The following is a 110285-nucleotide window of genomic DNA, read 5'->3' as shown; positions in this document are numbered from 1 at the left end:
TCGATGATGGCCTCGAACGCGGTCGCATCACCCGCCGCGGCCGGCTGCAGATGCTCCGGGCGGACGCCGACGGCCAGCGTGCGGCCGATCCAGGTCGGATCAACCGTCGCCTCACCCAGCGGCGCGCGCAGTGCCGCCTCGCTGATCACCACCCCACCCTCGCAGCGCTGCAGCGTACCGCGCAGCACGTTCATTGCCGGGCTGCCCAGGAAACCGGCCACGAACAGATTGGCCGGGCGGTCGTACAGCGCCATCGGCGTGTCGATCTGCTGGATCACCCCGTCCTTGAGCACCACGATGCGCTGGCCCAGGGTCATCGCTTCGACCTGGTCATGGGTGACGTAGATCATCGTCGTGCCCAGCTTGCGGTGCAGCTGCGCGATTTCGGTGCGCACGCTGTGGCGCAGCTTGGCATCCAGGTTCGACAGCGGCTCATCCAGCAGGAACACCGCCGGCTCGCGCACCAGTGCACGGCCCAGCGCCACGCGCTGGCGCTGGCCGCCGGACATCGCCTTGGGCAACTTGTCGAGCATGTCGGTCAGGCCCAGGGTCTGCGCTGCCTCGTTGACCCGCCTGGCAATCGTCGCCTTGTCGTGGCCGCGCAGCTTCAGGCCAAAGGCCAGGTTTTCGGCCACGGTCATGTGCGGGTAAAGCGCATAGCTCTGGAACACCATGGCAATGTCGCGGTCCTTGGGCGCCACGTCATTGACCACGCGGTCGCCGATGCTCAGGGTGCCGCCGCTGATTTCCTCCAGACCGGCGACCATGCGCAGCAGGGTCGACTTTCCGCACCCCGACGGCCCCACCAGGACCATCAACTCCCCATCGGCCACTTCGAAGGTCGCGCCCTGGACGGCCACCTGACCGTTGTCATAGACCTTGCGAACGCCCTGCAACTGCACTTTTGCCATATCACCCATTCCAGTCCGCCCGCTGCCGGGCTGTTGATGCGGAACTGCCTTCGGCCCTCCCGATGGCAGGTCGATGGCGTGGTGCCGCATGACGGCGACCACTGCAATCGAATACAGTCTGCTCATTCTGCCATGTAAACGTTTTCACGTGGCAGTATCCAGTGATCGGTCATGACCGCGTCGCCGTGAGGACGTGACATGCCCCATGATGGGCGGGCCCGCACCTGTTCATGTTGCAGCTGCAACGACCGGACACCGCGGCCAGCTTTGACCCCCGAGAACATAGACGAGAAGCGATTGACAACGATGTCACCCGGATCTGAAACTCGAGCGATGCACGATACCCTTTTCCTGTTCGGCGCCACCGGCGACCTCGCCCAGCGCTATCTGTTCCCTTCGTTGCTGCGCCTGCTCGGCGATGGCCTGCTGCCGGAGGACTTCAAGGTCCGCGCACTGGCACTGTCCCCGCATGACACCGACGCGTTCCGCCAGATCCTCCGCCCGCGCCTGCAGCAGGCGATGCCGGCGGCAAGCCTGGACGACATCCAATCGCTGCTGGAACGCATCGACTACCGCTCGGTGGACCTGCGCGATCCGCAGTCGGTGGCCGACTCGGTCAGCGATCTGGTCAACCGGCGCTGCGTGAGCTATCTGGCCATTCCACCGGGCCTGTACATCTCCACCTGCGAGGGCCTGGCACTGGGTGGCGCACTGGCCGCGCCGGCGCGCCTGATGCTGGAGAAGCCGATCGGCAGCGACAGCGACAGCGCAGAACAGATCCTGCGCACCATCGGCCAATGGATCGACGAAGACCGCGTGTTCCGCCTGGATCACTACCTGGGCAAGGCCGCGGTGCAGAACCTGATTGCCCTGCGCTTCGGCAACACGCTGCTGGAGGCGGTGTGGAACCGCAACTACATCGAATCGGTGCACATCCTGGTCGCCGAAAGCGAAGGCGTGGATGGCCGCGATGCCTACTACGCACGGTCGGGCGCACTGCGCGACATGGTCCAGAGCCACATCCTGCAGCTGCTGTGCCTGGTGGCGATGGAACCGCCGGCGTCGCTGGAGGCCGACCGCATCCGCGATGAAAAGGTCAAAGTGCTGCGTGCGCTGCGTCCGCTGGATGCCAAGCACGCCGCGCGCGACAGCGTGCGTGGCCGCTACACCGCCGGCACCATCAATGGCCAACCCGCGCAGGCCTACCAGCCACCGGAAGGCAGCGACGTGGAAACCTTCGCCGGCGTCACCGCGCATATCGACAACTGGCGCTGGTCCGGGGTGCCGTTCCACCTGGTCACCGGCAAGCGCCTGTCCGAGCGCACCACCCGCGTGGTGGTCACCCTCAAGCCGGTCACGCATTGGCTGTTCGAACGTCCCGACCGCGCCAATGCCACACCCAACCGCATCACCTTCCAGCTGCAGCCCCAGGAGAACATCGAGCTGGGACTGATGAGCAGCCTGGCGGGGCCGGAATGGGGTGCGCTGGAGCTGCACCCGCTGGAACTGGAGCTGTCGGTGCCGACCGGCCTGCATCGGCGCATTGCCTACGAACGCCTGTTCCTGGATGCCTTCAACGGCAACCATGCGTTGTTCGTGCGCGACGACGAAGTGCGCGCCGCCTGGGCCTGGATCGACAGCGTCAGCGATGCGTGGAAGGAAGCGCAGCTGCCGCTGCAGCCTTACCCGGCCGGCGAATGGGGTCCGGAACAGGCGTTCGGCTTCCTGCCGGCCGACGTCGACGCCGAAGCCAACCGCAAGGATCGCGCATGACGGTGTCGACCCAACCGGCGCTGGTGGCCGATATCGGCGGCACCAACGCCCGCTTTGCGCTGGCCGATACCGGCCTGGCCGCGCCGCTGCTCAAGGACAGCATCCGTGAGTTCGTGGTGGCCGACTTTCCGTCGCTGGGCGATGCCGCGCGGCATTATCTGGAGCAGATCGGTGCCGAGGCCCGCCGCGGCGTGTTCGCGGTGGCCGGTCGCGTCGATGGCGACGAGGCACGCATCACCAATCATCCGTGGGTGATCTCCCGCCTGCGCACCGCGCACATGCTCGGCTTCGACGACCTGCACCTGATCAATGACTTCGCTGCGCAGGCGATGGCGATCTCGCTGCTGCAGCCGCAGGACGTGGTCCAGGTGGGGGGCGCGGCGTGGGTGCCGGGCCAGCCCGGCCAGCCGCGCAACTACGCGGTGATCGGCCCGGGCACCGGGCTGGGCGTGGGCGGGCTGATCCTGCGCCACGGCCGCTGCTATCCGCTGGAAACCGAAGGTGGCCACGTCAGCTTCCCGCCCGGTACGCCGGAGGAGATCCGGATCCTGGAGATCCTGTCCGAGCAGTTCGGTCGGGTCTCCAACGAACGCCTGATCTGCGGCCCGGGGCTGGTCAACATCCATCGCGCGGTGTGCGAGATGGCCAACGTCGATCCGGGCCAGCTGCAGCCGGTGGACGTCACCGCACGCGCCCTGCACGGCGACCCGCAGGCGATGCGCACCGTGGATCTTTTCTGCGCGGTGTTCGGCGCCATCGCCGGCGACCTGGTGCTGATCCAGGGCGCATGGGACGGCGTGTTCCTGACCGGCGGGCTGGTGCCGAAGATGCTCGATTCGCTGCAGCATTCCGGTTTCCGCCAGCGCTTCGAGCACAAGGGCCGGTTCTCGTCGATCATGGCCCGTGTCCCGTCGCTCGCGGTGATGCACCCGCACGCGGGCCTGCTGGGGGCGGCTGCCTACGCGGCCGACCTCGAACGCGATCTGCCAGGAGGCGCTGCATGAATCCGCTTGATGAATCCAACCGCTTCACCCTCATCCGCCACACCGATGCCGATGCGTGGATCGAAACGATCGCGGCCGAGATGGCGCAGATCCTCAACCATGATATCGGCGCTGCGGGCCGGGCCCGGATGCTGCTGTCCGGCGGCACCACGCCGGCGCCGGTGTACCAGGCGCTTGCCGAACTGGACGTGCAGTGGGACCGGGTTGAAGTCAGCCTGGTGGACGAGCGCTGGCTGTCACCGCAGGACCGCGACAGCAATGCCTGGCTGGTCCGGCAGAGTCTGCTGAACCGCGCCGAGGGCGCACACTTCGATCCGCTGGTACGGATTGGCAAGCCACTGCCCGAATGCGTCTATACCGCCAACCTGCAGGCGAAGCATACCGAGGCACCCTCGCTGGCCGTATTTGGCATGGGCAATGACGGACATACGGCCTCGTTGTTCCCCGGCTCCAAGGACCTGGCCCGCGCGCTGGAAAGCACCCTGCCCTACGCAGCGCTGGACGCCACCGGTTGCCCGGGGTCGAACCAATGGCCGCTGCGCATCACCCTGACGCCGCACGGCATGCGCCAGTGTCGCCAGCGGCTGTTGCTGCTGCGTGGCAAGCAGAAGCTGGAAGTGCTCAAACAGGCACTGGAAAGCAACAACGCAGCGCTGTATCCCATTCTCAACGCGATCGATCTCGATGGTCCCAAGCTGCGCATCCACTGGTGCGACTGAATCGATGGTCCGTCATTCCGTTCGCCTTCTCATAGCTGGTAGCCAATGAGCCTGCACCCCAAACTCCAAGCCATCACCGAGCGCATCGTCCAGCGCAGTGCCGCCTCGCGCGCCGCGTACCTGGCGGGCATCGACGCCGCGCTGCGCGACGGTCCGTTCCGTTCGCGCCTGAGCTGCGGCAACCTGGCCCACGGCTTCGCAGCCTGTGGCCCGACCGACAAGAGCCGCCTGCGCGGCGGGGTCACGCCGAACCTGGGCATCATCACCGCGTACAACGACATGCTGTCGGCGCACCAGCCGTTCGAGCACTACCCTGAAATCCTGCGCGAGACGGCGCGTTCGGTGGGAGCCACGGCGCAGGTTGCCGGCGGCGTGCCGGCGATGTGCGACGGGGTCACGCAGGGCCGCGGCGGCATGGAGCTGTCGCTGTTCTCGCGCGATGTCATTGCGCAGTCAACGGCGATCGGGTTGAGCCATGACATGTTCGACAGCACGGTCTACCTGGGCGTGTGCGACAAGATCGTGCCGGGGCTGCTGATCGGCGCGCTGGCGTTCGGCCACCTGCCGGCGATCTTCCTGCCGGCCGGGCCAATGACGCCGGGTATCCCGAACAAGCAGAAGGCAGAGGTGCGCGAGCGCTATGCGGCGGGCCTGGCCACGCGCGAGGAGCTGCTGGAAGCGGAAGCGGCGTCGTACCACGGAGCGGGCACGTGCACGTTCTACGGCACGGCCAATTCGAACCAGACGTTGCTGGAAGCGATGGGCGTGCAGCTTCCAGGCGCGTCGTTCGTGAATCCGGATACGCCGCTGCGCGATGCATTGACGCGGCATGCCGCGGTGCGTGCGCTGGAGATCAGTGCGCTGGGCGATGATTTCCGACCGCTCGGTCGATTGATCGATGAGCGCGCGATCGTCAACGCGGTGGTCACGTTGATGGCCACCGGCGGTTCGACCAACCATACGATCCACTGGATCGCCGTGGCGCGGGCGGCGGGCATCGTACTGACCTGGGACGACATGGACCAGCTGTCGCAGCTGGTGCCTCTGCTGGCCCGGGTGTACCCGAACGGCGAGGCGGACGTGAACCGCTTTGCGGCGGCCGGCGGAACGGCGTTCGTGTTCCGCGAGCTGATGGACGCAGGGCTGATGCACGCGGACCTGGTGACCGTGGCCGAAGGTGGCATGCGCCAGTACACGCAGGATCCGGCGCTCCGCGACGGCGCACTGACGTGGATCGACGGCATTGCAGAGAGCGCGGACCGGGATGTGGTGCGCGGGGTCGCCGAACCCTTCGAAAGCCAGGGCGGGCTGCGGCTGCTGCGCGGCAACCTGGGCCGTTCGCTGATCAAGCTGTCGGCGGTGAAGCCGCAGTACCGGATGATCGAGGCACCGGCAGTGGTGGTGGATGCGCCGCAGGTGCTGAACAAGCTGCATGCGGCGGGGCTGCTGCCGCAGGATTTCGTGGCGGTGGTGCGTTACCAGGGGCCGCGGGCGAACGGGATGCCCGAGCTGCATTCGCTGGCGCCGCTGCTGGGCCTGCTGCAGAACCAGGGCCGGCGGGTGGCGCTGGTGACGGACGGTCGTCTGTCGGGCGCGTCGGGCAAGTTCCCGGCGGCGATCCACATGACGCCGGAAGCCTCGCGCGGTGGTCCGCTGGGACGGGTGCGCGAGGGCGACATCATCCGGCTGGATGGCGAGGCGGGCACGCTGGAGGTGCTGGTGGACGCGGCCGAATGGGCAGCGCGCGAGCAGGCGCCCAACACGGCACCGGCGGCGCACGATCTGGGCCGCAACCTGTTCGCGATGAACCGCCGTCTGGTGGGTCCGGCTGACCAGGGCGCGATCTCTATTTCGTGCGGCCCGGCGGCTGACGACGGCGATATGTGGAATTACGACGCGGAGTATGAGCTCGGGAACGATGCTGCTGCTGCGTTTGCACCTCATGAGGAGAAGGACGCCTGACGGGTTTCCGCGTAAAGCGGCGGTTGGGTCTGCGTGGGTGAGGCAGCGACGGGGGTGCCCTACGGGACACGCCGTGAACCCATCCATGTTTTCTACGGTCCCTACGGGGACCCCCGCCGCTGCCTCACGACACATTGCGACGCCTCTGTGGCGTCGGCGAATTTGGTATCAACAGGAAGAAATATTCATGGGCATTGCCGAACACCAGAAGCGCGCTGAAACCCTGCTGCTTGCGGCAGGCATCCTGCCGGTGGTTACCGTGCACACGCTTGACCAGGCGCGCGCGGTCAGCGCGGCGTTGCTGGAAGGTGGGCTACCGGCGATCGAGCTGACGCTGCGTACGCCGGTTGCGATGGAGGCGCTGGGCATGCTCAAGCGCGAGCTGCCGGATGTGGTGGTGGGTGCGGGCACGGTGCTCACGGTTGAGCAGATGCAGCAGGCCATTGATGCGGGCGCGGATTTCCTGGTGACGCCGGGTACCCCGGCGTTCATGGCCGATGCGCTGGCGGAAGCGCCGTTGCCGGTGGTGCCGGGTGCGGCGTCGCCGACGGAGCTGCTGGCGCTGTATGCGCGCGGTTTCCGGGTCTGCAAGCTGTTCCCGGCCTCGGCGGTGGGCGGGCTGGCGATGATCAAGGGCCTGGCCGGTCCGATTCCGGACCTGAAGCTGTGCCCGACCGGCGGCATCACGGAAACCACGGCGGCCGAGTATCTGGAGCAGAAGAACGTGGTCTGCATCGGCGGTTCGTGGATGGTGCCGGGCAACTGGATCGAGAACGGCGAATGGGACAAGGTCCGCGAAAGCGCGGCGCAGGCCGCGAAGATCGTCGCCCGGGTCCGCTCGCGCTGAACGAAAAAGGCCCGGGAATTCCCGGGCCTTTTTTTTGGAGCGCGAGGCGGACTTACATCGGCCTTGACGGGTCCACCAGGCCGTACTGGCTGGCCATGCGCGCCAGCGCGATATTGTCGTGGATGCCCATCTTCTCGAACAGGCGCGCCTTGTGCGTATTGACGGTCTTGGCGCTCAGGCTCAGGCGCTTGGCGATGTCTTCCTGGCGCAGGCCCTGGGTCAGCAGCAACGCCACTTCCAGTTCACGCGGGGACAGGCTGTCGAAGGGCGACTGGCTGCCTTCGACATTCGACAGCGCCAGGTTCTGGGCGATGCTGCTGCCAAGGTAACGCCGGCCGAGCGCTGCGTCGCGTACGGCGCGCAGCAGCTCCTGGGCATCGCAGGCCTTGCCGATGTAGCCGGAGGCACCGGCTTCGAGCAGGCGCTTGGGCATCGGGCCGTCTTCAAGAACGGAGACGATCACCACGCGGGTGCCGTGGTCGCCGCGGACCACGCGCTCGGTGACTTCCATTCCGCTCACGCCGGGCAGGTGCAGATCACACAGCACCACGTCCGGGCGCAGCTGGCGGATCGCAGGCAGCGCGTCTTCGCCGGATTCGGCTTCCCCCACCACTTCAATGTCCGTCTCGTTGGACAGGATCATCTTCATGCCGGTTCGCACCAGCGCATGGTCGTCCACCAGATACACTCGAATCGTCATCCCACGCACCCTCGTCCAAACGCTGCAAACCGGGGCCAGCCTAGCGACGGGGTCCGGCGATAACAAGGAAGCGTGTTACCCATCAGCGCGTTCTGATGCCCGCGTCACATCCGTGCCGGGCTGCCCCTGCCTCACGCCTATCACCCCAGGCCGTATCGGTTTATTGGACCTATCACAGTCCGCGGAAACCCTGCCGCATCCGGCCCGCTCCCAAAGGCCGGTCTCAGTGCCGGCGGCGCCATGGATGGCGGCGGCGGAACATCACCAGGAAGCACCCTACCACCCAAACCAGCGCGGCACACCATCCGGCCAGGATGTCGGAGGGGTAATGTACGCCCAGGTAGATGCGTGACAGGCTGACCGCGCCGGCAAACAGCACGCCGAACACCACCGCCGGCCAGCGCCAGCGGGTGTTCCAGGCCAGCAGCACCAGCACGGCGGCGAGGGTCATCGAACCCATCGCATGGCCGCTGGGGAAGCTGTAGGTGCTTTCCGGGGCGATCGATTCCCACAGCGTCGGCCGGTCGCGCTGGAAGAACTGCTTGCTGCCGATGTTGAGCAGCGCCGAGCCGGCGAAGCTGAGCGCGGCAAAGCTGGCCTCGCGCCAGCGTCGGCGGACCAGCAGCACGGCCACGATCAGAATGTCGGCCGGGATCACGCCCCATTGGTAGCCGATCCGGGAAATCAGCACGAACGCGGCGTCCAGGCTGGGCCGGGCCACGTCACGCATCTTCCACAGCAGCGGGGCGTCGAAGTAGAACGCCTCCAGCTCATGCACTTCGTCGGCCAGCGCCACGAAGCCCGCCAGCGGCAGCAACACGCCGGCAAACAGCAGCACGAAGCGCCAGGCATTGCGCGCCATCCAGTGGCGGACGCCGGCTGCCGGCTCCGCTGCCGCCAGGATGGCGGGCTTATCCGACGCTTCGGACATACTTGCGTTCGACGTACTCGTCGATCAGCGCAACGAAGTCCTGGGCGATGTTGTCGCCGCGCAGGGTCACGGTCTTTTCCCCGTCGACAAACACCGGCGCGGCCGGGGTTTCCCCGGTCCCGGGCAGCGAGATGCCGATGTTGGCGTGGCGCGATTCACCCGGCCCGTTGACGATGCAGCCCATCACGGCCAGGGTCATGTTTTCCGCGCCGGGATGGCTGACCTTCCATTCGGGCATCTTGCCGCGCACGTGGTTCTGCACAACCTTGGCCAGTTCCTGGAAGAACTCGGACGTGGTGCGGCCGCACCCGGGGCACGCAGTCACCAGCGGGGTGAAGGCGCGCTGGCCGGTGGTCTGCAGCAGTTCCTGGGCGACGATCACTTCCTGCGTACGCGACTGGCCAGGTTCAGGCGTCAGCGAAATGCGGATGGTGTCGCCGATTCCTTCCTGCAGCAGCACGGCCAGCGCCGCCGACGAGGCAACGATGCCCTTGCTGCCGATGCCGGCTTCGGTCAGCCCCAGATGCAGGGCGAAGTCCGAACGCTGGGCCAGATCGCGGTACACCGCGATCAGTTCCTGCACGCCGCTGACCTTGGCCGAGAGCACGATGCGGTCGCGTGGCAGGCCCAGTTCGACGGCGGTATGCGCCGAATCCAGCGCCGAGCGGATCAGCGCCTCGCGCAGCACCCGGCCGGCGTCCCACGGCTGCGCGCGCTGGCTGTTCTCGTCCATCAGGCGCGCGGCCAGCGACTGGTCCAGCGAGCCCCAGTTGGCACCGATGCGGACCGGCTTGTCGTAGCGGATCGCGAACTCGATGAGCTGCGCGAACTGGGTGTCCTTCTTCTTGCCGAAGCCGACATTGCCTGGATTGATGCGGTACTTGGCCAGCGCTTCGGCGCAGGCCGGTTCCTGGGTCAGCAGCTGATGGCCGTTGTAATGGAAATCGCCGATCAGCGGGACCTCGATGCCCATCATCCGCAGCTTCTCGACGATGCGTGGAATGGCGGCGGCCGACTCGGGATTGTTCACGGTCAGGCGCACCATTTCCGATCCGGCCCGCCACAGCTCGGCCACCTGCTTGACGCTGGAGGCCACGTCGGCGGTGTCGGTGTTGGTCATCGACTGGACCACCACGGGCTTGCCCCCACCTACGACCACGCCGCCGATGCGGACGGCCTGGGTCTGGCGGCGGGCCCACACGGTGGTGTCGGAGGGTTGGGTCGGTTGGCTGACGGCGTCGTGCATCCGCGCATTTTAGCGCGCCAAGCGCACGGGTAGGTGGCGACCGTTGGTTGGCACTCATTTTTGCCCCGGGCCGGCCCGATGCGGCCGATTGTCGCAGGCAGGCTGCCGCGCAAACGCATACGATGACAGCTGATGACTGGTACCGACGCCCCCTTCCTCCGCACCCTGTGCAGCCTGCGCTGGCTGGCCGTGGCCGGCCAGGCCGCGACCATCCTGGTGGCGAGCTGGGTGCTGGGGCTGGAACTGCCGCAGTTGCCGCTGTGGTCCGGGGTACTGGTGCTGATCCTGTTCAACCTGTACGCACAGTTGCGGGTGCTGGACGCCGATACCGCCCCGCTCACCGCCTTCTGCCACATCCTGGTGGACGTGGCAGTGCTGACCTGGATGGTGGGGTGGAGCGGCGGGGTGGGCAACCCGTTCGGTTCGCTGTTCCTGATCCTGATCGCGCTGGCCGCGCTGGCCCTGCCGGTGCGCTGGACCCTGGCGGTGGCAGCGGCCTGTCTGATCGGTTATGCGGTCAGCGGCATCTTCGGAAAGCCGCTGCCGCACGGGTACTTCACCGCCATGGACCTGCACCAGTGGGGCGTGGTCGCCAACTTCCTGCTGTCGGCCGCGGTGGTGCTTGCCTTCGCCACCCGTCTGGCAATGGCACTGCGCCGGCGCGAGCACGAACTGGCCCTGCTGCGCGAGCGCTTCGCACGCAACGAAGGCATCGTAGCGCTGGCGACGCATGCCGCCTCGGTGGCGCATGAACTCAACACGCCGCTGGCGACCATGACACTGCTGGCCGACGATATCGCCGACCAGACCGACAACCCGGAAGTCCGCGACGACGTGGACACCCTGCGCGAGCTGCTCGTGCAGTGCCGCGAGCGCGTGCTGGCCCTGGCCCGGCCGGCCGCCGGCCGGGCCCGGGGCAATGAACCGGTGACCCTGCCGCAGGTGCTGGAACAATGGCAGCTGGTGCGCCCGACCATCACCCTCAAGCGCAACGAGGATGCACCGCTGCGGCTGCCGCTGGACCCGGGCATCGGCCATCTGCTGATGGTGCTGCTCAACAATGCTGCAGATGCCGGGGAACAGGCCGAGCGGCCGCAGGTGGACCTGACCCTGCGCATCGAAGGCCACGACCTGATCGGCGAAGTACGCGATTACGGCCGCGGGTTCGACGCCCGCGATGCGGTGCTGCCGGGCACCCTGTTCAACAGCGGCAAGACCCAGGGCATGGGGGTGGGCCTGGCCCTGTCCCACGCCACCATCGAGCGCCTGGACGGCGAGTTGTGGATGCGGCCGGCGCAGGGCGCCGGCACCCGCGTCGGCTTCCGCCTGCCCTTGGCTGCACCGGAGATTTCACCATGAACACCCCTCCCCTCCCCGCCTCCAGCCTCGGCCTGCTGGTCGACGACGATGAGCTGTACCTGCGCACGCTGCAGCGCAGCCTGGCCCGCAAGGGTCTGGAAACAGTGACGGCCAGTGACACCGCCTCGGCGCTGCTGCTGGCCCGGCAACAGCCCCCGGCGTATGCCCTGATCGACCTGAAGCTGGGCTCGGAATCCGGCCTGGCGCTGATCCAGCCGCTGCGGGCGTTGCGCGACGACATGCGGATACTGCTGGTTACCGGTTACGCCAGCATTGCCACCGCAGTAGAGGCGATCAAGCTCGGCGCCGATGATTACCTGCCCAAGCCGGCCACCGTACCGATGATCCTGCGGGCGCTGGGCGAGGAAGACGACGGCCCGGCCGACGATGGCGAGATGGAGCCACCGGACGCGATGACGCCGATCAGCCGCCTGCAGTGGGAGCACATCCAGCAGGCGATGCACGAAACGGGCGGCAACGTGTCGGCGGCGGCACGCCTGCTCGGCATGCACCGGCGTTCGTTGCAGCGGAAGTTGGCAAAACGACCCAGCCCGGAGCGTGATCCGACGCGGTAGCGGCCGCGTTCAAGGCGCGACGACCAACGGTCGTCGCCTACCTCCGGGGCCGATACACCCGCCCCGGTGGGTATCGGCCGTTCGTCGACACACCCGACCCCCGCCGATATCGACCTTTCGTCGATACACCCGCGCTGGTAGGTATCGACCGTTGGTCGATACGTCGTTACCGAAGCCGGCCCAGCAGCTCCAGCGTCACCGGATCGGTGATGCCGTGCGGCTCGCCCTGCAGCGCCGGCAGCAGCTGGCTGGCCAGCTGCTTGCCCAGCTCCACGCCAAACTGGTCGAAGGCGTTGATGTTCCAGATCAGCGACTGCACGTAGACGGCGTGTTCGTACATGGCGATCAGCGCGCCGAGCGACTGCGGGGTCAACGCGTCCAGCAGGATCAGCGTGCTCGGCCGGCCACCCGGGTACTCGCGGTGCGGATCGTCGCTGCCCTGGCCGTTGGCCAGCGCTTCGGTCTGCGCCAGCAGGTTGGCCATCAGCGCCTGGTGGTTGATCTCATAGGGGTCGTCGTTGCGCACGCAGCCGATGAAATCGGCCGGGATCACGCTGGTGCCCTGGTGCAGTGCCTGGAAGAAGCTGTGCTGCACGTCGGTGCCCGCCCCGCCCCACCACACCGATACGGTGTCGCTGCCGACCGGGCTGCCGTCGAGCTGCACGCGCTTGCCCAGGCTTTCCATCACCAGCTGCTGCAGGTAGGCGGGCAGCAGCGCAAGGCGCTGGTCGTAGGTCATCACCGCATGCGTGGCATGGCCGAGCAGGTTGCGGTTCCAGATGTCGGTCAGGGCATGCAGCACCGGCAGGTTCTGTGCCAGCGGTGCGTTGAGCGCATGCGCGTCCATCTCGGCCGCACCGGCCAGCAGCTGCTCAAAGCGCTCGAAGCCGATCGCCAGCGCGATCGGGAAACCGACCGCCGACCACAGTGAATAGCGCCCGCCTACCCAGTCCCACATCGGCAGCACGCGGCCGGCGGCGATCGAGAACGCCTTGGCGGCGCGCTCGGGGTTGGCGCTGACGGCGTACAGGCGTTCGCTGCCACCCAGCCAGTCATGCAGGATCTGGCCGTTGAGCAGGGTTTCCTGGGTGCCGAAGGTCTTGGAAATCAGGACGCCGGCAGTGGTGGCCGGCTCCAGGGCGGCCAGCGTGCGCTGCATGGCGGCGCCGTCGACATTGGAAACGAAGTGCACGCGGAAGCGCGCGCCGGTGACGGGACGCAGCGCGTCGGCGACCAGCCGCGGACCGAGGTCGGAACCGCCGATGCCGACGCTGACAATGTCGGTGACGTTGGTCTTTTCCAGCGCGGCGATCAGTTGGCCCATCTGCGCGCGCACCTGCGCGGCCGTGGCGAAGGCCTCACCGGCGACCGGGTCGCCACTGACATCGCCACGCAGGGCGGTGTGCAGCGCGGCACGGCCCTCGGTGACGTTGACCGTCTCGCCGCGGAACAGGCGCTGGAAGCCGCCGGCGACATCGCGCTCGGCGGCCAGCTGCAGCAGCGCATCCAAGGCCGCGCGGTCATACTTCTGCCGCGCGAAGTTGGCATACAACGGACCGACCCGCAGCCCCAGCGATTGTGCGCGGCCGGGTTCGGCAGCGATCAGTGCGGGGATGCTCGCGCCACGCAGGCGCTGGGCATGGGAGTGAAGCGGGTCGAATCCGTTGGTCTGTGTCATGCGGCCTGGGTCGGGATGCTGTCGTTGGTGTGGGAGATCTGGTTGTTGCCGTCCACATATACCAACTTCGGCCGGAAGCTGTCAGCTTCTTCTTCACTCATGCTGGCGAAGGCGGCAATGATGATGATGTCGCCGACCTGCACGTGGCGCGCGGCGCCGCCGTTGAGCGAGACCACGCCGCTGCCCGCTTCGGCGCGGATGGCGTAGGTCGAGAAGCGCGCACCGTTGGTGACGTCCCAGATGTGCACCTGCTCGAACTCACGGATGCCGGTGGCCAGCAGCAGGTTGTCATCGATGGCTATGGACCCTTCGTAGTTCAGCTCCGAATGGGTCACGGTGGCGCGGTGGATCTTGGTCTTGAGCAGGGAGAGGTGCATGGCACGGGACGACGTAAAGGAAAGGGAAATTCTAGCACCCGGGGGCCGGGCGGCCGTTATGGAGCCCTGCCCGCTGCCAACCATTCAGGTACCGTCCGTGGCGCACGACGGTGGGGTCGGTTTCCAAACGACTGCCGACCCTGTTGATTCGCGCTGGGACGCATGACCGTGGCCGGGGAAGCGATTTCGCCAGAGGTCATGCGTTACCGGACGAGCCAACGGCCGGCGCTGCCGCTCAGAACTCCAGGTTGTCGATCAGGCGGGTGTTGCCGATGCGCGCGGCGATCAGGGCGACGCGGTTGCCGTCTTCGCTGTCGGCCGGCTCGGACAGGTCCGGCTTGCGGACGACGGCGTAGTCGACCTGGAAGCCGGCCGCCTGCAGGGCGGCGGCGGCTTCGGCTTCGATCAGGCTGCGGGTCTTGCCGGTGATGAAGCCTTCGCGCATGCCCAGCAGCACCTGGTGGATGGTGGTCGCGACCGGGCGCTGTTCGGCGTTGAGATACTGGTTGCGCGAGCTCATGGCCAGGCCATCGGTTTCGCGCACGATGTCGCCGCCGACGATCTGGATCGGGAAGGCCAGGTCTTCCACCATCTGGCGGATCACCGCCAGCTGCTGGTAATCCTTCTTGCCGAAGGCGGCCACGTCCGGCTGGACCTGGTTGAACAGGCGCGAGACCACAGTGCACACGCCGTCGAAGTGGCCCGGGCGGTGCGCGCCCTCGAGCAGGCTGGAAATGCCCGGCACATTCACGCTGGCAGCGAGCTCCACCCCGAACGGGTACATCGATTCGACGGTGGGCAGCCACAGCACGTCACAGCCGGCCTGCTCCAGTCCGGTGGTGTCGGCTTCGGGCGTGCGCGGGTAGCGGGTGAAGTCTTCGTTCGGGCCGAACTGGGTCGGGTTGACGAACACGCTGGAGACCACGCGGTCGGCGTACTGCCGGGCCAGGGTGACCAGCGAATAGTGGCCGGCGTGCAGATTGCCCATGGTGGGAACCAGCGCGACGCGCAGTCCCTCGCGCTTCCAGCCGTTGACGACGGCGCGCAGGCGGGACAGTTCGGTGATGGTGTCGATCATGAGGCGTAGGCGTGCTCTGCGTCGGGGAAGGAACCGTCGCGCACGGCGTCGGCATAGGCACGGACGGCGCCGGCAACCGACCCGCCTTCGGCAAGGAAATCCTTGACGAACTTGGGACGGCGGTGGCCGCTGTCCAGGCCGAGGAAGTCGTGCAGCACCAGCACCTGGCCATCGCAGCCCGGGCCGGCACCGATGCCGATGGTCGGCACTGCCACATCGGCGGTGACCTGGGTGGCGATTGGCGTCGGCACGCACTCGAGCACGATCAGGGTGGCGCCGGCTTCCACCGCCGCCTTGGCGTCGTCACGCAGCTGCTGGGCGGCGTCGCCGCGCCCCTGCACCTTGTACCCGCCCAGGCGCAGTACCGACTGCGGGGTCAGGCCCAGGTGCGAACACACCGGGATCTCGCGTTCCACCAGATGGCGGATGATATCCAGCTTGAAGCCGGCGCCTTCGATCTTGACCATTTCCGCGCCGGCCTGGAGCAGGCGCAGCGAAGCGTCAAGCGCGCGCTCGGGGGTGGCATCGGCGCCGAACGGCAGATCGGCCACCAGCAGTGCGCGCTGCAGCACGCGGGCCACGGCGCGGGTGTGGTAGACCATGTCGTCGGTGGTCACCGGAAGGGTCGAATCATGCCCCTGCACCACCATGCCAAGCGAATCGCCAATCAGGATCAGATCGACGCCGTTGGCATCGAACGTACGCGCGAAGCCGGCGTCGTAGGCGGTCAGCATGACCAGCTTCTGGCCGTTGCGCTTGGCCTCGGCCAGTGCGGGCACGGTCCAGGGCTTGCTGTCTGCGTGGATACTCATGAGCTGATAACCGGTGGCGATAAGCCCCGCATTATCCTCCTATTGGCGCGATCCCGCAGGCCTCGATACGCATCGCAGCGTCCCGCACGCGGCCCTGCCCCGGAATCATCGCCTCCGGGGCGATCTCGGCCAGCGGCAGCAGGGCGAACGCGCGCTCGTGCAGATAGGGGTGCGGCACTTTGAGCTGCGGCAGATCGATCACCGCATCGCCATATAGCAGCAGATCCAGGTCGAGCGTGCGCGGCCCCCAGTGCACGGCCGCATCGCGGACCCGGCCGAAGTCGCGCTCGATACCCAACAGGGCCTCCAGCAGCGCGGCCGGCTCCAGCGCCGTGTCGAGCAGCGCCGCGGCATTGACGAACGCCGGCTGGTCCTCATTGCCCCAGGCCGGCGTGCTGTACAGCTGCGAGCGCGCCCGCAGCGCGGTCAGCGGCAGCGCGGCCAGGGCGTCGAACGCCGCGCGCAGGGTCTGGGCGGCGTCGCCGAGGTTGCCGCCCAGTCCAATACAGGCCAGGGTCACGGCTTACTCGCCTGCGGTGCCACCGGGACGACGACGACGGCGACGGCGCTTGCGCGGTGCCCCGGTCTCGTCCAGCTCCCCGTCGACCTGCGCCGCGTCCAGCGTGGAATCCAGCTCAGGGCCGGATTGCAGCTGGGCTTCACGCCAGAACTCGACATCGGCCTGGTGCTCGCTGGACGCCACCTGGCGCAGCGCCAGGAAGTCGAACGCGGCGCGGAAACGCGGGTGGGTCAACGTGCGGATCACGCGCTTGCGCTGGCGCGAGCTGAAGCGCCCCTGCAGCAGCCAGATTTCCTGCATCGGCAGCGAGAACCGGCGCGGCAGCGCGATGGTGGTCAGCTGGTGCAGGGTGACCCGGTCGGCAGCGCGGCGCTGGGCTTCTTCCAGCTGCACGCCCTGCTTCTGCAGGGTCGCCAGCGCGCGGCAGAAGGCCGGCCACAGGAGCAGTGCGAACAGGAACGAGGGCGACACCGGCTCGTCGTTGGCCACGCGCTGGTCGGTGTTGTGCAGGCCTTCGATGACCATGCGGCGCAGCGCGCCGCTGCGGTTGCTGCGCAGCGCGGCGGCACTTTCGGGAAACAGCACGTCGAGCAGGCCATACCGCTCCAGCCCTTCGAAACTGGCCACGCCATGGCCGGACAGGAACAGTTTGAGCACTTCCTCGAACAACCGGGCCGGGGCGGCTTCGCCCAACAGGCTGGCCAGGCGCGGAAGCGGCTCGGCGCTGGCGTCGTCGATCTGGAAACCGAGCTTGGCGGCCAGGCGCACCGCGCGCAGCATGCGCACCGGATCTTCCTGGTAGCGCATTTCCGGATCGCCGATGAGTTTCATCAGCCGCGCCTGCACGTCTTCAAAGCCGCCGGTGTAGTCGCGCACCGAGAAATCCTCGATGGCGTAGTACAGCGCGTTGCAGGTGAAATCGCGGCGCACCGCGTCGTCCTCGATGCTGCCGTACACGTTGTCGCGTACCAGCATGCCGTTTTCCATTTCGCGGTCGCCGCTGCCGTCGTCGATGTTGGCGCGGAAGGTGGCCACTTCGATGATCTCGCGGCCGAACACCACGTGCGCCAGCCGGAAGCGGCGCCCGATCAGGCGGCAGTTGCGGAACAGCGACTTGACCTGTTCCGGCGTGGCATCGGTGGCCACGTCGAAGTCCTTGGGGTTGCCACCGACCAGCAGGTCGCGCACGGCGCCACCGACGAGATAGGCGCCAAAGCCCGAGTCGCGCAGCCGGTACAGGACGCGCAGGGCGTTGGGGCTGATGTCCTTGCGGGAGATGTTGTGCTGGTCGCGGGGGATCACGCGCAGACTGAACGGTGATGTAGCGGAGGAATTGATGTTGGCGCTTCCGGTTGAAGTTTCGGGATTGCCCAATGGCATCGAGGTCCATATACTAACGCGCTGCGCAGTTCGCGACAAAGCATGCTCCCTTCGTCTAGAGGTTAGGACGTGGCCCTCTCAAGGCTAAAACAGGGGTTCGAGTCCCCTAGGGAGCACCATCTGCCGCGCCAGCCGACGAAAAACCCCGCCTTGGCGGGGTTTTTGCGTTGAGGGAGCTGCTCCTCAGCCCTCCATCTGCTCCAGTTCCTTGCCCTTGGTCTCGCGCACGTAGCGCAGCACGAAGAAGATCGAGGCCACCGCCGCCACCGTATAGATGCCGTAGGCACCGGCCAGGCCGATGCCGGCCAGCAGGATGGGAAACGTCACGGTGATGGCGAAGTTCGAGGTCCACTGGGCCGCGCCGGCCACCGCCAGGCCCGAGCCGCGGATCTGGTTGGGGAACATCTCGCCCAGCATCACCCACATGACCGGGCCCCAGGACATGTTGAAGAACACGACGTACACGTTGGCCGCCACCAGCGCCAACCGGCCCATGCCGTCGGACAGCTGCAGGTGGCCATCGGCCAGGGTGCCGCTTGCGAAGGCCACCACCATCAGCGCCAGCGCCACCGACATGCCGACCGAACCGACCCACAGCAGCGGCTTGCGGCCGACCCGGTCGATCAGCACCACGGTAAGCAGGCAGGCGCCGATACTGAGCGCGCCGGACAGCACGTTGATCAGCAGCGCGTCGTTTTCGGAGAAGCCGACCGCCTGCCACAGCACCGCGCCGTAATAGAACACCACGTTGATGCCGACCAGCTGCTGGAACACGGCCAGGCCGATGCCGACCCAGACGATCCCGCGCAGCTTGCCGGTGCCCTTGTCGACCAGGTCCGACAAGCGCGGGCGGTGCTGGTCCTGGGCCAGCGAGCCTTCGATTTCGGCGATCTTGGCCTGTGCCTCGGCCGCGCCATACAGCCGGGTCATCACCGCCAGCGCATCGGCGCGGCGGCCCTTCACCACCAGGTAGCGCGGGCTTTCCGGAATCACCAGCAGCAGCACCAGGAACAGGGCCGAGGGAATGGCCTGCATCCAGAACATCCAGCGCCAGGCTTCCTGGCCCAGCCACAGCGCTTCGGTGGAGGCGCCGGCAGCGCGGGCCAGCAGGAAGTTGCTCAGGAACGCGCAGAACAGGCCGCTGATGATGGCGATCTGCTGCACCGTGGCCAGCCGCCCACGATAGCGGGCCGAGGCCACTTCGGCGATGTAGGCCGGCGACATCACGCTGGCCGCGCCGACGGCGAAGCCGCCGATCACGCGGGCGATCACGAACGCCAGCGAGCTGTGCGCCGCGCCTGCGCCCAGTGCCGACAGCAGGAACATGACGGCGGCGATGATCAGCACCCCGCGCCGGCCCATGCGGTCGCCCAGGCGGCCGGCGAAGAAGGCGCCGATCGCGCAGCCCAGCAGCATGGAGGCGACCTCGAAGCCGATCCCGGCCTCGCTGGACTGGAAGGTCTGCTTGAGGCCATCGACAGTGCCGTTGATGACGCCGCTGTCGAAGCCGAACAGGAAGCCGCCAATGGTGGCGACACAGCTGATCAGCACGATGAAGGAGGTGTTCTCGCCGCGGGCGGCGTTGGCTGCAAGTGTGGTGGACATGAAGGGTCCTGGCAGGAGTGGGACAGCAACGGGTCACGCAGCGGGGTCTCATCCGGCAGGTTCTCACACGCCCCTGCCCGCCCACAAAGGGTTGCGGGGGCCCGATCTGCCTGCCTCGTGGCCGCCCGGGTGTCTACCGGTAGGCATCGCATCTAACCCTACCGACCGGCTTCGGCGCATCGTGCACTGCGACAAAGGCCCAACTGTTCTAGAATTGTCCGGCTTACTGTCGGATCCAGATCCAGCCATGCCCTTTGTCGTCACTGAAAACTGCATCAAGTGCAAACACACCGATTGCGTGGAAGTGTGCCCCGTGGATTGCTTCCACGAAGGCCCGAACTTCCTGGTGATCGACCCGGATGAGTGCATCGACTGCACCCTGTGCGAACCCGAATGCCCGGTCAACGCGATCTTCCCCGAAGACGACGTGCCCGCCGGCCAGGAAAAGTTCGTGGAACTCAACGCCGAGCTGGCCAAGGCCTGGCCGGTCCTGACCGTGCGCAAGGACCCGCCCGCCGACGCCGGCGACTGGGACGGCAAGCCGGACAAGCTCCAGTATCTGGAGCGGTGATACTGAAAAAGGCGCCTCTGGCGCCTTTTTTGTTGTTTGCGGCGCTTCATTGTCCCGTGCCGGGGAGGCCGTCGGGCAGCCCCCTACGGGACACGCCGTAAACCCATCCTTGGGGGCTTGGCAAAAACATCCATGTTTTTGACAGTCCCTACGGGGGCTGCCCGCCGGCCTCCCCCCATGGATGGTCGCAGGCGGATGGCAAGAGCAGCCCCGCATGGCGTATCCCTACGCGGCGGGTGGGTTTTGATCTCCTATGGCCACCTTTCATCCGTCGAAGGTGGGACGGGGCGGGTTTGCGGGGGTGTCAAAAACATGGATGTTTTTGCCAAGCCCCCATGGATGGGTTCACGGCGTCCCCCGCAAACCCGCACCGTCCCGCCAAACCAAGGAACCGGTGCCCACCGGCTGTTCGCCAAAATGCATAAAGGCTGCCGGGCAAAGCCCGGCAGCCTCATTCAAACCGCAATCCCAGTAGGCCTTAAAGGCTTTAAGGGCCTTACGGCGCCAGCTTGGCCTTCAGCTCACCCAGCAGCTTGGTCGGGGCCGCGCCGGTAGCCGGCAGGCCGCGCGGGTCCACGGCCGAGATGTAGGCGCCGGCTTCGACGGCCACCACGCGGACCAGGAAATCGCTGCCTTCGAAAGCCACGTCGTAGGAGCCCAGCAGCTGGGCCTTGCTGGCGATCTTGACGCCTTCAACCGACTCCAGTGCGGTGCCGACCTTGCCGAACACTTCGTCCTTGGTGCCCGGAACGGTGAAACCGGCATTGCTGGCCGCCGCGGCCTGGCTCGGGGCCGGCTTGGCGGCCTGCGAGGCCAGCACCGGGACCTGGGCAGCCGGGTTGGTGCCCGGGGCGTTCAGATCCGGCGGGATTTCCAGCGGGCGCACTTCCGGTGCCAGTGCGTAGTCGCCCTTGACGCCGCGGTTGCAGCCGGTGACACCTGCCAGCGTGGCGGTGGCCAGAATCGCGAACGACAGCACGCGGATGGCGGAAACGGATTGACGCATGTGAATCTCCTGGGTCAGGCCACTGATGTCAGTGGCTGGAAAGGGCTTCGAGCGCAGCGATGTCGGTGGCCAGGTGTTCGGCGGCGGCGTGGTGGGCGGCCGACAACGGCAACAGCGGCAGGCGCAGACCGTGGCCGATGCCGATCCGGCGCAGCAGGTCTTTCACCGGAATGGGGTTGGGTTCCACCCCGCAGAAGTCATGGAACGGCTCCAGTCGGGTATCCCAGGCCTCGGCAGCCTCGCGCTCGCCGGCTGCGGCCAGCTCGCACATGCGCCGGTAGGAACCGGGAAGCGCGTTGGAACCCACCGAGATCAGCCCGTCGACCCCGGACAGGATCGAACGGGCGGCCGTGCCGTCATCCCCACTGAGGATGGCAAAGGTGGGCGAACGCAGTGCCAGCAGGGCCTGGACCCGGCCCACATCGCCCACCGCTTCCTTGATGCCCACGATGTTCGGGTGCGTGGCCAGCTCGGCCACCGTCTCCGGCAGCATGTCGCAGCCGGTGCGGCCGGGCACGTTGTACAGGACCACCGGCAGGCCGCCCTGGTCGGCCACCGCCCGGTAGTGGGCGATCAGCCCGGCCTGGGTCGGACGCACGTAGGGCGGGGTCACCACCAGCGCGTGGGTCGCACCGCTGGCCGCCGCCCGGCGGGTCTGCTCGATCGTTTTGGCGGTTCCCGACAGTCCGGTACCGGCCAGCACCGGAACGCGCCCGGCGACGGTTTTGATCGCGCTGCGCAGCAGCTGATCGTATTCGTCATCGGACAGGGCCGCGGCCTCGCCGGTCGAGCCGGCTACCACCACCCCGTGAACGCCACCCTCCAGTTGCAGGTGCAGCAGGCGCTGCCAACCGTCGGGATCCAATGCGCCATTGGCCTGGAAAGGCGTGGCCAGCGCGGTGATGAGACCGGAAAGGGACAAGGAAACGATGCTCGGAAGAAGGGGGACGAAGGCCGCCGAAAGCGCGGTCGGACGCAAGTTGCATGTTACTTGCGGGTCGAAAGCGCGGGCAAGTATGCTGGACTCCGGCGAACGCGCCGTCGTCGGCGCCGTTCAGACTCATCCCGCATTACCGGAACCACCTTGACCGACACCACGCTGCGGCCTGCGCCGACCGAAAACCATCTCCTGATCAACGCCTACACGACGCATCCGGAGTCCCCCCTGCTGCCCGTCACCCGGCGCATCGCCGACAGCGGCTGCAACCTGGTCGATGCCCGCCTTGCCACCGTGGGTCGCGATGTCTCCGTAACCGCCCTGGCCACCGGCTCGTGGGACGCGGTTGCCAAGCTGGAAGCCATGCTGACCCGGCTTGAGCGCGAAGAAGGCCTGAAACTGGTGTGGTACCGCACCGGGGCGAAGCAGGCACAGTCCAACCTGCTGCCCTACATCGTGGAAGTGATCGCGGCTGACAAGCCCGGCATCCTGTTCCAGCTGGCCGATTTCTTCGACCGCCAGGGCATCACCATCGAAAACCTGCAGAGCACGCGCTACCGCGCCATGCAGACCGGCGCGGAAATGTTCTCGGCGCAGGTCACCATCGGCGTGCCCGCCAACATGCACATCGCCGCACTGCGCGACGATTTCCTCGAATTCTGCGACCACCTCAACCTGGACGCGATCATGGACCCGATGAAGTTCTGACGGTTTCGCGCGTTCATCACGAACGCGCGGTGTTTCATGCAGTTGTAAGACGCTTCACTCAGGCTCCGCAGCAAGGTCCTCATGAACAACGGCGATACCCTGGACAGCACCACCCTCGCCCTCCCGCTGGCCCTGTCCGGCGGCGACCACACCACCCTCGGCGATCTGGCCGGCCAGTGGCTGGTGCTGTACTTCTACCCGAAGGACAGCACCCCGGGCTGCACCACCGAGGGCCTCGATTTCAACGCCCTGCTGCCGGAATTCAAGCGCGCTGGCGCGCAGGTATTTGGTGTCTCGCGCGATTCGGTCAAATCCCATGACAACTTCTGCGCCAGGCAGGGCTTTGCCTTCCCGCTGATCAGCGACGGCGACGAAGCGCTGTGTACCGCCTTTGATGTGATCCGGCTTAAGAACATGTACGGCAAGCAGGTGCGTGGCATCGAACGCAGCACCTTCCTCATTTCTCCCGACAGTCGTATCGTGCAGTCGTGGCGCAAGGTGAAAGTCGCCAGCCACGCCGAATCCGTGCTTGAAGCGCTGAAGGCCGCGAAAACCCAGTGACCCACCTGCACCCCACAATGGCCATCACCCTGCCCCGCAGGTCGTGATGGCTTGTCCCTGTTCTGCCACCAGGAAATGACGATGACCCGAGGCAAGCGCATCTACGTTCTGGATACCAACGTGCTCATGCACGATCCAACCGCGCTGTTCAAGTTCGAGGAGCATGATGTCTACCTGCCCATGCAGGTGATCGAAGAGCTGGACAACGGCAAGAAGGGCACCTCCGAGGCGAGCCGCAACGCCCGCCAGGTGAGCCGCTTCCTCAACGAGCTGGTACAGGCCTCCGGCCTGGACAACCTGGCCGATGGCATTCCGCTGCAGCGCCCGAACGGGTTGCAGCTGCGCGGCAAGCAGAGCGTGGGCCTGCTGCGCTTCCAGACCAGCCACTTCGACGCCGGCAAGAGCTTCGGCGCGGTCATTCCGGACAACGCCATCCTCGGCGCGATCCTGGCGCTGAAGGAAGAGGTGCCGGAAATCCCGGTCGTGTTCGTGTCCAAGGACATCAACCTGCGGATCAAGGCGGCCATCGCCGGGATCGTGTCGGAAGACTACGAGAACGACCGGGCGCTGGACGATTTCAGCCTGCTCTACACCGGCGCCACCGAGCTGCCGGAAGACTTCTGGAAGAAGCACACCAACGACCTGCGCAGCTGGAGCGACAAGGGCCGTACCAGTTACGAAATACAGGCCACCGATGACGAGGACTGGTACCCCAACCAGTACGCCTACCTGCCGGGCGACGATGAGGTCGAACTGCGCGTGGCCAAGGTCGACGGCAGCGGCAAGGTCACCCTGTCGCTGGTCAACGATTTCCGCCATGGCAGCCACGCGGTGTGGGGAATCAGCGCGCGCAACCGCGAGCAGAATTTCGCGCTGAACGCGCTGATGGACCCGGAGATCGATTTTGTCACCCTGCTGGGTACCGCCGGCACCGGCAAGACGCTGCTGGCACTGGCCGCCGGCCTGGCCCAGACCATGGACCAGCAGCGTTATCGCGAAATCATCATGACCCGCGCCACGGTCAGCGTGGGCGAGGACATCGGCTTCCTGCCCGGCACCGAGGAAGAAAAGATGACCCCGTGGATGGGCGCGCTGACCGACAACCTGGAAGTGCTCACCCACACCCAGGAGGGAGGTGCATGGGGCCGTGCAGCGACCAACGACCTGATCGCCAGCCGGATCAAGATCCGCTCGCTCAACTTCATGCGCGGCCGCACCTTCCTGTCGCGTTACCTGATCCTGGACGAGGCGCAGAACCTCACCCCCAAGCAGATGAAGACGCTGATCACCCGTGCAGGCCCCGGCACCAAGATCGTCTGCCTGGGCAATGTCGAACAGATCGACACGCCCTATCTCACCGAAACCACCTCGGGCCTGACCTACGCGGTGGACCGCTTCAAGAACTGGCCGCACAGCGCGCACATCACCCTGCGCCGTGGCGAGCGATCGCGCCTGGCCGATTACGCTTCGGAGGTGTTGTGAACCGTCCCCTCTCCCGCCTGCTGCTGCCGCTGGCGCTGGCCGCGCTGGCGGCCGCCTGCACGCCAGCCAATACCCGCCCCGGCGCCACCGTACCGACGGCGGTCAGGACCGGACAGTCGTGGGTGGTAACCCGCCCGCAGGTGGTTGCCCAGGTCCTTGATACCTGTTCGCGTCCCAGTCCCGGCCAGACGCCGGGGCGGGTGACCGGCTACTGGGCACCCAGCCGCCAGCAGATCGAACAGCTGGAAAGCCGGTTGCCCACACTTGCACCGCAGGTCCCCAACGTCACTGATTTCGACCGCCAGTACGTCGGCATCGAAGTGGAAGGACGCAAGCTGATCTACCTCAACGCCTTCCGCCTGCCCGACCACAGCGAGATGAACCCCGCGCGCGAAGCGATCCGCGTGTGCGATGGCGGCAGCATGTTCTGGGGCGCGGTGTTCGATCCGGCCAGTGGCGAGTTCTCCGAACTGGCATTCAACGGCGGCAAAACCGGGTAGATGGCGCAACAGGCCGCCCCGCTGCACAATCGCGGGATGAGCCCTTCCACCCCCGTGTCCGTCCTCACCATCGCCGGCTCCGATTCCGGCGGTGGTGCCGGCATCCAGGCCGACCTGAAAGCCTTCGCCGCACACCGCGTGCATGGGCTGTCAGCGATCACAGCGCTCACCGCACAGAACACCCGCGGGGTGTCCGCAGTGCACGTGCCACCCCTGGATGTTCTGCAGGCACAGATCGACGCCTGCTTCGCCGATTTCGACATCCACGCGGTCAAGCTCGGCATGCTGGCCAACGCCGAGGTGATCGCACTGGTCGCCGATGCACTGGAGAAGTATCGACCGACCCATGTCGTGCTCGATCCGGTCATGGTGGCCAGCAGTGGCGCGTGCCTGCTCGAAGGCAGCGCATTGGAGGTTCTGCGCAGGCGGCTGCTGCCGCTGGCCACGCTGCTGACCCCCAACACCCCCGAGGCCGAACTGCTGCTCGGCCGCCGCATCGAGAACGCCGATGACGCTGAAGATGCCGCCGCTGCGCTGCTCGATCTCGGCGCCGGTGCGGTGCTGCTCAAGGGCGGCCACATGGCCGAAGGCGCACGGGTGATCGACCGCTACTTCGATGGCGTCACCCGCGAAGAATTCATCCACACCCGGTTGCCGGTGGACGCGCATGGCACCGGCTGCACGCTGGCGTCGGCGATTGCCGCGCAACTGTGCTGCGGGCTGTCGCTGCCGAATGCCTGCGAGGCGGCCATTGATTACGTCGCACGCGCCCTGCAGGGAGGCTACACGCCCGGCCGCAGCGCGGTGCGGGTACTGGATCACTTCGGCGCGGCGCGGCCGGCATGATGCGCCCGCTGGTGGTGCCGGTGCAGGCCGATGACGGCCACCGGTTCGAGCTGATCGGGCGCGTGCCGGCGCAGCCGCGTGCGCAGCTCCTGTGGCTGCCGGCGCTGGGGGTATCAGCACGCAACTACCAACCGTTTGCCGATGCGCTGGCCGCACGTGGCATCAGCGTATTCCTGCACGAATGGCGCGGTAACGGCAGCAGCAGCCTGCGCCCGTCGCGCGAACAGGACTGGGGTTACCGCGAAATCCTCGAACAGGATCTCCCGGCGAGCCTGGCCGCGTTGCGCCTGCATGGCAACGTGCCGCTGATCATCGGCGGGCACAGCTTGGGCGGGCAGCTGGCCTGCGTGTTCGGCGGCCTGCATCCCGGCGTGTTCGCGCGTTTCTGGCTGGTCGCCACCGGTACCCCGTACTGGCGCAGCTTCCCTGCCCGGCGCGGCTGGACACTGCCGCTGGTGTACCGCTTCCTGCCATGGCTGGCGCAGCGCCAGGGCGTGCTGCATGGGCGGCGGCTCGGTTTTGGCGGCACCGAAGCGCGCGGCGTGATACGCGACTGGGCCCGGGTGGGGCTGAACAACCATTACGCTGCGGTGGGCGTGCGGGCGGACCTGGAAGGCGGAATGCGTCGCCTGCACGGCCACGCCGACGCGGTGGTGCTGGCCGACGACTGGCTGGCGCCGCCCGGCTCGATGCAGGGCCTGCTGGCCAAGCTGCCGCAGGTCACTTCCACGCTGTCGATCGTGCCCGCCGACACGCTGGGCACGCAGGCCGACCACTTCGCGTGGATGAAGGCGCCGGAGGCCGTGGTGAAGGCGCTTTTTCATTCATTTGAATGAAGTCCTTCACAAAAGCGTTGACGGATGCGACGTCGATCCGCATAATTCCGCTCCTGTTGACGCGCCCGTAGCTCAGTTGGATAGAGTACCTGGCTACGAACCAGGCGGTCGGGAGTTCGAATCTCTCCGGGCGCACCATCAACAGGCCGGCAGCTTCGCCTCCGCCGGTAGCGGCAACAACGTGATGTAAATGCGCCCGTAGCTCAGTTGGATAGAGTACCTGGCTACGAACCAGGCGGTCGGGAGTTCGAATCTCTCCGGGCGCACCATTACATCGCGGCAACAACCAGACAATGCAAGCGCGCCCGTAGCTCAGTTGGATAGAGTACCTGGCTACGAACCAGGCGGTCGGGAGTTCGAATCTCTCCGGGCGCACCATTGCATCGAAGACGAAAAAAGGCAGCCACGTGCTGCCTTTTTTGTTACGAGCGCGCCGGCTGCCCGGTGCGTACCGCCGACATGGCCATCCGGTCTGCTTCCCGCGGGATCTCCGGCGCCGGGCAGCTGCCACCGGCATGGTCGTCATGCGCGAGCCAGTCATCGACCACCCCACCCAGCAGGTCCAGCCGCAGCGGCAGGGTGATGTGGTCCTCGCCCCGCATCTCGATGTAATGCACGCGCGGACTGGCGGCGGCCAGCGCACGCCCCTGCTCCACCCGCACGTGCGCGTCGTCCTGGCCGTGCAGCAGCAGCACGCAGGCGCGCGTGTCGGCCAGCGCGCGGGTCACGTCCACCGCGTCCAGGTCCAGGTCAAGGCGCTGGCTGGCAGCGGCGATCACCGCGTTGATGTCCTGCCCGCCATAGCGCCAGCGCCCGTATGCGGCCATTGCCTGCGCCTTCCATGCGGTGGGCTGCAGCGACATCAGGTGCGGGATCATGCTGCGGATCGCCTCGCCGGCGTTGGCGAACGATTCCATCGCCACCACCCCCGTGACGCGGTCGCCGAGCTTGTCGGCCGTGAACAGCGCGGTGGCTGCGCCGTAGGACACACCGAACAGGTACAGCGGCCCGACCACTTCTCCTCGCTGCTGCAGCGTATCGATCACATCGACCACATCGTCGGATTCAAACGTCCCGTAGCCCGACGGCCCCGCCCCGGAATGCCCGTGGTTGCGCAGGTCGATGGTGATCACCCGGTAACCCGATTCGGCCAGCTGCAACGACCACGGCAGCATCGAATCGCCGTTCATCATCCAGCCGTGCAGCAGCACCACGGTGCCGCGCGGGGCCTGCGGCTTGAACGGGTGCGGCAGGGCCAGCTGCAGGCCGGTGTTCAACGGCTCGCCATTTTCGTGGCGCTGCGCAAGGTACTGATACCGAAGTCCGTAGCGGCCCGGATCGAACGCCCGCCAGAACAGCGGAACGCCCGCCCGGCCGGTGACGACGCCATGCCGGTTGGGCACCGCCGCCACCGCTTCGCTGATGCGCGCGGTATCGAGCAGCGTGGACACGCCGCCGGGGGCGACCAGCCGATCGCTCAGCGAGGTGGAAGCGGCAGAGGAATTGAGCGATGAGCACGCGGCCAGCCACAGGCCGGCCCCGGCCAGCAGAAGCAGCAGCAGGCGTTTCATGGGCGCAGAGAGTCAGATTGAGCCGCGCAGGTTAACCATCGCGCCCGGGCCGCTCTACCGCAGCCACATGACCGATCGATGACAGGACGGCATTCATTCAGCCGCCGGGCGTCATGACCACGCGCCCATCTGCCCCCACCACCCCTCCATCAGCCCCGGCTGGCGCATCCGCTCGCGCCACCAGCGCAGCGCGGCGCCCTCCTCCCCGGTCCGCCAGGCCAGCCAGAAGGTTTCGTCCGGCTTGGGCTCCTCCACCTCGCGCACCACCAGGCGGCCCTGCGCCACCGCCGCCTGGACATACGGCTCGGGCAGGAAGCCGAAGCCCAGGCCAGCGCACTGCAGCCGGAACTTGCTGACCGTATCGGGCACGGTCACCGTCTCCTGCCCCATCAGCAAGCCGACCGTGCGCGGCAGCAATCGCCGCGCGGAATCGGCCACGGCAATGGCGCAGTGGGCGGCCAGCTGTTCGCGCCCCAGGGGTTCCGGAAGCGCCGCCAGCGGGTGCCCGGGCGCCACCGCGAACACAAACCGCACCACGCCCAGCGGTTCGACTACGTAGCCGCCGCCACTCGGCCCCTCCCCCGCCGCACCCACCAGCAGGTCCGCACGCCGATCCAGCAGGGCTTCCCAGGTGCCGGACAGCGCTTCGCTGATCAACCGGATCCGGGTCTGCTCGGCCACCGCGCTGAACGCCCGCACGTCCTCGGCCAACAGCGCTGGCTGGAACAGCGAGTCCACGGCCACGGTCAGCTCGGCCTCCCACCCCGACGCCACCCGGCGCACCCGCATCTCCAGCTCACGTGCCGCGCGCAGCAGGTGCCGGCCCTCGTCCAGCAGCGCCACCCCGGCCTCGGTGAGATGCGCGCGGGGGCCGATCCGGTCGAACAGCTGCACGCCCAGGTCCTGTTCCAGCTTGGACACGGTGTAGGAGATGGTTGAAGGCACTTTGTGCAGCGCCTTGCCGGCCGAGGCGAACGAGCCGCGGCGGTCGATGGCATCCAGGATCTGCAGGGCATCGAGGCTGAGCTTGAGCATTCGAATTTTTCGATGATGGCTTGCAAAACTATCCGTTTTTCAAGCGAACGGTGCAAGCGGATACTGGCGCCAACAGGAAAGGGGACGCACATACCGCCCCCGACCGCCATCGAAACGATCGAACAACCCAAGAGAACATCATGCTGCAGATCCGCAAGAGCGCTACGCGTGGCCAGGCCAACCATGGCTGGCTGAACTCCCAGCACACCTTCTCTTTCGCCAACTACTACGACCCGCGCTACACCAGCTTCGGCCCGCTGCGCGTGATCAACGAAGACAGGGTGATTGGCGGCCAGGGCTTCGGCACCCACAGCCACAGCAACATGGAGATCATCTCCTACGTGCTCGGCGGTGCGCTGGAGCACAAGGACTCGATGGGGACCGGCTCGGTCCTGCGCTACGGCGACGTGCAGCGCATGAGCGCCGGCAGCGGGGTCAGCCACAGCGAATTCAACCACTCGGCCGACGAGACCGTGCACTTCCTGCAGATCTGGCTGTTCCCGGATGCGGAGAACATCACGCCAAGCTACCAGGAGACGCATTTCGCGCCCGAAGCCAAGCGCGGCCAGTTGCGCCTGATCGCCTCGAAGGACGGCCGTGATGGCTCGCTTCTGATCCACCAGGACGCCAACATCTACGCCACGATCCTGGACGGTGACGAGCGTGCCCACCTGGCCCTTTCCCCGCGTCGTGGCGCGTACGTGCAGGTGGCCCGCGGCCAGCTGCAGGTCAACGGCATCACGCTGGACACCGGCGATGCCCTGCAGATCACCGACGAGGCCCAGGTGACTCTGGAAAACGCGAGCGATGCCGAAGTACTCGTGTTCGACCTGCCGCTGTAACCGCTGCCGTGAATGACAACGCCCCGAGCAGTTCGGGGCGTTGTCGCGTCCAGGCTCAGGGCGCAGGCACCGGGGCGTCGTCGGCAATCAGCTTCGCCTGCTTCAACTCCGCCCAGAGCGCCGGTGGGATCGCCACCGACATGGACGCCACGTTGGCCTGCACCTGCTCCGGCGTGCGTGCGCCGGGAATCACCGCCGACACCACGGCCGGAGCATCGGCGAACTGCAGCGCCACGGTGCGCAGGTCCACGCCATGACGCTCGCAGATCGCCTGCACCGCCGCGCGCTTCTGCGGCGCCCACGCAGGCACCTTGCCGTCGTACAGGTAACGATCGCGTCCGGCCAGATACCCGGCCAGCAGCGGTGCCCCCACCACCACCGAAGCACCGTGCCGGGCAATCGCGGGGAAGGTGTCGTGCAGCGCCTGGTCGTGGTCGAGCAGTGAATACTGGCAGGCGAGCAGGAAGATGTCTGGATCGGCTTCCTGCATGGCGCGCAGCGCCGGTTCGGGTCGGTTGACGCCAAAGCCCCATGCCTTGATCAGCCCTTCCTCGCGCATCTTCGTCAACGCCGGCATCGCGCCCCTGGCCGCCTCGGCAAAGCGCTGCTCCCAAGGCATGCCGAGGTCTTTCTCGTTGTCCGGCGACAGGTCGTGGATGAACACCACGTCCAGTTGCGCGACACCCAGGCGGTTAAGGCTGTCTTCCACCGAGCGGCGCACGCCATCGGCCGAATAGTCGTAGCGGTAATGAAAGGGGGCCGGGTCCTTCCACATGGTCTCCTGCAGCGGGCCCGGCGTCGCAGTGAGCAGCCTGCCGACCTTGGTCGACAGCGTGTACCCGCGCGCGGCATGGTTGTGCAGGTGGTGGCCCATGCGGCGTTCGCTCAGGCCCAGCCCATACCACGGGGAGGTGTCGAAGTAGCGCACGCCTGCGGCATATGCCGCCGCCAGCGTCTGCTCGCTCTGACTGTCGGTGGCCGGAGCAAAGCCGTTGCCGACGGCTACACCCCCCAGCCCGAGGCGCGTACGCGGTCGGTAACGCCCGCCTTTGCCGGCTGTGTTGGCGGCCAGTGGCTGGGCAGCGATGCGGCCGCGGGTAGCCATCACACTGCCGGGTGCGGCCGCGCTGGACTGCGCCAGCAGCGGTGAGTTGGCCAAGGCAGCGGTACCGGCGGCGGCGGCGGCGGAAAGAAAATGACGACGTGCGTTCACGGCGGGTCCTGTCCTGGTGCGTTGAACGCCCACCCTCGCAGGTTACCGGTGCAGGCGATGCACGCATCGCGTCAACGCGCCGACAACAATCCCAAAGAAAAAGGCCTTCGTATTCGCATACGAAGGCCTTTCCTGTAACTGGCGGAGCGGGAGGGATTCGAACCCTCGATACAGTTTTTGGCCGTATACTCCCTTAGCAGGGGAGCCCCTTCAGCCACTCGGGCACCGCTCCAGTATTCTGGTTCCGCCGCTGCGATGTTTCTTCTCAGCGGGGGCGCGAAGAATAACGTTTTTCACACCCCCAGGTAAAGCCTTAATCGGAAGAATTTTCACTTCCGGATGCATTCGGCTCATCGCCTCGCTGGATACGCTGGTAAATCTCTTCGCGGTGCACGGCCACGTCCTTCGGAGCGGTGATACCGATACGCACCTGGTTGCCCTTGACGCCGAGCACGGTCACGCTGACCGAGTCACCGATCATCAGGGTTTCGCCAACACGGCGAGTCAGGATCAACATTTTTGCAAGTCTCCAGGGAACCGGTGGATTTTCCCGCCCGGCTCGGCGCCCAGCCAAGGAACGCCACACGACAAAGGGAAAAGATTAGCCATAGTACCGTCAGCTCTCCCGCCCCATCAAGGAGCAGGAGGATTCAGGCGTTCAGATACGCGGGGTGACCCAGTCGACGACGGCGGCCAGTGCCGAAGCAAGGGCGGGCCCGTCCTCACCACCACCCTGGGCGAGGTCCGGGCGGCCGCCGCCCTTGCCTCCGATCTGACCGGCGATGTGAGACAACAGTTCCCCGGCCTTTACCTTGCCTGTTGCGCTGCCGTTCACGCCGGCCACCAACGCTGCCTTGCCGTCCTGGGTGCCGGCCAAGACAATCACCGCATCGCCCAGCTGCTGCTTGAGGCGGTCGATCGCCTCACGCAGTGCCTTGGCGTCGAAACCTTCAAGGCGCGCGGCCAGAATCTTGACGCCATTGACCTCAACCGCCCCAGCGCCCAGATCCGCGGTGGCGCCGGCGGCCTGCCTGGCCTTCAGCGCGTCCAGTTCGCGTTCCAGCTTCTTCTGGCGTTCGCCGAGCTGGCGGATCTTGTCGACCACCTCGCCGGCATTACCGCCCAGCAGCGCAGCCGCTTCGGCCAGCTGCGCTTCTTCATGGGCCACGTAGTCCAGCGCGCCCTGCCCGGTCACCGCTTCGATACGGCGCACTCCGGACTGGATGCCGCCTTCGGAAGTGATCTTGAACAAGCCGATGTCGCCAGTTCGCGACACGTGCGTGCCACCACACAGTTCCGTGGAGTAATCGCCCATCTTCAGCACGCGCACGTTCTCGCCATACTTCTCGCCGAACAATGCCATCGCGCCGAAGTCGAGCGCTTCCTGCATCGCCATGTTGTGCACTTCGACAGCGTTGTTCACGCGGACCTGCTCGTTGACCCTGCGCTCGATCAACGCAAGGTCCTGCGCGCTGATCGGCTCGAAGTGCGAGAAGTCGAAGCGCAGGCGGTCGGGGGCGACCAGCGAACCCTTCTGGTGCACGTGGGTGCCCAGCACTTCCCGCAACGCGGCGTGCAGCAGGTGGGTGGCGGAGTGGTTGAGGATGGTGGCGCCACGACGCTGGCCATCGACCTTGCCACTGAGCACGTCGCCGATCTTCAGGCTGCCCTCGGTCACGCGGCCAACGTGTCCATGGAACTGGCCCGCGAACTTCTGCGTGTCGGTGATCTGCAGCTGTACACCGTTGCCGGACAGGGAACCGGTGTCGCCCACCTGGCCACCCGATTCGGCGTAGAAGGGGGTCTGGTCGGTCAGTACGATGACGTCATCGCCGGCCTGTGCCGCGTCCACCGGGCGACCGTCCCTGAGCAGGGCCACCACCGTCAGGCCATCGGCCTGCAGGCGGTCATAGCCGAGGAAGGTGGTCGGCTTGAGGGTGGCAACCAGATCGGCCGACAGGGTCACGCCGCCGCCGAACTTGCCGCCCTTGCGGCCATCTTCGCGCTGCTTCTCCATCGCCGCGTTGAACCCGTCGATGTCCACCACCAGGTCACGCTCGCGCGCGATGTCCTGGGTCAGGTCGAGCGGGAAGCCATAGGTGTCATACAGACGGAACGCGTCCACGCCCGGAATGACGCCGTTGGTCACCTGCGCGGCCACGTCGTCAAAGATCTTCATGCCCGAATCGAGCGTCTGTGCAAAGCGCTCTTCTTCGGCCTGCAGCGCGCGCACCACGATGTCGGCCTGGGCCGGCAGTTCCGGATACGCCTCGCCCATCTGTTCAACCAGGGTCGGCACCAGCTTGCTGAAGAATGGCTGGCGCACGCCCAGCATCCAGCCGTGGCGCAACGCGCGACGGATGATCCGGCGCAGCACGTAGCCACGGCCTTCGTTGGACGGCAGCACGCCATCGACCACCAGGAACGAACACGCGCGGATGTGATCGGCGATCACGCGCAGCGACTTGTTCTCCAGGTCGGCCATGCCGGTCAGTTCGCTGGCCTTTCGGATCAGCGCCTGGAACAGGTCGATTTCATAGTTGGTGTGCACGTGCTGCAGGATCGCCGCCAGGCGCTCCAGGCCCATGCCCGTATCCACGCACGGCGCCGGCAGCGGCACCAGGGTGCCGTCGGGCTGGCGGTCGAACTGCATGAACACCAGGTTCCAGATTTCGATGTAACGGTCGCCGTCTTCGTCCGGCGAGCCCGGCGGGCCACCGGCGATGTGGGCGCCGTGGTCGTAGAAGATCTCGGTGCACGGGCCGCACGGACCGGTGTCGGCCATCTGCCAGAAGTTGTCCGAGGCGAACGGAGCACCCTTGTTGTCGCCGATGCGCACGATGCGTTCTTCGGGAATACCGACCATGTCGCGCCACAGCGCGTAGGCCTCGTCATCGGTCTGGTAGACGGTGACCAGCAGGCGGTCGGCCGGCAGCTTCCAGACCTGGGTCAGCAGTTCCCAGGCCCAGGCGATGGCGTCCTTCTTGAAGTAGTCGCCGAATGACCAGTTGCCCAGCATTTCAAAGAAGGTGTGGTGGCGCGCGGTGTAGCCGACCTGGTCCAGATCGTTGTGCTTGCCACCGGCACGCAGGCAGCGCTGCACGTCCGCCGCACGCACGTAGCTGCGCTTCTCGGCGCCAAGGAACACGTCCTTGAACTGCACCATGCCGGAGTTGGTGAACAACAGGGTCGGATCATTGCCCGGCACCAGCGGTGCCGAGGGAACGATGGTGTGGCCCTTGCCCTTGAAGAACTCAAGGAAGTCGCTGCGGATCTGGGAGGTGGTGAACTTGGCGGATTCGGTCATGGGGGGCTGGCTGTCTGCGGGCCGGTCGATCCTTCGCACGCAGCCCCAATGGCCGGGTGTCGATTGCAGGACCGCCGAAACCACAAAGGGTATCAGGCCCGGGGCCCAGGGACACGTCGCCCGTGCCGTTCCTTAATCTTCCGGATCGAATCGGGTCGCCCGGCGGATGCTGTCGCCGTCGAAGCCCCGTCGGGCCAGCAGATCGGCTGCTTTGCGGCGCTGGGGCAACTCCTGCGGCCCCGCTTCACCAAACCGGCGGCAGACCAGGTCCCGGGCGTTTTCGGTCCAGTCGCCTTCGAAGGTGTCCATGGCGGCCGCGATCTGTTCACTGTCCAGCCCATGGGTGCCCAGTTCGGCCCGGATGTGGAGCGGTCCATAGCCCGTGTTGGCGCGGATCCGCACCAGGTTCTCGGCAAACCGGGTGTCGTCCTGCCAGCCCGCTTCGGTAAGCTTTTCCACCGCGGCGGTGGCGGCCTCACTTTCGATGCCGCGGGCGGTGAGCTTGCGGGTGAGCTCCTTGCGCGAATGCTCGCGGCGGACCAGCAGGCCAAGCGCACGCTGGACCGGGGTCTGTTCACGGACGCGGCGCTTGCGGCCGGGTGCCGGGGCGTCTGAGTCGTGCATGCGGGATCTCGGAAAACATAAACCCCGGGACAGGGCGAGCGTCACTGACGGCGCTGCCCTGCCCCGCGGGAAACTTACTCGGCGTCGTCGCCGTCGTCGTCACCGCCTTCACGCGGCGCTTCGGTCGGCTGGAACTTCTCGCGCAGCTCGGCTTCGAGGCGCTGGGCCACCTGCGGATTGTCGCGCAGGTAACCGCGGGCGTTGTCCTTGCCCTGGCCGATACGTTCTTCGCCGTAGCTGTACCAGGCACCGGCCTTTTCAACCAGCTTGGCTTCCACACCCATATCGATCAGCTCGCCTTCGCGGCTGATGCCTTCGCCGTACAGGATCTCGGTGATGACCTGCTTGAACGGCGGAGCCAGCTTGTTCTTGACGACTTTGATCTTGGTCTGGTTGCCGATGATCTCGTCGCCCTTCTTGATCGCGCCGATGCGGCGGATGTCCAGGCGGACCGAGGCGTAGAACTTCAGGGCGTTGCCGCCGGTGGTCACTTCCGGGCTCTGGCCAGGCATCATCACGCCAATCTTCATGCGCAGCTGGTTGATGAATACCACCAGGGTGTTGGAACGCTTGATGTTGCCGGTCAGCTTGCGCAGCGCCTGGCTCATCAGGCGGGCCTGCAGGCCGGGCAGCTGGTCGCCCATTTCGCCCTCGATTTCAGCCTTCGGGGTCAGCGCGGCAACCGAGTCAACCACCACGATGTCCACCGAACCCGAACGGACCAGCATGTCGGCGATTTCGAGCGCCTGCTCGCCGGTATCAGGCTGGGACAGGAGCAGATCGTCCACATTCACGCCCAGCTTGGCGGCGTAGATCGGGTCCAGCGCGTGCTCGGCGTCGATGAAGGCGGCGGTGCCGCCCTTCTTCTGGCATTCGGCGATCGCCTGCAGGGTCAGGGTGGTCTTGCCCGAGGATTCCGGGCCGTAGATCTCCACCACACGCCCCTTCGGCAGACCACCGATACCGAGCGCGATGTCCAGCATCAGCGAACCGGTCGGGATGATCTCGACAGCCTCGATGACACGGTCGCCCATGCGCATGACCGAACCCTTGCCGAACTGCTTTTCGATCTGGCTCAGGGCGGCGGTGAGGGCGCGCTTTTTGTTCTCGTCCATCGGGTTGGTCCTTGCAGAGGTCATGTCGTTGGAGGGGGTGTCTTTGGAGGTCTTCTTGGCCACGGGGTCACTTTAAGGTTGGCGTATCGCACAGGCTGAGATTCTGCCCGGCGTTCGGAAAAAAATTATCGGACATCCGTACCAACCTCAGCCAAACCAGAGAATCGCCACAAAAGACCGTGCATGTCGTGCGTTGAAGGAATCAGCGGTTCGGGCGCAGCAGCCCGCAATAGAGGCCTTCGATGGCGAAGTCCTGGTCCGGCAGGACCTCGATCGGCTTGTAATCGGGATTGCGCGGCAGCAGCCGGATCCGATCCTTGCCCATCTTCAGCAGCTTGACGGTGATTTCGTCATCGATGCGCGCCACCACGATCTGCCCCGAGCGGGCGTCGCGGGTGCGATGCACGCCGATCAGGTCGCCGTCGAAGATGCCCTCGTCAATCATCGAATCGCCCTGGACCTTCAGCAGGTAGTCCGGCGCGGGCGAGAAGAACACGCGGTCCAGCACCACGAAATCTTCCGAGCCGATATCCGCGCCGATCGGCAGGCCGGCCGCGACCCGGCCCAGCACCGGCAGGCGCAGCACGTGGTCGGGCAGCGCGGCCACCGCCAGCGAGGCCGGCAGTCCGTCCTGCAGCGGCGGCGCCTGCACCAGCCGGATGCCGCGGGCCTGGCCGGGAATGCGACGGATCGCCCCGGCCTGTTCCAGCGCTTCCAGGTGGTACTGCGCGGCCCGCACGCCCTTGAAGCCGAACGCACGGGCGATTTCCGTCTGCGACGGCGGCGCGCCGTCGGTCTCGATGCGCTCGGCGATCAACTGCAGGATCGCCTGCTGGGTATCGGTAAGGTCCATGGTTAGTAGTAATACTACTAACACCCGACACAATCAAGCGCCGGCCAAAAAAAAGCGAAGCCAATGCGTCCGTATCCGGGCCTCGCCGCGGGCACGCAGCAAATCGTAGTGCCACGCCATGCGCGGCAACCGCGCGCAGGCGCGGCCCAAGCGCCCGAAGACAGCCCAGCATCATCCGGCACGACCCATCCAGCGTTTACACGATCCGAAGCCGCCCGTCAGACATCAATGACCCCATGTGCCCCTCACGGATTCCGTCCCGACCGCCAGATCGAAAACAGGATCCACACCCCACACACCCCCGCGCCCACGAATCCGGCCACGCCCAGCGCCAGCAGCCAGCGGCTCGACAGCCCACCCACGCTGTGCATCACGATCGAAGACCCGATGATCAATGCAGCCGTCACAATCCCCACCACCAGCCGGTTCGCGGCCCGATTCACCTGCTCCCCGAACCCCTGCAGGGCGGTCGTCTCTACTTTGAGCTGCAACCGCCCCCGCCGCGCCATCTGCACCAGCTGGCGCACATCGCGCGGCAGGTCACCGGCCAGATCCAGCAGCCCGGCCACGCTGCGCTTGCCCCGCTTGAGCAGGGCCGATGGCGCGAAGCGCTGCCACATCACCCGCTCCAGGAACGGCCGCGCGGCAGTGGCCATGTCGAACTGCGGATCGAGCTGGCGCCCCATCCCTTCCAGGGTCAGAAACGTCTTGATCATCAATGCCAGGTCGGCGGGCAGGGTCAGCGCGTACTGGCGCAGCAGCTGGGTGATGTTGCCCAGCATCAGGCCCATGTGCAGATCCTTCAGCGGCACGCCGCGGTACTGGTCGACGAAGGTACTGATGTCCTGCTGCAGCCGCGATTCGTCCACGTCCACGCCGCCGGACCAGTCCAGCAGCACATCGGTGACCGACTCCGGTTCCTGGCTGACCAGTCCATGCAGCAGCTGCGCGACCTGGAACCGCCGCTGTTCCGAGATCGCCCCGACCATCCCGAAGTCGATCACCCCGATCCGGCCGTCACGAAGGTAGATGATGTTGCCCGGATGCGGGTCGGCGTGGAAGCAGCCGTCTTCCAGCACCATCTTGAGCACGATGCGCCCGCCGATGCGGGCAAGGCGCACCCGGTCCAGCCCGGCCGCATCGACGCCGGCGAGGTCGCGGCCAGGGATGCCGTCCACGAAGTCCTGAACGTTGAGGCTTTCGCAGGTCCACTGCCAGTGCACCCTGGGAATGAAGATGTCATTGCGCCCGGCGAAGTTGCGCGCGATGCGCTCGGCGTTGCGGCATTCGGCGGCGAAGTCCAGCTCGCGTCGCAGCGATACCTGGAACTGCTGTACGACCTCGGCCGGCCGGTAGCGGCGCATGTCCGGCAGCCGTGCTTCAACGATCTCGGCCAGCCGCGCGAGCAGGCGCAGGTCGGCTTCGATGACCTCGCGGATGCCGGGGCGGCGGATCTTCAACACCACCGCGCTGCCATCGTGCAGGGTGGCCCGATGGGCCTGGGCCAGCGAGGCCGCCGCCAGGGGGATTTCGTCAAGCCAGGCGAACACCTCGGCAGCCGGTGCCCCCAGGTCCGCTTCCAGCTGCTCGCGGATCTGCGCGTACGGCAACGCCGGCACCGCGTTCTGCAGTTCGGAGAATTCGGCGATCCAGTCCGGCGGGAACAGGTCCACGCGGGTGGCCAGCACCTGGCCCAGCTTGACGAAGGTGGGGCCCAGGTCTTCCATTGCCCGGCGCACCCGCACCGGCGCGGTCATGCGCAGGATCTGCCGGGTGTCATTCCAGTGCAGCAGGCGGCCGGCGCGTTCGAGCACGTCGGCCAGGCCGATACGACGCACCAGGTCGCCGAAGCCATAGCGGATCAGGACCGAGGCGATTTCCTGCAGGCGTCCCAGGTCACGGACGGTTCCCAGCGTTTCCCACATCGGTGCACCCTCGTTCGACAGCAGGGCTCAGGATGTCACAGGGCCGGGAAAATTCCCGTCAGCGCCTGCTGCACGGTCTGCCGGCGGATGGCTTCGCGGTCGCCCTGGAACTGGAACAGCTCGGCACGAGCATAGCCACCGCGCTGCTTCCAGCCGATCCAGACGCTGCCCACGGGCTTGTCCGGGCTGCCACCCCCGGGACCGGCGATGCCGGTCACGGCCACGGCCATGCCGGCACCGGAGTTGACCAGCGCGCCGGACACCATCTCCAGCACGGTTTCACGGCTGACCGCGCCGAACTGTTCCAGGGTGTGCGCGCGCACGCCCAGCAGCCGCTGCTTGGCCTCGTAGCTGTACACCACCATGCCGCAGTCGAAGAACGCCGACGAACCGGCGATGTCGGTCATGGCCTTGGCGATCCAGCCACCGCTGCAGCTTTCGGCAGTGACCAGCTGCAACGCGGCCTGCTGCAGGCGCGCGCCGACCTCACGGGCAAGCGCGTCCAGTTCGGCATCGGTGGGAACAGTCACAGGCTCACCATTCGGGCAGTTTTTCCGGGAGCAGCGCGCGGATCGGGCCGCCGTCGTCAGCGGCGGCCAGCTTCTCCGCTTCGGCAATCGGGATTTCCACCTGCAGCAGCCAGCCGTCCTCGTCACTCTGTTCACCGCGCACCACTTCCAGCTGGTGCAGGCGCGAACGGAGGCGACCGGCGGTCGGCGGCAGGCGCAGGTCGCCACTGACGTGCTGCAGGCCCAGGCGCTTGCCGAGCACCGATTGCAGCAGGTCCAGGCCGAGCCCCTCACGGGCCGAGATCCACACGCGCTCGCGGCGGGCGGTATCGGGGATGCCGTCCTGGCCGTCGTGGCGGACCTCGCTGCCTTCGATGCGATCGATCTTGTTGAAGACCAGCAGTTGCGGCAGTTCGCCCGCGCCCACTTCGTTGAGCACTTCGTCGACCTGGGCGATGCGCTCTTCGCGGTGCGGATCGGCCGCATCGATCACGTGCAGCAGGAAGTCGGCTTCGCGCGCTTCGCTCAGGGTCGCGCGGAACGCGGCCACCAGTTCATGCGGCAGGTCACGGACGAAGCCCACCGTGTCGGCAAGCACCACGTTGCCGCCGGGCACCGCAATGCGGCGCACGGTCGGATCCAGGGTGGCGAACAACTTGTCGGCGGCGTACGCCTCGGCGCCGGTCAGGGCATTGAACAACGTCGATTTACCGGCGTTGGTGTACCCCACCAGGGCCACGCGCGGCAGCTCGCTGCGCACGCGGGCACGGCGCATCTGGGTACGCTGCACTTCAACCTTCTCCAGCCGCTTCTGCAGTTGCTCCACCCGCTTCTGCAGCAGACGGCGATCGGTCTCGAGCTGGGTTTCACCCGGACCGCGCAGGCCGATGGCGCCGCCGCGCTGGCGCTCCAGGTGGGTCCAGCCCCGGACCAGCCGGGTGGACATGTGGCGCAACTGCGCCAGTTCCACCTGCAGCTTGCCTTCGTGGCTGTGTGCACGCTGGGCGAAAATGTCCAGGATCAGGCCGGTGCGGTCGATCACCCGTCGCTCGAGGAACCGCTCCAGGTTGCGCTCCTGCGAGGGCGAGAGCGCATGGTTGACCAGCACCAGGTCGGCGCCCGTCGCCTCGGCGGCCGCCTTGATCTCGTCCAGCTTGCCCGAGCCGATCAGGATCGACGGGTTGGGCCGGTCGATGCGCGCGGTCAGGGTGGCGGCAATGCTGGCGCCGGCCGAACGGGCCAGGTCGGTGAACTCCTCCAGCACATCTTCCTCCAGCCGACCGGAGTGCGGCTGGATCAGGAGCGCGTGTTCGCCTCGCTTGGAACGGTCAAACACGCGCGTCTCCGCTGTTGCTTACTTCATTCAACGTCGTCTGCTTCCTGGGCGCCATCGGCGCCACCTTCATTGGACTGCACATAGCCACCACCGGGACCCACCCGGACGTTGCGTGCCGGCACCACGGTCGAAATGGCGTGCTTGTACACCATCTGGCTCACCGTATTGCGCAGCAGGACAACGAACTGGTCGAACGATTCGATCGTTCCCTGCAATTTGATGCCATTGACCAGATACACCGACACCGGCACGCGTTCGCGCCGAAGTGCATTCAGAAACGGATCCTGCAGCGATTGCCCCTTGGACATTGCACACTCCTGATTATTGTTTTTATGATCTTCCGGCAACTGCCACGGCCCCCGCCACCGGAACCCCCGATGGTACACGGGCCAGGGGCCAGGCGCTGTGGCTCAGCGGGCAACAAAGGCCGCTACGGCATCCGCCAGGGAATTCCCTTCCATATGGGGATCGAACCAGCGCGCATCAAGCTCTCCGCGCAGCCACGTCAACTGACGCTTGGCCAGCTGCCGGGTGGCGTAAATGGCCTTTTCACGGAAATCACGCGCACTGCCCTGCCCGTCCAGGAACTCCCAGGCTTGGCGATAACCCACCGCGCGGATCGCCGGCAGGTCAAGCGGCGCACCGATCGCCTCCATCGCGGGCAGGGCGCGCAGCGCCCGCACCTCGTCCAGGAAACCCTGGGCAAGCATGGCGTCGAAGCGGGTTTCGATGCGCTGGTGCAGCACGCTGCGCTCGCGCGGCGCCAGCACCAGTTTCAGGCAGCGCACCGGCAGGCGGTCCTCGCCGGGCAGCTTCTGCCACTCACTGATCGGCCTGCCGGTCAGCCGGTGGACCTCCAGCGCCCGCTGGATGCGTTGCGGGTCGGTTGCATGGATGCGCGCTGCAGCGACGGGATCGACCCGGGCCAGCTCTGCGTGCAATGCCGGCCAGCCCCGTTCGGCAGCCTCGGCACCGATCGCCGCGCGGGTGGCCGGGTCGGCCGGCGGCATCGGCGACAGGCCCTGCAGCAGGGCGCGGAAGTACAAGCCGGTGCCGCCAACCAGGATCGGCATGTGCCCACGCGCGATGATGTCGCCGACCACGCGCGCGGCATCGGCGGCGAATTCAGCCGCTGAATAGGTCTGCCATGGATCGCGCAGGTCGAGCAGGTGGTGGGGTGCCTGCGCGCGCTCGGCGGCGTCCGGCTTGGCCGAGCCGATATCCAGCCCGCGATAGACCAGCGCCGAATCAACGCTCACGATCTCCCCGCGCAGTTGCCGCGCCAGTGCGATCGCGGTGGCGGTCTTGCCCGCCGCGGTGGGGCCCATCACCGCGATCGCCAGCGGGCGCCGGTCAGCGCCCATCAATCCTCGTCCGGCCAGCGGGGCATTGCCGGGGCCGCATCCACCCGCGGCATCGGCACCGCATCGACCGCCGCCCACACGCTCAGTGCGTCCACGGTGGCGGCGACGTCGTGCACGCGCAGGATCTTCGCGCCGCGCTGGGCGGCGATCAGATGCGCGGCCACCGAACCGGCCACGCGCTCGCGTGGCACCTCCCGCCCGGTGAGCTCACCAATGCTGCGCTTGCGCGACAGTCCGGCCAGCATCGGCACGCCCAGGTCCAGGAAACGCGCCGAGCGCGCCAGCAGAACCATGTTGTGGTCGGTGGTTTTGCCGAAGCCGAAGCCGAGGTCGATGATCAGGTTGCTCTTCGCGATCCCGGCCATCTCGGCCGAGAAGATGCGTTCGGCAAGGAAACGGTGCACGTCGGCCACCACGTCGTCGTAGTGCGGGGTGTCCTGCATGCTGCCGGGCTCGCCCTGCATGTGCATCAGCACCACGGGTACCCTGAGCTCGGCGGCAGCGGCCAGCGCGCCGGGTTGGCGCAGCGCGTGGATGTCGTTGATCAGGCCGGCACCGGCGGCAACGGCGGCACGCATCACCTCCGGCTTGAAGGTATCGACGCTGATCGGCACCGGGGTCTGGCGGGCCAGCTGCTCGATCACCGGGATGACCCGGCGCAGCTCCTCGTCCAACGGTACCGGCGCGCTCCCGGGCCGGGTCGATTCGCCGCCGATGTCGAGCAGGTCGGCGCCTTCGGCCACCAGCTGCAGGCCATGCGCAACCGCCGCTTCGGCGCTGTCGTGTGCGCCACCATCCGAGAACGAATCCGGGGTGACGTTGACGATGCCCATGACACGCGGGCGGTCGAGCCGCAGCACGCGACCGGCGCAGTCCAGCTGGGGAGAAGTATCGAACATGGGTTTTCCACGAAATACGCCAGCGCCTAGTTTACGCTGGCGTACTCCGATAACCCGCATCGCGCGGGGTCTGCCCGGCTAGAAGTCGCCCAGCTTGGCCTCGTCGGTCGGGTTTGCCAGCCATTGGGCCAGGTCGCTGCCGATGGCGGTGACCACGCGCTCGAGCACGTCGCAGGAACCCTTGAATCCGCCGAACGCGCCGCCGCGGGACACCCGACGCGCGGTCACGGCGGCCACCTTCTGGCCGTCCTGGGTCAGCACGCCGCGTACGGTTGCCGACTTGAAGTGACCGCTGAAGGCGTTGCCGGCACTCTGTGCCTCCACCAGCTCCAGCTTCAGCGCCCGCCCCGTGGAGACGGGCTGCGAATCGAAGGCGATCGTATTGCCGAACTTCGGGGCACTGCTGCCCAGCGCGGTCGCAAGCTGCGCGCCCATGCGGCACTCGGCCTTGATGTTGTCGGCGATATAGGCCGACTCCGAGAACGGAATCGGATCCTGCACGTGGATGGTGTCCGCCATGGCAGGCGTGGCAAGGCAGAGCAGCACGGCAGTCGCCGCGCACAGTGAATGACGCATGATATTCCCCCTGGAATGATGGCAGCGGTTGCGAGGTGCAGCCGCGCCCGCGCATCGTGCCGATTGCCGCGTCGCAGCGCAAGGGCTCAGCGGCGGCGACGCCTGCGGTCAAGGTACAGGGTCTTGGCCACACTCAAGACAATGCCGAGCACGATGCCGACGATGCCGCCGAGCAGGTAGTTTTCGCTGAGCAGACCTACCGCGGCACCTGCCACCGTGGCGATCACCATTTCGGTGGTGTGCGAGACCGGGGGCGGCGGCGTGGACATGGATACTCCGGGGACAGATGTGGGGCAGCCCTCATTGTCGCCCGGATTGCCTGCCCCGGAAACGATGAAGGCCGGGTTTCCCCGGCCTGCATGCGTTACCTGTCCATCGTCAGAGCTGCTCGGCAGGCCCGGCGATCGGCGGCACCGGACGGGCGTCGCCGCCCTTGTCGTTGTTGTTGCCACCGTCCTTGTTGGATTTGCCCCATCCCATCGGCGGCGGCGGATCGCGGCCTTCCATGATGGCGTCGATCTGCGGGGCATCGATGGTCTCGTATTGCAGCAGCAGCTGGGACATCGTGTGCAGCTTGTCGAGGTTGGCGGTGACCAGCTCCGTGGTGCGGGCGTAGGCCTTGTCCAGGATGCTGCGCACCACTTCGTCGATGCGGCGCGCGGTATCGTCGGACACGCTCTTGTGCTGGGTGACCGAACGGCCCAGGAACACCTCGTCGTCCTCTTCGCCATAGGCGATCGGACCAAGCTCGTCGGACAGGCCCCACTTGGTGACCATGTTGCGGGCCATCTTGGTGGCACGCTCGATGTCGTTGGAGGCACCGGTGGTGACCTTGTCGGCACCGAAGATCAGCTCTTCGGCCACGCGGCCACCGTACAGCGAGCACAGCTGCGATTCGATCGCCACGCGGTTCATCGAGTACTTGTCGCCTTCCGGCAGGTACATGGTCACGCCCAGCGCGCGACCGCGCGGGATGATGGTGACCTTGTAGACCGGGTCATGCTCGGGCACCAGCCGGCCGACGATGGCGTGGCCGGCTTCGTGATAGGCAGTGAGCGTCTTTTCTTCTTCGCTCATGGCCATCGAACGGCGCTCGGCACCCATCAGGATCTTGTCGCGGGCGCGGTCGAAGTGCTCCATGCGCACTTCCTTCTCATTGCTGCGGGCGGCAAACAACGCCGCTTCATTGCACAGGTTGGCCAGGTCGGCGCCGGAGAAGCCCGGGGTGCCGCGCGCAATGACCATCGGCTCGACGTCGTCGGCCAGCGGCAGCTTGCGCATGTGCACCTTCAGGATCTGCTCGCGGCCCTTGACGTCGGCCAGCCCGACCACGACCTGGCGGTCGAAGCGGCCCGGGCGCAGCAGCGCCGGGTCCAGCACGTCGGGACGGTTGGTGGCGGCGATGACGATCACGCCCTCGCCTCCCTCGAAGCCGTCCATTTCCACCAGCAGCTGGTTCAGGGTCTGCTCGCGCTCGTCATGACCGCCGCCCAGGCCGGCACCGCGATGGCGGCCGACGGCATCGATTTCGTCGATGAAGATGATGCACGGGGCCTGCTTCTTGGCCTGTTCGAACATGTCACGCACGCGGCTGGCGCCGACGCCGACGAACATTTCCACGAAGTCCGAACCGGAGATCGAGAAGAACGGGACCTTGGCTTCACCGGCGATGGCACGGGCCAGCAGGGTCTTGCCGGTACCGGGCGGGCCGACCATCAGCACGCCGCGCGGGATCTTGCCGCCCAGCTTGGTGAACTTGGTCGGATCGCGCAGGAAGTCGACCAGTTCGCCGACTTCTTCCTTGGCTTCGTCGCAGCCGGCGACATCCGCGAAAGTGACCTTGATCTGGTCTTCGCCCTGCAGCTTGGCGCGCGACTTGCCGAAGGACATCGCGCCCTTGGCACCGCCGCCACCGCCCTGCATCTGGCGCATGATGAACAACCAGAAGCCGATGATCAGGATCACCGGGAGGAAATTCATCAGGATCGCGCCCAGCGAGATGCCGCTGGACGGCTCTTCCTGGACGATTTCCACGTTCTTGGCGCGCAGGATGTTGATCAGGTCGCGGTCCATCGGCGCGGTGATGGTGGCCGACTGGCCGCTGCGCGTGGTGTACGAGATCTGGTTGGTGCCACTGCGCATGTCGCCGCTGAAGGTGACCTTCTGGACATTGCCGCCGTCCACCTGGTCCAGGAACTGCGAATACGTGGCGCCCTGGGCACCGGCGCCGCTGCTCTTTGGCGAGAAGCTCTGGAACACCACCATGAGCACCACGGCGACGACCACCCATAGCAGGAGGTTCTTGGTCAAGTCGTTCATCCTCATTGGCTCCGGTGTTCCTCTAATGCCTGACGCTATTGGTATGGTTGAGCTTACTTGATCTGGGTCCGTTTGCCCTGCCCCAAGGCATACACCTCGGGCGAGCGCTTCCGGGACGCTTCAGGCTTGCGGATGACGACCTTGTCGTACCGGCGGCGCATCTCGCGCACGTAGTCGTCAAAGCCCACGCCCTGGAACAGCTTGATCAGGAACGCACCGCCCGGCTTGAGATGGTTGTCGGCGAAATCCAGCGCCAACTCCGCCAGGTGCATCATCCGCGGCTGGTCCACCGCGTCCATGCCACTTTTATTGGGGGCCATATCCGATAGCACAAGGTCCACCGGCTGATCCCCAAGCATGGCTTCGAACTGAGATAGGACGGCCTGCTCCCTGAAGTCCCCGTGAAGGAACTCCACGCCGGCCAGCGGCGGCATCTCCAGGATGTCCAGAGCGAGCACCCGACCGGTGTCGCCGATCTGGCGCCGGACCTGCTGGGACCAGCCTCCGGGGGCGGCGCCCAGGTCGACCACGACCATATGCGGCTTCAGCAGCCGGTCACGCGCGAGCAGCTCCTCCAGCTTGTAGGCCGCGCGCGAGCGCATGCCCTCGGCCTGGGCCTTCTTCACGAAGGGATCGGCGAAGTGTTCTTTCAACCAGCGTTGGCTGCTCTTGCTGCGGGAAACCATTGGAGATAGGGCCGGACGGGGTGGTCATGATACCCTGATCGCCCCAGTTAACCGCTTGTTCCTGAATGTCTATTGTCCTGACCTCGTCCCAGACCCGCTTCCTTCGCGGCCAAGCCCATGATCTGAAAGCCCTGCTGCAGATCGGCGGCAAGGGGGTCACGCCGGCCTTCCTGGCTGAACTGGACGAAGTCCTGGAGCGCCATGAACTGGTCAAGGTGAAGGTGGGCGCGGAAGACCGTGACGCCCGCGATGCCATGATCGCCGAGCTGGTCCAGGCCTCCGACAGCGCGCTGGTGCAGCGCATCGGCCACGTGGCCGTGCTGTACCGCCCGAGCAAGGAACAGCGCCAGATCGTGCTTCCGCGCGGCTGATCGCCATGCAGCTGAACCACGAGATTCCCGATTATGCCTTTGCGTTCCGCGCTGTCGGCGCCGATTCCGTGGTCCTTGAAGACCGCGAGCAGGTCCGCACGCGAGAGCTGGGACAGAGCTTCATCGTCACCCCGCAGGCGCTGATGGAGACCTGGCCCGCACCGCGCACGGCCAGGGAACTGACCCCGGAACACCTGGAGCCGGTGCTGGCGCTGGCGCCGGAGCTGGTCATCCTGGGTACCGGTGCGGCGCAGCAGTTCCCGTCAGCCGCCGTCCTGGCGGCCTGCCTTACCCGTGGCATCGGCATTGAAGTAATGACCAATGCGGCCGCCGCGCGGACCTTCAACCTGCTCGCCAGCGAGAGCCGGAAGGTAGCTGCGGCGATCCTGCTGCCGGGCTGAAATTCGCTGATTTCGTTCAGGAAAGGCTGCCGTTGGCAGCCTTTCCTGTGTCGCTTGACCAGACCCTGCAGCGACGCATGGCGTCGCTCTACCGGGGCGGCAGGTACAACAGCGGGTCGACCGGCTTGCCGTTGTAGCGGATCTCGAAGTGCAGCATGTCGCGGGTGGTGCCGGTGCGGCCCATCTCCGCGATCTGCTCGCCTGCCTTGACGCTCTGGCCTTCGTTGACCAGGCGCTTGCGGTTGTGACCGTACGCCGACAACCACTGATCGTTGTGCTTGATGATGATCAGCTCGCCGAAACCGACCAGCCCGGCACCTGAATAGACCACCACACCCGGCGCGGTGGCGCGCACCGGCTGGCCACTGCTGCCGGCGATATCCACGCCCTGCTTGGTGACGTCGGCACCGACGAAGCGGCCGACGATGGCACCATCGGCCGGCCAGCGCCAGCTGATGTTGCTTTTGATCGCGGTGGTCGGCGACGGCGTCGGCGCAGGCGCCGGGGTGGGCGTGGTGCCGCCCGGTCGCGGCGCGGTCACGACGGTGGTCGGCGCGCGGCCCGGCGCGCTGCCGCCCGGGTACAGCCGCAGGACCTGGCCTGGATAGATCGTGTACGGCTCGGCCAGCCCGTTCCAGGCCGCCAGGTCACGCGGAGTGATGTTGTGGATGCGTGCCAGCGCGTACAGCGTATCGCCACGGCGCACCACGGCGGTCTGGCCGGGCTTGGCCACCGAGGTCTGCGGCGTGGTGTGCGCGGTGCGCCCGCCGGAGGGCTTGACCACCGTGGCCGTGCCACAGGCACTCAGGGTGGACACCACCAGCAGCAGTGCGGTCAGCCGTGCGGCCCCGCTCAAACGATCAGCACTCATGCGAACTTCGACCTCCAGACAAGCCAGGCCACCAGACCCACCACCAATGCGGTGGCGATCCAGCCCAGCGGTTCAATCCAACGCCGCAGCGCCGCTTCGGCGCGCGCCCCGCCAATGCGGATGACGGCAGCAAGCACATACACGCGCTTGCCCCGGCCGATCAGCATGCTCAGGAAATACTGCGGCAGCGGCACCCCGACGATACCCGATGCCCAGGTGAAGACCTTCATCGGGATGGGCATGAAGCCACCCAGCACCAGGAAGGTGAACACCGCCCACGGCGATTCGGCCATCTTGGCCTGCACGATGGCGATGCCGCCTTCGATGCTGGACAGCATGCCCATCGCGGCGAACAGCGGCTTGATCGCTTCAAACGCGTAATGGCCCAGTGCATAGCCGACCAGCGCGCCGGCCATCGAACCGGCCAGGCTGAGGGTGGCGAACCACCAGCCGCGCTTGGGCTGGGCCACGCACATCGGCGCCAGCATCACTTCCGGCATCACCGGGAAGATGATTGCCTCGATGAAGCTCAGCACCGTCAGGTAGGTCGGGGCGCGCTCGTGCGCGGCCCACTTCATCGCCCGCTCGTACAGCGGACCAAAAATCTTCATGACGCAACGCTCCTTGGAATCAGTCCAGCATGCCAGACAGCAGCGGCACGAACGTGACCGGCGCCAGTACCTGCTGTTCAACGCTGCCGTCGTCGCGACGGGTCAGCTGGATCAGCGACTGCGCCCCTGCCCCGCCGACCGGCGCGACCAGGCGTCCGCCCACGGCCAGCTGTTCGACCAGCGCATCGACCAGCGCCGGCGCGGCCGCGGTCACCACGATGGCATCGAACGGCCCGTGTTCGGCCCAGCCGATGCGGCCATCGTCGTGCTTGCTGCGGATGTTCATGCCCAGCGCACGGAAGCGCTTGCGCGCCTGGCGCAGAAGGTCGCCGATGCGCTCAACGGTGTAGACCTCCAGCCCCAGCGCACCGAGTACGGCGGCCTGGTAACCCGAGCCGGTGCCCACTTCCAGCACTTTCTTCGGCGCCGACTGCAGCACCGCTTCGGTCATCCGCGCCACCACCCACGGCTGTGAGATGGTCTGGCCGTGGCCGATCGGCAGTGCGGTGTCTTCATAGGCACGCGAGGCCAGGGCCTCATCGATGAACAGATGCCGCGGCACCACCCGGATCGCATTGAGGGTGGCCTCGTCGGCGATCCCGCTTTCGCGCAGGCGGTCGACCAGGCGGTCGCGCACGCGCTGGGAAGTCATGCCGATCCCGACCGCTTCGGGCTGCAGGCGCAGGCGCTGGCTCATGCCGGCCGGTCCAGCGCGGCGGTCAGCCCGCCCACCCAGCTGGCGACCTTTTCCAATGCCTGGTAGCGGGTCAGATCGACCTGGATCGGCGTGATCGAGATGAACCCGTTGCGCACGGCGTGGAAGTCCGTGCCCGGCCCCGAATCCTGTTCGCGCCCGGCCGGACCGATCCAGAACACTTCATTGCCGCGCGGGTCGCGCTGGGCAATGCAGCCTTCGGCACGGTGGCGGTTGCCCAGGCGGGTCACTTCGAAGCCACGCACCTCCGCCCACGGCAGGTCGGGCACATTGACGTTGAGGATGGTGTCGGCCGGCAGCGGGTCGGCCTTGAGCCGGGTGACGATCTCCACGGCGGCGCGCGCGGCCGTTTCGAAATTGCGCGGATCGTGGTTGTGGGTCACCAGCGACATGGCCACTGCCGGCAGGCCGAGGAAACGCCCTTCCATCGCGGCCGATACGGTGCCGGAGTAGATGACGTCGTCGCCCAGGTTGGCGGCGTTGTTGATGCCCGACACCACGATGTCCGGGTCGTATTCGAGCAGGCCGGTCAGGGCCAGGTGCACGCAGTCGGTGGGAGTACCGGCCACCGAACAGGTGTAGTGGTCGATGCGCTTGACCCGCACCGGCAGGTCCAGGGTCAGCGAGTTGCTGGCGCCGGAGCGGTCGCGGTCGGGGGCGACCACCATCACGTCGTGACCCACCTCGCGCAGCACGCTGGCGAGCATCCTGATGCCGGGCGCATCGACACCGTCGTCGTTGCTGACCAGGATCCGCATCTGGGTTTTAACCGCTTGATTGTTCAAGACTTCATTTCCATCACTTTCCAGCGTTGGCGGGGCCGGCCTTCACCCGTTACGGGATCACCGACCGCGCAAGTGCGTCAGCTATTGTGCCGCAACCGGGCAGATCGGCCTACCCCGGCGGGAGGTAGGCACGGCCGATCCAGGGCATTAGGCTGTACGCATGTCACATCCTGAAGACGAAGATCCGGCCGCGTTGTTCCGCGCCGCCATCGGCGAGGTCACGCCACTGCGCAAACCGGTGGCCGCGCCTCCGGCAACGCCGCGGCCGAAGCCGCGTGCACGCATGGCCGAACAGGACGAGGATGCGGCGCGCGGCGAGTTCGCCCGGCTGCTGCGCGACAGCAGCCCCCTGGAGGCCGGCGACACTGCCAGCTACCGGCGGGAGAATCTGCCGGCGCGGATGTTCCAACGGCTCAAGCGCGGCCAGTATTCGGTGCAGGACGAACTGGACCTGCACGGCGCTACCGTGGCGCAGGCGGAGGCGCTGCTGCGCCAGTTCCTGCTGGAGGCGCACGCGCACGAGCACGGCTGCGTGCGCATCATCCACGGCAAGGGGCTCCAGTCCGATGGCGGTGCGCCGATCCTGAAGAACCTGGTGGACCGGCTGCTGCGCCAGCGCAATGACGTGCTGGCATTTCATTCGGCGCCCGCCGGGCAAGGCGGGACGGGCGCGGTATTGGTGCTGTTGGCGAACCGGTGAGATCTGCGCCGCCCGGACACGCAGGGCGATTTGCGGGCCTGTTCGGCATGGCGTTGACACGCATGGCGTGTCTGCAGGGTCATTCCGGAGCCGTCGCGCCTCCGACGTCATTGACCTGGCCCAGCTCATGCAATACGGCGGTGGCATAGCACCCCGGCGGCAGCGCGAACGTCAGTTCGAGGACGTCCGCTTCCAGCCAGCGATGCTGCAGGTTGGCCGGGCGCAACCGCAACGCGCGGCGCTCCTGCTTCAGGCGCGCGCCTTCCAGACCGGTGCGCAGCTGCAGCGACTGCTCGTCGCTGATCGCGCCCAGTTCCAGCCCCGCCGCTGCACCCGTGCTGCGCAGCTCACCCTCGCCCCACAGCGGACCGCTGGGATGAATGTCGAAGCGGCCCAACCGATCAGCCAGCAGGTCGGTCCACGGTTCGGGACCGAACACGCTGCGGCTGCCATCGAGCATCCACACTTCACCCTCCAGCGGGCTGTCCCAGTTGCCCTGCGCGACGCGTTCGGCCAGCACCTGGTTGAACAGCGCCGAGCGTGCGGCCGAGAGCAGCAGCGAGCGCTGGTCGGGGCGCACGCGGCGGCCGCCAAACATGGCCAGCGCGGCCGGCACGTTGCCGCCATCGCGGCCGAAGCGCTGCTCGCCGAACCAGTTGGGCAGCCCACGCGCGGCGATCAGCGACAGCCGCTCGTCGATCGCCTTCGCCTCGCCCTGCACGTTGCGCAGCACCAGCCGGAACCGGTTGCCGGCCAGCGCGCCGCGCTGCAGCTTGCGGTTGTGCCAGGTGGACGCGACCACTTCCACTTCATCGGAGGCCAGCAGTGCGATGTCCGGCGCGATCCGTTTGGGCAGGTGGACGCTGAACCGCTGGGTGGTGACCGCATGCCGGTCCTTCATGCCGGCGTAGCTGACCGCCATGTCCGGCAGGCCGGCCCACTTCGCCAGCAGCTTGGCCACGTGCACGGTGTTGGCACCGCGCTTGCGAATGGTCAGCAGCAGGTGCTCGCCCTCCCCGGTCGGCTCGAACGCCGGCAGCTCGTCCACCTGGAAATCTTCGGGGGTGGTGCGGATATCAGCGCGCAGCAGGGCTTCGCCAAAGGCCAGCGGCAACGGAATCACAGTGCCACCAGCAGCACGACGGCCTGGGCGGCGATGCCTTCGCCGCGCCCGGTGAAACCGAGCTTCTCGGACGTGGTGGCCTTGACGCTCACTGCATCCAGCGGGACACCGAGCAACGCGGCGATGCGCTCGCGCATGACCAGCGCGTGCGGGCCGACTTTGGGCCGTTCGCAGATCACGGTGATGTCGGTGTTGCCGACCTGCCAGCCGCGTTCGCGCAGCAGGCTGTTGCAGTGGTCCAGGAAACGACTGCTGTCGGCATCCTTCCAGCGCATGTCCGACGGCGGGAAGTGCTGGCCGATGTCGCCCAGCGACAGCGCGCCCAGCATGGCATCGCACAGGGCGTGCAGGATCACATCGCCATCGCTGTGCGCCAGCACGCCGCAGCTGTGCGCGACGCGGATGCCGCCGAGCATGATGTGGTCGCCCTCGCCGAAGGCGTGGACGTCATAACCCTGCCCGATGCGGACCGGAGGAAACGGGGTGTTCATGGCAAAAACCTGCGTTGATGGCCGGCGTGCCGCGGCTCAGGAGCCGCGGCGCGACAGCTCGAATTCGAATCGGGACAGATCAGCCGGGGTGGTGACCTTGAAGTTGTCCTCGTTGCCCTCGACCAGCAACGGACGTAGACCCTGCCGCTCCATCGCCATGGCGTCGTCGGTGACCTCTATACCGGCCGCAGCGGCCTCCTGCAGCGCGCGCGCCAGCTGATGGCGGCGGAACAGCTGCGGGGTCAGCGCACGCCACAGGCGCGCGCGCGGTTCGGTGCCGTCGATGCCGCCGTCGTCGCCGGCCCGTTTGAGCGTGTCGCGCACCGGCGCGGCCAGGATGGCCCCGACCGGATCGGTACGCCCCACTTCCAGCAGGCGGCCGAGGTCGGCTGCAGCCAGGTTGGGCCGCGCGGCATCGTGCACCAGCACGAAATCGTCGGCACGCACGCTGCCGGGCAGCGCCTGCAGGCCAGCCAGCACCGAGGCGGCGCGGGTGGCCCCGCCGGTACAGGTGAGGATCGGTTTGCCGGCCAGCGACTGCCAGCCCGGCCAGTCGACATCGTTCTCGGCGATGGCCACCATCACCCCGGCTACGACCGGGTGCGAGAGCAGTGCTTCCAGGGTGTGCGCCAGCAGCACCCGGTCACCCGCGAGCAGGTACTGCTTGGGCGTGTCGCTGCCGAAGCGGGTGCCACGGCCGGCGGCCGGAACCACGGCCCAGACGGTACCCATCAGGGTACCTCCTGGTGCGGCGCGTCTGGGTCGGCGGCCAGCGCTGGCGCGCGCGGCGCTGCCACCGGAGCGTTCTCGACGACGCGATAGAACTTCTCGCCCGGCTTGATCATGCCCAGCTCGCTGCGCGCGCGCTCCTCGATGGCGGCCTCGCCTTCCTTGAGGTCCTTGACCTCGGCAGCCAGCGCATCGTTGCGCTGCTGGAGGCCGGCATTGTCGCGCTTCTGGGATTCGACCTGGGCTTCGAGCGTCATCACCTCTCCCGAATTGCCCGGGCCGAACCAGAAGCGGTACTGCAGCCATGCCAGCAGTACCGCGAGCACCAGCAGCAGCCAGCGCCAGTTGCGCATGCGGATCAGCGCTTCAACGACACGAACGCGTCACGGCCGGCGTAACGCGCGCCGGCACCAAGGGCTTCCTCGATGCGCAGCAGCTGGTTGTACTTGGCGACACGGTCGCTGCGGCACAGCGAGCCGGTCTTGATCTGGGTGGCGGTGGTGGCCACGGCGATGTCGGCGATGGTGGTGTCTTCGGTTTCACCCGAACGGTGCGAGACCACGGCCGCGTAATTGGCGTGGTGCGCCATGGCGATCGCTTCGAGGGTCTCGGTCAGCGTGCCGATCTGGTTGACCTTGATCAGGATCGCATTGGCGGTGCCGGACTCGATGCCTTCCTTGAAGATCTTCGGGTTGGTCACGAACAGGTCGTCGCCGACCAGCTGCACCTTCTTGCCGATGCGGTCGGTAAGCAGCTTCCAGCCCGCCCAGTCGTTCTCGGCCAGGCCGTCTTCAATGGTGATGATCGGGTACTGGGCGGCCCAGTCGGCCAGGAAATCGACGAACTGCTCGGAGGTCAGGCGCTTGTTTTCGCCCACCAGGTTGTACTTGCCATTTTCGTAGAACTCGCTGGAGGCCACGTCCAGGCCCAGCAGCACGTCTTCACCGGCGGTGTAGCCGGCCTTGCCGATGGCTTCGAGGATGGTGTCGAGCGCTTCGACGTTGCTGCGGAAGTCCGGGGCGAACCCGCCTTCGTCGCCCACGGCCGTACTCAGCCCATGGCCCTTGAGCACCGACTTGAGCGAATGGAAGATTTCGGTACCGGCGCGCAGGGCTTCGGAGAACGAGGTGAAGCCGACCGGCAGCACCATGAATTCCTGGAAGTCGACGTTGTTGTCGGCATGCGCGCCGCCGTTGATGATGTTCATCATCGGCACCGGCAGGCTCACGTCGGTGCTGCCCTTGGACAGGTACTGCCACAGCGCCTGCTTGTTCGCGGCGGCGGCGGCATGGGCATTGGCCATGGACACGGCCAGCAGTGCGTTGGCACCCAGGCGGCCCTTGTTTTCGGTGCCATCCAGGTCGATCAGGCGGCGGTCGAGGCCCTCCTGGTCGGCCGCATCGAACCCCTTCAGCGCGGTGGCGATGGTGGTGTTGACGTTGTTGACGGCGTTGCGCACGCCCTTGCCGAGGTAACGGGTCTTGTCGCCATCGCGCAGCTCGACCGCTTCCTTGGTGCCGGTGGAGGCACCCGACGGCACGGCGGCACGGCCGAACGAACCGTCCTCCAGGGTGACTTCTGCTTCCAGCGTGGGGTTGCCACGGCTGTCGAGGATTTCACGGGCGTGGATGCTGCGGATCGTGGTCATAGCGGGCCGGTTACCAGTCAGAAAGGGGGAACGCCAAAAAAAGGTGCGTCAAAAGGTGCCGCGTGATTATCCCCACCTGCCCCCCGCTTGCCAAATCCGCGCGCAGAGGGCATTCGCGACTACAGCTGCGACGGCAGCAGCAGCAGCATCAACAGCAGGCCCAGCAGGCCCAACGCGGCGCCGCCACCGGCCGGCTGGCGGCGCAGGCGCAGGGCCAGCACGCTGGACACCACGGTGCCCAGCGCGCAGGTCGCGCCCAGCGCCAGGGCGAGGTTGATGGGCGTGGCGACAGCCTGGATGGCATGGCTGCCATCACCGGGCGAACCCACTGCGGAAAACACCAGCACCATGAGCACGAACGCGCAGCCCCAGCTGGCGAGCGACAGGGCCAGGGCTGCCCAGCCCCAAGGCCAGGCCCGCCAGTGACGGCGCTGGCGGCGCGCCTGCTGCGCCGCCCACGGATCCTGGCTCAGGCGCGCGCTTCCTGCAGCAGTGCGCCGCCCGCCTTGCGCTCACGCGCGGCGCGGATGAAGCCGATGAACAGCGGGTGGCCATCGCGCGGGGTGGACAGGAACTCCGGGTGCGCCTGGCACGCCAGGAACCACGGGTGCTGGTCGCGCGACAGTTCGATCACTTCCACCAGGGTGTCGTCCATCGACTTGCCGGCGATGACAAGGCCGGCATCTTCCAGCTGCGTGCGGTAGCGGTTGTTGAACTCGTAGCGGTGGCGATGGCGTTCGGACACGACGTCCTTGCCATAGAGCTCGCGCGCCAGCGTACCCGGCTTCAGGCGCTGCTCCTGCAGACCCAGGCGCATGGTGCCGCCCAGGTCGCTTTTGTCGTCGCGCTTTTCGACATCGCCGGTGGCGGTACGCCATTCGGTGATCAGGCCGATCACCGGGTTCGGCGACTGGCGGTCGTTCTCGGTGCTGTTGGCTCCCTCCAGACCGACCACGTTGCGGGCGAAGTCCACAACGGCGGCCTGCATGCCGTAGCAGATGCCGAAGTACGGCAGCTGATGTTCACGGGCGAACTGCGAGGTGAGCACCTTGCCCTCGAAGCCGCGGTCGCCGAAGCCGCCCGGCACCAGGATGCCATCGACGTCCTTGAGCGCGGCCATGTCGGTGCCTTCCAGGTCCTGCGCTTCCAGCCACTTGAGGTTGACCTTGGTGCGCTGGCGCAGGCCGCCGTGCTTGAGCGCTTCGCCCACGGACTTGTAGGCGTCCTGGTGGTCGACATACTTGCCGACCACGGCGATGGTGACCTCGTCCAGCGGGTGCAGGGTGGCATCCACCGCCGCTTCCCACTCGTGCAGGTCGGCCGGGCCTGCCTTGTCGCCCAGCTTGAGCTGGTTGATCACGATTTCATCCAGGCCCTGCTCGTGCAGGCCCATCGGGATGCGGTAGAGCACATCGACATCCGGCACGCTGATCACGGCGCGCTCGGAGACGTTGGTGAACTGGGCGATCTTGCGGCGCTCGGACTCGGGCACCGGCTGCTCTGAACGGCACAGAAGCACGTCGGGCTGGATGCCGATCGAGCGCAGTTCCTTGACCGAGTGCTGGGTTGGTTTGGTTTTGAGTTCACCGGCGGCGGCGATGTACGGCACCAGGGTGAGGTGCATGAACAGCGCCTTCTCCGGTCCCCGCTCGGTGCGCACCTGGCGGATGGCTTCCAGGAACGGCAGCGATTCGATGTCGCCCACGGTGCCGCCGATTTCCACCAGCGCCACGTCGAAGCCCTCGGTGGCTTCATCCATGCAGCGGCGGATCTCGTCGGTGATGTGCGGGATGACCTGCACGGTGGCGCCCAGATAATCGCCGCGGCGCTCCTTGCGGATCACGTTTTCGTAGATGCGGCCGGTGGTGACCGAGTTCTTGCGGCTCAGTCGGGTGCGCACGAAGCGCTCGTAGTGCCCGAGATCCAGGTCGGTTTCGGCGCCGTCGTCGGTGACATACACCTCACCGTGCTGGAACGGGCTCATGGTGCCCGGGTCGACGTTGATGTACGGATCGAGCTTCATCATCGTGACCTTCAGGCCACGGGCCTCGAGGATGGAGGCAAGCGAGGCGGCGGCAATGCCTTTGCCGAGCGAGGAAACCACGCCGCCGGTTACGAAGATCAAGGGAGTCATGGCTGGGGGTGTCCTGTCAGGAAGGGGGAAACGGCGCCGGCGCGCGGGGCGGCGGACGACGTGAAGGGGAAATCGGGGGAGGTCCGGGCGGCGGCGGCGGGGTGTTCACGCGCCAGGGCCGGGATCTGGGGAGCGATGACGTGGCTGCCGGTCGGCGAGGTCGGGGCGGCCGTGCCGGTCGCCGATGGGACCGTCACCTCCTGCCTGACCTGCTGGCGGCCGCGCACGACCAGACCAGTCCATTCGCTGATGGATGACACGTACTGCTCCCGGAAAGCCATAGTTTACAGATTGAGCGCGTCCAGCCCAAGGGGGCACGAACGAAGACGCCCCGGCAAGCCGGGGCGTCGGGGAGGCCGGAAGGCGTGTTCAGCGCTTCTTCTTGGCCTCTTCTTCCTCTTCCTTCTGCGGCGCCTGCTGGCCATTGGCCTTCATTTCGGCGGTGGCAGCGGCGCGGCGCTTGGCCTTGGCGTCGGCTTCGGCCTGCGCCTTGGCCTCGGCCTGCTGCGCGGTGGACTGGCCCTGTCCGGCGTTCTGCGCCATTGCCAGCGGCACGGCCACGACGGCGGCGGCAATGGCAACGATGGTCAGCAACTTCTTCATGGGGGTCTCCTCGCATAGGGCTGGGGATGGGGCCGGGGCTCCGGTTTTTCCCATCCAGGACAGTCTACCGCGGGGTGGTCGGCCGCCCCCTGAACGTGCGGCGTGCAAAAAAACCGGCCAGACCGCAAACTTCGCCGTCGCTATGCGCTTTATGAAGACAGATGAACACCCGCTATAACGCCGCCGATATTGAAGTCCTGTCCGGCCTGGACCCGGTCAAGCGCCGCCCGGGCATGTATACCGACACCGCGCGTCCGAACCACCTGGCGCAGGAAGTGATCGACAACGCCGTGGACGAAGCGCTGGCCGGGCACGCCCGGACGGTCGAGGTCACCCTGTACAAGGACGGCAGCTGCGAGGTCACCGATGACGGCCGCGGCATGCCGGTGGACATCCACCCGGAAGAGAAGGTCCCGGGCGTCGAGCTGATCCTCACCCGGCTGCATGCGGGCGGCAAGTTCAACAACAAGAACTACACCTTCTCCGGCGGCCTGCACGGCGTGGGCGTGAGCGTGGTCAATGCGCTGTCGACGCTGGTGGAAGTGCACATCCGTCGCGACGGCAGCGAGCACCGCATCACCTTCCGCAATGGCGACCGCGCAACGCCGCTGGAAGTGGTCGGCAGCGTGGGCAGGAAGAACACCGGTACGCGGGTGCGCTTCTGGGCCGACCCGAAGTACTTCGATACGCCCAAGTACAACCTGCGTGCGCTGCGCCACCTGCTGCGCGCCAAGGCGGTGCTGTGCCCCGGCCTGACGGTGAAGCTGCGCGACGAGGCCACCGACGAGCAGGACACGTGGTACTACGAGGATGGCCTGAGCGATTACCTGAAGGCCGAGCTGGGCGAACGCGAGATGCTGCCGGCTGAGCTGTTCGTGGGCCAGCTGAAGAAAGACACCGAGGTGGTGGACTGGGCGGTGGCCTGGCTGCCGGAAGGCGAGCTGGTCCAGGAAAGCTACGTCAACCTGATTCCGACCGCGCAGCACGGCACCCATGCCAACGGCCTGCGCACCGGCTTGACCGAGGCGCTGCGCGAGTTCTGCGATTTCCGCAACCTGCTGCCGCGCGGGGTGAAGCTGGCGCCGGAAGACGTGTGGGACCGCGTGTCGTTCGTGCTGTCGCTGAAGATGACCGACCCGCAGTTCAGCGGGCAGACCAAGGAACGGCTGTCGTCGCGCCAGGCCGCCGGCTTCGTCGAAGGCGCGGCGCACGACGCCTTCAGCCTGCTCCTGAACCAGAACGTGGCGCTGGGCGAGCAGATCGCGCAGCTGGCGATCGAACGTGCCAGTGCGCGTCTGAAGACCGAAAAGCTGGTGGTGCGCAAGAAGGTCACCCAGGGCCCTGCCCTGCCGGGCAAGCTGGCCGACTGCATCAGCCAGGACCTGTCGCGGACGGAGCTGTTCCTGGTCGAGGGCGATTCGGCGGGCGGCAGTGCCAAGCAGGCGCGCGACAAGGACTTCCAGGCGATCATGCCGCTGCGCGGCAAGATCCTGAACACCTGGGAGGTCTCATCGGGCAGCGTGCTGGCGTCGGAGGAGGTGCACAACCTGGCGATCGCGATCGGCTGCGACCCGGGCAAGGACGACATCAGCGGGCTGCGTTACGGCAAGGTGGTGATCCTGGCCGACGCCGACTCCGACGGCCTGCATATCGCGACACTGCTGACGGCGCTGTTCCTGAAGCACTTCCCCGCGCTGGTGGATGCGGGCCACGTGTTCGTGGCAATGCCACCTCTGTTCCGCGTCGACGTGGGCAAGCAGGTGTTCTACGCGCTGGACGAGGAAGAGAAGCGTTCGCTGCTGGACAAGATCGAGCGCGAGAAGATCAAGGGCCAGGTCAACGTGACCCGCTTCAAGGGCCTGGGCGAAATGAACCCGCACCAGTTGCGCGAGTCGACCATCCACCCCGACACGCGCCGCCTGGTGCAGCTGACGGTGGACGACGGCGAGCAGACCAGCGCGCTGATGGACATGCTGCTGGCCAAGAAGCGCGCGGGCGACCGCAAGCAGTGGCTGGAGAACAAGGGCGACCTGGCTTCGCTTGAGGTCTGATTGCTGATGAAAAATCCCGCTTCGGCGGGATTTTTTTTGGCTGCCCGGCTGCGTGGCCTGCAAACGTCGGGGTTGCAGACACTCCCGTAGTGCCGGGCCCTGCCCGGCAGCTTCATGCATCTGGGCGAACAGCCTTTGGGCCGCGCATGGCCTGAGCTGGGCCGGCGGGTGCGGGGGTACGGGGGGCGCCGTGAACCCATCCTTGGGGGCTCTTACCAAACATCCATGTTTGGTAAAGCCCCCGTACCCCCGCCCCCGCCGACCCCCGACAGTGTGTCGGTGGCCATGGGAAGATCAACGGCGGTCCTGATCATTTTCATGCGTTACCGGCCGCGGTGGCGTTCCGTGCCATCGTTGGGAAACCGACGCTACCGGTCGGAGGTTCATTCGACGTACCCGCCGCGTAGGGACACGCCATGCATGTCTGATTTTCGTATCCGCACGCGACCATCTGTCGGGGGCTGCCCGTCGGCTGCCCCAGCCGGGAAGAATGAAAACGCTGCTCCAAGAGACCAACCAGCAGATACAAAAAACCCGGCCGAAGCCGGGCTTTTCGCTTTTCAAACCAACACCATCAGGCCCAGCCGAACAGCTCGAACAGCTTCAGGATCAGGTAGGCGCAGCCGCCGGCGGCCGGGATGGTGAGGATCCAGGCCCAGACGATGCGCTCGATCACGCCGAAGCGCAGCGAACGCGGGTTCTTGGCGTAGCCCACGCCCATGATCGCGGTCGAGATGCTGTGGGTGGTCGACACCGGCATGCCGAAGTGCGCGGCCAGGGTCAGGATCGTGGCCGAGCTGGTTTCGGCGGCGAAGCCGTGGATCGGGTGCAGCTTGACCATCTTGTGGCCCAGCGTCTTGATGATCTTCCAGCCGCCCGAGGCGGTTCCGGCCGCCATCACCACCGCGCAGGTCAGCACGATCCACATGGCGATGCCGTCACCGGCGTGGGCGTCCGGGTGCATGAACGCCAGCCAGGACGGCAGGTCGTTCAGTGCGCCGGTCGCCTCGGCGCCGATCAGGGTCATGGCGATGATGCCCATGGTCTTCTGCGCATCGTTGTGGCCGTGGGCAAAGCCCATGTAGGCCGCCGAGACGATCTGCGCCTTGCCGAAGAACGCGTTGACGATGCGCGGGCGGGCCAGGCGACCGAGCCAGCCGCCCACCTTGGCCATGCCTGCGATGATCGCCCACAGCAGCAGCATCACCACGATACCGAGCAGGAAGCCTGCAATCGGCGAGGTGATCATCGGCAGGAACACCTTCCACAGCAGGCCCTTGTTCTGCGCCCAGGTGCCGATGCGTTCGGACCAGATCAGCGCGTCCCAATTGTTGTGGGCCGCGGCCAGACCGGCACCGCAGAGGCCGCCGATCAACGCGTGGGAGGACGACGACGGCAGGCCCTTCCACCAGGTGATCAGGTTCCAGATGATGCCGCCCAGCAGCGCGCACAGAATCACCTGCGGGGTCACGTCGACCACGCCGGTGTTGAGCAGGCCCGAAGCGATGGTCAGCGCCACGGCAGTGCCGGTCAGGGCACCGATGAGGTTCATGAAAGCGGCGAGCATCACCGCCCAGCCGGGCGAGAGCACCTTGGTCGCCACCACGGTGGCGATGGAGTTGGCGGTGTCGTGGAAGCCGTTGATGAACTCGAAGACGAGCGCGGCCAGGATCACCACCAGAACGAGGGTCAGCATGCTGTGGCGTCCGTCAGCTGTTCTTCAGCACGATCTGGTACGCCACCACGCCGGCCTCGCGGCAACGGTCGATGGCCTTTTCCAGGATCTCGAAGAACTCCTTGAGCAGGAACATCTGCAGGTTGTCCAGGCGGCCGGAGTAGATGTCGCGGTACAGCTCGAGCATCAGGCGGTCGGCTTCATTCTCCAGCGCGCGCAGCTTCTCGTTGAGCGCGGTCATCCGGTCCAAGTTCATGTTGCGCAGGTCGTGCACCATCTCCACCACCACGCTGGCGGCCTGCTCGAGCATCGCCGCGCGCGGCGCGAAGTCGATGTGCTCCAGGTGCTTGGTGGCAAGCGAGTAGCGGTCGGCGAACTTCTCGACCTGCTTGGGAATCTTGTACAGCGCCGAGCCCAGCGCTTCGATGTCTTCGCGCTCGATCGGGGTCATGAAGCTGTCCACCAGCGCCTGGCTGATCTTGTCAGAGGCGGCGCGTTCGCGCAGGCGGGCCAGCTTGAAAGCGTCCAGCGCCGGCTGCCGGTCGGCGTCGCGCAGCATCGAATGCAGCGCCTTGGCGCTGTCGTGGGCCGCTTGCGCAGCCTCGTCCAGCAGGGTGTAGAACTGTTTGCCGGAGCCGAAAATGGTCTGCAGAGAGAACATTGAGAAACCTATCCGCCGTCGAGGAAGGACGGCACCGGGCGGAATTATGACGGTTTGATGTCCGATCCGGGTACTCCCGTCATCTTCACACCGCCACCGGCCCACCTGAACGACCCTGTTTGCACCCCTCCCCCCGGCTTTTGTTAAGATGCGCGGGCACCTTCGGGTGCACTCTATGGACGACGACCCTTATCCCCCGCCGCGCCCGCCAGGTTTGACCTGGCCCGGTAGCCGCCGCCGCTTGAACACGCCCTCCCTGCCACCAACCGGGGACGACGCCCGTGTTTGAACTGATCCTGCTTGTGTTTGCCCTGATCCTGCTCAACGGGTTCTTCGCCATGTCCGAAATGTCGGTCATGACCTCACGCAAGAGCCGCTTGAAGCAGATGGCCGGCAATTCCAAGCGCGCCGCCAAGGCCCTGGAACTGGCCGAGAAACCGGAGAGCTTCCTCTCCACCGTCCAGATCGGCATCACCGTGATCGGCGTGTTGACCGGCCTGCTCGGCGGCGACGCCATCGGCGAGGCCATCGCCACCTGGATCAAGGGCCTGATGCCTGGCTTCGGCCACGCCGAACTGGTCGGCAAGGGTCTGGCCGTTACCCTGATCACGTTCGTGACCCTGATCTTCGGCGAGCTGGTGCCCAAGCGCCTGGCCCTGACGCGCTCCGAGGACATCGCAGGCCTGGTTGCCCTGCCCATGAGCGGGCTGGCCAAGCTGGCCTTTCCGTTCGTCTGGCTGCTGTCCAAGACCACCCGGCTGGTCCTGCGCCTGCTGGGTCTGGGCAACGACGAGGCTGCCACGGTGACCGAAGAAGAGATCCGCATGCTGGTGGCCGAAAGCCACGAGGCCGGCGTGATCGATGCGCACGAGCGCGACATGATGAACCGGGTGATGCGCCTGGGCGACCGCACTGCCGACAGCCTGATGACCCCGCGCAACCGGATCGCATGGCTGGACACCCAGGCCGACCCCGAAAAGAATCTGGCGACCATGCGCGAGCACGAGTTCTCGCGCTACCCGGTGTTCCGCGGCAATGACCAGGACATCGTCGGCGTGCTCGAGGTCAAGAGCCTCGTGACCCGCCTGGTGCGCGATGAGCACTCGCTGTTCCAGCAGCTGCGCGAACCGCTCTATGTGTCCGAGTCCACCCACGCGATGAAGCTGCTGGAGATTTTCCGCGAGGAACAGCAGTCAGTGGCGCTGGTGGTGGACGAGTACGGCGAGATCCAGGGCCTGGTGACCATCAGCGACCTGATGGGCGCGGTGGTCGGCCGCATGCAGTCGGTGGAGAACGTCGACGAGGACGCGCTGGTGGTGACCCGCGAGGACGGCTCCCTGCTGGTGGACGGGTCACTGTCGATCGAAGACCTGCGCGAGTTGATGGGCAATGCAGAACTGCCCGATGCCGAGGATGGCGACTACTACACGCTGGCCGGCATGTGCATCCATTACTTCGGCCGCATTCCGCATGCCGGGGAGTACTTCGACTGGGCTGGCTGGCGGATCGAGATCGTCGACCTGGATGGCGCGCGCGTGGACAAACTGCTGCTGCGCACGCTGGCCGAAGAGGAGACCGATGAACTCACCGGCTGATCTGCCCCCGGCGCCGGACCAGCGCCGGCCTGAGTACCAGAACGAAGGCATCCGCACGCTGCTGGCGATGTTCGACCATGGCGATCCCGACGAACGGCTGCGGCTGGGGCAGATCCTGCAGGGGCTGCAGCAGAGCGCGTTCGGGGTGTTCCTGTTCATCGCGATCCTGCCTTCGTTCATTCCGGTCCCCGGGCTGGGAGGCGCCGTCAGCGGCCCGCTCGTAGTGCTGATCGGCGTGCAGATGCTCTTCGGGCTGCGGCGACCCTGGCTGCCGGGGTTAATCGCCAACCGCGGACCGCGGCGCGGCACCATGCATAAATTCCTGGGCAGGATCGATGGGGCGCTGCGGCGCCTGGATCGCATGCTGAAGCCGCGCCGCCCGGTGCTGCTGGTGCCACTGCCTGCGCACGCGTTCAGCGGCCTGCTGCTGGTGCTGACCGGCGTGCTGCTCTCGCTGCCGATCCCGTTCACCAACTATCTGTTCGGATTCCAGCTGCTGCTGTTTTCGCTGGCATTGCTGGAGCGCGATGGCACCCTGATGCTGGTCAACTGGATCGGCGCGATTGCCGCGGTGCTGTTCTTCGGCTTCAGCTCGGGGCAGTTGGTGCACTACCTGACCGAGCTGTTCCAGCGCTGGTTTTAAAGCGTCCCGACCAACGGTCGGGACCTACCGGTTGCTGTTGGCGTCATGCAAACAGCAAACCGTGGGCAGCGCCCGACCGTTGGTCGGGCGATCTTCAACGCAGGTCCACGACCCCGTTCTCGGACAACGCACCGGGATCATCGCTCACTGCAGACAACACGAAACTCAGCGCCTTGCCCAGCAACGTGCCGGGGCCGTCCCAGTACTCCGCCGATTCTGCGCGCACGTGAATCAGGCGCAGGTTGGGATCATCCTTGCCGCCCGGGAAGAACAGCTTCATCGGGGGCGACCACAGTTCCTCGACTTTGGCACGATCATCCACGAGGCGCGCGATGCCGGCTACCGAAACATAGGTGTTCTTCGACTGCGAGGCGTAGGCCACGTTGACGCGCGGGTTGAGCGCGATCTCGGCCACCTTCGGACTGTCGGCGGCGGTAGCGAACCACAGGTCGCCATCGAACTCGACTTCCTGTGTACCCAGCGGGCGGCTGTAGAGGCGCCCGTCCACGCCGGTGGTGGTGAACATGGCGATGTCCACGCCGCGGATAAGTTCGGCCAGCTGTTCGATGTGCTGCTGGCGATCATGGTCGGCCATCGGGTGACTCCTGCAATAAGGAGCTCCATCACACCGGATCGAGGGCAATGGCGACGTGAACCGGGTGGTCACGGCGCCTTCGCAGGATCAGCGCGTCGCGGATTTCCACGCTTGCATTGCCAGCCCGAATGAACGCTTTCGGGCGCCGTGATCGTAGATGTTGGCAGTGAGCAGCAGTTCGTCCGGCTTGTGGCGCGCAGCGAACGCCGCCATGCCTTCGCTGACCTGGCGCTGGTCGCCGACCACCGCGCAGGCCAACGCGTTCTGCACACCGATCTTTTCATGCGGTTGCCAGAACGCTTCGATGTCGTCGATCGGCGGCGGAATCAGACCCGGCAAGCCGCGGCGAAGGTTGACGAAGCTCTGCTGCTGGGTGGTAAACAGCCGCTTGGCTTCCGCTTCCGATTCAGCGGCCACCACATTCAGGCCGAGAACGGCGTACGGCGCGGCCAGGTGCTTCGAAGCGCGGAACTCGCGGCGATACACGGCAAGCGCTTCGTCCATCGCATCGGGCGCGAAGTGCGAGGCGAAGGCGAACGGCAGCCCCATCGCCGCGGCCAGGCGCGCGCTGAACAGGCTGGAGCCCAGCAGCCACACCGGCACCGGGATGCCCGCCCCGGGCACCGCCCGCACCGCCTGGCCCGGCTGCGCAGGCTCGAAGTAATGCAGCAGCTCCCGCACGTCCTGCGGGAACTGGTCGGCGCTGTCGAAGTAGCGGCGCAGCGCACGGGCGGTGGGCTGGTCGGTACCTGGCGCGCGGCCCAGGCCCAGGTCGATGCGATCAGGGTACAGCGAGGCAAGGGTGCCGAACTGTTCGGCCACCTGCAGCGGGGAGTGGTTGGGCAGCATGATGCCGCCGGCGCCGACCCGGATGCGCTGGGTACCGCCGGCCACGTGACCGATCAGCACAGCGGTGGCTGCACTGGCGATGCCCGGCATGTTGTGGTGCTCGGCCAGCCAATAGCGGTGGAAGCCCCAGCCTTCGGCGTGTTGGGCCAGGTCCAGCATGTTGGCGAAGGCCTGGGTGGTGTCACTGCCCTCGCAGACCGGGGCCAGATCAAGAATCGACAGTTGCATGGGGCGTTCCATCAAAGGTTATGTTCCTTTTGATGGGGGCACCGGCCCAAGGACACCATGGCCGCTGGCGGAATGCTGATTCCTGCGGGGTTGCCAGGGCGGCCGGCCGTTGGCCGGCCCGCGCCATCCGCATCCGCCTGCATTCAATCGGCCGTCTGGTCTACCAGGGGCTTCAGCTCTGCATCCAGCGCCACGCGCTCATCGAAGACGAAACAGCGGCCGTCGTAGCCTTCACCGCCAACGGCCTCGAAATAGCCAAGGATGCCGCCGTCCAACTGCAGCACGTTGTCCATGCCGTCGTTGCGCATCCACAGCGCGGCCTTCTCGCAGCGGATGCCGCCGGTGCAGAAGCTGACCACGGTACTGTCGCGCAGCGCCTCGCGGTGCGGTGCCAGTGCCTCGGGCAGGTCGGTGAACTTGGTGATCGGCAACACCAGGGCGTCCTTGAAGGTACCGAACTCGATCTCCTGGGTATTGCGGGTATCGAGCATCACCACCGGCTTGCCGGCGTCGTCATGGCCCTGGCGCAGCCACCGCTGCACCGTGGCCGGATCGACTGAGGGCGCGCGTGGGTACGCAAGGGGCTGGCCATCGTCAATCCGGAAGCTGATGATTTCCGGCTTGACCTTGGCCTTGAGCCGGGCGAACGGCTGCATCTGGCTGTAGCTGGTCTTGACCCGCAGCCCGTCGAAACGCGGATCGGCCCGCAGCGCGGCATAGAAGCCGTCGATGCCGGCTTCAGGTCCGGCGAGGAACAGGTTGATGCCCTCGCCCGCCACCAGCACCGTGCCGCGCAGCGCGGCGGCCTCGGCACGCGCCAGCAACGTGGCGCACAGCGCGTCCGGGTCTGCGATCGGGGTGAAGTGGTAAGCGGCGGTATTGGCGATCATCCGGCCATTTTACCCGGGCCCGCCCTACCCGCCCAAGCGGGCGTTCAGCCGCGCAGCAGCACGAATGGCAGCAGCACCAGCGCCGCGGCTACCAGCATGCCGGCCAGCACCGCCACCACGAACAGCGGGCGGCGCCGCAGCAGCGTAGCGAAGGTTTCGGCGCTGCCGTCGGCCAGCGCAGCCTGGCGTTCGGCGCGGACCCGCTCGCCGCGCGCCTGCTGGTACCCGGCCATCAGGGCCTTGGCCCGGGGCTGGTCGGCATCGTCGCGGATCCAGATGCCGCCGAAGGAGATTCCCCAGGGGCTGGGTTCGGTGCGGTAGTGGGCGATGCCCGCCCGGTCCAGCAGGGCGATCACGTCCTCGATTTCATCGTCCGCGACATTGCGCAGGTTGAGCAGCAGTTTCGACATGCGCCCATGATAGCGCCCGGCGATGCGCTACCCTTGCGTCCCATTTTCCATCCGGTGCCGCCCATGCGTGCTCTGCCAACGTTCCTGCTCGTTCCCGCGCTGCTGTCGCTGCTGGCCGCCTGCACCCCGCCTGGCCCGCCGCCGGGGGGCAGCATCGCCGCGTTCGAGAAGATCGACACCCAGCCCGGCACCGGGGCGGAGGCCACCCCGGGCAGCACCATCGTGGTCCACTACACCGGCTGGGTTTACGACGAGAAAGCCGCCGACAAGCATGGCGAACAGTTCGACAGCTCGGTCGAGCGCGGCGAACCGTTCAGCTTCGCGCTGGGCCAGGGCCGGGTGATCAAGGGCTGGGACGAGGGGTTTGCCGGCATGAAGGTGGGCGGCAAGCGCACGCTGATGATTCCCGCAGACTACGGCTATGGTGCCTCGGGCGCCGGCCCGATCCCGCCGAACGCCTCGCTGGTGTTCGATGTCGAGCTGCTCGACGTCAAGCCGCGCTGATCCGCATGGGCACCCCAGTACGCCCTGCGCGACGCGTCGCGATCATCGGTGGCGGCCCGGCCGGGCTGATGGCCGCCGAGACAGTGCGCGCCGCGGGCCACGCCGTGGACCTGTACGAAGCCAAGGGCTCGCCCGGGCGCAAGTTCCTGATCGCCGGCAAGGGCGGCTTGAACCTGACCCATTCCGATCCGCCGGACGTGTTCGTGTCGCGCTACCGCGAGCGGGCGACCGCCGTTGGCGCGTGGCTGGCCGATTTCGACGGCCCCGCGCTGCGTGAGTGGGCGGCAGGCTTCGGCGTGGAGACCTACGTCGGCACCTCCGGGCGGGTGTTCCCGGTTGACCGCAAGGCCGCCCCGCTGCTGCGCGGCTGGGTGCGTCGGCTCAAGGAACAGGGCGTGCGCTTCCACGTACAGCACCGCTGGACCGGCTGGCAGGACGACGGCGCGCTGCGCTTGGAGACGCCCGATGGCGTCGTCACGGCGCCGGCCGATGCGGTGGTGCTGGCAATGGGCGGCGGCAGCTGGCCTGAACTTGGGTCGGACGGCGCGTGGGTGGGGCCGCTGGCCGCGCGCGGCATCGACATCGCGCCGCTCAAGCCGGCCAACTGCGGCTTCGACATCGACTGGACGCCATACTTCCGTGACCGCCAGGCCGGCGCGCCGTTGAAGCCGGTGGTCGCGCACTGGGTCGGACTCGATGGGATGGAGCACGCACAGCAGGGTGAGTGCGTGATCACGTCCAATGGCATTGAAGGCAGCCTCATCTACGCGCTCGCCGCGGACCTGCGCGACACCCTGGCGCGCGATGGCCAGGTGCAGCTGCAGCTGGACCTGTTGCCCGGGCAGACCGAGGCGCAGCTGCTGGACAAGCTGCACAAGCCACGCCAGGGCCGCAGCTTCGGCGAACACCTGCGCCGCCAGCTCGGCCTGGGCGGGGTGAAATCGGCGCTGCTGTTTGAAGTGCTGGGAAAAGACGCCGGCCAGCTGCCGGCCGGGACAGTGGCCGCCGCGCTGAAACGGTTGACGCTGTCGCCGCTGCGGCCACGGCCGATCGACGAAGTGATCAGCACCGCTGGCGGCGTGCGGCTGGAAGTCTTGGATGCGACGCTGATGCTGCGCGACGTTCCCGGCACATTCTGCGCCGGTGAGATGCTGGATTGGGAAGCGCCGACCGGCGGATATCTGTTGACCGCGTGTTTCGCCAGCGGATTGCGGGCCGGGCGCGGTGTCGTCGACTACCTCGCTCGGTGAAGCCGCGTACCGGCCACCGGTCGGTACCTGCCGCGTACTGATGGTCATGCTGCACGGCCGGTAGCGCACGACCGTTGGCCGTGCGCCGAACAGCGCATCGCGTCAACGCGATTTGCTGTTGCGCAACGCCTGGATGCGCGCGGGCGGCTGGAACGAGTCGCTGCGTGCATCCGCCCAGAAGTCGTGGAACACCGCGTGGTCGGGCACCCGGCGCAGCAGTTCGCCCGGCGTGAGGTAGCGGTAGAGTGAAGCCAGCGAGCGGATTTCCACCGGCGACACGCGGCGTACGATGTGTTCGGGCCCCAGCTCGGCCGGATGCTGCAGACCGGCCGCGCACAGCAGGTCACGCAGCGCACGCAGGGTGTTCTCGTGGTAGTTGTGCACCCGGGTGGCTTTGTCAGCCGGATCCAGGTGACGCCAGCGGTTCGGGTTCTGGGTGGCGATCCCGGTTGGGCAGCGGTCGCTGTGGCAGCTCAGCGACTGGATGCAACCCAGCGCGAACATGAAGCCCCGCCCGGCGTTGCACCAGTCCGCACCCAGCGCGATGGTGCGCGCGATCTCGAAGGCACTGCTGATCTTGCCCGCCGCGCCGACACGGATGCGATCGCGCAGGTCGAGGCCAACCAGCGTGTTGTGGACCAGCAGGAGTGCCTCATGCATCGGCACGCCGACATGGTCGATGAACTCGGCCGGTGCCGCACCGGTGCCGCCTTCAGCGCCATCGACCACGATGAAATCGGGCAGCAGCCCTGTTTCCTGCATCGCCTTGGCGATGCCAAACCATTCCCACGGGTGGCCGATGGCCAGCTTGAAGCCCACCGGCTTGCCGCCGGAAAGCTCGCGCAGGCGCGCCACGAACCGCAGCAGCTCCACCGGCGTGTTGAACGCCGAATGTTTCGACGGCGACACGCAATCCACGCCCATGGGCACACCGCGCGTGGCCGAAATTTCGGCGCTGACCTTGGCGGCCGGCAACACGCCGCCGTGGCCGGGCTTGGCGCCCTGCGACAGCTTGACCTCGATCATCTTCACCTGGTCGGTAGTGGCGTTGGCGACGAAACGTTCCTCGCTGAAACCGCCGTGCTCGTCGCGGCAGCCGAAATAGCCGGAGCCGATTTCCCAGACCAGGTCGCCGCCCATCTCGCGGTGGTAAGGCGAAATCGAACCTTCGCCGGTGTCGTGGTAGAAACCGCCACGGCGCGCGCCTTCGTTGAGCGCGCGGATGGCATTGGCCGACAGCGAGCCGAAACTCATGGCGGAGATGTTGAACACGCTGGCCGAATACGGCTTGGCGCAGTTGGGCCCGATCAGCACGCGGAAATCGTGGTCGGCCACGGCGGTCGGCGCGAGCGAATGGTTGATCCATTCGTAGTCCACCGCGTACGTACTGCGCAGCGTGCCGAACGGCACCACGTCCATTTCATCCTTGGAGCGCTGGTAGATCAACGCGCGTTGCTGGCGCGAGAACGGCACGTCCTCGAGATCGCTCTGCACGAAGTACTGGCGGATTTCCGGGCCGATCGATTCCAGCCCGTAGCGGAAATGCGCCAGCACCGGGTAGTTGCGGCGGAGCGTGCTGCGCTTCTGCAGCAGGTCCCAGGTGCCCAGGATGACCATCGCTGCACTGATCCCCACGCCCCAGTACCAGGCAGCCCAGTACCCGGCCAGGTACAGCGAGACCGGGAACAACAGGATGGCGAGCACGTAGACCAGATAACGATGCATGGCTTTCCTCGATCAACAACCGGAGTCGAGTCTACAGCCGGTCGTCGACAACGTCCCGTGGCCAGACCGACTTCACGTCGTAGACGACCCCATCGGGCACCAGCAGCGCACGGATCTGCGCCGCATCGAACGCACGGAAGCGGTCATGCGCCACCGCCAGCACCACCGCGTCGTAGCCCTGCGGATCGGGACGGTCCACCCACTGCACGCCTCTGCCTTCCAGCGTGGCCGGACCGACCCACGGGTCCTGCACATGCACCCGCGCACCACTGGCCTGCAGGGACTGGGCCAGCTCCAGTGCACGGCTGTTGCGCAGGTCGGGGCAGTTTTCCTTGAAGGTCACCCCAAGCACCAGCACGCGTGCGTCGCGTGGCGCCTTGCTGCGGCCGGCCAGCAGCGCCAGCACGCGTTGCGCCACATGCGCCCCGACGCGGTTGTTGACCTGCCGCGCAGTGTGGATCAGGTCCGGGTGGTAGCCGACGCTTTCGGATTTGTGCAGCAGGTAATAGGGATCCACACCGATGCAGTGACCGCCTACCAGACCGGGACGGAACGGCAGGAAGTTCCACTTGCTGCCCGCGGCATCCAGCACATCCTGGGTATCGATGCCGAGCCGGTCAAAGATCAGCGCCAGCTCATTGACCAGCGCGATGTTGACGTCACGCTGGATGTTCTCGATCACCTTGGCTGCTTCGGCCACGCGGATGGACGGTGCCGGCCAGGTGCCGGCGGTGATGATGCGCGCGTACAGCGCATCGACCCGCGCGGCGATCTCCGGAGTGGAACCGGAGGTGATCTTGCGGATGTCGGGCAGGCGCCGCTGCCGGTCGCCCGGGTTGATCCGTTCCGGGCTGTAGCCGCAGTGGAAGTCGTGGTTGAAGCGCAGCCCGGAGCCGGCTTCCAGCAATGGCACGCAGACTTCTTCGGTAGTGCCGGGGTAGACGGTGGATTCGTAGATCACCAGGTCGCCCGGCTTCAGCACGCTGCCGATGAGGATGCTGGCATCCCGCAGCGGGCCGAGGTCCGGCTGTTCGTGCGCGTCGATCGGGGTGGGCACGGTCACAATGTAGACGGTGCACGCGGCAAGGTCGGCCGGATCGACGCTGTAGCGGGCGTGCACCGCCGCCGCTAGCTCCTTCGATGACATTTCCAGCGTGTGGTCGCGGCCCTGCTGCAGTTCAGCCACGCGCGCATGATCGATGTCGTAGCCAAGCGTGGGTTGGTGCGCGCCGAACGCGACCGTCAACGGAAGCCCGACATAGCCCAGCCCGACCACGCCGATGCGCGCCTGTTCGACGCCGTCCACCGCCGTCATCCGGCCAGACTCGCAGGCGCACACAGGCGCGACAACAGGAACTTGCAGGGACGATCGATCATGCGGGCACCACCAGGAAACAAGTGCGACAAGCCTAACGCGGCAGGCGCTGCGCCACAAAGAACAAAGCCGCCGCCCGCGGAGAGTACGGACGACGGCCAACAAGTGGTCCAGCTGCGGTTACTTCCCTTTCAGACAACCCCGGGGGCATGCCCCGGACCGGTCACAGCTGGTGGGCACATGGTAAGCACCACCCCGTGATCCTGGTGTTACGAACCAGGGCTCTCAGGACCCGAGCGTCAGCGCCGCCGGTTCGAGCTCGCCGGACACGCCGGTCCACACTTCGAGCAGGCGTGCAAAACCGATCCGGCGCTGGCCGTCCATCGGCGCCGCAGCCGCAAACCCGTTCCACTCCACGTCCACGATGGCGTCCATCACCTCCGCCTCGATCCGGGCCGAAGCAATCGTCCAGCGCGGAAAGTGACGGGTGGCGACGTCGCCGCGGGCCAGTTCGCGCATCCTCTGGTGGCTGCGCGCGTTGATCACGCGCTGCTCGACCGGGGCCACGCCATCGTCTGGACCTTCGAGGTACTGCAGAAAGCGCCGGCCGTCGAACATCAACACGCCGGTGACACCGGCCACCCGGTTGAAGCTGGACGCTTCAACGAGGATGCGGTCGATGTCGGCGCCCTCGATCCCCTCCACTGCTTCGCTCACATAGGCGAACGCCCGCAACGCCATATGCACCCCCCGGTGAATTCCACTTGACTATGCCATGAAGGCTGCAGGGTGGATAGACGATGGCGCGCGGCTCAGGGCGATTCGACGCGGTAGCCCGCCTGGCGGAGGCGCTCGAGGTACCCACCGGGTTCGACCAGGGCATCAACCGGCACGGTGGCGAAAGTCAGCGGGTGCCTGGCCAGCGACTCCCGTGCTGCCGCCATCCACTTCCCGGCAGAGCGGGCGTCCAGGTCGGCCATCCCACGCCGCCTGCCCAGCCCGCTGCTGGCGATGGCACCCACGCAGGCGTCGTACTGGCTCTTCAAGGCCAGCTGCTGCAGTGCGTGGATATCGCCCACCGCCCACGCATTGGCGCGCTCGACCAGCAGGGGCAGCTGCCGTTCGACAACGTCCAGGGTGCGCTGCAGGCACTCCACGTCCTGCAGCGGGCTTGCCCGTACCTCCTTCAACGCGGCGCGCGGGTCATCCACCTTGATCACCACCCGGGTCACCACCGGGGTCAGACCGCGCGCCTTGTAGGCCCTTTCCAGCAGCTTGTTGACGCTGGAGCGCGGCGTCAGCCCGACGTCGTCAAGGGCGGCCACGTACAAGCGGGTGGCGGCCACCAGCGGGCGATCCTTCTCTACCCCCTTGCCGCGTCCCAGGTAGCGCGCCTTGAGCGGCTGCCAGCGGGCGTACAGCGCTGGTGGCAGTATCTCCTGCAGCTGTCGCCCCTGCGGGTCGTGCTGTGCCTTCATGGCCGACGGCAGCAGAGTGAGGCGGCTGAAAAAGCCGACATCGGCATCCAGCGTCCAGCCCGGCGGTCCCAGCACCGCATCGGCGCTGGCAATGACCGCCTTGACCTCGTCGGCACGCCAGTCCAGCCGGGCCGGCAGCGGGGATACCGTGCCCAGGATCCAGAGCACGTTGCCGTGGGCACTGGTGACCCGCCACATGCCCGGGCCCGGCTGCACCCCGGACACCACTACCGGCGCCAGGTCGACCACCTGGGGCGCAGCCTGCTGCGCACCGGCCCCGGGCACACCCGTACAGGCCAGCCACACCAGCATCGCGCCTGCTGCTGCCCTCTTCGCCATGCCTGTCCACCCTCCGCTGCGCCTGCCACGCAGCGTACGGCGCGCAGCGCTGCGGCGTAAACCGTCCGTCAGATGGCGGCGCCGGTCAGCCCGGGTCCGGCGCCTGCCGGTACGGTTCTTCAAACGGCCGGAAATCGCGTTCGTCTAGCGCCGCCGCGATCCACGCCTGCACGCCGGGCAACGCCCGCACCTGCTGCATGTAGGTGGCCACGCGTGGCGTCACCGGCACGGCATAGGTGTGCAGCCGCATCACCACCGGTGCGAAGAATGCATCGGCGATGCTGAAGCGGTTGAACAGCAGGGGTCCGGCGTGGCGCGCAAGAAGTCGTTCCCACAGCGCCAGGAGGCGCTGCAGGTCGGCGACCACGTCCGGCTGTTGGCGCAGCACGCGCGCACCGACCTCTGGAAGGTGCGCTTCGATATTCATCGGAAAGTGCGAACGCAGCGCGCCAAAGCCACTGTGCATCGAGGCGGTGGCACTGCGGGCCAGAGCGCGCTCGCCACGTTCCTGCGGCCACAGCGCCCGCTCCGGAAAGCGCTCGGCCAGGTACTCGGCGATGGCCAGTGAATCCCACACGACCAGATCGCCATCGATCAGCACGGGCACGGTGCCCGACGGCGACAACGCCTCGGCGCTGCGCTTGAACTGCGAGTCGGGTTCGAAGCTGTCAAAGCGGAGCACGACCTCGTCGAAGGGAATGCCGGCCTGGGTCATCAGTACCCACGGCCGCATCGACCACGAAGAGTAGTTCTTGTTGCCGATGTGCAGTTCAAGCATATGCAGAATGGCCGGGGCAGTAAGACGTGATGCTAGCGCCCTGTTGGATTCCGCTACAATCCCTCCGCAGCGCCGCCCGGATGGCGAAACTGGTAGACGCATCGGACTTAAAATCCGCCGGGGGCAACCCCATGCCGGTTCGATTCCGGCTCCGGGCACCACATCCATCGCGCGACGCGGATGCGTCAGATCGCCCGCGAGTAGCGCACCGATTGTTCAGGCGGGGCCAGGTAACGGTCGAAGCACATCGCCAGCAGGCGCAGCAGTGGACGCCCACGCGCGGTGGCCCGCACCACGCCGTCGCGGTATTCGGCCAAGCCATCGACCTCCAGCGCCTTCAGTGCCGTGAGCGCATTGGCAAAGTGCTGGTCGAAGTCGACATCATGGCGCGCCCCCAGCGCGCGGCCATCCACTTCGCCCTGGCACATCAGCTGGTTGATCAGCTCGGCACGCAGCCTGTCGTCCGCATCCAGAGTCAGTCCCCGCCAAACCGGCAGGCGCCCGGCATCCACGGCAGCTTCCCAGCCCGGCAGGTCGCGCGGGTTCTGGCTGTAGCTGTTGCCGATGCGGCTGATCGCGCTGGCGCCCAGTCCGACCAGGTCGGTCTGCGCGTGGGTCGTGTAGCCCATGAAGTTGCGGTGCAACTGGCCGGCACGTTGGGCGCGCGCGAGATTCTCTTCCGGCAGCGCGAAGTGGTCCATGCCGATGTACTGGTAACCGGCCAGCGACAACCGGCGCACCGCCAGGCCCAGCAACGCCAGCTTCTGTTCCGGACCGGGCAGCGCCAGATCCGGGATCTGCCGCTGCGCCCTGAACAGGTTCGGCAAGTGCGCATATCCATAGATGGCCAGGCGATCAGGGCGCTCGCGCAGCACCGTTTCCAGCGTGCGCGCAAAGCCCTCCTGGGTCTGGTGCGGCAGGCCGTAGATCAGGTCGACGTTGACCGAACCCAGGCCATGCTCGCGGCAGGCACGCATGACGTCCAAGGTGGCCTCCACACCCTGCTCGCGGTTGATCGCACGCTGCACCAGCGGATCGAAGTCCTGGATGCCCAGGCTCGCCCGGTTGAACCCCAGCCCGCCCAGCATCGCAATGTCGTCGCGGTTGACGAAGCGCGGGTCCAGCTCGATAGAGAAATCGCGGGCGGCCGAAGGGCTGAATGAAAAGCGCCGGCGCAGGCCATCGACCAGCTCGCGCATCTGGGTGGCAGCCAGGAAGTTCGGGGTGCCACCGCCAAGGTGAAGCTGGACGACCTCACGCGAGGGGTCGAACACCGGGGCAATCAGGTCGGCTTCGCTGAGCACGCGTGCGACGTACGCCACGCCCTTTCCATGGTCGCGGGTGATCACCCGGTTGCAGCCGCAGTAGAAACACGGGCTGCTGCAATACGGCACATGCACGTACAACGACAACGGCAGCGCCTGCGTGTTGCTGGCCGTGATCGCGGCACGCAGGTCGTGCTCGCCGAAGCCGTCGTGGAAATGCGGCGCGGTGGGGTAGGAGGTGTAGCGCGGTCCCGGCCGGTCGTGGCGGCGCAGCAGGTCCGGATCGAAGTGCCAGGCAAGCCCGGCTGCGGCAGGCGAAAGGGTATCCATGGCGCCAGCGTGCGCCCCGACGCGCGGTCCTGCATTGAGCCAGATCAATCCGGGCGCAGTCTTCCGGCGATCGGCAGCTCGGGCCAGCGCTGCATCTGGATGCGCCGCCAGAAGGTATCGGCGATGCGGGTGGCCACGTCGTCGGCCAGCTGCTGCATGGGCCGGTTGCCCAAGCCGTCGGTGGTTTGCCGGAACAGCAGCAGCCAGCGGTCGAACAGCGCACGCTCCAGTTCGGGCATGGCCATGTGCCTGGACATCGGGTTGCCGTTGAAACGGCGGGTGCCGCGCAGCATGGCCGACCAGAAATCCACCAACTGCGCCTGATGCGCGTCCCAGTCGTGGATGCGCGCGTCGAACACCGGACCCAGACAATCGTCCTGGCGTACCCGGGCGTAGAAATCGCGCACCAGGCGGATGACGTCCTGCTCGCTGCACAGCGCCAGGGAAGCGGCAGGCAGCGTGGGGGCGAGGGGTTGGGACATGCGGCAATGATCCTACGTCGCCTTGATCAGGATCAATGTGGCGCGCTGTCGCAGGGCCTACCGTGCGGTCCATGGACCCGCTGAACGCCCCGCCTGGCAACCGCCGCCGCCCGCTGATCCAGCAGTGGGGGGCCGTCCTGTGGCCCAGCTTTGTCGCCGCTGGGCTGGCCTGCGCGGTGTTTTTCGCCTTCGTCGACCCGTTGCGCCTTCGCGACATCACCTTTCCGGACCAGTCGCTCCGTCGCGAACTGGGCTATACGCTCGGATTTTTCATGTTCTGGTCGGTGACCGCTACCGCCAGCGCGGTCACCGGCTACCTGCTGCGGCCACGGCCGCGCGATGACGATGAGCTGCCGTTGGGATGACGCAGGTTGCGCCCCCTGCCCTGCGTTGGCGCGCCGTGGTCCCGGCGTCGCTGCTGGTGCTGTTCTATGCCCTGCCCTGGATGCGCTGGGACGGCCGCCAGGCGCTGCTGTTCGACCTGCCGGCGCGTCGCTTCGACCTGTTCGGGCTGACCCTGTGGCCGCAGGACGTGGGCGTGCTGTTCGGGGCGGTTGCCGTACTGACGTGCACGCTGGTGCTGCTGACCACGCTGGCCGGGCGCGTCTGGTGCGGCTACGCCTGCCCGCAGACGTTGTGGAGCGGCCTGTTCCGCTGGATTGAGCGCAGCGCCGCGCGAAGACTGCGCCCACCGGCCCTGGCCAGCCTGGTCAAACACCTGGCCTGGGCCGGCATCGCGCTGTGGACCGGTATTACCTTCGTTGGCCTGTTCAGCCCGATCCAGCCGCTGGTGGCCGGCGTCTGGACGGCCCGCTGGAGTGGCTGGGAAACATTCTGGGTGTTGTTCTACGCCACCGCCGCCTGGGCCAATGCGGGCTTTCTGCGCGAGCAGGTCTGCATCGACCTGTGCCCGTATGCGCGGGTGGCCCCGCTGCTGTGCGATGCCGACACCCCGCAGATCTGCTATGACGCCTGCCGGGCCGAACCGCGCGGTCACCGCGAGCGCGGGCAGGGCTCTGTACGCCAACGCGGCCGTGGCCTGCTCGATCCCACCAGCGCCAGCGACTACGCCTTTCGTGCGGCGCATCCGGCGCTGGCCGGGCCGCCGCCGCGCTTTGCCGCCGATCGACTCGGCGATTGCCTGGACTGCGGTGCCTGCGTGCAGGCGTGCCCCATGCAGCTGGACGTGCGCGCTGGGCCACAGCCGGACTGCATCGCCTGTGGCGCGTGCGTGGATGCCTGCGATGCGCAGATGCGTGCGTGGCAGTTCCCCACCGGACTGGTAAAGCTGGCCAGTGAGAATGCGGTAAAGGGCAGACCACGACGCTGGCTTCGGCCGCGCGCGCTGGCGGCGCTGCTCAGCCTGATCGCGCTGCTCGGTGTCGGGCTGCACTCCCTGTAATGCGCCGCCCGGCGGCTGGCCTCAACGCGCACGGCTGTCGGGCGGTGGCACCATCTGCGCACGCCGGACAATGCCCAGCTGCTCGATGATCAGGGCCAGTTCGTTGGTCACCTCGGTGCGGCCGAGGCCCTGCGGCACCAGTCGCTCAAGCACCCGCTGGTAGGTCGTCCAGAACTCCGGCCCACACCCGTGCTTGCTGTAACTGGCTTCCAGCTCGTTGCGGACATCATCAGCCAAGTCATTCGCGCCGTATCGCATACGACCTCCCTTGGACCTGCCCTGCATCAAAGACGAGCACTTCCCCCTGTCAGGCCTGCGCCTGCCGCCCCGCCGCGGGGCAGCGGCGGGACTTCACCCACGTTTCACTCCACCCTTGCATGCCCTTCGCACCAAGTCAACCAATAGTGAACAGGCGCTGAAAGATTTTCCTGAAGGATTCAGGCAATATCCTGCCCTCGCCAACAAGATTGCCATGTGGTCGTTGACACCTTCATGTCGGGCCGCGCGACCCGCTCAGGCAGTCAGCCCGCCATCCGCCAGATGCCATAGCCGCTGAGGGCAAGGCCAGCGGCCAATACCAGCCATGCCACCCCGTTGAAGCGCTTGAACACTTTGGCAAGGCCGAACGAGAGCGCGATGGCCGCTACCCCGAATCCCAGTACGACCATGCCACTGACGTTGCTGGGCGAGTCCCAGAATGAACCGGGCGCACCAACGGCTGCAAACCACAACGCGATATCCATTCGACTTCCTCGACACGAAACGGAACTGCACAGTAGGTGTGCGCTCGTCCGGGCAAGGTGAAGGGCAGAAACGAAAAACCCCGCCGCAGCGGGGTTCTTCGAACAACTGGAGGCCTGGGTCGGAATTGAACCGGCGTACGCGGATTTGCAGTCCGCTGCATGACCACTCTGCCACCAGGCCGGTGACCTTATAAAACAAGACCCCGAGAACGGGGCCTGGTCAGGATTTGGAGCGGGAAACGAGACTCGAACTCGCGACCTCAACCTTGGCAAGGTTGCGCTCTACCAACTGAGCTATTCCCGCAAAATCAGGCGCGTATGTTACCGGAACCACGGCTAACACACCAGCCCTTTACACCTGTTTCCACGCATGCCACTGCGGAGAAGAACAAGGCCCGAAGGGGCCTTGTCGGAATCTGGAGCGGGAAACGAGACTCGAACTCGCGACCTCAACCTTGGCAAGGTTGCGCTCTACCAACTGAGCTATTCCCGCAGATCTACTGCGTTCCTTCGACCTGACCTGCGTCGAAGGAGCGCTATTGTGTCGGGATTCCTTCACGTCGTCAACATGTTTATGCAGTGGTATTCAGTCGTGCATGCGCATGCCACGCCGATGGAAATAGACCTGTTCGGCGACCCGCCGCAACAGGGTGGACTGCAGCAGCATGTCGAGCGGCCAATCCGCCTGCAGGTGGTCCATGGCCCAGCGCAACGCCCGCTTGCGACGGAATGTCGGCGCGGCGTGGGCGGCAACGCTTTCGGCCGCGGGTCCCTTCCCGCGCAGGTGGCGGGCCACCGCATCCCCCACCGTCCAGCCGTGCCGCCATGCCGAATGGATGCCGCCGGCCGACAGCGGCGAGACGATGCCGGCCGCGTCACCGGTCAGGATCACTCCGGGCGCGGTGATGGGTCCCCGCGCCCGCCCGCAGGGCACCAGCCCGGCGCGGGTCGCGCTGGGGCGGGCCGCCTCCGGAAGCCCGATCACGCTGCGTACGTGCGCAAGGAAGCCGGCAAGGTCCGGCCGGCGCGCGTGCGCAGGATCATGGCGAAGGGCCAGGCCGATCTGCACGCCAGTCGGGTTCTGCGCGGCCCAGCCGATGTAGCCGGGGGCGAAGCGACGGCTGGCGAAGCAATGCAGTGCGCCGCCTTCGGGCAACTGCAGGCCGGCGAACTCCTGCTCGACCCCGAGCAGGGTGTCGCGCACCCGCCCCAGCCCGAGGCGCTGGGCCACGCGCGAGCCGGCGCCGTCAGCCCCCACCAGATAGCGCGTACGCCCCGCCCCGGCCACCTGCCAGCCCTCACCGTCGCGCTCGGCCTCGGTGAACGACTGCTGCAGGCGCAGTTCGACACCATGGGCAGGCAGCTCGCCCGCCAGCCAGCGCATCAGGTTCGGCGTGTCGGTGGTCATGAAGTAGTAGCCCGGTGCGGCGAGCTGCACGCTGCGCAGGTTCGGCGCGTACAGGCGCACACGTTCCACGCGCTGCAGCAGTGCCGGCGGAATGCGTTGCAGCCAGGTCTGCTCAATCACCTCTTTGACCAGGATGCCGGTCGTATGCAGGCGCGCGCCGGGATCTGCCTTGCGTTCCAGCACGCACACGCGCAGGCCGAACGCGGCCGCGGCCAGTGCGCAGGCCGCGCCGGCGAAACTGGCGCCGACCACGACCAGGTCCCAGTCGTATGCGCCATTGGGGGTATTCATTGCGGTGCCATCCTGCGAGTGGGCGCACAGGATCGACGCAGCAGGCGGAGCTGCCATGAAGTGTCGGTGAAGCGGAAAAGAAGCGAGGCTGCCAACGAAAAAAGCGACCCGAAGGTCGCTTTTTTACTGAATCTGGAGCGGGAAACGAGACTCGAACTCGCGACCTCAACCTTGGCAAGGTTGCGCTCTACCAACTGAGCTATTCCCGCTTGGGAGGCGAAATTCTACAGCCAAACCCGGTGCTGTCAACAGCCCTCAGCCCTTCTTTTTCAAGCGCGAGGTTTCACGCGCGGCACGTTCGTCCTCGCGCAGGCTGGGCCACGCCGCATGCAGGTATTGCAGGCCGGAAAACAGGGTGAGCACTGCGGCGATCGCCAGCGTCCAGTCGCCGATATGGAACACCGGTTCGCCCATCCAGATGGCGGACACCGGCGTATTCGGAGCCACTGAATACAGCAGGCACAGCAGCGCGACCATCTGCGCGGTGGTCTTGATCTTGCCGATCAACGCCACCCGGACCTTGGCGCGCTGGCCGATTTCGGCCATCCATTCGCGCAGCGCCGATACCGCGATTTCGCGCCCGACAATCACCGCGGCCCAGAATGCCATCCAGGGGGTCGGGTGGCCCTGCACGATCAGGAACAGCGCCACGGCCACCATCAGCTTGTCGGCGACCGGGTCGAGGAACGCACCGAATGCCGAGGCCAGGTCATAGCGGCGGGCGATCCAGCCATCGAGCCAGTCGGTCAGCGCGGCGATGCCGAAAATCGCCGCGGAAGCGAAATTGGTCCAGGTATAGGGAAGATAGAACACCAGCACCAGCACCGGGATCATCACGATCCGCAGCAGCGTCAGCCAGGTGGGGAGGGTCAACTTCATTGCGTCTCTCTACTCGCCGGCCGCAGGGGGCGTGGGCAGTCCATGAAGGTTAGCGTAGATGCGCGCGGCAAGGGCGTCATTGATGCCCTCCACTCTGGCAATTTCCGCCTCGCCGGCCGCTTTGAGGCCCACCAGTCCGCCAAAATGCTTGAGCAGGCTGGCGCGCCGGCGCGGCCCGATGCCGGGAATGTCCTCCAGCTTGCTGGTCATCCGCGCTTTCTGGCGGCGGCCACGATGGCCGGTGATGGCGAAACGGTGGGCCTCGTCGCGCACCTGCTGGATGAACTGCAGGGCTGGGGATGCCGCGCCCGGCCGCAGCTCGCGACCGTCGGGCATGACCAGTGCCTCGTGCCCGGCGCGGCGCTCCACCCCCTTGGCCACGCCCACCAGCATCACCCCTTCCACGCCAAGGTCGGCCAATGCGGCCTGCGCCTGGGCCAGCTGGCCGGCGCCACCGTCGATCAGCAGCAGGTCGGGCAGCACGCCCTCCTCTTCCACCGCGCGGCGGAAACGGCGGTCGATGGCCTGGCGCATGGCAGCGTAATCATCACCGGGCTCGATCCCGCTGATGTTGAAACGCCGATACTGGCTGCGCACCGGGCCACTCGCGTCGAACACCACGCACGACGCCACGGTGGCTTCGCCCATCGTGTGGCTGATATCGAAGCACTCCACCCGCTTGACCTGCTCGGCCAGGCCCAGCATCTGCCGCAGGTCTTCGCTGCGCGCATGCTGGGCACTGCGACTGGTGAGTTCGCTGACCAGCGTGATCTGCGCGTTGCGGCTGGCCAGCTCGACATAACCGGCACGTTCGCCGCGCACGTTCCACTTCAGCTGCACCTTGGCCTCGGCAGACGCGCTGAGCGCCGATTCGATCAGGCTGGCATCGGGAATTTCGCGGTCCAGCAGGATCTCGCGGGGCGGGGAATGTTCGGCGTAGTACTGCGACACGAAGGCGCCCAGCACTTCGTCCGCGCTTTCTTCGCCGTTGGTGCGTGGGAAGAACGGCCGCGTGCCCATGTTGCGGCCATCGCGGAACGCCAGCAGCATCACGCAGGCACTGGCCCCCTGGGTTGCGCACGCGAGTACATCCAGGTCCGCTGCGCGGCCATCCACGTACTGCCGGGTCTGCATGCTGCGCAGGGCCGTGACCAGGTCGCGCAGGCGTGCGGCCTGTTCAAATTCCAGTGCTTCGCTGGCTGCCTGCATCTGCGTGCCGAGTTCGCGCGCCAGCTGGTCGCTCTTGCCTTCCAGGAACATCGAGGCACGCCGCACCGATTCGGCATAGTCGTCGGCGGCCACCAGGTTCACGCACGGCGCGCTGCAGCGCCCGATCTGGTACTGCAGGCAGGGCCGCGAACGGTTGCGGAACACGCTGTCCTCGCAACTGCGCAGCTTGAACAGTTTGTGCATCAGGTTGAGCGTCTCGCGTACCGCAGTGACGCCCGGGTACGGACCGAAATAGCGGCCAGGCACCGCGCGCGGCCCACGGTGCAGCGCGATGCGCGGCCAGTCCTCGCGGGTCAACAGCACGTGGGGATAGGTCTTGTCGTCCCGCAACGAGACGTTGTAGCGCGGCGACAGCGACTTGATCAGCTGGTTTTCCAGCAGCAGCGCTTCGGCCTCGGAGCGGGTGATGGTCACATCCATGCGCGCGACCTGCGACAGCATGGACATGATCCGCGCGGTCTTCGGAGCGCCGTTGAAGTAACTGCCCACCCGGTTGCGCAGCGCGCGCGCCTTGCCCACATACAGCAGGGTGTCGTCGGCGGCGTACATGCGGTACACGCCGGGCGCGGTACTCAGGTGGGCCGCGAATGCCTTTCCATCGAAGGCCGGAGCGGTATTCGGAGTCATTCGCTGATCGGCACGTCGCTCAATACGCCGCTGACAGGGTCGAAACGCAGAACGGCGTGGGCGTCGGTCTCGGCGATCCACACCGCACCGCCGCCCAATGCCAGCCCGGCCGGACCATGAAGGCGCCGCGGCAGCTCCACGGTGTTCAACTCACCGCCGCCCAGGCGCAGGGTACGCAGGCAGCCGTTGCCTGCATCGGCGATCCACAGCACCGGGGCATCCGGGCTCATCGCGATCGCCTGCGGGTACTGCAGCTGGGCGGTCGCGCGCGGGCCGTCCTGGTCGCCGAACGTCCACGGCCCCTGCCCCACCAGCGTCTGCACCAGGTCGCCGCGCAGCTGCATGGAGCGGATCGAAGAGCCCAGCGCGTCGCATACGTACAGCACCTGCTGCACCGCCGCCAGTGCGACCGGCTGCGCGAATGCGGCAAGGTGGCCGCTGCCGTCGCGGTCGTCGATCGCGCCGGAGCCGGCCCGCCAGGACAGCGTGCGCTGGCCCAGGTGGTAGCTCCAGATGCGGTTGTCGCCCGCCATGGCGATATGTACCTGGTTGTCGGCCACTGCCAGCCCCTGAGGGTGGTTGAGCGGGGTCTGGCGGGGATCGCCCACCGTGCCTTCGCGCGGATCGCCGGGCCGGCCACTGCCGCACAGCGTGTCGACCTGGCCGGTCAACAGGTGGATCCGGCGCAATGCGTGGTTGCCGGTGTCGGCCACGTACAGCCATTCGCGTTCCACCGCCAGGCCCTGCGGACGGTTGAAGGCGGCCTCGCCCGGACCGCCGTCCATCATGTCGGCGGTGCCCAGCCCGAACTGGCGAAGCACGCGCCCGGCATGGCTGCATTCGAGGACGCGGTGGTGGCCGCTGTCTGCGATGTACAGCCGCTCGGTGGTCACCGCCAACGCGGTCGGAAACAGCAACGGCAGGCGCGGCTCGGGATGCAGCTCGGGTTGGCGCGACGCATCGACATCGAGCGGGCTCGCCGTTCCCCGGCAGAGCGCGTTGAGCGCACGATCCAGCTCGTCGCCGAAGCCCACCAGGCGGTCGACCTCACGGCCCTGCGCATCCAGCAGGACCAGGGTCGGCCACGCGGTCACGTTGAACCGGCGCCAGCCATCCCAATCAGCGTCCAGCAGCGCCGGCACGGTCACGCCCTGGCGGCGCAGCAGCTTCAGCGCCTGCTCCGGTTCGCGCTCGAAGTCGAAACGCGGCACCTGCAGGACCAGCACCTGCAGCTTGCCCGGGTTGCGCGACTGCCATTGGCCCAGCTCTGCGAGCCGGTGCGCGCACCACACCGAAGCGGCGTTCACGAAGGCCAGCACCACCGGGCGCCCGCGCAGTTCGGTCAGAGTGGTCGGGGCGGCATTGAGCCACGTGGCGAATTCGGGCAGATCCTGGACGGGCTGTACGTTCATGCGCTGATTATGCCGGACTGTGCGTCATGCAACCGTCGTGCCACCGTCAATTTCGCGGCGGGCCAGCCAGCCTTCGGCGCGCGCCAGGTCCTCGGGCGTGTCGATTCCCGGCGGGAACGCGGCCGGAGACAGTGCCACGCTCAGCCGATGGCCCGCCTCAAGCACGCGCAGCTGCTCCAGCGATTCCAGCTGTTCCAGAGCGCCCGGGGGCAATGCGGCAAACTGGTGCAGGAACCCGGCACGGTACGCATAGATGCCGATGTGGCGGAGCCAATGGGATCCGGACAGGTGCTCGCGCGACTGCGCGAAGGCGTCCCGGTGCCAGGGAATCGGAGCGCGGCTGAAGTACAGCGCGTCCAGGTTCTGCCGGCGTACCACCTTGACCACGTTGGGATCGAACAGGGTCTGGGCATCTTCCACCGGGGTCGCCAGCGTCGCCATCTCCGCACCGCTGTAGACCAGCGCTTCAGCCACGGCGCGGATACCCTCGGCAGGCGCGAACGGCTCGTCGCCCTGCAGATTCACCACCACGGTGTCATCGGACCAGCCCGCCTGGCGGGCGCACTCGGCCAGCCGGTCGGTGCCGGAGGCATGGCCGGCGGCGGTCATCGCCACTTGGACGCCGTCCAGGCCCTGCAGGGCCTCGCCAATGCGCGCGTCGTCGGTGGCGACCCAGACCTCGCGCGCGCCGGCCAGCAGCGCGCGCTCGGCCACGCGCAGCACCAGCGGCTTGCCGCCGAGCAGCCGCAGCGGCTTGCCTGGCAGCCGGGATGCGGCGTAACGCGCCGGAATGGCGACGACGAAATCGACGGGCTCGCTCATGGGGATCTCTTGGCAATACACGGGAACAGTGACGGCCAGTGTGCCGCAAACACGGTGCTCAGCGCTTGCCGAGTTTATCCACGCGGTCCAGCAGGTTGACCCAGAACGCTGCGGGAAGATCAGCCGACAGAGGCACCGAGAAATGCCATTCGTTCGCGAACGCCTTGCATTTCACCGCGTCCTTTTCGGTCATCAGCACCGGCAGTTCACTGCCAAAGCGCAGGTCCGCCGCCTGGTAGGCATGGTGATCGGCGAAGGCATGCGGAACCACGCCGATGCCATGCGCACGCAGCATGTCGAAGAAACGCTGCGGGTGTGCAATGCCGGCCACGGCGTGCACACGCTGGCCACGGAAGTGCGACAGCGCGCGGGCGCGGCCGCCGCTGAGCGGTAGTGCACTGTCGATATGCAGCTGCATCGCCCACTCCCCGAAACCGCACGAGGCAAGCGCTGACGGATCGGCGCTGGCCTGGCCCAGGTTCACCACGCGGAAGTCGCAGTCGCGCGCGCGCTCGGCGGGCTCGCGCAGCGGCCCGGCCGGGATCAACCGGCCGTTGCCGTAGCGGCGCTGTGCGTCCACCACCTCGATTTCGATGTCGCGCGCCAGCCGATAGTGCTGCAGGCCGTCGTCGCAGACGATGATGTTGCAGCCGGCTTCGACCAGCGCCTTCCCGGCCGCCACGCGGTCGGCATCAACCCGCACCGGCACGCCGGTCTTCCAGGCGATCAGCACCGGTTCGTCGCCGCCCAGCGCGGTCGGCGTACCTGCCTCGACCCAGCGCGGCACCTTGGCCTCTTCGCGCCCATAACCGCGACTGGCCACACCCGGCTTCCAGCCCGCGTCACGCAGGCGGTCCACCAGCGCGATGGTCAGCGGGGTCTTGCCGGTACCGCCGGCGGTCACGTTGCCCACTACGATCACCGGTACCGGCAGCGCGTGGCGCTTGCGCCAGCCGCGCCGATACAGCCCACGGCGCAGTGCCACCACGGCGCCGTACACCGGCGCCAGCAGGCGCGCGGCAAATGGAATCGCACTGCCGTCGTACCAGTACGACGGCGTCTGGGAACCCTTGGACGCCATCAGGGCTGCCTTTCGCGGAACTGCATCTTGTGCAGGTGCTCGTACAGCCCGCCCAGTGCCAGCAGTTCGCTGTGGGTGCCGCGCTCGACGATGCGGCCGTGGTCCATCACCAGTACCTGGTCGGCGTGTTCGATGGTGGACAGGCGATGTGCGATCACCAGCGTGGTGCGCTCGGGCATGAGGCGCTGCAGCGCATCCTGCACCAGCCGCTCGGACTCGTTGTCCAGCGCGGCGGTGGCTTCATCGAGGATCAGCACCGGCGCGTCGCGCAGGATCGCGCGGGCGATCGCCAGGCGCTGGCGCTGGCCGCCGGACAGCAGCGCGCCATTCTCGCCCACCGGGGTCTGCAGCTGCTGCGGCATGCGCTCGATGAACTCCCATGCATTGGCCGCTTCGGCGGCCGCGCGGATCTGCTCCTCGCTGGCGTCCATGCCGTAGGCGATGTTGGCGCCCACGGTATCGTCGAACAGCATGACCTTCTGCCCGACCATCGCGACCTGGCGGCGCAGGTCGGCCAGCGGGTAGTCGTCCAGCGGCACGCCATCGAGCAGGATGCGGCCGCCGCTGGGCTCATAGAAACGCGGCACCAGCCGGATCAGGCTGGTCTTGCCGCTGCCGGAGCGACCGACGATGGCGGTCACGGTGCCGGGCTTGGCATCGAATGTGATGTCGTCCAGGGCGATGCCGGTGTCTTCGCGGTAACGCAGCATCACGTGCTGGAACGACAGCTCGCCACGCACGCGCTGGGCGCGGGTGCTGCCTTCGTCGCGCTCGACCGGCAGGTCGAGGATGCCGAACAGGCGCTCGGCGGCGGCCACGCCGCGCGAGATGGAGGTCTGCACGCTGGTCAGGCGGCGCAGCGACGGGATGATGGCCATCATCGAGGTCATCAGGCCCATGAACTGGCCCGCATTCAAGCGCCCGGCCAGCGCTTCGCGGGTGGACACCCACACGATCACGGCCAAGGCCAGCGCGGCCAGGAACTGCACGGTGCTGGAGGCCAGCGCGCGGGTGGTTTCGACCTTCATGTTCAGGCCAAGCATGCGGTTGGCCAGGCGCGAGTAACGCGATATCTCGTGCGCCTGGGTACCATGCACCTTGACTTCCTGCTGCGCGGCCAGCGACTGCTCGGCGGTCTGCGCCATGCTGCCCATGCCGTCCTGGATGCCACGGCTGATGCGCCGGTAACGCTTGCCCACGAACGAGACGATCACGCCGATCAGCGGCACGACCACCAGCATCGCCACGGTCACCTTGACGCTCATCTGCAACATCACCACCAGCATGGCGATGATGGTGAGGGTGTCGGCGACCAGGGTCTTGAGCGCATCGGCGCTGGCCTGCGTGACCTGCTCGGTGTCGTAGTTCAGGCGGCTGACCATCACCGGGGTGGCTTCACTGTCGAAGTGCGACGACGGCAGGTGCAGGTACTTGGAGAGCACCTGCTCGCGCAGATCGCGTACTACGCTGCGCCCGGTGCGGGCCAGCGCATAGTCGCTGACCAGGGTGGCCAGGCTGCGCATCATGAACAACCCGAGGATGGTCAACGGCAGGATCACTGCCATGCGCGGCTCGGGGTTGACGAAGCCACGATTGACCAGGGGTTCCATCAGTTTGGTGAAGTGGTAGCCGGCCAGGGCCTCGACCACCATCGCGATGACGGCGGCCACCATGAACACCCAGTAGGCGCGGGTGTAGCCCAGCAGGCGTTTGTAGATCGGCCAGACCGGCGCGTGTTGTTTACTCATGGACGCACCTCCGGCGCGGTAGCGATGGCGATGCGACGGAAACCGAGCTGGCCCAGGGCATCCTGGGCGGTCACCACGGCCTGGTACGGGGTGCGGGCATCGGCGCGCAGCAGCACGGTCTGCTCACGGTCGCTGCCGGCGACGGCGGCAATGGTCTGCTTGACCGATTCCACGTCGGTGCGCAGCACTTCCTGGTCGTTGATGAAGTAACGCCCTTCGGCGTTGACCAGCACGCTGAGCGAGCGCGGCGGCTCGGTGGTGTCCTGCTGGCTGGCGGTCGGCAGCTGCAGCTGCAGCGTCGAGCGCGCGTCGAAGGTGGTGGTGACCACGAAGAAGATGATCAGCACGAGGATGACGTCGATCAGGGGTACAAGATCGATGTGAACCTCGTCCTGGACCCGGTCGTTGCGGATGCGCATCCGTCAGCCCTTGGCCGTGACGGCGGCGGCGCCGGCTGCCGGCGCGGTGCCGGCGCGCGGTGCCGCGTTCATGACGCCGGGGCGCCCGTCCAGTGCATCGAGCAGGGCCGAAGCCTCCATTTCCATCTCGATCACGTAACCGCCGATGCGGCCCTTGAAGTAGCGATGGAACATCAGGGCGGGGATGGCCACGATCATGCCGGTGGCGGTGCACACCAGCGCCTTGCCGATGCCGCCGGCCAGCTGGTTCACATCGCCCACCCCGTGGTCGAGGATGCCCAGGAACATCTGGATCATGCCCACCACGGTGCCGAGCAGGCCCAGCAGCGGACCGGCCGATGCGATCGTGCCCAGCGCATTCAGGAAGCGCTCCATGCGGTGCACCAGATGGCGACCTGCATCTTCAATGCGTTCGCGGATCTGGTCGCGCGGGCGGTTGCGCGCTTCCAGCGCCACGGCAAGCAACGCGCCCAGCGGCGAGTTGGCCCGCAGCGACTGGATGTGATTCGGATCGAGCTTGCCGCGCGCGGCCCAGTTGCGCACTTCCTGGCCCAGCCCCGGGGGCAGGACCTCGTTACGCCGCAAGGTCCAGAAACGCTCCAGGACGATTGCCAAAGCCAGTACGCCCAACAGCAGCAGCGGCACCATCGGCCAGCCACCGGCCTTGACCAGTTCCCACACGTTTCAACCCTCCGGCCCATTGGCCGCCTGTATGACCGGAGATAGGATAGCAGCCGACCGCGCCCGCTCCGCGGCATCCCACCAACGGCGCTCGAAAACACGCTGTTCACGCACCTGCAGGCCCTCCCTGCCCAGCCACAGACGCAGTGCGCCGCTGTCCGCGGTGTTCAGCACTTCGGCCGGAGCGGTCCGCCAGCGCTGGACCACGTCGCGGCGCGGATGACCGAACCGGTTGCCATGCCCGGCCGAGACGATGGCCAGGCGGGGCGACACCGCCCGGATCCACTCGGCCCCGGACGAACCCGCGCTGCCGTGGTGCGCCACCAGCGCCGCGTCGGCGCGCAGCGCGGCCGGCACCGCAGCGACCAGGGCAGCTTCCTCGCGCTGGCCGATGTCGCCGGTCAACAGCACCACGCCATGGGCGGCCTGGATGCGCAGCACGCAGCTGCTGGCATTGCCGGCATAGGGACTGGCGGGGGGCGGGTGCAGTACGGCGAAGTCCACCCCGTCCCAGTGCCAGCGATCGCCGCGGCTGCAGCCCATCGCGGCGCCGGGCACGGCGCCGGGCGGCGCCTGCAGCGGCGGGTCGTGGAAGGCGCGGCGTACCGCAGGCATGCCACCGGCATGGTCGCGATCGCCATGGCTGAGCAGCACCCGGTCCAGCCCGGCCTCACCCAGCGCGTGCAATGTCGGAGCGACGATCCGTTCGCCGGCATCGAATCCGCCCTCGGCGGCCGGGCCGGCGTCGTACAGCAGCCGGTGATGGCGGGTGCGCACCCACACGGCGAGGCCCTGCCCCACGTCCATCACCAGCAGTTCGACCTCGCCGGGCGCGGGCCGATCGCGTGACGGCCACAGCAGCGGCAGGCACAACAGCAGCGCGGGCAGGCGCATCCCGGCAGCACGCGGCAGCAGCAACCAGAACACCCCGAGCAATGCAGCCGGCACCGCCGCGACGGCGGCCTGGGGCGCCCACCACAGTGCCCATGGCTGGCGCGCCAGGAACCCGAACACCCACCAGCTTGCGTCGAAACAGACGGCCGCCGCGCGCCACGGCCAGCGGCCCGCCCCGTCCAGCAGGGCTTCCAGCCCGGTGCCCACCAGGGCCAACGGCACCACCACCAAGCTCCACCACGGAATGGCCAGGAGGTTGGCCAGCGGCCCCGCCCGCGAGGCCTGCCCGAACAGTGCGACGGTCAGCGGCAGCAGCGCGAGGGTGGCCACGCCCTGCGCGGCCATGAAGGTGCGCAGCCAATGCACGCCCCGCCCCGGCAGGCACCAGACCAGCCACAGCACGCCAGCGAAGCTGAGCCAGAACCCGGGTGCCAGTACCGACAGCGGATCGACCAGCAGCACCACCAGCGCCGCCAGTGCCAGCGCCTGGGCAACCGTGGTCGGGCGCCGCGCGCAGCGTGCTGCGGCAACTACTGCGATCATCAGGACCGTCCGCACCGTAGGAAGGGCGAAGCCCGCCACGGCCGCATACAGCGCAGCACTGGCAACGGCCGCCAGCGCGGTGGCAAATGGCCGTGGCCAGCGACGGCCGAGCCACGGAAACGCGCGCCACGCCAACGCCGCCAGCCATGCCCCGAACCCGGCAACCAGCCCGACGTGAAATCCGGAGATCGCCACGAGATGGGTCAGGCCCAGCGCACGCAGGTCGTCCCAGTCGCCCTGCCCCAGCCCGCGGGTATCACCCAGCGCCAGCGCCCGTACGAAGCGGGCAGCGGGGCCAGGCACGTGGACAGTGATCGCGTCGGCCATGCGCTCGCGCCACGCCGGCAACCCCGTCGGCGTGCCCAGCGGCAGCGCCGGCGCACGTACGTGACCTGTCGCCGTCAGCCGCTGCAACAGCGCATGCCGCTCGGCATCGAAGCCGCCCGGATTGCGCAGTCCACGCGGCGGCCGCAACCGCGCCTGCAGCTGCCAGCGTGCCCCTGCGCGCAGCGACTTCCGAAGCAGGGGGGCCGCCACAGGCGCACCTGCACGCGCCTCGGCAGCGGTGGCGTCATACCACGCAAGCGCAAGCTCGCGGCCGCGCAGGTGCGCGGGCATCGTCGCGTCGTCGTCCACGCGGAACCGGAATCGGGTGCTGCGCGATCCATGCTGCGGCAGCTCCACGACCCGCCCGCGCAGCGCGTGCTCGGCAGGCGCGGCATCCGCAGGCAACTGCAGGGCCAGGCCGGCGTGGGCGTGCAGCGTGACCCAGCCGAGCCCGGCCAGCACTGCCCCGCACCACCGTGCACGCGGCCACCCCCACCAGAGCCCTACCCCGCACAGCAGCGCACACCACGCGGCCAGCGCGGGCGGCAGCACCGGCGCGAACACGACAACGCACACGCCGGTCAGCAGTGCAGCCGCACACGCCTTGCCGAACAGGGGCAGAGGTGCCGGAAACAACCGGGAGAAAATGTCCGACCGGAACGACATGCGGGCCACCACGCGCTGGAGCCTGCATGCTTGGCCGAAAGCGGGAACGTCGCCATCAGGCGGGGGCGGACCGTGTTGTCGGGAACCGCCGCTGCGACAAAACCCGCAACGCAAAAAGCCGACCTGATGGCCGGCTTTTTCGTTTTTCCACCGCAGTCGCTGTGACTGGAGTGGTGGGCGGTACAGGGTTCGAACCTGTGACCCCTACCATGTCAAGGTAGTGCTCTACCGCTGAGCTAACCGCCCGTTTGTCTCGCTGCGCCGCTGCAATTGCGTCGGTGCAGGCCGCGTATATTACGGACGCCGGGTGTGAAGAGCAACACTTTTGTGAAGGTATTTCACAACGCGCCGTTCAGCCCAGGCTGGCCTCCTTCAGCTGGCGGATCTGGTCACGCACGCGTGCGGCATCTTCGAACTCCAGGTCACGGGCATGCTGGTACATCTGCTGCTCCAGCGCCTGCAGCCGCTTGGCGATCTGGGCCGGTTCCAGAGTGCGGTAATCCACCGCCTCTTCGGCCACCCGTCCACCACGTCCCTTGCCCTTGCCCCGCGCTTCCTTCTCCGCTGCTTCCGAGCGCGCACCCTCCAATACATCCACGATCGGGCGCAGCACCGACTTGGGCACGATGCCGTGCGCTTCGTTGTATTCCACCTGCTTGGCGCGGCGGCGGTCGGTTTCGTCGATCGCCGCCTGCATCGACCGGGTGATCTTGTCGGCGTACAGGATCGCCTTGCCGCGCAGGTTGCGTGCGGCGCGGCCGATGGTCTGGATCAGCGATCCGGTGGAACGCAGGAAGCCTTCCTTGTCCGCATCCAGGATCGCCACCAGCGACACCTCGGGCATGTCCAGGCCCTCGCGCAGCAGGTTGATGCCGACCAGCACGTCGAACTTGCCCAGGCGCAGGTCGCGGATGATTTCCACGCGCTCGACCGTATCAATATCCGAATGCAGGTAGCGCACCCGGATCCCGTGCTCGGTGAGGTACTCGGTGAGGTTCTCGGCCATGCGCTTGGTAAGCGTCGTCACCAGCACGCGGTCGCCGAGCTTGATGCGTTCGTTGACCTCGCTCATCAGGTCATCGACCTGGGTGCCCACCGGGCGGATCTCCACCACCGGATCGATCAGGCCGGTCGGTCGCACGACCAGCTCGGTGATTTCATCGGCCGCTTCACGCAGCTCGTACGGTCCCGGCGTGGCCGACACGTAGATGCTGCGGGGGCAGCGCGCTTCCCATTCCTCGAAGCGCAGCGGGCGGTTGTCCAGCGCCGATGGCAGCCGGAAGCCGAATTCCACCAGCGTTTCCTTGCGCGAGCGGTCGCCCTTGTACATCGCGCCGATCTGCGGAATGGTCACGTGCGATTCGTCGATGACCAGCAGCGCGTCCGGCGGCAGGTAATCGAACAGGGTCGGCGGCGGCTCGCCGGCAGCCTTGCCGGTGAGATGGCGCGAATAGTTTTCGATGCCGTTGCAGAAACCAACTTCGGCCATCATTTCCAGGTCGAACTGGGTGCGCTGCGCCAGGCGCTGCGCTTCCACCAGCTTGTTCTGTTCGTACAGCTGCTCCAGCCGCACCTTGAGCTCGGCCTTGATCGTATCCACCGCCGACAGCACCCGCTCGCGCGTGGTGGCGTAGTGGGTCTTGGGGTACACGGTGTAGCGCTGCAGGCGGCGCAGGCTTTCGCCGGTGAGCGGATCGAACATGCTGATCTGCTCCACTTCGCCATCGAACAGTTCGATGCGCACCGCTTCGCTGTCCGATTCGGCCGGGAAGATGTCGATCACCTCGCCGCGCACGCGGAACGTGCCGCGGTGCAGCTCGTACTCGTTGCGGGTGTACTGCAGCTGGGTGAGGTGGTTGATCAGGTCGCGCTGGTCGATGCGCTCGCCGGTGGACAGGATCAGGCGAAGCGACAGGTAATCCTCGGGCGCGCCCAGGCCGTAGATCGCCGACACGGTGGCCACGACGATCGCATCCGGGCGCGACAGCAGTGTCTTGGTCGCCGCCAGCCGCATCTGCTCGATGTGTTCGTTGATCGAACTGTCCTTCTCGATGAAGGTGTCCGACGACGGCACGTAGGCTTCGGGCTGATAGTAGTCGTAGTAGCTGACGAAGTATTCCACCGCGTTATGCGGGAAGAACGCCTTGAACTCGCCGTACAGCTGCGCGGCCAGGGTCTTGTTCGGCGCCATTACCAGCGTGGGCTTCTGTACCTGCTGGATGACGTTGGCGATCGTGTAGGTCTTGCCCGAGCCGGTCACGCCCAGCAGGGTCTGCTTGGCGATGCCGGCCTCGAAGTTGGCGGTCAGCTTCTCGATCGCCGCCGGCTGGTCGCCCGCTGGGGAATACGGAGATACAAGTTCAAAGCGATCGCTCATGGTGCCGCCATAGACCGGGCCTTCCATTATAGCGGGGGGTTGGGTGACGGCCGGCTGAGGGTGTGGCCTACCCATGCAAGGGGTGTTCGCCGATGCCCTGTCCCGGGCCGGCGAGGCACGGTGGCGCTTTGCCGCCCGGAGGCCCCCATGTATCGCCCTGCCCGTCCCGTCCGCCCCCGTGGCTGGACCCTGCTCGAACTGGTCAGCGCGCTCGTCATCGTGGGCGTGCTCTGCGCCATCGCGCTGCCCTCGCTCGCCTCGGGGCTCAGCCGCCTGCGCGCGGACATGCTGCGCATGCAGCTGGTGTCGGTGTTCAATAGTGCGCGAAGCACCGCGATCACCCGCCACGCGGCAGTGGCGGTATGCCCCAGCGAGGAGGGGCGCCAGTGCGGCGGCGACTGGAGCCGCGGCTGGTTGATCCATCTGGACCGCGGCGCCAGCACGCTGTCACCGGCGCCGGAGGATGTGCTGCAGTATCGCCAGGGCTACCACGACACCAGCGTCAGTGCGCGCTCAAGCCAGGAACGAAGGCGCCTTCGCTTCCAGGCCGACGGCCGCAGTAGCGGCAGCCCGCTGACGGTGGCCATCTGCGCCCGCGCGCAGCTGCAGGGAGAGGTGGTAGTGAACAATGTCGGGCGAACCCGCGCTACCCGCCAGCGCGGGAGCGTTGCCTGCCCGCATTGAGCGCTGAGGCCATGCCGGCCGCCCAGAAACGACAAAAGCCGCGATTGCTCGCGGCTTCTGCAGATACTGGCGCCCGAAGTTGGACTCGAACCAACGACCCCCTGATTAACAGTCAAGTGCTCTAACCGGCTGAGCTATTCGGGCGGGGACGCGAATTCTAGACGTTCATTCAACGCGTTGCAACCGGTGCCAGACCTCACCAGCACTCCAGCGCGCTGGTGTTGGCCGGGGTCTTTACCCCGGCCTGGTTCACCGTAAGCGTGCCGCAGGGGTCCCTGGCCTGATCGCCCTGCGGGACCGCCGTGATCGTGAACGTATTGGCGGCGGGCGCAATGGTGATCTGGTACCTCACTGCACTTCCGTCACGCGGCGAAGCAATGGTGGTGCTGTTGTTCTCCAGGAACCTGAAGCCCGCGTAGCTGTTGTTGAGCGTATGTTGCCGTTCGGCACGCTGCGCGTACTCCACCATCTCCGCCTTCGCGGCAGCGCGCTTGGACTTGCGCACCTGGGTGTTATACGACGGGTACGCAATCGCGGAAATAATCGCGATGACCGCCACAGTGATCATCAGCTCGATGAGGGTGAAGCCCACGACCCTGCGCGGACGCCGGATTCGGGAAGAAGGGATGATCACTGGATCTGTCTCCACGATTGGCGACCGCATGGATAGGGAATGTAAAGGGTGTCAGATCCGAACTTGATGCCAGTGACACAAGCGCTGCCCGGTACCGTCGGCGGGGGCGTTGCACCGCCCGGCCCGGAACCCAGCGCAGGCGGCGACTGGCGTGGCAAGCCGAATGCATTGGCATTTGTGATCGGTGCTCCGCCGGGAGAATTGCTCTTGAAGCCAGCAGACCCTGCGTCGAAGGGGTTCGCCGTGGGCGAGTTCAACGAGGCACGCCCCAAGGCGCCGGCACCGGTCAATGGCTGCAGACCGAACAGCCAGTTATCACCCGGTACCGCGCAGGACGTGCTGGAGTCGGTCACATCACGCGGGATGTAGGTGGGCATGTAAACGATGCCGTTGGACAACGACGGATTACCAACAAAGCGCTCGCGGAAAGCAAGGTCGATGTACCACCCTCGTGAGTTGGCCGGCGGCGTACCTGCGGTCAGCGTGCGCACTGTGCCCGAAATGTTTGCCGTGCTGCCCGACAGATTGGACCGCGCAAGCGCCGTCGTGATCGGACCATTGATCAGGTCGTTCACCGCATACAGGCTCTGCAGCGAGCTGTCGTCCGGGTCGCCGTTGAACGAGTAGCTGCCGGTGCCGAAGTACAGCATCACGCCGCCATTGCTGCCGGTACCGGCGGTGATGCCACCGGTAATCGGTTGCCGCGAGCGCACGCCATTGGTGGTGGTCGGCAGTGTGGTGAACAGCGGCGTGGACACGTTGCCGGTGGCGCGCAGGTCAAATTTCCATACCGCGCCCTTCTGATCGGTGCCATAAACCGTATCGGAGTAGCCGTCACGGGTTCGCTGGCTCTGGTTGGTGCCACCCCAGCGGTCAATGACCACCACGCTGCCCAGCCCATTGCTGCCGGCAGGCACGTTGGCGCCGGTCTCAACCGCTTCGATCATACGCGCCGTTCCCGTGGCGATATCCACCACGAACAGCACCGCCTTCCCGCTTGCGCTGTTGAAGCCGTTGCCGAAAATGGCCTTCCATACCGCCGTGCCGCCCTCCAGCACCGGCACGATGACCGGCTTGCCGAGCACAAACCCGATGTTGTTGCGGACATCGGCGGGCAGATTCGTATCGAGGTCACTGATTTCCCACAACTTGCTGCCAGTACCAAAGGTGGCGCCAGGGGTCACGTCGAGGCCGAAGACACTGCGGCCGCCTGCGCCGGACGCGCCTACCAGGGTGGTGTGCCAGCCAGCGCCGTAGTAGGAATCGGCAACTGCGATCTGGCCATCCACGTAGTAGCGGTGCGAGAAGTCCTGCCCGACTTTCGAGGTCGGGTTGTACGGGATCAGCAGGTTCCCCATGTGACCCAGCGCAGTGCTGGGTATGTAGGCGAAGGACTCGGTGCCACCGCCGGCCACAACGTTGCCGGCCGCATTCATGCCCCCGTTGAACGCATGGAGCATGCCGTCGTTGGCGCCGGCATACACCATGTACTGACCGTTGGCCGACTTGTTGGACAGATAGGCCGCGTACGAGGTCGACAGCGTGCCCCCCAGGCGGCGATAGCCGAAATCGTCGAGGGGCGAGGTGATCACCGGCGTCGAGTTCACGATGTCGCCCAGGCGCGTGGTGCGGTCACGGAAGGGACCGGAACTACGCTTCTCGAGCGAAGTGTCGCCACGCAGGTAGGACACCGCCGTGGCGTTGGTCGCGGCAGAAAGTCGTTCAGAGCACGCCTGCAGCGCCATGCCGGGGTTCTGGGCGGTTTTGTTGCACAGATCGGTCAGACTCACATTGCCCGCGGTGAATTCCCGGGTCGTACCGCCGCGGGTAAAGAAGATGCGGCGCGATCCGGCCGACGGCAGCTGTGCGCTTGCCTCCCAGAAGTTGGTTTCCACCAACGCGCGCGTCGTCGGATCCAGCGACAGGCGCTTGGCAGTAAGAGTGCTGGACCAGTCCGTGCCCTCCTTCTCGATCTTGTACTCCGAACCGACCGTAATCGAGCCGATGCCAATACGGGCGCCGCTGGCACCCGAACCACTGGACGGCGAGCCGCCCGAACCGACTGCCTGCAGCACGCGCGACATGGCGTTGGTGATTTCCACCGGCGTGCGGGCATTGATGTACTCACCACGGGTGTTTACCGCGGCGTGCCAGATATCATCGACCGTGCTGCGCTCATCGTCCTGGCGTGGCGGCCAGTTTCCGTAGATGGCGGCGTCCTTGTACGGATTCTGGTTAAGGTTGGAATTGAACAGGTCACCCCGCGCACCCAGCGTGACTCCGTAGAAATTAAGGTGCAGGTTGGTTTGGCAATCAAGGCTGAGGTCACCATTGCCGCACGCCTCCGGAACCGGCACCTTGCCAGCGGGCAGGTCCGGACGGAGCGGCGGCTGGGCGCCGTTGTTCACGTAGAACCGGGTAACGATATCGGCCATCGTGTTGGAATGATTGTCACTGAAAGGCGCGCCCATGTTCTGATCGGTATTGCCGACCGTCGGGCCTCCGCCATTGCTGAACCCGTCGGTGAACAACATAACCGCGTTTTTCTGACACGAGGCCACAATAGGCGCGCCGGCGTCGGTCCGCGTGAACTGGAGCGCCGCCGCGTTCACCGCCTGACGGTTGGGCGTGCCACCGGCCGCGGTCAGCTGAAGCATGTCGGCGTAGAGCGCCGTCCGTTGGTCCGGATCGCCCACCGAGCGCATCGTCAGGCGTTTGTTGGCCACCGTTCCGCTGTCATAACTCGCATGCTGGTTGATGCGGAAGTAGCCCACGTTCAGCTCATCGACGCCGGTCATCGATCGCGTCAAGCCAGCAATCATCGCCCGGTTGCGGTTGCCGTAATAGGTGAACCAATTGGCGAAGTTGCGCGACGCGGCGGTGTTGCCGGTCAACGTATACTTCCACATGTTGCACCCGGTCCCGCACGCGTTGTTGACGCGGACGCGGGTGACATTGTCATAGGCGTTGGCCGCCCCGCCGACAAGCTGCGGGCGCGGATCAGTGTCCGACGTCCAGGGCGTGTAGAAGGTGGCGGGCACGTACTCAATCGCGATGTTGACCACCCCTCTATCGGCAGGCCAGGTGTAATCGGCGGTGGTAGTGATGTTCTGGTTGTTGTAGCGGTACCGGGTACCTGCATGGAGCACCATGCCGGGCTGCATGCGGAAGTTGTCGGCGGCAGCGGTGCTGAAATAGTTGGCCACCAGGTTGACCGTGGCATTACCACCGTTGGGGCCCGGGTTGATCGGCGCTGCGTCGGGAACGCTGGGATCAAAGTAGGTTTCCACCGGGCGCGTACCTTTCGCCCACGGCCCATACAATACGGTCGGATCGTAGTAACTGGGATTGTACGCGGCCGAACGCGCGAACCCGAGTGAGTCAATCGGCGGGATGCCGTAATAATTGTTGATGCGCGGGCCAGGCACCACGAAGAAGTAATCGCAGTTGCCGGCGGTGTTGAGCTGACCACTTGCGTCGAAGAAGCTCCGACGTCCGGTGTCCCAGCAGCCTTCGCCATCACGGCCCGGGAACTGCGTCTGGAAATTCATCGAGCCGGAGTCGTCCACCGCCATGATGAACGACGGGATGGCACGGGACCTCGTCGCCAGCGGCTCCTGCGCCAGTGTCCCCTGCCCCTGTGCGGCAATAAGGTTGTAGCCGACAAGAACGAGGCCGACTGCTGCTACCACCGAGCCGGCGGCCATCCACTTGAATCTGCGCGTAGCCATGGCCGTGTCCTCAGAGCTTGAAAATGGTGTCGATCACCGATGACGAAGTCGGATTTGCCGGGTCGTCAGCGGAGTACGCGGTAATCTGGAACGACGCCGAGTCGTCATCGTTGGGCTGGCCTTCGTCCAGCGCGTTGGCGCCTGGGCCGCCGCATTTGTCGATCCGCCGCACGTAGACTGCCGGCACTGCCGAAGAAGACTGAGTGCGCCCCCATGCAACGGGGTCGAAGCCGTCCTCGCAGTTCTGGCTGATGCTGTCGCTGGACACCAGGCTGCCGGCCGGAATCGCGGTGCGATCGATGATCGCCTCGGCAGCACGTTCGGTATTGCGGATCACGCCCTCGGTATTCTGGAACGAGCGGCTTGCCGCACGGTAGTTGGATGCCATCTTCTCCTGCATGCCCGCTACCTGCATGCCGGCGATCCCGAGCAACGCCAGCAGCACCAGCATGATCAGCGCCACATAGAGGACCGCGCCGCGCTGTTGACGGCGATTGACAGGGCGAGGGGGCGCAGAGAGGCGATTCATGGTCAATTCCCGAACAGGCGGTTGCGCAGGGCAACGCTCACTTCATAGGCCGCCCGATAGCGACCATCGGTCACGGCATCCTGGTTGTAGGTCATACCGAGTACGCCCATCCTGGCGGCTGCATCCGTGGCCCTGGACTCCGAGGCGCCGCCGATGCGACCCGCGCTGCGCGCCACCAGCCCGACCTGCACCAGGCCTACCCGGCGCCATTCGGCGGCACCGGCGGCGTTGGCCGCCGTGGAGACACCCGAGGCGATGTTCTGCACGGTGATGTTGCCCACCGGAGGCGTATCGGCGGTGATCGTCTGCGTAGTATCGAGGCCGTAGATGAGCTGCAGATTCTCGATTCCCTCCACCAGCTCCTCGTTGATCGCGTAGGTGCCCGCCGAATTGGCGCGTGCCCGGCGCAGTCCAGGTCCATTGGTACCGTTGCCGATGTAGTACACCATCGATTCAGCGCGGTAGACCATCGTGGGCGCAGGCTGCGGAGCATAGCGGCTGAAATCCACCGCGGTACCGGTGACGGTCCCGGACGTAGTGGTGCCGGCGAAGAAGTCTGCCGTCTCGCAGTTGGAGATGCCGAACAGGGTCGGGGTCGCCACGCCACCTTCGGTCAAGCGGGTCCAACGAAGCGGATCAACCGTGAGGTTCTGGCCGCTTATCGCGGTCACCGGTATTCCCTCAGGAGCGAAAAAGCGCAGGACCAGGATATCGCTGCCTGGCACCGGTGCCGGCGACAGGCCACTGATCGACGCCGGAAGTCCCGCAGGAATCGTTCCGCCCCCAACTGCCAGGGTATTGCCGGGACCGGTATTGGCCGCTTCGTAACCCTGGATCGCAACGCTGAAATCGAGCGGGTTGCCACTGCCGCTCGTCGCTGCCGTGATGTTGTTGCGGAGCGCGGTATTGCCCTTGATGAAGTGCGCCTGGTCATTCACACAGCCGGTGTGTCCGGCCATGCGGATGTCGCGCTCGATGAACTCGAGCGCAAACCGCCCGTTCTCCTGGGCGCGGGCGACCCCTTCCGACAGGCGTGATGCCGAGCGCGACGCGGCAAAAATCTGGGTAACGCCCAGCATGAGGAGCAGGCCGATCACCAGGGAGATCATCAGCTCGATCAGGGACAGACCCACTTGGCGGTTGCGGAACATGGGAGCGCCTCTCATAGCTGAGTCTGAATGACAAAGGTGGTGGCAGCATCCGGCGCGGCCCGGTTCCAGCGCTCATCGGCCCAACTGATCGAAATGTTGGCGACGCCGTTGTTGACGGTGACAACCGCTGATGCATTGTCGCCCAGTGCCTTGACCACCTGGCACTGCCAGCGGGTGATGTTCTGCGCCAGCGTCACAGTGCCGGTGGCACGGGCACAGACGCCGGCGGCGGTCCTGCTTCCTGACGCGAAGCTGGCATTGGCGTACCACGCCGATTGGAAGCGGTTGCTGCGCATCTGCTCGGTGAGGTCATAGGCAAGATTGGTCGCCTGGGTGCGATAGTTCGCGCTCTGCACATAACGCACGCTCATGGTCTGCAGCAGGGCGAAGCCCAGCAGGCCGAAGCCCAGCACCACAACGGCGATCATTACCTCCAGCAGGCTGAAACCGCCTTGGTGACCGCGCGGCCGATAGGGCTTGAGCATCACGGGCATGCTCCCTTGACGGTGGTGACCTGACCGGAGGCGTTGATGGTCAGCGTGCTCAACAATGGTTGGCTGCCGCAGCTGGTTGGACGCAGGGTCACCACCTGGTTGGCGCCTGCGCGGCGGCGGCCGCGGGCATCGAAGGCGATGGGTGCGCTCGGCCCGGTCACCGCGAGGGCGCGATTGACGGCGGAAAAACGCAACACCGCTTCCCCGGTGGTAAACGCCCCGTCGCCATTGGTGTCGCTGAACGCCATCATGCCCGCCCCCCACTGACCATTGCAGGTTGTGCCGTCACTGCTCCCGCAGACCACGCCACCCTGGTTATTGCGGATGGCATCGCTGCGCGCGAGGTTGACCATGCCAATCAGCTCGTTGTGTGCGGCTGCGACCCGGTTGGAGCGGATCACGGACTGGAAGCTCGGGAACGCGATCGCAGCGAGGATGGCAACCACCGAAATGGTGACCATCAGCTCGATCAGGGTGAAGCCTTTGGATGGACGCAGTTGCATGGAACGCTCCCCAGCGTGATGACACGGACAATGGACGCCCGCCCGCCTGGCGGCAAGCGACAGCAGGACGAACGGTCGCCCGGAGGCGACGGGCGTCAAACCGTTGACACCCGTACGGTTGGGCGGGGGTGGCGCGGACTCCCGACCCGGCCACCCCGCTTTCTCAGGCCAGTACCCGGTAGCAGGGCTGGTACTCGCCCGAGATCTTCATCCGGCGCTGTTCGACGAAGGCGCGCAGCAGTTCGTCCAAGGCCTGCATCATGTCGGCATCGCCGTGGATCTCGAACGGGCCAAACTGCTCGATCCGGCGCATGCCGTCTTCCTTCACGTTGCCGGCGACGATGCCGGAGAACGCCCGGCGCAGGTCGGCGGCCAGTGCATGCGGCGGGCGCCCGTGGTGCAGGTCCAGCGCGGCCATCGCTTCATGGGTCGGCACGAACGGCTGCTGGTACTCCCACGGGATCTCGATGGACCAGTTGAAGAAGAACGAATCCTTCTGCACCAGGCGGTGCTCGCGCACGCGTTTGATGCCGGCCGACATCTGCCGTGCCACCGCGACCGGGTCGCCGATGATGATCTGGTAACGCTCGGCCGCGGCATCGCCCAGGGTCAGGCGGATGAAGCGGTCGATCTGCTCGAAGTACGGCGCGGCCACGGTCGGGCCGGTCAGGATCAGCGGGAACGGCAGGTCCTTGTTTTCTTCGCGCAGCAGGATGCCGAGCAGGTACAGGATCTCTTCGGCGGTGCCGACGCCGCCGGCAAACACGATGATGCCGTGGCCGATGCGCACGAACGCTTCGAGACGCTTCTCGATGTCCGGCATGATCACCAGGTGGTTCACGATCGGGTTCGGCGACTCGGCGGCGATGATGCCCGGCTCGGTCAGGCCGATGTAGCGCGTGGTGTGCTTGCGCTGCTTGGCATGGGCAATGGTGGCGCCCTTCATCGGGCCCTTCATCGCGCCCGGGCCGCAGCCGGTGCAGATGTCCAGGCCGCGCAGGCCCAGCTCGTAGCCGACCTGCTTGGTGTACAGGTACTCATCGCGGCCGATCGAATGGCCGCCCCAGCAGACCACCAGGTTCGGGTCGCCCGGGTTGAGAATGCGCGCATTGCGCAGCAGCCCGAACACGGCGTTGGTGATGCCCTCGGAGGATTCCAGCTCCGCCGCGTAGGCCGGGCCCATTTCGATGGCCATGTAGGCCAGGTCGCGCACGACCGCGAACAGCAGCTCGGCCACGCCGCGGATGATCTCGCCATCCACGAACGCCATCGCCGGCGCATTGACCAGGTCGATGCGCACGCCACGGTCCTGCTGGGCGACCTGGATATCGAAATCGGGGTACAGATCGCGCGCCGCGCGCGGATCGTCGGATGCACTGCCACTGGTCAGCACGGCCAGCGCGCAGCGGCGCAGCAGCTCGTGCATGCCGCCGCCGGATGCATCGCGCAGGCGCGCCACTTCCGCGCGCGACAGCACATCCAGCCCACCGCGCGGGTAGATCCGCGCGTCCTGCACCGGCAGCGTGCGCGCCGGCTTTTCGGTGATCGTCATTTCCATTCTTTTCGCTTCCTCAAGGTTGCCGACTGTACCGCTGCCCCCTTAAAAAGCAAAACGGCCGGGAAACCCGACCGTTGGATGCGTTTCGACCCCGGCGACGCCTCGGGGGCTGCCGTACGTGCGCGTTTTTCGCGCAACCGACAGACGATACGCCAATCGATGACGACTGACAAGCGCCACCGGTGCACACGTCATATATGAAGACGGCCGGGTTTCCCCGGCCGTCGTCAATCACACGTCAAGTCCGGTGGATCAGAACTTGTACTTCAGGGTCAGCTGCATCGACCAGCGCGACACGCCGGTGTTGCCCTTGTCGTTGTTGTTTTCCTGGATCGACGGCGTATCGGTGGAACCGGTGAAGTTGTAGATGTACTTGCCGGTTGCCGGGTCGATACCGGCATAGCTGGCCACGCGGGCGGTCGAGTTGAAGCCGTAATCGTTGATGCGGCCCCACTTCTTGTTGAGCAGGTTGCCGACATTCATGATGTCCAGCGCCAGCTCGCCCTTGTGTTCCTTCATGAAGCCCGGGAACTCCTGCGAGATGCGCATATCGAAGGTGTTCACGAAGCCGGTGCGGAAGGCATTCGCCGGGGCGATCTGGCCCTGGTACGCCGCCAGATCCGGGTTCTTGGCCAGCCAGTTGAAGAAGGCCTGCTCCATCGCCGCGCCGCCCGTCCACTTCACGTCGCCCGGGCCGTTCGGCACGTAGAACAGGTCGTTGAAGTAGCCGGCACCCGAGGTGGAGGCGGCATCGCCGTTCATGTCGTTGTAGTAGATGTAGCTGTACGGACGACCCGAACGGCCTTCATAGAACAGGCCGACGCTGGTGTTGTAGTCGCCGAAGAACGCCTTCTTCCAGTTCAGCGAGGCGGTCACGCGGTCCTTGATCGCGTAGCGCGAGTCGTACGCCACGTTTTCGTTGGCGGTGCCGATCAGGGTGCTGCCCCAGTTGGAGGTGTTCTGCGAGCTGGTCAGCGGGCTGACTTCGGTCGCAGCGGTGTAGGTGTAAGCCAGCGACCAGCCCCAGTTTTCCATCAGCGGCTTGTTCAGGCCGACAGTGAACTGGCGGCTTGCGCCCTTGTCCGTGTTGCGCATGAGCATCACGTCGCCCATGTCGGACGGACGGTTGTTCTTGCCATTGACCTGGCCCAGGGCGGTCGTCTGACCCTGCTGCACCGAACTACGGTTGGCGGGGGTGGACGGCAGGTAACCTGCGGCGTTCCAGAACAGCTCACGGCCGTCCTGGCCAATACGGGTGTAGCTGCCGTTCGGGCCGCTCAGGTCCAGACGCTCGAAGTAGATGGCGTCGTTGACCTTGGTGTACAGGAACTCAGCCGACGCGACGATGCCGTACCACGGCAGCTCGGTGTCGAAGGCGAGGTTGGTCTTCCACACCGACGGCAGCTTCAGGCCCGGCTCGGCGATGTCCACGTTCTGGCGCGCACCGGCGCCGCTGGCCGGGATGTACGGCGGATCGACATTCGGGGTGAAGAAGTTGGTGGCCGGGCTGTTGACCGTGTACTCGGTGTAGTTCAGGCCGGTGTTCTGGTAGACGCCCGCCAGCCACACGTTCGGGGCCGCGCCGCCGAACAGGCCCAGGCCGCCGCGCAGCTGGGTCGGACGCTCGGTGTCGAAGGTGTAGTTCCAGCCGAAGCGCGGCTGTACCAGCTTGTCATCCGGCAGCACGGTGTTGTCGTACCCGTACAGGTCCATGATGCGCGGGTTGTACAGCTTCTGGCTGTCGAAGTCCGGCATGTCGACGCGCACGCCGAACTGCAGGGTCAGGTTGCTGTTGACCGCCCAGCTGTCCTGCACGAACAGGCCGGTGTTCTTCAGGTGGTACTTGGCCGGGATGTCATCGTAGCTGCCGCCTGCGCGCGGGGCGCGGACGATGTACTGGTTGATGCGGCCGGCGGCGAAGTCGTTGAGGTTGTTGAACACGTACACGCCGTTGAGGTTGCGGCCGTAATAGTTCAGCAGGTCATTGTCGGAGTAGTCGAAGCCGAACTTCACGGTGTGGTCGCCCACGTACCAGGTACCGGCACCGAAGGCGCTCAGCTCCTTGGATTCGACCGCATTGACGTGCGAGTTCTGCTCGGTACCGAAGTACAGCGAGTTGTTGGCGGTACCACCGAAGCCACGCACCTGGATCTGCGGCAGGTCCGAATACGGGGTACGGATCGCCGAGTAATCCTTGTGCGACAGCTTGAACTCGGTCGAGAAGTTCTCGGACCAGTCACTGAACAGCTCGCCCATCCAGGTTTCATAGGTCTTGGGCAGGTCGTACCAGAAGCTGCTCAGCGAGACGGCACTGGTGCTGATCTGCGGGAAGCGCGCAACGGTCTGCTCCATCTTGTTGTAGCGGATGGCAGCACGGTGGTTGTCGCTGATGTTCCAGTCGATCTTCAGCGCGTATTCTTCGATCTCGGTGTCGTTCGACGGAGCGCTCAGCGAGCCGGCGTCGAAGCCATAACCGGTGGCGATCTGCTGCGCACGGGCGATATCGGCATCGGTGATGGTGCCCTTGCCGTACGGCGTGTCGGTCAGGCTGGTGCCCGGCGCCGAACGCTCCATTTTTTCGTAGTTGGCGAAGAAGAACAGCTTGTCCTTGACGATCGGGCCGCCCAGGGTCATGCCATAGGTCTTTTCGTCATCGAAGCCGTTGAAGCGGACGCCTTCCAGGTCCTTGCGGACCATGTCCTTGTCGCGGTACGCGTAATACACGGTGCCGCCGAAGTTGTTGGTACCCGACTTGGTCACCGCGTTGATCACCGCACCGGTACCACCGGCGATGGTGGTGTCGTAGTTGGCAACGTCGATGTTGATTTCCTGGATGGCATCCATCGACACCGGCTGACGCTCGGTCGGCAGGTTGTTGGATTCCAGGCCGAACGGGTCGCCTGCGCCGATGCCGTCGATGCGGATGGCGTTGTAACGGGTGTTCTGGCCGCCGACCGAGATCGCGCCGTCAGCCTTGCTGACCTGCGAGATGCGCGGATCCAGGCGGATGTAGTCCTGGATGTTGCGGTTGGCAGACGGCAGCGAGTCGATGGTTTCGCGGTTCACGTTGGAACCGGTACCCATCTTGTAGGCGCTGAACACGTCCGAACCACCTGCCACGGCGACAACCTGCACCGCGTCGAGATTGGTGGCGGCCACGTCGCCGGTCAGGTTGGCATTGATGGTGTTGACCTGATTCAGGTTCAGGTAGACGCCTTCCTCGGTCTTGGTGCCTTCACCAGACTTGTTGATGGTGATGGTGTACGGACCACCCACGCGCAGACCACGCGCAGCATATCGACCGGATGCGTCGGTGGTAACACGGCTGACCGTACCCGACTCGGTGTGCGTGATGGTGACTTCAGCACCGACCACCGGTGCGCCGGCGGCGGAGGTGACCTGGCCGCCGACACCGGCAGAGGTGCTCTGGGCGAAGGCGGGGGCGGCTGCAAGTGCGGCCACGAGACCAAGGGTGAGCTTGGACATCCGGAGACAACGTGGGTGGGTCATTGGGAGTAGCCTCGATGCGAGTTGGCGATGGCGGAAAAAAAAGCGCGCCCAAGCAGCCGTTCAGCGGCCGTCTGGACTTTTATCTGGGTTCCCTTGCCGCAGGCTGGTTTCAGCCGCAACGGTTAACACTAGATTAACACGATAAGCCCGCTATATGACCGTTTGGCGACAAAACACACGCCATCACAACACGATCGTGACGCCTTTTTCACATTTTGCTGAACAGGGAGGCGATGCCGGGGTTCTTTCGCGTTCAGGCTCGAGCGCGCCGCCCTCCGCGGGCGGGGCTTCCATCAAGGGTAAGTCGCGGCTGTTGCCAGCCGGTTACGCCAGGTCCAGCACCGTGCCGCGATGGGCGATGCCCTGGGCCGAGAGCAGTTCGACGGCCGCGGCGGCGCAGGCCACCGGATCCCGGGCCATGCCGTCCTCGTCGATCGAGTAGGCACGTGCGCGCAGCGCGGTACGCATCGGTCCGGGCTGCAGTCCGCTGACCCGCACCGGGCTGTTGGCCAGCTCGTCGTGCAGCGCGGCGATCAGGCCGCGCAGGCCATGCTGGGCGGCGCCATAGCCGCCCCAGTAGGCCCGCCCTACCCGTGCCGGATCGTCCACGGTGAACACGAGCGCGGCATCGTCGCGCTGGCGCAGCAGTGGCAGGCAGGCCTGGGCAAGCCAGGCCGGGGCGGTCAGGTTGACGTGCACCGCCCGCGCGAACGCGGCCGGGTCGGCGTGTTCGAACGGGGTAAGGCCGGCAAAGTCGGCGGCGCAGTACAGCACGCCATCCAGCCGGCCCAGCTCGGAATGCAGCCGCTCAGCCAGGGTTGCGTAGTCGTCCGGGGCGGCCCCTTCCAGGTCCATCGGGTACAGCAGCGGCTCGGGGCCGACCGCTTCCACCGCCGTGTAGACCCGGTCCAGCCGGCGTGGCTTGCGCCCCAGCAGGACCAGGGTGGCACCGGCGGCGGCACAGGCAATGGCAGCGGCACTGCCAAAGCCTCCACCGGCCCCGGCGACCAGAATGACGCGATCGGCCAGCGCCGCAGTCCCGACCGCACTGGACGGGACCGCGCTCACGGCTGCGAGGCCTCTTCGACGATCCGCTTGAGTTCGCCGGATTCGAACAGCTCCTGGATGATGTCGCAGCCGCCGATCAGCTCGCCGTTGATGAACAGCTGCGGGAAGGTCGGCAGGTTGGAGAAGCGCGCCAGGTTGGCCCGGACCTCGGGCAGTTCCAGCACATTGACGGTGCGCAGCGACACGGCACCGGCGGCCATCAGGGCCTGCACGGCGCGGCTGGAGAAGCCGCACATGGGGTACTGCGGGGTTCCCTTCATGAACAACACGAGGGGGTACTTGTCGACTTCGGCCTGGATCTCTTGCATTACCGCCACCACGACTCTCCCTGCGCCACGGGACACCCGACCTCGCCGGTCGGATAGACTTCCCAGACGGTCATTGTAATCCTACTGGCCCTGCCTCCGGCGCCCCGTTTCCAGCCTGCAGCGACCCATGCCCCTCGAATTGCCCCGCCTCCCCTACGACCGCACCGCCCTGCAGCCGCATCTGTCGGCCACCACCCTGGACCTGCACCATGGCCGGCACCACCGTGCCTATGTGGACGCGGTGAATGCACGCATCGAGGGAACAGAGCTGGCCGAACTGCCGCTCGAAGAAATCGTGCGGCAAAGCCAGGGCAGCCTCTTCGACGCGGCCGCCCAGGCCTGGAACCACGCGTTTTACTGGCAGTGCCTGCACCCGCGCGGCGGTGGCGAACCGCAGGGTCGGCTGGGCGAACTGGTCGGCCGGCATTTCGGCGACGCCAGGCGGCTGCGCGAGGAATTCGACAGAGTCGCACTGGGCGTGGTCGGCGCTGGCTGGGTATGGCTGGTGCAGCATCCGAATGGGGCCCTGGCCATCCAGGCCACCCGCAACGCCGGCACACCACTGACCGGCCAGAGCACCCCGCTGCTGGCCTGCGATGTGTGGGAACACGCGTATTACACCGATTACCAGAACGAACGCGGCCGCTACCTGGACGCGTTCTGGAAGATCGTCAATTGGGACTTCGTGGCCACCCAGCTGCGCGATTGAAGCGCGTACCGACCAACGGTCGGTACCTACCGCATCGGCGAACGACGTCGCCACCTGCCGCATGGCGAACGAGGGTAGGTACCCACCGCATCGGCGAACGACGTCGCCACGTGCCGCATGGCGAACGAGGGTAGGTCACGACCGTTGGTCGTGACCGTATGTCAACGAGCGCGCAGCGCGGCGACCGCGGGCTCCACCTGGTCAGCACGGCCCAGCTGCCGCCCCGCGGCCTCAAGGGCGTCCGCCAGCACCCCGGCCTCGTCCCCGCGCAGCGTGGCATGCCCGACCTTGCGGCCGTCGCGCGGCTGCTTGTTGTAGTCGTGCCAATGGCCACCCGGCTGCGCCAGCACCGCATCCGCATCGGGCATCTCACCAAGCCAGTTGAGCATGCAGGCATGGCCCCGCATGCGCGTGTCGCCCAGCGGCAGCCCCACCACCGCACGCAGGTGGTTCTCGAACTGGGAGGTTTCGCTGCCTTCGATGGTCCAGTGCCCGGAGTTGTGCACGCGCGGC

General features: G+C 66.8%; 108 protein-coding genes and 12 tRNA genes (2 of these 120 only partly in view). 32 read left to right on the top strand and 88 right to left on the bottom strand.

Going from position 1 to position 110285, the window contains the following annotated elements; genetic code table 11:
* Positions 1-911, bottom strand: the 5' portion of a protein-coding gene (locus ACGFZ3_RS03815) for an ABC transporter ATP-binding protein (protein ID WP_392916577.1). The gene continues 184 nt to the left of window position 1, outside the view; the window shows 911 of its 1095 coding nt (coding positions 1-911); it begins with the start codon at positions 909-911; its stop codon lies beyond the left edge, outside the window.
* Positions 912-1244: 333 nt separating this feature from the next.
* Here ACGFZ3_RS03815 and zwf point away from each other — a divergent pair, with 333 nt between their 5' ends.
* From zwf to ACGFZ3_RS03790, 5 genes are all read left to right on the top strand, one after another.
* Positions 1245-2684: a glucose-6-phosphate dehydrogenase gene (gene zwf, locus ACGFZ3_RS03810; protein WP_392916574.1), complete on the top strand. Its 1440-nt coding sequence runs from the start codon at positions 1245-1247 to the stop codon at positions 2682-2684.
* Positions 2681-3688: a glucokinase gene (glk, locus tag ACGFZ3_RS03805; RefSeq protein WP_392916571.1), complete on the top strand. Its 1008-nt coding sequence runs from the start codon at positions 2681-2683 to the stop codon at positions 3686-3688. Before zwf ends, glk begins: the two co-directional genes overlap by 4 nt.
* Positions 3685-4407 (top strand): 6-phosphogluconolactonase, encoded by a 723-nt coding sequence (gene pgl, locus ACGFZ3_RS03800; RefSeq protein WP_392916568.1) that lies wholly within the window; start codon positions 3685-3687, stop codon positions 4405-4407. The genes glk and pgl overlap by 4 nt, the downstream gene beginning before the upstream one ends.
* A gap of 45 nt (positions 4408-4452) precedes the next feature.
* Positions 4453-6369: a phosphogluconate dehydratase gene (edd, locus tag ACGFZ3_RS03795; protein WP_392916565.1), complete on the top strand. Its 1917-nt coding sequence runs from the start codon at positions 4453-4455 to the stop codon at positions 6367-6369.
* 187 nt (positions 6370-6556) lie between these two features.
* The gene (locus tag ACGFZ3_RS03790; RefSeq protein ID WP_392916563.1) at positions 6557-7216 is read left to right on the top strand and encodes a bifunctional 4-hydroxy-2-oxoglutarate aldolase/2-dehydro-3-deoxy-phosphogluconate aldolase; all 660 of its coding nucleotides are present in this window, start codon (positions 6557-6559) and stop codon (positions 7214-7216) included.
* Between the two features lie 52 nt (positions 7217-7268).
* On the opposite strand, the gene ACGFZ3_RS03785 is transcribed toward ACGFZ3_RS03790, so the two are convergent.
* The 3 genes from ACGFZ3_RS03785 to ispG all read right to left on the bottom strand — a co-directional run bounded on the left by ACGFZ3_RS03785 (position 7269) and on the right by ispG (position 10093).
* Entirely contained in the window at positions 7269-7916 is a 648-nt protein-coding gene (locus ACGFZ3_RS03785; RefSeq protein ID WP_093534153.1) for a response regulator, read from the bottom strand.
* Positions 7917-8139: 223 nt separating this feature from the next.
* Entirely contained in the window at positions 8140-8847 is a 708-nt protein-coding gene (locus ACGFZ3_RS03780; RefSeq protein WP_392916559.1) for a phosphatase PAP2 family protein, read from the bottom strand.
* On the bottom strand, positions 8828-10093 hold the full coding sequence (gene ispG / locus ACGFZ3_RS03775; protein WP_392916556.1) for a flavodoxin-dependent (E)-4-hydroxy-3-methylbut-2-enyl-diphosphate synthase: 1266 nt from the start codon (positions 10091-10093) through the stop codon (positions 8828-8830). The genes ACGFZ3_RS03780 and ispG overlap by 20 nt, the downstream gene beginning before the upstream one ends.
* A gap of 132 nt (positions 10094-10225) precedes the next feature.
* Between ispG and ACGFZ3_RS03770 the strand changes: the two genes are divergently transcribed.
* Positions 10226-11452: an ATP-binding protein gene (locus ACGFZ3_RS03770; protein WP_392916553.1), complete on the top strand. Its 1227-nt coding sequence runs from the start codon at positions 10226-10228 to the stop codon at positions 11450-11452.
* A complete protein-coding gene (locus ACGFZ3_RS03765; RefSeq protein WP_392916550.1) occupies positions 11449-12027 on the top strand; it encodes a response regulator transcription factor in 579 nt (192 codons plus the stop codon). Before ACGFZ3_RS03770 ends, ACGFZ3_RS03765 begins: the two co-directional genes overlap by 4 nt.
* Before the next feature lie 166 nt (positions 12028-12193).
* Here ACGFZ3_RS03765 and pgi read toward each other — a convergent pair whose 3' ends face one another.
* The 6 genes from pgi to pcnB form a co-directional block, all read right to left on the bottom strand.
* The gene (gene pgi, locus ACGFZ3_RS03760; RefSeq protein ID WP_392916548.1) at positions 12194-13705 is read right to left on the bottom strand and encodes a glucose-6-phosphate isomerase; all 1512 of its coding nucleotides are present in this window, start codon (positions 13703-13705) and stop codon (positions 12194-12196) included.
* Entirely contained in the window at positions 13702-14082 is a 381-nt protein-coding gene (gene panD, locus ACGFZ3_RS03755) for an aspartate 1-decarboxylase (RefSeq protein WP_068850963.1), read from the bottom strand. The genes pgi and panD overlap by 4 nt, the downstream gene beginning before the upstream one ends.
* 235 nt (positions 14083-14317) lie before the next feature.
* A complete protein-coding gene (panC, locus tag ACGFZ3_RS03750; protein WP_392916544.1) occupies positions 14318-15160 on the bottom strand; it encodes a pantoate--beta-alanine ligase in 843 nt (280 codons plus the stop codon).
* The gene (gene panB, locus ACGFZ3_RS03745) at positions 15157-15972 is read right to left on the bottom strand and encodes a 3-methyl-2-oxobutanoate hydroxymethyltransferase (protein ID WP_392916541.1); all 816 of its coding nucleotides are present in this window, start codon (positions 15970-15972) and stop codon (positions 15157-15159) included. The genes panC and panB overlap by 4 nt, the downstream gene beginning before the upstream one ends.
* Before the next feature lie 31 nt (positions 15973-16003).
* A complete protein-coding gene (folK, locus tag ACGFZ3_RS03740) occupies positions 16004-16492 on the bottom strand; it encodes a 2-amino-4-hydroxy-6-hydroxymethyldihydropteridine diphosphokinase (protein ID WP_392916538.1) in 489 nt (162 codons plus the stop codon).
* A gap of 3 nt (positions 16493-16495) precedes the next feature.
* Positions 16496-17866 carry a polynucleotide adenylyltransferase PcnB gene (pcnB, locus tag ACGFZ3_RS03735; protein ID WP_392917584.1) on the bottom strand — a complete coding sequence of 457 codons (1371 nt, stop codon included), beginning with the start codon at positions 17864-17866 and terminating at the stop codon, positions 16496-16498.
* Between the two features lie 50 nt (positions 17867-17916).
* Here pcnB and ACGFZ3_RS03730 point away from each other — a divergent pair.
* Positions 17917-17991: transfer RNA gene (locus ACGFZ3_RS03730), tRNA-Glu, on the top strand.
* A 64-nt stretch (positions 17992-18055) separates the two neighbouring features.
* Here ACGFZ3_RS03730 and ACGFZ3_RS03725 read toward each other — a convergent pair.
* Entirely contained in the window at positions 18056-19477 is a 1422-nt protein-coding gene (locus tag ACGFZ3_RS03725; RefSeq protein ID WP_392916535.1) for a sugar porter family MFS transporter, read from the bottom strand.
* A 247-nt stretch (positions 19478-19724) separates the two neighbouring features.
* On the opposite strand from ACGFZ3_RS03725, the gene fdxA reads away from it, so the two are divergent.
* The gene (gene fdxA, locus ACGFZ3_RS03720; protein ID WP_392916532.1) at positions 19725-20048 is read left to right on the top strand and encodes a ferredoxin FdxA; all 324 of its coding nucleotides are present in this window, start codon (positions 19725-19727) and stop codon (positions 20046-20048) included.
* A 496-nt stretch (positions 20049-20544) separates the two neighbouring features.
* On the opposite strand, the gene ACGFZ3_RS03715 is transcribed toward fdxA, so the two are convergent.
* Both ACGFZ3_RS03715 and dapA read right to left on the bottom strand, forming a co-directional pair.
* Positions 20545-21054 carry a hypothetical protein gene (locus ACGFZ3_RS03715; protein WP_392916529.1) on the bottom strand — a complete coding sequence of 170 codons (510 nt, stop codon included), beginning with the start codon at positions 21052-21054 and terminating at the stop codon, positions 20545-20547.
* A 28-nt stretch (positions 21055-21082) separates the two neighbouring features.
* Positions 21083-21976: a 4-hydroxy-tetrahydrodipicolinate synthase gene (gene dapA / locus ACGFZ3_RS03710; RefSeq protein ID WP_392916526.1), complete on the bottom strand. Its 894-nt coding sequence runs from the start codon at positions 21974-21976 to the stop codon at positions 21083-21085.
* A 162-nt stretch (positions 21977-22138) separates the two neighbouring features.
* Here dapA and ACGFZ3_RS03705 point away from each other — a divergent pair, with 162 nt between their 5' ends.
* From ACGFZ3_RS03705 to ACGFZ3_RS03665, 9 genes are all read left to right on the top strand, one after another.
* Positions 22139-22699 carry a glycine cleavage system protein R gene (locus tag ACGFZ3_RS03705; RefSeq protein WP_392916522.1) on the top strand — a complete coding sequence of 187 codons (561 nt, stop codon included), beginning with the start codon at positions 22139-22141 and terminating at the stop codon, positions 22697-22699.
* Between the two features lie 81 nt (positions 22700-22780).
* On the top strand, positions 22781-23260 hold the full coding sequence (locus ACGFZ3_RS03700) for a peroxiredoxin (RefSeq protein ID WP_392916519.1): 480 nt from the start codon (positions 22781-22783) through the stop codon (positions 23258-23260).
* Positions 23261-23341: 81 nt separating this feature from the next.
* The gene (locus ACGFZ3_RS03695) at positions 23342-24742 is read left to right on the top strand and encodes a PhoH family protein (protein ID WP_392916516.1); all 1401 of its coding nucleotides are present in this window, start codon (positions 23342-23344) and stop codon (positions 24740-24742) included.
* Complete coding sequence (locus tag ACGFZ3_RS03690) at positions 24739-25242, top strand: hypothetical protein (RefSeq protein WP_392916513.1); 504 nt, start codon at positions 24739-24741, stop codon at positions 25240-25242. Before ACGFZ3_RS03695 ends, ACGFZ3_RS03690 begins: the two co-directional genes overlap by 4 nt.
* Positions 25243-25278: 36 nt before the next feature.
* Positions 25279-26088, top strand: a complete 810-nt coding sequence (gene thiD / locus ACGFZ3_RS03685; RefSeq protein ID WP_392916510.1) for a bifunctional hydroxymethylpyrimidine kinase/phosphomethylpyrimidine kinase — start codon at positions 25279-25281, stop codon at positions 26086-26088.
* Positions 26085-26924 carry an alpha/beta fold hydrolase gene (locus ACGFZ3_RS03680; RefSeq protein WP_392916507.1) on the top strand — a complete coding sequence of 280 codons (840 nt, stop codon included), beginning with the start codon at positions 26085-26087 and terminating at the stop codon, positions 26922-26924. Before thiD ends, ACGFZ3_RS03680 begins: the two co-directional genes overlap by 4 nt.
* A 61-nt stretch (positions 26925-26985) precedes the next feature.
* Positions 26986-27062, top strand: a tRNA-Arg gene (locus ACGFZ3_RS03675).
* A 54-nt stretch (positions 27063-27116) separates the two neighbouring features.
* Positions 27117-27193, top strand: a tRNA-Arg gene (locus ACGFZ3_RS03670).
* 32 nt (positions 27194-27225) lie between these two features.
* Positions 27226-27302 (top strand) — tRNA-Arg (locus tag ACGFZ3_RS03665).
* A gap of 44 nt (positions 27303-27346) precedes the next feature.
* Here the strand turns inward: ACGFZ3_RS03665 and ACGFZ3_RS03660 are convergent.
* Together ACGFZ3_RS03660 and ACGFZ3_RS03655 are read right to left on the bottom strand one after the other, a co-directional pair.
* Entirely contained in the window at positions 27347-28495 is a 1149-nt protein-coding gene (locus ACGFZ3_RS03660; protein ID WP_392916504.1) for an alpha/beta fold hydrolase, read from the bottom strand.
* Between the two features lie 111 nt (positions 28496-28606).
* The gene (locus ACGFZ3_RS03655; protein ID WP_392916501.1) at positions 28607-29530 is read right to left on the bottom strand and encodes a LysR family transcriptional regulator; all 924 of its coding nucleotides are present in this window, start codon (positions 29528-29530) and stop codon (positions 28607-28609) included.
* Between the two features lie 140 nt (positions 29531-29670).
* Between ACGFZ3_RS03655 and ACGFZ3_RS03650 the strand changes: the two genes are divergently transcribed.
* Positions 29671-30372 carry a pirin family protein gene (locus tag ACGFZ3_RS03650; RefSeq protein ID WP_392916498.1) on the top strand — a complete coding sequence of 234 codons (702 nt, stop codon included), beginning with the start codon at positions 29671-29673 and terminating at the stop codon, positions 30370-30372.
* A gap of 55 nt (positions 30373-30427) precedes the next feature.
* On the opposite strand, the gene ACGFZ3_RS03645 is transcribed toward ACGFZ3_RS03650, so the two are convergent.
* The 17 genes from ACGFZ3_RS03645 to rlmE form a co-directional block, all read right to left on the bottom strand.
* Positions 30428-31585, bottom strand: a complete 1158-nt coding sequence (locus ACGFZ3_RS03645; protein WP_392916495.1) for an aldo/keto reductase — start codon at positions 31583-31585, stop codon at positions 30428-30430.
* A 139-nt stretch (positions 31586-31724) separates the two neighbouring features.
* Positions 31725-31817 (bottom strand) — tRNA-Ser (locus tag ACGFZ3_RS03640).
* An 81-nt stretch (positions 31818-31898) separates the two neighbouring features.
* Positions 31899-32102, bottom strand: coding sequence for a carbon storage regulator CsrA (csrA, locus tag ACGFZ3_RS03635; protein ID WP_019183311.1), 204 nt, complete (start codon positions 32100-32102; stop codon positions 31899-31901).
* A gap of 141 nt (positions 32103-32243) precedes the next feature.
* Positions 32244-34892 (bottom strand): alanine--tRNA ligase, encoded by a 2649-nt coding sequence (gene alaS / locus ACGFZ3_RS03630; protein ID WP_392916491.1) that lies wholly within the window; start codon positions 34890-34892, stop codon positions 32244-32246.
* A gap of 132 nt (positions 34893-35024) precedes the next feature.
* The gene (gene recX / locus ACGFZ3_RS03625; protein WP_392916488.1) at positions 35025-35516 is read right to left on the bottom strand and encodes a recombination regulator RecX; all 492 of its coding nucleotides are present in this window, start codon (positions 35514-35516) and stop codon (positions 35025-35027) included.
* Between the two features lie 74 nt (positions 35517-35590).
* On the bottom strand, positions 35591-36631 hold the full coding sequence (gene recA, locus ACGFZ3_RS03620) for a recombinase RecA (RefSeq protein WP_392916485.1): 1041 nt from the start codon (positions 36629-36631) through the stop codon (positions 35591-35593).
* A 202-nt stretch (positions 36632-36833) separates the two neighbouring features.
* On the bottom strand, positions 36834-37484 hold the full coding sequence (gene lexA, locus ACGFZ3_RS03615) for a transcriptional repressor LexA (RefSeq protein ID WP_392916482.1): 651 nt from the start codon (positions 37482-37484) through the stop codon (positions 36834-36836).
* Positions 37485-37729: 245 nt separating this feature from the next.
* The gene (gene ubiB, locus ACGFZ3_RS03610; RefSeq protein ID WP_392916478.1) at positions 37730-39409 is read right to left on the bottom strand and encodes a 2-polyprenylphenol 6-hydroxylase; all 1680 of its coding nucleotides are present in this window, start codon (positions 39407-39409) and stop codon (positions 37730-37732) included.
* 35 nt (positions 39410-39444) lie between these two features.
* Positions 39445-39939 (bottom strand): CinA family protein, encoded by a 495-nt coding sequence (locus tag ACGFZ3_RS03605; protein WP_392916475.1) that lies wholly within the window; start codon positions 39937-39939, stop codon positions 39445-39447.
* A gap of 4 nt (positions 39940-39943) precedes the next feature.
* Positions 39944-41254: a ribosome rescue GTPase HflX gene (hflX, locus tag ACGFZ3_RS03600; RefSeq protein WP_392916472.1), complete on the bottom strand. Its 1311-nt coding sequence runs from the start codon at positions 41252-41254 to the stop codon at positions 39944-39946.
* 23 nt (positions 41255-41277) lie between these two features.
* Complete coding sequence (hfq, locus tag ACGFZ3_RS03595; RefSeq protein WP_392916469.1) at positions 41278-41562, bottom strand: RNA chaperone Hfq; 285 nt, start codon at positions 41560-41562, stop codon at positions 41278-41280.
* Positions 41563-41664: 102 nt separating this feature from the next.
* Complete coding sequence (gene miaA, locus ACGFZ3_RS03590; protein ID WP_392916466.1) at positions 41665-42618, bottom strand: tRNA (adenosine(37)-N6)-dimethylallyltransferase MiaA; 954 nt, start codon at positions 42616-42618, stop codon at positions 41665-41667.
* On the bottom strand, positions 42618-43517 hold the full coding sequence (gene folP, locus ACGFZ3_RS03585; RefSeq protein ID WP_392916464.1) for a dihydropteroate synthase: 900 nt from the start codon (positions 43515-43517) through the stop codon (positions 42618-42620). The genes miaA and folP overlap by 1 nt, the downstream gene beginning before the upstream one ends.
* Positions 43518-43595: 78 nt before the next feature.
* On the bottom strand, positions 43596-44093 hold the full coding sequence (locus ACGFZ3_RS03580) for a hypothetical protein (RefSeq protein ID WP_392916461.1): 498 nt from the start codon (positions 44091-44093) through the stop codon (positions 43596-43598).
* 86 nt (positions 44094-44179) lie between these two features.
* A complete protein-coding gene (locus ACGFZ3_RS03575; protein WP_392916458.1) occupies positions 44180-44362 on the bottom strand; it encodes a hypothetical protein in 183 nt (60 codons plus the stop codon).
* Positions 44363-44471: 109 nt separating this feature from the next.
* A complete protein-coding gene (gene ftsH, locus ACGFZ3_RS03570) occupies positions 44472-46412 on the bottom strand; it encodes an ATP-dependent zinc metalloprotease FtsH (RefSeq protein WP_392916455.1) in 1941 nt (646 codons plus the stop codon).
* 53 nt (positions 46413-46465) lie between these two features.
* Positions 46466-47098, bottom strand: coding sequence for a 23S rRNA (uridine(2552)-2'-O)-methyltransferase RlmE (gene rlmE / locus ACGFZ3_RS03565; protein ID WP_068850870.1), 633 nt, complete (start codon positions 47096-47098; stop codon positions 46466-46468).
* Between the two features lie 65 nt (positions 47099-47163).
* Here rlmE and yhbY point away from each other — a divergent pair, with 65 nt between their 5' ends.
* Together yhbY and ACGFZ3_RS03555 are read left to right on the top strand one after the other, a co-directional pair.
* Positions 47164-47469 (top strand): ribosome assembly RNA-binding protein YhbY, encoded by a 306-nt coding sequence (gene yhbY / locus ACGFZ3_RS03560; RefSeq protein ID WP_392916451.1) that lies wholly within the window; start codon positions 47164-47166, stop codon positions 47467-47469.
* A gap of 5 nt (positions 47470-47474) precedes the next feature.
* Positions 47475-47870, top strand: coding sequence for an Mth938-like domain-containing protein (locus ACGFZ3_RS03555; RefSeq protein ID WP_392916448.1), 396 nt, complete (start codon positions 47475-47477; stop codon positions 47868-47870).
* 88 nt (positions 47871-47958) lie between these two features.
* On the opposite strand, the gene ACGFZ3_RS03550 is transcribed toward ACGFZ3_RS03555, so the two are convergent.
* The 4 genes from ACGFZ3_RS03550 to surE are packed head-to-tail and all read right to left on the bottom strand — an operon-like array spanning position 47959 to position 50825.
* Positions 47959-48741, bottom strand: coding sequence for a peptidoglycan DD-metalloendopeptidase family protein (locus ACGFZ3_RS03550; protein WP_392916445.1), 783 nt, complete (start codon positions 48739-48741; stop codon positions 47959-47961).
* Positions 48738-49352, bottom strand: a complete 615-nt coding sequence (locus ACGFZ3_RS03545; RefSeq protein ID WP_392916442.1) for a YqaA family protein — start codon at positions 49350-49352, stop codon at positions 48738-48740. The genes ACGFZ3_RS03550 and ACGFZ3_RS03545 overlap by 4 nt, the downstream gene beginning before the upstream one ends.
* Before the next feature lie 19 nt (positions 49353-49371).
* Complete coding sequence (locus tag ACGFZ3_RS03540; RefSeq protein WP_392916439.1) at positions 49372-50049, bottom strand: protein-L-isoaspartate(D-aspartate) O-methyltransferase; 678 nt, start codon at positions 50047-50049, stop codon at positions 49372-49374.
* Complete coding sequence (surE, locus tag ACGFZ3_RS03535; RefSeq protein ID WP_392917581.1) at positions 50046-50825, bottom strand: 5'/3'-nucleotidase SurE; 780 nt, start codon at positions 50823-50825, stop codon at positions 50046-50048. The genes ACGFZ3_RS03540 and surE overlap by 4 nt, the downstream gene beginning before the upstream one ends.
* A gap of 187 nt (positions 50826-51012) precedes the next feature.
* Between surE and ACGFZ3_RS03530 the strand changes: the two genes are divergently transcribed.
* Entirely contained in the window at positions 51013-51552 is a 540-nt protein-coding gene (locus ACGFZ3_RS03530) for a Smr/MutS family protein (RefSeq protein WP_392916436.1), read from the top strand.
* Positions 51553-51631: 79 nt separating this feature from the next.
* On the opposite strand, the gene truD is transcribed toward ACGFZ3_RS03530, so the two are convergent.
* The 9 genes from truD to ACGFZ3_RS03485 all read right to left on the bottom strand — a co-directional run bounded on the left by truD (position 51632) and on the right by ACGFZ3_RS03485 (position 58280).
* Positions 51632-52675 (bottom strand): tRNA pseudouridine(13) synthase TruD, encoded by a 1044-nt coding sequence (truD, locus tag ACGFZ3_RS03525; RefSeq protein ID WP_392916433.1) that lies wholly within the window; start codon positions 52673-52675, stop codon positions 51632-51634.
* The gene (gene ispF, locus ACGFZ3_RS03520; RefSeq protein WP_392916430.1) at positions 52672-53166 is read right to left on the bottom strand and encodes a 2-C-methyl-D-erythritol 2,4-cyclodiphosphate synthase; all 495 of its coding nucleotides are present in this window, start codon (positions 53164-53166) and stop codon (positions 52672-52674) included. Before ispF ends, truD begins: the two co-directional genes overlap by 4 nt.
* 36 nt (positions 53167-53202) lie before the next feature.
* Complete coding sequence (ispD, locus tag ACGFZ3_RS03515) at positions 53203-53898, bottom strand: 2-C-methyl-D-erythritol 4-phosphate cytidylyltransferase (protein ID WP_392916427.1); 696 nt, start codon at positions 53896-53898, stop codon at positions 53203-53205.
* Positions 53898-54248, bottom strand: a complete 351-nt coding sequence (gene ftsB, locus ACGFZ3_RS03510) for a cell division protein FtsB (protein WP_392916424.1) — start codon at positions 54246-54248, stop codon at positions 53898-53900. Before ftsB ends, ispD begins: the two co-directional genes overlap by 1 nt.
* Before the next feature lie 5 nt (positions 54249-54253).
* Positions 54254-55543 carry a phosphopyruvate hydratase gene (eno, locus tag ACGFZ3_RS03505; protein WP_095364045.1) on the bottom strand — a complete coding sequence of 430 codons (1290 nt, stop codon included), beginning with the start codon at positions 55541-55543 and terminating at the stop codon, positions 54254-54256.
* 119 nt (positions 55544-55662) lie between these two features.
* Positions 55663-55899, bottom strand: coding sequence for a hypothetical protein (locus ACGFZ3_RS03500; RefSeq protein ID WP_392916420.1), 237 nt, complete (start codon positions 55897-55899; stop codon positions 55663-55665).
* Positions 55900-56012: 113 nt separating this feature from the next.
* Positions 56013-57677, bottom strand: a complete 1665-nt coding sequence (locus tag ACGFZ3_RS03495; RefSeq protein WP_392916417.1) for a CTP synthase — start codon at positions 57675-57677, stop codon at positions 56013-56015.
* Entirely contained in the window at positions 57674-57937 is a 264-nt protein-coding gene (locus tag ACGFZ3_RS03490; protein ID WP_392916414.1) for a hypothetical protein, read from the bottom strand. The genes ACGFZ3_RS03495 and ACGFZ3_RS03490 overlap by 4 nt, the downstream gene beginning before the upstream one ends.
* Positions 57938-58046: 109 nt before the next feature.
* Positions 58047-58280 (bottom strand): hypothetical protein, encoded by a 234-nt coding sequence (locus ACGFZ3_RS03485; RefSeq protein WP_392916411.1) that lies wholly within the window; start codon positions 58278-58280, stop codon positions 58047-58049.
* A gap of 161 nt (positions 58281-58441) precedes the next feature.
* Between ACGFZ3_RS03485 and parE the strand changes: the two genes are divergently transcribed.
* The gene (gene parE, locus ACGFZ3_RS03480) at positions 58442-60331 is read left to right on the top strand and encodes a DNA topoisomerase IV subunit B (RefSeq protein WP_392916408.1); all 1890 of its coding nucleotides are present in this window, start codon (positions 58442-58444) and stop codon (positions 60329-60331) included.
* Positions 60332-60905: 574 nt separating this feature from the next.
* Here the strand turns inward: parE and ACGFZ3_RS03475 are convergent.
* A complete protein-coding gene (locus ACGFZ3_RS03475) occupies positions 60906-62027 on the bottom strand; it encodes an anion permease (protein ID WP_392916405.1) in 1122 nt (373 codons plus the stop codon).
* Positions 62028-62040: 13 nt separating this feature from the next.
* Positions 62041-62667 carry a DUF47 domain-containing protein gene (locus tag ACGFZ3_RS03470; protein ID WP_392916403.1) on the bottom strand — a complete coding sequence of 209 codons (627 nt, stop codon included), beginning with the start codon at positions 62665-62667 and terminating at the stop codon, positions 62041-62043.
* A 338-nt stretch (positions 62668-63005) separates the two neighbouring features.
* On the opposite strand from ACGFZ3_RS03470, the gene ACGFZ3_RS03465 reads away from it, so the two are divergent.
* Both ACGFZ3_RS03465 and ACGFZ3_RS03460 read left to right on the top strand, forming a co-directional pair.
* Positions 63006-64262, top strand: coding sequence for a hemolysin family protein (locus ACGFZ3_RS03465; RefSeq protein ID WP_392917578.1), 1257 nt, complete (start codon positions 63006-63008; stop codon positions 64260-64262).
* Positions 64246-64905, top strand: coding sequence for an exopolysaccharide biosynthesis protein (locus tag ACGFZ3_RS03460; RefSeq protein ID WP_392916401.1), 660 nt, complete (start codon positions 64246-64248; stop codon positions 64903-64905). The genes ACGFZ3_RS03465 and ACGFZ3_RS03460 overlap by 17 nt, the downstream gene beginning before the upstream one ends.
* A gap of 94 nt (positions 64906-64999) precedes the next feature.
* On the opposite strand, the gene ACGFZ3_RS03455 is transcribed toward ACGFZ3_RS03460, so the two are convergent.
* From ACGFZ3_RS03455 to ACGFZ3_RS03440, 4 genes are all read right to left on the bottom strand, one after another.
* Positions 65000-65500: a pyridoxamine 5'-phosphate oxidase family protein gene (locus tag ACGFZ3_RS03455; protein ID WP_392916399.1), complete on the bottom strand. Its 501-nt coding sequence runs from the start codon at positions 65498-65500 to the stop codon at positions 65000-65002.
* An 87-nt stretch (positions 65501-65587) separates the two neighbouring features.
* Complete coding sequence (locus ACGFZ3_RS03450) at positions 65588-66577, bottom strand: LLM class flavin-dependent oxidoreductase (RefSeq protein WP_392916396.1); 990 nt, start codon at positions 66575-66577, stop codon at positions 65588-65590.
* Positions 66578-66720: 143 nt separating this feature from the next.
* Positions 66721-67467 carry a sulfurtransferase gene (locus ACGFZ3_RS03445; RefSeq protein WP_392916393.1) on the bottom strand — a complete coding sequence of 249 codons (747 nt, stop codon included), beginning with the start codon at positions 67465-67467 and terminating at the stop codon, positions 66721-66723.
* A gap of 44 nt (positions 67468-67511) precedes the next feature.
* Entirely contained in the window at positions 67512-67877 is a 366-nt protein-coding gene (locus ACGFZ3_RS03440; RefSeq protein WP_392916390.1) for a DUF6164 family protein, read from the bottom strand.
* A 63-nt stretch (positions 67878-67940) separates the two neighbouring features.
* Here ACGFZ3_RS03440 and ACGFZ3_RS03435 point away from each other — a divergent pair, with 63 nt between their 5' ends.
* Positions 67941-68381, top strand: a complete 441-nt coding sequence (locus tag ACGFZ3_RS03435; RefSeq protein WP_392916387.1) for an FKBP-type peptidyl-prolyl cis-trans isomerase — start codon at positions 67941-67943, stop codon at positions 68379-68381.
* 5 nt (positions 68382-68386) lie between these two features.
* Positions 68387-69631, top strand: coding sequence for a TIGR03862 family flavoprotein (locus ACGFZ3_RS03430; RefSeq protein ID WP_392916385.1), 1245 nt, complete (start codon positions 68387-68389; stop codon positions 69629-69631).
* Positions 69632-69733: 102 nt separating this feature from the next.
* Here the strand turns inward: ACGFZ3_RS03430 and ACGFZ3_RS03425 are convergent, their stop codons facing one another.
* The 5 genes from ACGFZ3_RS03425 to ACGFZ3_RS03405 form a co-directional block, all read right to left on the bottom strand.
* Positions 69734-71356 carry an FMN-binding glutamate synthase family protein gene (locus tag ACGFZ3_RS03425; RefSeq protein WP_392916382.1) on the bottom strand — a complete coding sequence of 541 codons (1623 nt, stop codon included), beginning with the start codon at positions 71354-71356 and terminating at the stop codon, positions 69734-69736.
* Between the two features lie 31 nt (positions 71357-71387).
* The gene (locus ACGFZ3_RS03420; RefSeq protein WP_392916379.1) at positions 71388-72671 is read right to left on the bottom strand and encodes a nucleotide sugar dehydrogenase; all 1284 of its coding nucleotides are present in this window, start codon (positions 72669-72671) and stop codon (positions 71388-71390) included.
* 285 nt (positions 72672-72956) lie between these two features.
* Entirely contained in the window at positions 72957-73412 is a 456-nt protein-coding gene (locus tag ACGFZ3_RS03415; RefSeq protein WP_392916377.1) for a BLUF domain-containing protein, read from the bottom strand.
* Between the two features lie 71 nt (positions 73413-73483).
* A complete protein-coding gene (locus ACGFZ3_RS03410; RefSeq protein ID WP_392916374.1) occupies positions 73484-74488 on the bottom strand; it encodes a TraB/GumN family protein in 1005 nt (334 codons plus the stop codon).
* 85 nt (positions 74489-74573) lie between these two features.
* On the bottom strand, positions 74574-75266 hold the full coding sequence (locus ACGFZ3_RS03405) for a glutathione S-transferase family protein (RefSeq protein WP_392916371.1): 693 nt from the start codon (positions 75264-75266) through the stop codon (positions 74574-74576).
* A 74-nt stretch (positions 75267-75340) separates the two neighbouring features.
* On the opposite strand from ACGFZ3_RS03405, the gene ACGFZ3_RS03400 reads away from it, so the two are divergent.
* Positions 75341-75427: transfer RNA gene (locus ACGFZ3_RS03400), tRNA-Leu, on the top strand.
* Positions 75428-75451: 24 nt separating this feature from the next.
* Here the strand turns inward: ACGFZ3_RS03400 and hemN are convergent.
* Together hemN and ACGFZ3_RS03390 are read right to left on the bottom strand one after the other, a co-directional pair.
* Entirely contained in the window at positions 75452-76861 is a 1410-nt protein-coding gene (gene hemN, locus ACGFZ3_RS03395; protein WP_392916368.1) for an oxygen-independent coproporphyrinogen III oxidase, read from the bottom strand.
* Positions 76862-76905: 44 nt separating this feature from the next.
* Positions 76906-77343 carry a group III truncated hemoglobin gene (locus tag ACGFZ3_RS03390; RefSeq protein WP_392916365.1) on the bottom strand — a complete coding sequence of 146 codons (438 nt, stop codon included), beginning with the start codon at positions 77341-77343 and terminating at the stop codon, positions 76906-76908.
* A gap of 71 nt (positions 77344-77414) precedes the next feature.
* On the opposite strand from ACGFZ3_RS03390, the gene ACGFZ3_RS03385 reads away from it, so the two are divergent.
* Both ACGFZ3_RS03385 and ACGFZ3_RS03380 read left to right on the top strand, forming a co-directional pair.
* Positions 77415-77708, top strand: coding sequence for a hypothetical protein (locus ACGFZ3_RS03385; protein ID WP_392916362.1), 294 nt, complete (start codon positions 77415-77417; stop codon positions 77706-77708).
* On the top strand, positions 77705-78745 hold the full coding sequence (locus ACGFZ3_RS03380; RefSeq protein ID WP_392916360.1) for a 4Fe-4S dicluster domain-containing protein: 1041 nt from the start codon (positions 77705-77707) through the stop codon (positions 78743-78745). Before ACGFZ3_RS03385 ends, ACGFZ3_RS03380 begins: the two co-directional genes overlap by 4 nt.
* A 21-nt stretch (positions 78746-78766) precedes the next feature.
* Here ACGFZ3_RS03380 and ACGFZ3_RS03375 read toward each other — a convergent pair whose 3' ends face one another.
* From ACGFZ3_RS03375 to uvrB, 18 genes are all read right to left on the bottom strand, one after another.
* Positions 78767-79003 carry a hypothetical protein gene (locus ACGFZ3_RS03375; RefSeq protein WP_392916358.1) on the bottom strand — a complete coding sequence of 79 codons (237 nt, stop codon included), beginning with the start codon at positions 79001-79003 and terminating at the stop codon, positions 78767-78769.
* 263 nt (positions 79004-79266) lie between these two features.
* Complete coding sequence (locus ACGFZ3_RS03370; protein WP_392916355.1) at positions 79267-79488, bottom strand: hypothetical protein; 222 nt, start codon at positions 79486-79488, stop codon at positions 79267-79269.
* Between the two features lie 107 nt (positions 79489-79595).
* Positions 79596-79669: transfer RNA gene (locus ACGFZ3_RS03365), tRNA-Cys, on the bottom strand.
* Between the two features lie 47 nt (positions 79670-79716).
* Positions 79717-79792: transfer RNA gene (locus ACGFZ3_RS03360), tRNA-Gly, on the bottom strand.
* A 113-nt stretch (positions 79793-79905) separates the two neighbouring features.
* A tRNA-Gly gene (locus tag ACGFZ3_RS03355) sits at positions 79906-79981 on the bottom strand.
* Positions 79982-80074: 93 nt separating this feature from the next.
* Positions 80075-81187, bottom strand: coding sequence for an NAD(P)/FAD-dependent oxidoreductase (locus ACGFZ3_RS03350; RefSeq protein ID WP_392916352.1), 1113 nt, complete (start codon positions 81185-81187; stop codon positions 80075-80077).
* A gap of 133 nt (positions 81188-81320) precedes the next feature.
* Positions 81321-81396 (bottom strand) — tRNA-Gly (locus ACGFZ3_RS03345).
* A gap of 46 nt (positions 81397-81442) precedes the next feature.
* Positions 81443-82066 (bottom strand): CDP-diacylglycerol--glycerol-3-phosphate 3-phosphatidyltransferase, encoded by a 624-nt coding sequence (gene pgsA / locus ACGFZ3_RS03340; RefSeq protein WP_392916349.1) that lies wholly within the window; start codon positions 82064-82066, stop codon positions 81443-81445.
* Between the two features lie 9 nt (positions 82067-82075).
* Positions 82076-83923 (bottom strand): excinuclease ABC subunit UvrC, encoded by a 1848-nt coding sequence (gene uvrC / locus ACGFZ3_RS03335; RefSeq protein ID WP_392916346.1) that lies wholly within the window; start codon positions 83921-83923, stop codon positions 82076-82078.
* Positions 83920-85335, bottom strand: coding sequence for a hypothetical protein (locus ACGFZ3_RS03330; protein ID WP_392916343.1), 1416 nt, complete (start codon positions 85333-85335; stop codon positions 83920-83922). The genes uvrC and ACGFZ3_RS03330 overlap by 4 nt, the downstream gene beginning before the upstream one ends.
* A gap of 24 nt (positions 85336-85359) precedes the next feature.
* The gene (gene kdsB / locus ACGFZ3_RS03325) at positions 85360-86157 is read right to left on the bottom strand and encodes a 3-deoxy-manno-octulosonate cytidylyltransferase (RefSeq protein ID WP_392916340.1); all 798 of its coding nucleotides are present in this window, start codon (positions 86155-86157) and stop codon (positions 85360-85362) included.
* 58 nt (positions 86158-86215) lie between these two features.
* Positions 86216-87238, bottom strand: coding sequence for a tetraacyldisaccharide 4'-kinase (gene lpxK / locus ACGFZ3_RS03320; RefSeq protein ID WP_392916337.1), 1023 nt, complete (start codon positions 87236-87238; stop codon positions 86216-86218).
* A complete protein-coding gene (gene msbA, locus ACGFZ3_RS03315) occupies positions 87238-88986 on the bottom strand; it encodes a lipid A export permease/ATP-binding protein MsbA (protein ID WP_392916334.1) in 1749 nt (582 codons plus the stop codon). The genes lpxK and msbA overlap by 1 nt, the downstream gene beginning before the upstream one ends.
* The gene (locus ACGFZ3_RS03310) at positions 88983-89405 is read right to left on the bottom strand and encodes a biopolymer transporter ExbD (protein ID WP_070209310.1); all 423 of its coding nucleotides are present in this window, start codon (positions 89403-89405) and stop codon (positions 88983-88985) included. The genes msbA and ACGFZ3_RS03310 overlap by 4 nt, the downstream gene beginning before the upstream one ends.
* A gap of 3 nt (positions 89406-89408) precedes the next feature.
* On the bottom strand, positions 89409-90086 hold the full coding sequence (locus ACGFZ3_RS03305; RefSeq protein ID WP_392916329.1) for a MotA/TolQ/ExbB proton channel family protein: 678 nt from the start codon (positions 90084-90086) through the stop codon (positions 89409-89411).
* A gap of 3 nt (positions 90087-90089) precedes the next feature.
* A complete protein-coding gene (locus tag ACGFZ3_RS03300; protein WP_392916326.1) occupies positions 90090-92516 on the bottom strand; it encodes a DNA internalization-related competence protein ComEC/Rec2 in 2427 nt (808 codons plus the stop codon).
* 171 nt (positions 92517-92687) lie between these two features.
* Positions 92688-92762: transfer RNA gene (locus tag ACGFZ3_RS03295), tRNA-Val, on the bottom strand.
* 106 nt (positions 92763-92868) lie between these two features.
* Positions 92869-94893: an excinuclease ABC subunit UvrB gene (uvrB, locus tag ACGFZ3_RS03290; RefSeq protein ID WP_068854624.1), complete on the bottom strand. Its 2025-nt coding sequence runs from the start codon at positions 94891-94893 to the stop codon at positions 92869-92871.
* Between the two features lie 147 nt (positions 94894-95040).
* On the opposite strand from uvrB, the gene ACGFZ3_RS03285 reads away from it, so the two are divergent.
* Positions 95041-95577, top strand: coding sequence for a GspH/FimT family pseudopilin (locus ACGFZ3_RS03285; RefSeq protein WP_392916323.1), 537 nt, complete (start codon positions 95041-95043; stop codon positions 95575-95577).
* A 67-nt stretch (positions 95578-95644) separates the two neighbouring features.
* Here the strand turns inward: ACGFZ3_RS03285 and ACGFZ3_RS03280 are convergent.
* From ACGFZ3_RS03280 to grxD, 11 genes are all read right to left on the bottom strand, one after another.
* Positions 95645-95721 (bottom strand) — tRNA-Asn (locus ACGFZ3_RS03280).
* A gap of 52 nt (positions 95722-95773) precedes the next feature.
* Positions 95774-96241, bottom strand: a complete 468-nt coding sequence (locus tag ACGFZ3_RS03275; RefSeq protein ID WP_392916320.1) for a type IV pilin protein — start codon at positions 96239-96241, stop codon at positions 95774-95776.
* Positions 96208-99942, bottom strand: coding sequence for a pilus assembly protein (locus ACGFZ3_RS03270; RefSeq protein ID WP_392916318.1), 3735 nt, complete (start codon positions 99940-99942; stop codon positions 96208-96210). The genes ACGFZ3_RS03275 and ACGFZ3_RS03270 overlap by 34 nt, the downstream gene beginning before the upstream one ends.
* A 10-nt stretch (positions 99943-99952) precedes the next feature.
* Positions 99953-100471, bottom strand: a complete 519-nt coding sequence (locus tag ACGFZ3_RS03265; protein ID WP_392917575.1) for a PilX N-terminal domain-containing pilus assembly protein — start codon at positions 100469-100471, stop codon at positions 99953-99955.
* 2 nt (positions 100472-100473) lie between these two features.
* Complete coding sequence (locus ACGFZ3_RS03260; RefSeq protein ID WP_392916315.1) at positions 100474-101622, bottom strand: PilW family protein; 1149 nt, start codon at positions 101620-101622, stop codon at positions 100474-100476.
* A gap of 11 nt (positions 101623-101633) precedes the next feature.
* Positions 101634-102107, bottom strand: coding sequence for a type IV pilus modification protein PilV (gene pilV, locus ACGFZ3_RS03255; RefSeq protein WP_392917572.1), 474 nt, complete (start codon positions 102105-102107; stop codon positions 101634-101636).
* Positions 102107-102619, bottom strand: coding sequence for a GspH/FimT family pseudopilin (locus ACGFZ3_RS03250; RefSeq protein ID WP_392916312.1), 513 nt, complete (start codon positions 102617-102619; stop codon positions 102107-102109). The genes pilV and ACGFZ3_RS03250 overlap by 1 nt, the downstream gene beginning before the upstream one ends.
* Positions 102620-102782: 163 nt before the next feature.
* Entirely contained in the window at positions 102783-104171 is a 1389-nt protein-coding gene (ppnN, locus tag ACGFZ3_RS03245) for a nucleotide 5'-monophosphate nucleosidase PpnN (RefSeq protein ID WP_095364063.1), read from the bottom strand.
* A 258-nt stretch (positions 104172-104429) separates the two neighbouring features.
* Positions 104430-107687, bottom strand: a complete 3258-nt coding sequence (locus ACGFZ3_RS03240; protein ID WP_392916309.1) for a carboxypeptidase regulatory-like domain-containing protein — start codon at positions 107685-107687, stop codon at positions 104430-104432.
* Between the two features lie 324 nt (positions 107688-108011).
* The gene (locus ACGFZ3_RS03235) at positions 108012-108755 is read right to left on the bottom strand and encodes an SDR family NAD(P)-dependent oxidoreductase (protein WP_392916306.1); all 744 of its coding nucleotides are present in this window, start codon (positions 108753-108755) and stop codon (positions 108012-108014) included.
* The gene (gene grxD / locus ACGFZ3_RS03230) at positions 108752-109072 is read right to left on the bottom strand and encodes a Grx4 family monothiol glutaredoxin (protein ID WP_068854623.1); all 321 of its coding nucleotides are present in this window, start codon (positions 109070-109072) and stop codon (positions 108752-108754) included. The genes ACGFZ3_RS03235 and grxD overlap by 4 nt, the downstream gene beginning before the upstream one ends.
* Before the next feature lie 118 nt (positions 109073-109190).
* Here grxD and ACGFZ3_RS03225 point away from each other — a divergent pair, with 118 nt between their 5' ends.
* On the top strand, positions 109191-109772 hold the full coding sequence (locus ACGFZ3_RS03225) for a superoxide dismutase (RefSeq protein WP_392916302.1): 582 nt from the start codon (positions 109191-109193) through the stop codon (positions 109770-109772).
* Between the two features lie 161 nt (positions 109773-109933).
* On the opposite strand, the gene ACGFZ3_RS03220 is transcribed toward ACGFZ3_RS03225, so the two are convergent.
* Positions 109934-110285 carry the 3' end of a 5-(carboxyamino)imidazole ribonucleotide synthase gene (locus ACGFZ3_RS03220; protein WP_392916299.1) on the bottom strand. Its footprint extends 800 nt past the window's final position, so the window shows 352 of its 1152 coding nt (coding positions 801-1152); its start codon lies beyond the right edge, outside the window — the gene reads right to left on this strand; the stop codon is at positions 109934-109936.

It is taken from the genome of Stenotrophomonas sp. NPDC047960, from assembly GCF_043204395.1.
Lineage (GTDB): Bacteria > Pseudomonadota > Gammaproteobacteria > Xanthomonadales > Xanthomonadaceae > Stenotrophomonas.
This window is presented reverse-complemented; position numbering and strand designations above follow the sequence as displayed.

Coding starts and splice junctions, on each gene's coding strand:
- ACGFZ3_RS03680 (WP_392916507.1), top strand. CDS start 26,085: ATGATGCGCCCGCTGGTGGTGCCGGTGCAGGCCGATGACGGCCACCGG.
- ACGFZ3_RS03285 (WP_392916323.1), top strand. CDS start 95,041: ATGTATCGCCCTGCCCGTCCCGTCCGCCCCCGTGGCTGGACCCTGCTC.
- ftsB (WP_392916424.1), bottom strand. CDS start 54,248: ATGCGCAACTGGCGCTGGCTGCTGCTGGTGCTCGCGGTACTGCTGGCA.
- ACGFZ3_RS03770 (WP_392916553.1), top strand. CDS start 10,226: ATGACTGGTACCGACGCCCCCTTCCTCCGCACCCTGTGCAGCCTGCGC.
- ACGFZ3_RS03655 (WP_392916501.1), bottom strand. CDS start 29,530: ATGCTCAAGCTCAGCCTCGATGCCCTGCAGATCCTGGATGCCATCGAC.
- ACGFZ3_RS03785 (WP_093534153.1), bottom strand. CDS start 7,916: ATGACGATTCGAGTGTATCTGGTGGACGACCATGCGCTGGTGCGAACC.
- panB (WP_392916541.1), bottom strand. CDS start 15,972: ATGAGTATCCACGCAGACAGCAAGCCCTGGACCGTGCCCGCACTGGCC.
- ACGFZ3_RS03415 (WP_392916377.1), bottom strand. CDS start 73,412: ATGGCGTTGCGGGCGTTCGCCTATGTGAGCGAAGCAGTGGAGGGGATC.
- ACGFZ3_RS03330 (WP_392916343.1), bottom strand. CDS start 85,335: ATGAACGTACAGCCCGTCCAGGATCTGCCCGAATTCGCCACGTGGCTC.
- ftsH (WP_392916455.1), bottom strand. CDS start 46,412: ATGAACGACTTGACCAAGAACCTCCTGCTATGGGTGGTCGTCGCCGTG.
- ACGFZ3_RS03575 (WP_392916458.1), bottom strand. CDS start 44,362: ATGTCCACGCCGCCGCCCCCGGTCTCGCACACCACCGAAATGGTGATC.
- ubiB (WP_392916478.1), bottom strand. CDS start 39,409: ATGTGGGAAACGCTGGGAACCGTCCGTGACCTGGGACGCCTGCAGGAA.
- ACGFZ3_RS03420 (WP_392916379.1), bottom strand. CDS start 72,671: ATGACGGCGGTGGACGGCGTCGAACAGGCGCGCATCGGCGTGGTCGGG.
- ACGFZ3_RS03275 (WP_392916320.1), bottom strand. CDS start 96,241: ATGCGGTCGCCAATCGTGGAGACAGATCCAGTGATCATCCCTTCTTCC.
- fdxA (WP_392916532.1), top strand. CDS start 19,725: ATGCCCTTTGTCGTCACTGAAAACTGCATCAAGTGCAAACACACCGAT.
- ACGFZ3_RS03460 (WP_392916401.1), top strand. CDS start 64,246: ATGAACTCACCGGCTGATCTGCCCCCGGCGCCGGACCAGCGCCGGCCT.
- ACGFZ3_RS03440 (WP_392916390.1), bottom strand. CDS start 67,877: ATGTCGAAACTGCTGCTCAACCTGCGCAATGTCGCGGACGATGAAATC.
- ACGFZ3_RS03765 (WP_392916550.1), top strand. CDS start 11,449: ATGAACACCCCTCCCCTCCCCGCCTCCAGCCTCGGCCTGCTGGTCGAC.
- ACGFZ3_RS03725 (WP_392916535.1), bottom strand. CDS start 19,477: ATGTCCACCACACTTGCAGCCAACGCCGCCCGCGGCGAGAACACCTCC.
- ispD (WP_392916427.1), bottom strand. CDS start 53,898: ATGGGTACCGTCTGGGCCGTGGTTCCGGCCGCCGGCCGTGGCACCCGC.
- edd (WP_392916565.1), top strand. CDS start 4,453: ATGAGCCTGCACCCCAAACTCCAAGCCATCACCGAGCGCATCGTCCAG.
- ACGFZ3_RS03225 (WP_392916302.1), top strand. CDS start 109,191: ATGCCCCTCGAATTGCCCCGCCTCCCCTACGACCGCACCGCCCTGCAG.
- ACGFZ3_RS03445 (WP_392916393.1), bottom strand. CDS start 67,467: ATGATCGCCAATACCGCCGCTTACCACTTCACCCCGATCGCAGACCCG.
- uvrB (WP_068854624.1), bottom strand. CDS start 94,893: ATGAGCGATCGCTTTGAACTTGTATCTCCGTATTCCCCAGCGGGCGAC.
- msbA (WP_392916334.1), bottom strand. CDS start 88,986: ATGAGTAAACAACACGCGCCGGTCTGGCCGATCTACAAACGCCTGCTG.
- ACGFZ3_RS03485 (WP_392916411.1), bottom strand. CDS start 58,280: ATGAAGAAGTTGCTGACCATCGTTGCCATTGCCGCCGCCGTCGTGGCC.
- zwf (WP_392916574.1), top strand. CDS start 1,245: ATGCACGATACCCTTTTCCTGTTCGGCGCCACCGGCGACCTCGCCCAG.
- ACGFZ3_RS03530 (WP_392916436.1), top strand. CDS start 51,013: ATGTCACATCCTGAAGACGAAGATCCGGCCGCGTTGTTCCGCGCCGCC.
- ACGFZ3_RS03270 (WP_392916318.1), bottom strand. CDS start 99,942: ATGGCTACGCGCAGATTCAAGTGGATGGCCGCCGGCTCGGTGGTAGCA.
- ACGFZ3_RS03350 (WP_392916352.1), bottom strand. CDS start 81,187: ATGAATACCCCCAATGGCGCATACGACTGGGACCTGGTCGTGGTCGGC.
- ACGFZ3_RS03540 (WP_392916439.1), bottom strand. CDS start 50,049: ATGAGCCAGCGCCTGCGCCTGCAGCCCGAAGCGGTCGGGATCGGCATG.
- ACGFZ3_RS03240 (WP_392916309.1), bottom strand. CDS start 107,687: ATGACCCACCCACGTTGTCTCCGGATGTCCAAGCTCACCCTTGGTCTC.
- pgsA (WP_392916349.1), bottom strand. CDS start 82,066: ATGAAGTTGACCCTCCCCACCTGGCTGACGCTGCTGCGGATCGTGATG.
- ppnN (WP_095364063.1), bottom strand. CDS start 104,171: ATGACGATCACCGAAAAGCCGGCGCGCACGCTGCCGGTGCAGGACGCG.
- ACGFZ3_RS03695 (WP_392916516.1), top strand. CDS start 23,342: ATGACCCGAGGCAAGCGCATCTACGTTCTGGATACCAACGTGCTCATG.
- ACGFZ3_RS03405 (WP_392916371.1), bottom strand. CDS start 75,266: ATGCTTGAACTGCACATCGGCAACAAGAACTACTCTTCGTGGTCGATG.
- ACGFZ3_RS03435 (WP_392916387.1), top strand. CDS start 67,941: ATGCGTGCTCTGCCAACGTTCCTGCTCGTTCCCGCGCTGCTGTCGCTG.
- ACGFZ3_RS03390 (WP_392916365.1), bottom strand. CDS start 77,343: ATGTCCCAACCCCTCGCCCCCACGCTGCCTGCCGCTTCCCTGGCGCTG.
- hfq (WP_392916469.1), bottom strand. CDS start 41,562: ATGTCCAAGGGGCAATCGCTGCAGGATCCGTTTCTGAATGCACTTCGG.
- ACGFZ3_RS03495 (WP_392916417.1), bottom strand. CDS start 57,677: ATGACTCCCTTGATCTTCGTAACCGGCGGCGTGGTTTCCTCGCTCGGC.
- ACGFZ3_RS03370 (WP_392916355.1), bottom strand. CDS start 79,488: ATGGATATCGCGTTGTGGTTTGCAGCCGTTGGTGCGCCCGGTTCATTC.
- ACGFZ3_RS03380 (WP_392916360.1), top strand. CDS start 77,705: ATGACGCAGGTTGCGCCCCCTGCCCTGCGTTGGCGCGCCGTGGTCCCG.
- ACGFZ3_RS03250 (WP_392916312.1), bottom strand. CDS start 102,619: ATGCAACTGCGTCCATCCAAAGGCTTCACCCTGATCGAGCTGATGGTC.
- lexA (WP_392916482.1), bottom strand. CDS start 37,484: ATGGACCTTACCGATACCCAGCAGGCGATCCTGCAGTTGATCGCCGAG.
- thiD (WP_392916510.1), top strand. CDS start 25,279: ATGAGCCCTTCCACCCCCGTGTCCGTCCTCACCATCGCCGGCTCCGAT.
- ACGFZ3_RS03265 (WP_392917575.1), bottom strand. CDS start 100,471: ATGAATCGCCTCTCTGCGCCCCCTCGCCCTGTCAATCGCCGTCAACAG.
- ACGFZ3_RS03300 (WP_392916326.1), bottom strand. CDS start 92,516: ATGTCGTTCCGGTCGGACATTTTCTCCCGGTTGTTTCCGGCACCTCTG.
- surE (WP_392917581.1), bottom strand. CDS start 50,825: ATGCGGATCCTGGTCAGCAACGACGACGGTGTCGATGCGCCCGGCATC.
- hemN (WP_392916368.1), bottom strand. CDS start 76,861: ATGGATACCCTTTCGCCTGCCGCAGCCGGGCTTGCCTGGCACTTCGAT.
- ACGFZ3_RS03470 (WP_392916403.1), bottom strand. CDS start 62,667: ATGTTCTCTCTGCAGACCATTTTCGGCTCCGGCAAACAGTTCTACACC.
- rlmE (WP_068850870.1), bottom strand. CDS start 47,098: ATGGTTTCCCGCAGCAAGAGCAGCCAACGCTGGTTGAAAGAACACTTC.
- ACGFZ3_RS03650 (WP_392916498.1), top strand. CDS start 29,671: ATGCTGCAGATCCGCAAGAGCGCTACGCGTGGCCAGGCCAACCATGGC.
- yhbY (WP_392916451.1), top strand. CDS start 47,164: ATGTCTATTGTCCTGACCTCGTCCCAGACCCGCTTCCTTCGCGGCCAA.
- panD (WP_068850963.1), bottom strand. CDS start 14,082: ATGCACCTCTCCCTGCTCAAGACCAAGATCCACCGCGCCACCGTGACC.
- lpxK (WP_392916337.1), bottom strand. CDS start 87,238: ATGGCGTCCAAGGGTTCCCAGACGCCGTCGTACTGGTACGACGGCAGT.
- pgl (WP_392916568.1), top strand. CDS start 3,685: ATGAATCCGCTTGATGAATCCAACCGCTTCACCCTCATCCGCCACACC.
- pgi (WP_392916548.1), bottom strand. CDS start 13,705: ATGACACAGACCAACGGATTCGACCCGCTTCACTCCCATGCCCAGCGC.
- ACGFZ3_RS03310 (WP_070209310.1), bottom strand. CDS start 89,405: ATGCGCATCCGCAACGACCGGGTCCAGGACGAGGTTCACATCGATCTT.
- folP (WP_392916464.1), bottom strand. CDS start 43,517: ATGTTCGATACTTCTCCCCAGCTGGACTGCGCCGGTCGCGTGCTGCGG.
- recX (WP_392916488.1), bottom strand. CDS start 35,516: ATGCACGACTCAGACGCCCCGGCACCCGGCCGCAAGCGCCGCGTCCGT.
- ACGFZ3_RS03410 (WP_392916374.1), bottom strand. CDS start 74,488: ATGGCGAAGAGGGCAGCAGCAGGCGCGATGCTGGTGTGGCTGGCCTGT.
- eno (WP_095364045.1), bottom strand. CDS start 55,543: ATGACCACGATCCGCAGCATCCACGCCCGTGAAATCCTCGACAGCCGT.
- ACGFZ3_RS03385 (WP_392916362.1), top strand. CDS start 77,415: ATGGACCCGCTGAACGCCCCGCCTGGCAACCGCCGCCGCCCGCTGATC.
- ACGFZ3_RS03545 (WP_392916442.1), bottom strand. CDS start 49,352: ATGAAGATTTTTGGTCCGCTGTACGAGCGGGCGATGAAGTGGGCCGCG.
- ACGFZ3_RS03260 (WP_392916315.1), bottom strand. CDS start 101,622: ATGTTCCGCAACCGCCAAGTGGGTCTGTCCCTGATCGAGCTGATGATC.
- miaA (WP_392916466.1), bottom strand. CDS start 42,618: ATGGGCGCTGACCGGCGCCCGCTGGCGATCGCGGTGATGGGCCCCACC.
- ACGFZ3_RS03450 (WP_392916396.1), bottom strand. CDS start 66,577: ATGCAACTGTCGATTCTTGATCTGGCCCCGGTCTGCGAGGGCAGTGAC.
- glk (WP_392916571.1), top strand. CDS start 2,681: ATGACGGTGTCGACCCAACCGGCGCTGGTGGCCGATATCGGCGGCACC.
- csrA (WP_019183311.1), bottom strand. CDS start 32,102: ATGTTGATCCTGACTCGCCGTGTTGGCGAAACCCTGATGATCGGTGAC.
- recA (WP_392916485.1), bottom strand. CDS start 36,631: ATGGACGAGAACAAAAAGCGCGCCCTCACCGCCGCCCTGAGCCAGATC.
- ACGFZ3_RS03465 (WP_392917578.1), top strand. CDS start 63,006: ATGTCCGAAATGTCGGTCATGACCTCACGCAAGAGCCGCTTGAAGCAG.
- ACGFZ3_RS03550 (WP_392916445.1), bottom strand. CDS start 48,741: ATGAGTGCTGATCGTTTGAGCGGGGCCGCACGGCTGACCGCACTGCTG.
- ACGFZ3_RS03580 (WP_392916461.1), bottom strand. CDS start 44,093: ATGCGTCATTCACTGTGCGCGGCGACTGCCGTGCTGCTCTGCCTTGCC.
- ispF (WP_392916430.1), bottom strand. CDS start 53,166: ATGAACACCCCGTTTCCTCCGGTCCGCATCGGGCAGGGTTATGACGTC.
- ACGFZ3_RS03455 (WP_392916399.1), bottom strand. CDS start 65,500: ATGGCCGACCATGATCGCCAGCAGCACATCGAACAGCTGGCCGAACTT.
- ACGFZ3_RS03425 (WP_392916382.1), bottom strand. CDS start 71,356: ATGCATCGTTATCTGGTCTACGTGCTCGCCATCCTGTTGTTCCCGGTC.
- ACGFZ3_RS03790 (WP_392916563.1), top strand. CDS start 6,557: ATGGGCATTGCCGAACACCAGAAGCGCGCTGAAACCCTGCTGCTTGCG.
- ACGFZ3_RS03375 (WP_392916358.1), bottom strand. CDS start 79,003: ATGCGATACGGCGCGAATGACTTGGCTGATGATGTCCGCAACGAGCTG.
- ACGFZ3_RS03700 (WP_392916519.1), top strand. CDS start 22,781: ATGAACAACGGCGATACCCTGGACAGCACCACCCTCGCCCTCCCGCTG.
- alaS (WP_392916491.1), bottom strand. CDS start 34,892: ATGACCGAATCCGCCAAGTTCACCACCTCCCAGATCCGCAGCGACTTC.
- parE (WP_392916408.1), top strand. CDS start 58,442: ATGAACACCCGCTATAACGCCGCCGATATTGAAGTCCTGTCCGGCCTG.
- pilV (WP_392917572.1), bottom strand. CDS start 102,107: ATGCTCAAGCCCTATCGGCCGCGCGGTCACCAAGGCGGTTTCAGCCTG.
- uvrC (WP_392916346.1), bottom strand. CDS start 83,923: ATGACTCCGAATACCGCTCCGGCCTTCGATGGAAAGGCATTCGCGGCC.
- panC (WP_392916544.1), bottom strand. CDS start 15,160: ATGATCGACACCATCACCGAACTGTCCCGCCTGCGCGCCGTCGTCAAC.
- ACGFZ3_RS03660 (WP_392916504.1), bottom strand. CDS start 28,495: ATGAAACGCCTGCTGCTGCTTCTGCTGGCCGGGGCCGGCCTGTGGCTG.
- ACGFZ3_RS03475 (WP_392916405.1), bottom strand. CDS start 62,027: ATGCTGACCCTCGTTCTGGTGGTGATCCTGGCCGCGCTCGTCTTCGAG.
- kdsB (WP_392916340.1), bottom strand. CDS start 86,157: ATGAGCGAGCCCGTCGATTTCGTCGTCGCCATTCCGGCGCGTTACGCC.
- ACGFZ3_RS03555 (WP_392916448.1), top strand. CDS start 47,475: ATGCAGCTGAACCACGAGATTCCCGATTATGCCTTTGCGTTCCGCGCT.
- ispG (WP_392916556.1), bottom strand. CDS start 10,093: ATGCACGACGCCGTCAGCCAACCGACCCAACCCTCCGACACCACCGTG.
- ACGFZ3_RS03715 (WP_392916529.1), bottom strand. CDS start 21,054: ATGCGTCAATCCGTTTCCGCCATCCGCGTGCTGTCGTTCGCGATTCTG.
- ACGFZ3_RS03780 (WP_392916559.1), bottom strand. CDS start 8,847: ATGTCCGAAGCGTCGGATAAGCCCGCCATCCTGGCGGCAGCGGAGCCG.
- ACGFZ3_RS03430 (WP_392916385.1), top strand. CDS start 68,387: ATGGGCACCCCAGTACGCCCTGCGCGACGCGTCGCGATCATCGGTGGC.